The organism is Aquihabitans sp. McL0605 (assembly GCF_049993875.1).
Taxonomy (GTDB): Bacteria; Actinomycetota; Acidimicrobiia; order Acidimicrobiales; family Iamiaceae; genus Aquihabitans.
In genome coordinates this window covers 4027646-4142988 of record NZ_CP188252.1, presented here as the reverse complement: position 1 = coordinate 4142988, position 115343 = coordinate 4027646, and the positions used below count along the sequence as shown (strand labels likewise).

The 115343-nt window shown below is 70.8% G+C and carries 103 protein-coding genes, 4 tRNA genes and 1 pseudogene (2 of these 108 running past the window's edge); 52 read left to right on the top strand and 56 right to left on the bottom strand.

Annotation, left to right across the window (positions count from 1 at the left end):
- From ACPPVX_RS19175 to ACPPVX_RS19150, 6 genes are all read left to right on the top strand, one after another.
- Positions 1–705 carry the end of an AAA family ATPase gene (locus ACPPVX_RS19175; protein ID WP_426572185.1) on the top strand. The gene continues 792 nt to the left of window position 1, outside the view, so 705 of the gene's 1497 nt are visible here — the last part of the coding sequence; its start codon lies beyond the left edge, outside the window; the stop codon is at positions 703–705.
- A gap of 81 nt (positions 706–786) precedes the next feature.
- Positions 787–1701, top strand: coding sequence for a hypothetical protein (locus tag ACPPVX_RS19170; protein ID WP_426572184.1), 915 nt, complete (start codon positions 787–789; stop codon positions 1699–1701).
- Between the two features lie 2 nt (positions 1702–1703).
- On the top strand, positions 1704–3551 hold the full coding sequence (locus ACPPVX_RS19165; RefSeq protein ID WP_426572183.1) for a substrate-binding domain-containing protein: 1848 nt from the start codon (positions 1704–1706) through the stop codon (positions 3549–3551).
- Between the two features lie 68 nt (positions 3552–3619).
- Positions 3620–4444, top strand: coding sequence for a hypothetical protein (locus tag ACPPVX_RS19160; RefSeq protein WP_426572182.1), 825 nt, complete (start codon positions 3620–3622; stop codon positions 4442–4444).
- On the top strand, positions 4441–6483 hold the full coding sequence (gene murJ / locus ACPPVX_RS19155; RefSeq protein ID WP_426572181.1) for a murein biosynthesis integral membrane protein MurJ: 2043 nt from the start codon (positions 4441–4443) through the stop codon (positions 6481–6483). The genes ACPPVX_RS19160 and murJ overlap by 4 nt, the downstream gene beginning before the upstream one ends.
- 50 nt (positions 6484–6533) lie before the next feature.
- Positions 6534–7346, top strand: a complete 813-nt coding sequence (locus tag ACPPVX_RS19150) for a PspA/IM30 family protein (RefSeq protein ID WP_426572180.1) — start codon at positions 6534–6536, stop codon at positions 7344–7346.
- Between the two features lie 109 nt (positions 7347–7455).
- On the opposite strand, the gene proB is transcribed toward ACPPVX_RS19150, so the two are convergent.
- From proB to ACPPVX_RS19125, 5 genes are all read right to left on the bottom strand, one after another.
- The gene (gene proB, locus ACPPVX_RS19145) at positions 7456–8598 is read right to left on the bottom strand and encodes a glutamate 5-kinase (protein WP_426572179.1); all 1143 of its coding nucleotides are present in this window, start codon (positions 8596–8598) and stop codon (positions 7456–7458) included.
- 1 nt (position 8599) lies between these two features.
- A complete protein-coding gene (gene obgE, locus ACPPVX_RS19140; RefSeq protein WP_426572178.1) occupies positions 8600–9844 on the bottom strand; it encodes a GTPase ObgE in 1245 nt (414 codons plus the stop codon).
- Positions 9845–9898: 54 nt separating this feature from the next.
- Positions 9899–11461 carry a pilus assembly protein TadG-related protein gene (locus tag ACPPVX_RS19135; protein WP_426572177.1) on the bottom strand — a complete coding sequence of 521 codons (1563 nt, stop codon included), beginning with the start codon at positions 11459–11461 and terminating at the stop codon, positions 9899–9901.
- 2 nt (positions 11462–11463) lie between these two features.
- On the bottom strand, positions 11464–12006 hold the full coding sequence (locus ACPPVX_RS19130; protein ID WP_426572176.1) for a TadE/TadG family type IV pilus assembly protein: 543 nt from the start codon (positions 12004–12006) through the stop codon (positions 11464–11466).
- Between the two features lie 74 nt (positions 12007–12080).
- Positions 12081–12617 carry a TadE family protein gene (locus ACPPVX_RS19125; RefSeq protein WP_426572175.1) on the bottom strand — a complete coding sequence of 179 codons (537 nt, stop codon included), beginning with the start codon at positions 12615–12617 and terminating at the stop codon, positions 12081–12083.
- A gap of 222 nt (positions 12618–12839) precedes the next feature.
- Between ACPPVX_RS19125 and ACPPVX_RS19120 the strand changes: the two genes are divergently transcribed.
- Positions 12840–13910 carry an HD domain-containing protein gene (locus tag ACPPVX_RS19120; protein WP_426572174.1) on the top strand — a complete coding sequence of 357 codons (1071 nt, stop codon included), beginning with the start codon at positions 12840–12842 and terminating at the stop codon, positions 13908–13910.
- A 125-nt stretch (positions 13911–14035) separates the two neighbouring features.
- Here the strand turns inward: ACPPVX_RS19120 and rpmA are convergent, their stop codons facing one another.
- The 18 genes from rpmA to ACPPVX_RS19030 all read right to left on the bottom strand — a co-directional run bounded on the left by rpmA (position 14036) and on the right by ACPPVX_RS19030 (position 32737).
- Positions 14036–14293, bottom strand: a complete 258-nt coding sequence (rpmA, locus tag ACPPVX_RS19115; RefSeq protein WP_426572173.1) for a 50S ribosomal protein L27 — start codon at positions 14291–14293, stop codon at positions 14036–14038.
- A gap of 3 nt (positions 14294–14296) precedes the next feature.
- Positions 14297–14605 (bottom strand): 50S ribosomal protein L21, encoded by a 309-nt coding sequence (gene rplU, locus ACPPVX_RS19110; protein WP_421119305.1) that lies wholly within the window; start codon positions 14603–14605, stop codon positions 14297–14299.
- A gap of 86 nt (positions 14606–14691) precedes the next feature.
- Positions 14692–16767, bottom strand: a complete 2076-nt coding sequence (locus ACPPVX_RS19105) for an Rne/Rng family ribonuclease (RefSeq protein WP_426572172.1) — start codon at positions 16765–16767, stop codon at positions 14692–14694.
- Between the two features lie 15 nt (positions 16768–16782).
- Positions 16783–17514: a TIGR03936 family radical SAM-associated protein gene (locus tag ACPPVX_RS19100; protein ID WP_426572171.1), complete on the bottom strand. Its 732-nt coding sequence runs from the start codon at positions 17512–17514 to the stop codon at positions 16783–16785.
- A complete protein-coding gene (locus tag ACPPVX_RS19095; RefSeq protein ID WP_426572170.1) occupies positions 17511–19466 on the bottom strand; it encodes a TIGR03960 family B12-binding radical SAM protein in 1956 nt (651 codons plus the stop codon). Before ACPPVX_RS19095 ends, ACPPVX_RS19100 begins: the two co-directional genes overlap by 4 nt.
- Before the next feature lie 41 nt (positions 19467–19507).
- Entirely contained in the window at positions 19508–20698 is a 1191-nt protein-coding gene (locus tag ACPPVX_RS19090) for an FtsW/RodA/SpoVE family cell cycle protein (RefSeq protein ID WP_426572169.1), read from the bottom strand.
- Complete coding sequence (locus ACPPVX_RS19085) at positions 20698–22842, bottom strand: peptidoglycan D,D-transpeptidase FtsI family protein (protein WP_426572168.1); 2145 nt, start codon at positions 22840–22842, stop codon at positions 20698–20700. The genes ACPPVX_RS19090 and ACPPVX_RS19085 overlap by 1 nt, the downstream gene beginning before the upstream one ends.
- A complete protein-coding gene (gene mreD / locus ACPPVX_RS19080) occupies positions 22839–23348 on the bottom strand; it encodes a rod shape-determining protein MreD (protein ID WP_426572167.1) in 510 nt (169 codons plus the stop codon). Before mreD ends, ACPPVX_RS19085 begins: the two co-directional genes overlap by 4 nt.
- The gene (gene mreC, locus ACPPVX_RS19075) at positions 23345–24193 is read right to left on the bottom strand and encodes a rod shape-determining protein MreC (protein ID WP_426572166.1); all 849 of its coding nucleotides are present in this window, start codon (positions 24191–24193) and stop codon (positions 23345–23347) included. Before mreC ends, mreD begins: the two co-directional genes overlap by 4 nt.
- Positions 24194–24209: 16 nt before the next feature.
- Complete coding sequence (locus ACPPVX_RS19070) at positions 24210–25253, bottom strand: rod shape-determining protein (RefSeq protein WP_426572165.1); 1044 nt, start codon at positions 25251–25253, stop codon at positions 24210–24212.
- A 316-nt stretch (positions 25254–25569) separates the two neighbouring features.
- The gene (gene ndk / locus ACPPVX_RS19065; RefSeq protein ID WP_426572164.1) at positions 25570–25983 is read right to left on the bottom strand and encodes a nucleoside-diphosphate kinase; all 414 of its coding nucleotides are present in this window, start codon (positions 25981–25983) and stop codon (positions 25570–25572) included.
- 48 nt (positions 25984–26031) lie between these two features.
- Entirely contained in the window at positions 26032–27045 is a 1014-nt protein-coding gene (map, locus tag ACPPVX_RS19060; RefSeq protein ID WP_426572163.1) for a type I methionyl aminopeptidase, read from the bottom strand.
- Positions 27042–28343, bottom strand: a complete 1302-nt coding sequence (locus ACPPVX_RS19055) for a bifunctional folylpolyglutamate synthase/dihydrofolate synthase (RefSeq protein WP_426572162.1) — start codon at positions 28341–28343, stop codon at positions 27042–27044. The genes map and ACPPVX_RS19055 overlap by 4 nt, the downstream gene beginning before the upstream one ends.
- 55 nt (positions 28344–28398) lie before the next feature.
- Positions 28399–28908, bottom strand: a complete 510-nt coding sequence (locus tag ACPPVX_RS19050) for a nucleotidyltransferase domain-containing protein (protein WP_426572161.1) — start codon at positions 28906–28908, stop codon at positions 28399–28401.
- A 46-nt stretch (positions 28909–28954) separates the two neighbouring features.
- Entirely contained in the window at positions 28955–30235 is a 1281-nt protein-coding gene (clpX, locus tag ACPPVX_RS19045; protein WP_426572160.1) for an ATP-dependent Clp protease ATP-binding subunit ClpX, read from the bottom strand.
- Between the two features lie 22 nt (positions 30236–30257).
- Positions 30258–30890, bottom strand: coding sequence for an ATP-dependent Clp protease proteolytic subunit (locus ACPPVX_RS19040; RefSeq protein WP_426575055.1), 633 nt, complete (start codon positions 30888–30890; stop codon positions 30258–30260).
- Between the two features lie 62 nt (positions 30891–30952).
- Positions 30953–32329 (bottom strand): trigger factor, encoded by a 1377-nt coding sequence (gene tig, locus ACPPVX_RS19035; RefSeq protein ID WP_426572159.1) that lies wholly within the window; start codon positions 32327–32329, stop codon positions 30953–30955.
- Positions 32330–32404: 75 nt separating this feature from the next.
- Entirely contained in the window at positions 32405–32737 is a 333-nt protein-coding gene (locus ACPPVX_RS19030; protein WP_426572158.1) for a cupin domain-containing protein, read from the bottom strand.
- A gap of 104 nt (positions 32738–32841) precedes the next feature.
- Between ACPPVX_RS19030 and ACPPVX_RS19025 the strand changes: the two genes are divergently transcribed.
- The 5 genes from ACPPVX_RS19025 (at position 32842) to ACPPVX_RS19005 (ending at position 36554) form a co-directional block, all read left to right on the top strand.
- The gene (locus ACPPVX_RS19025; protein WP_426572157.1) at positions 32842–33387 is read left to right on the top strand and encodes a MauE/DoxX family redox-associated membrane protein; all 546 of its coding nucleotides are present in this window, start codon (positions 32842–32844) and stop codon (positions 33385–33387) included.
- Positions 33384–34232, top strand: coding sequence for a hypothetical protein (locus ACPPVX_RS19020; RefSeq protein WP_426572156.1), 849 nt, complete (start codon positions 33384–33386; stop codon positions 34230–34232). The genes ACPPVX_RS19025 and ACPPVX_RS19020 overlap by 4 nt, the downstream gene beginning before the upstream one ends.
- Positions 34233–34287: 55 nt before the next feature.
- Entirely contained in the window at positions 34288–34773 is a 486-nt protein-coding gene (locus tag ACPPVX_RS19015; protein WP_426572155.1) for a hypothetical protein, read from the top strand.
- A complete protein-coding gene (locus ACPPVX_RS19010; RefSeq protein WP_426572154.1) occupies positions 34770–36422 on the top strand; it encodes an LGFP repeat-containing protein in 1653 nt (550 codons plus the stop codon). Before ACPPVX_RS19015 ends, ACPPVX_RS19010 begins: the two co-directional genes overlap by 4 nt.
- Before the next feature lie 58 nt (positions 36423–36480).
- Positions 36481–36554 (top strand) — tRNA-Gly (locus ACPPVX_RS19005).
- A gap of 72 nt (positions 36555–36626) precedes the next feature.
- Here ACPPVX_RS19005 and ACPPVX_RS19000 read toward each other — a convergent pair.
- Both ACPPVX_RS19000 and ACPPVX_RS18995 read right to left on the bottom strand, forming a co-directional pair.
- Positions 36627–37757, bottom strand: coding sequence for a tyrosine-type recombinase/integrase (locus ACPPVX_RS19000; RefSeq protein ID WP_426572153.1), 1131 nt, complete (start codon positions 37755–37757; stop codon positions 36627–36629).
- Positions 37757–38251 carry a hypothetical protein gene (locus ACPPVX_RS18995; RefSeq protein ID WP_426572152.1) on the bottom strand — a complete coding sequence of 165 codons (495 nt, stop codon included), beginning with the start codon at positions 38249–38251 and terminating at the stop codon, positions 37757–37759. Before ACPPVX_RS18995 ends, ACPPVX_RS19000 begins: the two co-directional genes overlap by 1 nt.
- 69 nt (positions 38252–38320) lie before the next feature.
- Here ACPPVX_RS18995 and ACPPVX_RS18990 point away from each other — a divergent pair, with 69 nt between their 5' ends.
- From ACPPVX_RS18990 to ACPPVX_RS18970, 5 genes are all read left to right on the top strand, one after another.
- On the top strand, positions 38321–38497 hold the full coding sequence (locus tag ACPPVX_RS18990) for a helix-turn-helix domain-containing protein (protein ID WP_426572151.1): 177 nt from the start codon (positions 38321–38323) through the stop codon (positions 38495–38497).
- Between the two features lie 301 nt (positions 38498–38798).
- Positions 38799–40004 (top strand): AAA family ATPase, encoded by a 1206-nt coding sequence (locus tag ACPPVX_RS18985; RefSeq protein ID WP_426572150.1) that lies wholly within the window; start codon positions 38799–38801, stop codon positions 40002–40004.
- Positions 40005–40222: 218 nt separating this feature from the next.
- Positions 40223–40468, top strand: a complete 246-nt coding sequence (locus ACPPVX_RS18980; protein WP_426572149.1) for a hypothetical protein — start codon at positions 40223–40225, stop codon at positions 40466–40468.
- Entirely contained in the window at positions 40465–40977 is a 513-nt protein-coding gene (locus tag ACPPVX_RS18975; RefSeq protein ID WP_426572148.1) for a hypothetical protein, read from the top strand. The genes ACPPVX_RS18980 and ACPPVX_RS18975 overlap by 4 nt, the downstream gene beginning before the upstream one ends.
- The gene (locus ACPPVX_RS18970) at positions 40970–41257 is read left to right on the top strand and encodes an HNH endonuclease (protein WP_426572147.1); all 288 of its coding nucleotides are present in this window, start codon (positions 40970–40972) and stop codon (positions 41255–41257) included. The genes ACPPVX_RS18975 and ACPPVX_RS18970 overlap by 8 nt, the downstream gene beginning before the upstream one ends.
- 20 nt (positions 41258–41277) lie before the next feature.
- Here ACPPVX_RS18970 and ACPPVX_RS18965 read toward each other — a convergent pair whose 3' ends face one another.
- The 3 genes from ACPPVX_RS18965 to ACPPVX_RS18955 form a co-directional block, all read right to left on the bottom strand.
- Entirely contained in the window at positions 41278–41661 is a 384-nt protein-coding gene (locus ACPPVX_RS18965) for a hypothetical protein (RefSeq protein ID WP_426572146.1), read from the bottom strand.
- Entirely contained in the window at positions 41651–42184 is a 534-nt protein-coding gene (locus ACPPVX_RS18960) for a hypothetical protein (RefSeq protein ID WP_426572145.1), read from the bottom strand. The genes ACPPVX_RS18965 and ACPPVX_RS18960 overlap by 11 nt, the downstream gene beginning before the upstream one ends.
- A gap of 192 nt (positions 42185–42376) precedes the next feature.
- On the bottom strand, positions 42377–42781 hold the full coding sequence (locus ACPPVX_RS18955) for a hypothetical protein (RefSeq protein WP_426572144.1): 405 nt from the start codon (positions 42779–42781) through the stop codon (positions 42377–42379).
- Between the two features lie 258 nt (positions 42782–43039).
- Between ACPPVX_RS18955 and ACPPVX_RS18950 the strand changes: the two genes are divergently transcribed.
- A complete protein-coding gene (locus tag ACPPVX_RS18950; protein ID WP_426572143.1) occupies positions 43040–43567 on the top strand; it encodes a hypothetical protein in 528 nt (175 codons plus the stop codon).
- Here the strand turns inward: ACPPVX_RS18950 and ACPPVX_RS18945 are convergent.
- Positions 43556–43726: a hypothetical protein gene (locus ACPPVX_RS18945; protein WP_426572142.1), complete on the bottom strand. Its 171-nt coding sequence runs from the start codon at positions 43724–43726 to the stop codon at positions 43556–43558. The two genes, ACPPVX_RS18950 and ACPPVX_RS18945, sit on opposite strands and share 12 nt — an antisense overlap.
- Positions 43727–43913: 187 nt before the next feature.
- Between ACPPVX_RS18945 and ACPPVX_RS18940 the strand changes: the two genes are divergently transcribed.
- Positions 43914–44636 (top strand): hypothetical protein, encoded by a 723-nt coding sequence (locus ACPPVX_RS18940; protein WP_426572141.1) that lies wholly within the window; start codon positions 43914–43916, stop codon positions 44634–44636.
- A 91-nt stretch (positions 44637–44727) separates the two neighbouring features.
- On the opposite strand, the gene ACPPVX_RS18935 is transcribed toward ACPPVX_RS18940, so the two are convergent.
- Positions 44728–45534 carry a hypothetical protein gene (locus ACPPVX_RS18935; RefSeq protein ID WP_426572140.1) on the bottom strand — a complete coding sequence of 269 codons (807 nt, stop codon included), beginning with the start codon at positions 45532–45534 and terminating at the stop codon, positions 44728–44730.
- A gap of 499 nt (positions 45535–46033) precedes the next feature.
- Here ACPPVX_RS18935 and ACPPVX_RS18930 point away from each other — a divergent pair, with 499 nt between their 5' ends.
- Entirely contained in the window at positions 46034–46417 is a 384-nt protein-coding gene (locus ACPPVX_RS18930) for a TraR/DksA family transcriptional regulator (protein ID WP_426572139.1), read from the top strand.
- 37 nt (positions 46418–46454) lie between these two features.
- On the opposite strand, the gene ACPPVX_RS18925 is transcribed toward ACPPVX_RS18930, so the two are convergent.
- Positions 46455–47261, bottom strand: a complete 807-nt coding sequence (locus ACPPVX_RS18925) for a TIGR04086 family membrane protein (protein ID WP_426572137.1) — start codon at positions 47259–47261, stop codon at positions 46455–46457.
- 199 nt (positions 47262–47460) lie between these two features.
- Here ACPPVX_RS18925 and ACPPVX_RS18920 point away from each other — a divergent pair, with 199 nt between their 5' ends.
- Positions 47461–47991 (top strand): hemerythrin domain-containing protein, encoded by a 531-nt coding sequence (locus ACPPVX_RS18920; RefSeq protein ID WP_426572136.1) that lies wholly within the window; start codon positions 47461–47463, stop codon positions 47989–47991.
- Between the two features lie 60 nt (positions 47992–48051).
- Here ACPPVX_RS18920 and ACPPVX_RS18915 read toward each other — a convergent pair whose 3' ends face one another.
- The 3 genes and pseudogenes from ACPPVX_RS18915 to ACPPVX_RS18905 all read right to left on the bottom strand — a co-directional run.
- Entirely contained in the window at positions 48052–48564 is a 513-nt protein-coding gene (locus ACPPVX_RS18915; protein ID WP_426572135.1) for a hypothetical protein, read from the bottom strand.
- Positions 48565–48599: 35 nt separating this feature from the next.
- Complete coding sequence (locus ACPPVX_RS18910; RefSeq protein WP_426572134.1) at positions 48600–49346, bottom strand: HNH endonuclease family protein; 747 nt, start codon at positions 49344–49346, stop codon at positions 48600–48602.
- Positions 49343–49498, bottom strand: a pseudogene (locus ACPPVX_RS18905) (excalibur calcium-binding domain-containing protein); the annotation flags it as partial. The pseudogene ACPPVX_RS18905 and the gene ACPPVX_RS18910, both read right to left, overlap by 4 nt.
- A gap of 155 nt (positions 49499–49653) precedes the next feature.
- Here ACPPVX_RS18905 and zwf point away from each other — a divergent pair.
- Positions 49654–51123, top strand: a complete 1470-nt coding sequence (zwf, locus tag ACPPVX_RS18900) for a glucose-6-phosphate dehydrogenase (protein ID WP_426572133.1) — start codon at positions 49654–49656, stop codon at positions 51121–51123.
- A 1-nt stretch (position 51124) separates the two neighbouring features.
- Here zwf and ACPPVX_RS18895 read toward each other — a convergent pair whose 3' ends face one another.
- Both ACPPVX_RS18895 and ACPPVX_RS18890 read right to left on the bottom strand, forming a co-directional pair.
- Positions 51125–51742 (bottom strand): carbonic anhydrase, encoded by a 618-nt coding sequence (locus ACPPVX_RS18895; RefSeq protein ID WP_426572132.1) that lies wholly within the window; start codon positions 51740–51742, stop codon positions 51125–51127.
- Positions 51743–51850: 108 nt separating this feature from the next.
- Complete coding sequence (locus ACPPVX_RS18890; protein ID WP_426572131.1) at positions 51851–52549, bottom strand: flavin reductase family protein; 699 nt, start codon at positions 52547–52549, stop codon at positions 51851–51853.
- 137 nt (positions 52550–52686) lie between these two features.
- Here ACPPVX_RS18890 and ACPPVX_RS18885 point away from each other — a divergent pair, with 137 nt between their 5' ends.
- Positions 52687–54504, top strand: a complete 1818-nt coding sequence (locus ACPPVX_RS18885) for a diguanylate cyclase domain-containing protein (protein ID WP_426572130.1) — start codon at positions 52687–52689, stop codon at positions 54502–54504.
- On the opposite strand, the gene ACPPVX_RS18880 is transcribed toward ACPPVX_RS18885, so the two are convergent.
- The 8 genes from ACPPVX_RS18880 to ACPPVX_RS18845 all read right to left on the bottom strand — a co-directional run bounded on the left by ACPPVX_RS18880 (position 54501) and on the right by ACPPVX_RS18845 (position 67186).
- Positions 54501–58676 carry a CocE/NonD family hydrolase gene (locus ACPPVX_RS18880; protein ID WP_426572129.1) on the bottom strand — a complete coding sequence of 1392 codons (4176 nt, stop codon included), beginning with the start codon at positions 58674–58676 and terminating at the stop codon, positions 54501–54503. The genes ACPPVX_RS18885 and ACPPVX_RS18880 overlap by 4 nt on opposite strands.
- A gap of 176 nt (positions 58677–58852) precedes the next feature.
- Positions 58853–58926, bottom strand: a tRNA-Arg gene (locus tag ACPPVX_RS18875).
- A 268-nt stretch (positions 58927–59194) separates the two neighbouring features.
- Positions 59195–60154 carry an alpha/beta hydrolase gene (locus ACPPVX_RS18870; protein ID WP_426572128.1) on the bottom strand — a complete coding sequence of 320 codons (960 nt, stop codon included), beginning with the start codon at positions 60152–60154 and terminating at the stop codon, positions 59195–59197.
- Between the two features lie 168 nt (positions 60155–60322).
- Complete coding sequence (locus tag ACPPVX_RS18865; protein ID WP_426572127.1) at positions 60323–61567, bottom strand: NAD(P)/FAD-dependent oxidoreductase; 1245 nt, start codon at positions 61565–61567, stop codon at positions 60323–60325.
- On the bottom strand, positions 61564–63051 hold the full coding sequence (locus ACPPVX_RS18860; RefSeq protein WP_426572126.1) for an SDR family oxidoreductase: 1488 nt from the start codon (positions 63049–63051) through the stop codon (positions 61564–61566). Before ACPPVX_RS18860 ends, ACPPVX_RS18865 begins: the two co-directional genes overlap by 4 nt.
- Complete coding sequence (locus ACPPVX_RS18855) at positions 63048–64037, bottom strand: SDR family NAD(P)-dependent oxidoreductase (protein ID WP_426572125.1); 990 nt, start codon at positions 64035–64037, stop codon at positions 63048–63050. Before ACPPVX_RS18855 ends, ACPPVX_RS18860 begins: the two co-directional genes overlap by 4 nt.
- 200 nt (positions 64038–64237) lie before the next feature.
- Positions 64238–65710 (bottom strand): hypothetical protein, encoded by a 1473-nt coding sequence (locus ACPPVX_RS18850; protein ID WP_426572124.1) that lies wholly within the window; start codon positions 65708–65710, stop codon positions 64238–64240.
- 105 nt (positions 65711–65815) lie between these two features.
- Complete coding sequence (locus ACPPVX_RS18845) at positions 65816–67186, bottom strand: hypothetical protein (RefSeq protein WP_426572123.1); 1371 nt, start codon at positions 67184–67186, stop codon at positions 65816–65818.
- A 149-nt stretch (positions 67187–67335) separates the two neighbouring features.
- Here ACPPVX_RS18845 and ACPPVX_RS18840 point away from each other — a divergent pair, with 149 nt between their 5' ends.
- Together ACPPVX_RS18840 and ACPPVX_RS18835 are read left to right on the top strand one after the other, a co-directional pair.
- The gene (locus ACPPVX_RS18840; protein WP_426572122.1) at positions 67336–67776 is read left to right on the top strand and encodes a hypothetical protein; all 441 of its coding nucleotides are present in this window, start codon (positions 67336–67338) and stop codon (positions 67774–67776) included.
- A 146-nt stretch (positions 67777–67922) separates the two neighbouring features.
- Entirely contained in the window at positions 67923–68678 is a 756-nt protein-coding gene (locus tag ACPPVX_RS18835) for a response regulator transcription factor (protein ID WP_426572121.1), read from the top strand.
- Here ACPPVX_RS18835 and ACPPVX_RS18830 read toward each other — a convergent pair.
- On the bottom strand, positions 68651–71386 hold the full coding sequence (locus ACPPVX_RS18830; protein WP_426572120.1) for a PAS domain S-box protein: 2736 nt from the start codon (positions 71384–71386) through the stop codon (positions 68651–68653). The genes ACPPVX_RS18835 and ACPPVX_RS18830 overlap by 28 nt on opposite strands.
- 394 nt (positions 71387–71780) lie before the next feature.
- On the opposite strand from ACPPVX_RS18830, the gene ACPPVX_RS18825 reads away from it, so the two are divergent.
- The 18 genes from ACPPVX_RS18825 to ACPPVX_RS18740 all read left to right on the top strand — a co-directional run bounded on the left by ACPPVX_RS18825 (position 71781) and on the right by ACPPVX_RS18740 (position 92702).
- On the top strand, positions 71781–72518 hold the full coding sequence (locus ACPPVX_RS18825) for an RNA polymerase sigma factor (protein ID WP_426572119.1): 738 nt from the start codon (positions 71781–71783) through the stop codon (positions 72516–72518).
- Between the two features lie 293 nt (positions 72519–72811).
- Positions 72812–74233 carry a sugar transferase gene (locus tag ACPPVX_RS18820; protein ID WP_426572118.1) on the top strand — a complete coding sequence of 474 codons (1422 nt, stop codon included), beginning with the start codon at positions 72812–72814 and terminating at the stop codon, positions 74231–74233.
- The gene (locus ACPPVX_RS18815) at positions 74230–75291 is read left to right on the top strand and encodes an NAD-dependent epimerase/dehydratase family protein (RefSeq protein ID WP_426572117.1); all 1062 of its coding nucleotides are present in this window, start codon (positions 74230–74232) and stop codon (positions 75289–75291) included. The genes ACPPVX_RS18820 and ACPPVX_RS18815 overlap by 4 nt, the downstream gene beginning before the upstream one ends.
- On the top strand, positions 75288–76310 hold the full coding sequence (locus ACPPVX_RS18810; protein ID WP_426572116.1) for a class I SAM-dependent methyltransferase: 1023 nt from the start codon (positions 75288–75290) through the stop codon (positions 76308–76310). Before ACPPVX_RS18815 ends, ACPPVX_RS18810 begins: the two co-directional genes overlap by 4 nt.
- Positions 76307–76786 (top strand): holo-ACP synthase, encoded by a 480-nt coding sequence (locus ACPPVX_RS18805; RefSeq protein WP_426572115.1) that lies wholly within the window; start codon positions 76307–76309, stop codon positions 76784–76786. Before ACPPVX_RS18810 ends, ACPPVX_RS18805 begins: the two co-directional genes overlap by 4 nt.
- Positions 76783–77058: an acyl carrier protein gene (locus tag ACPPVX_RS18800; protein ID WP_426572114.1), complete on the top strand. Its 276-nt coding sequence runs from the start codon at positions 76783–76785 to the stop codon at positions 77056–77058. Before ACPPVX_RS18805 ends, ACPPVX_RS18800 begins: the two co-directional genes overlap by 4 nt.
- A gap of 5 nt (positions 77059–77063) precedes the next feature.
- Positions 77064–78266 carry an acyl-CoA dehydrogenase family protein gene (locus ACPPVX_RS18795; RefSeq protein WP_426572113.1) on the top strand — a complete coding sequence of 401 codons (1203 nt, stop codon included), beginning with the start codon at positions 77064–77066 and terminating at the stop codon, positions 78264–78266.
- Positions 78266–79177 carry an amino acid--[acyl-carrier-protein] ligase gene (locus tag ACPPVX_RS18790; protein WP_426572112.1) on the top strand — a complete coding sequence of 304 codons (912 nt, stop codon included), beginning with the start codon at positions 78266–78268 and terminating at the stop codon, positions 79175–79177. The genes ACPPVX_RS18795 and ACPPVX_RS18790 overlap by 1 nt, the downstream gene beginning before the upstream one ends.
- On the top strand, positions 79174–80163 hold the full coding sequence (locus ACPPVX_RS18785) for a DUF1839 family protein (protein ID WP_426572111.1): 990 nt from the start codon (positions 79174–79176) through the stop codon (positions 80161–80163). The genes ACPPVX_RS18790 and ACPPVX_RS18785 overlap by 4 nt, the downstream gene beginning before the upstream one ends.
- Complete coding sequence (locus tag ACPPVX_RS18780; protein WP_426572110.1) at positions 80153–82633, top strand: glycoside hydrolase family 2 protein; 2481 nt, start codon at positions 80153–80155, stop codon at positions 82631–82633. The genes ACPPVX_RS18785 and ACPPVX_RS18780 overlap by 11 nt, the downstream gene beginning before the upstream one ends.
- Complete coding sequence (locus tag ACPPVX_RS18775; protein WP_426572109.1) at positions 82626–84470, top strand: alpha/beta fold hydrolase; 1845 nt, start codon at positions 82626–82628, stop codon at positions 84468–84470. The genes ACPPVX_RS18780 and ACPPVX_RS18775 overlap by 8 nt, the downstream gene beginning before the upstream one ends.
- Positions 84470–85723 (top strand): hypothetical protein, encoded by a 1254-nt coding sequence (locus tag ACPPVX_RS18770; protein WP_426572108.1) that lies wholly within the window; start codon positions 84470–84472, stop codon positions 85721–85723. The genes ACPPVX_RS18775 and ACPPVX_RS18770 overlap by 1 nt, the downstream gene beginning before the upstream one ends.
- 2 nt (positions 85724–85725) lie before the next feature.
- Complete coding sequence (locus tag ACPPVX_RS18765) at positions 85726–87063, top strand: O-antigen ligase family protein (RefSeq protein WP_426572107.1); 1338 nt, start codon at positions 85726–85728, stop codon at positions 87061–87063.
- A complete protein-coding gene (locus ACPPVX_RS18760; RefSeq protein ID WP_426572106.1) occupies positions 87060–88301 on the top strand; it encodes a glycosyltransferase in 1242 nt (413 codons plus the stop codon). Before ACPPVX_RS18765 ends, ACPPVX_RS18760 begins: the two co-directional genes overlap by 4 nt.
- Positions 88298–89122: a WecB/TagA/CpsF family glycosyltransferase gene (locus ACPPVX_RS18755; RefSeq protein WP_426572105.1), complete on the top strand. Its 825-nt coding sequence runs from the start codon at positions 88298–88300 to the stop codon at positions 89120–89122. Before ACPPVX_RS18760 ends, ACPPVX_RS18755 begins: the two co-directional genes overlap by 4 nt.
- Entirely contained in the window at positions 89115–90233 is a 1119-nt protein-coding gene (locus tag ACPPVX_RS18750) for a glycosyltransferase family 4 protein (RefSeq protein WP_426572103.1), read from the top strand. The genes ACPPVX_RS18755 and ACPPVX_RS18750 overlap by 8 nt, the downstream gene beginning before the upstream one ends.
- Positions 90230–91477 (top strand): hypothetical protein, encoded by a 1248-nt coding sequence (locus tag ACPPVX_RS18745; RefSeq protein WP_426572101.1) that lies wholly within the window; start codon positions 90230–90232, stop codon positions 91475–91477. The genes ACPPVX_RS18750 and ACPPVX_RS18745 overlap by 4 nt, the downstream gene beginning before the upstream one ends.
- Entirely contained in the window at positions 91461–92702 is a 1242-nt protein-coding gene (locus ACPPVX_RS18740; protein ID WP_426572100.1) for an acyltransferase family protein, read from the top strand. The genes ACPPVX_RS18745 and ACPPVX_RS18740 overlap by 17 nt, the downstream gene beginning before the upstream one ends.
- On the opposite strand, the gene ACPPVX_RS18735 is transcribed toward ACPPVX_RS18740, so the two are convergent.
- A complete protein-coding gene (locus ACPPVX_RS18735; protein ID WP_426572099.1) occupies positions 92699–93970 on the bottom strand; it encodes a glycoside hydrolase family 5 protein in 1272 nt (423 codons plus the stop codon). The two genes, ACPPVX_RS18740 and ACPPVX_RS18735, sit on opposite strands and share 4 nt — an antisense overlap.
- Before the next feature lie 355 nt (positions 93971–94325).
- Between ACPPVX_RS18735 and ACPPVX_RS18730 the strand changes: the two genes are divergently transcribed.
- Together ACPPVX_RS18730 and ACPPVX_RS18725 are read left to right on the top strand one after the other, a co-directional pair.
- Positions 94326–95264: a sulfite exporter TauE/SafE family protein gene (locus tag ACPPVX_RS18730; RefSeq protein ID WP_426572098.1), complete on the top strand. Its 939-nt coding sequence runs from the start codon at positions 94326–94328 to the stop codon at positions 95262–95264.
- Between the two features lie 122 nt (positions 95265–95386).
- Positions 95387–95749, top strand: coding sequence for an RNA-binding S4 domain-containing protein (locus ACPPVX_RS18725; protein ID WP_426572097.1), 363 nt, complete (start codon positions 95387–95389; stop codon positions 95747–95749).
- A gap of 3 nt (positions 95750–95752) precedes the next feature.
- Here the strand turns inward: ACPPVX_RS18725 and ACPPVX_RS18720 are convergent, their stop codons facing one another.
- The gene (locus ACPPVX_RS18720; protein WP_426572096.1) at positions 95753–96283 is read right to left on the bottom strand and encodes a DinB family protein; all 531 of its coding nucleotides are present in this window, start codon (positions 96281–96283) and stop codon (positions 95753–95755) included.
- 112 nt (positions 96284–96395) lie between these two features.
- On the opposite strand from ACPPVX_RS18720, the gene ACPPVX_RS18715 reads away from it, so the two are divergent.
- On the top strand, positions 96396–97268 hold the full coding sequence (locus ACPPVX_RS18715) for a metal-dependent hydrolase (protein ID WP_426572095.1): 873 nt from the start codon (positions 96396–96398) through the stop codon (positions 97266–97268).
- An 83-nt stretch (positions 97269–97351) separates the two neighbouring features.
- Positions 97352–98869 (top strand): flavin-containing monooxygenase, encoded by a 1518-nt coding sequence (locus ACPPVX_RS18710; RefSeq protein WP_426572094.1) that lies wholly within the window; start codon positions 97352–97354, stop codon positions 98867–98869.
- Between the two features lie 4 nt (positions 98870–98873).
- Here ACPPVX_RS18710 and ACPPVX_RS18705 read toward each other — a convergent pair whose 3' ends face one another.
- The 4 genes from ACPPVX_RS18705 to ACPPVX_RS18690 all read right to left on the bottom strand — a co-directional run bounded on the left by ACPPVX_RS18705 (position 98874) and on the right by ACPPVX_RS18690 (position 106355).
- Positions 98874–100700 (bottom strand): YncE family protein, encoded by a 1827-nt coding sequence (locus ACPPVX_RS18705; RefSeq protein ID WP_426572093.1) that lies wholly within the window; start codon positions 100698–100700, stop codon positions 98874–98876.
- Between the two features lie 53 nt (positions 100701–100753).
- Complete coding sequence (locus ACPPVX_RS18700; protein WP_426572092.1) at positions 100754–103216, bottom strand: hypothetical protein; 2463 nt, start codon at positions 103214–103216, stop codon at positions 100754–100756.
- 125 nt (positions 103217–103341) lie between these two features.
- On the bottom strand, positions 103342–105606 hold the full coding sequence (locus ACPPVX_RS18695; protein ID WP_426572091.1) for an arylsulfatase: 2265 nt from the start codon (positions 105604–105606) through the stop codon (positions 103342–103344).
- Between the two features lie 137 nt (positions 105607–105743).
- A complete protein-coding gene (locus tag ACPPVX_RS18690) occupies positions 105744–106355 on the bottom strand; it encodes a TetR/AcrR family transcriptional regulator (protein ID WP_426572090.1) in 612 nt (203 codons plus the stop codon).
- Positions 106356–106650: 295 nt separating this feature from the next.
- On the opposite strand from ACPPVX_RS18690, the gene ACPPVX_RS18685 reads away from it, so the two are divergent.
- The gene (locus tag ACPPVX_RS18685) at positions 106651–107880 is read left to right on the top strand and encodes a D-alanyl-D-alanine carboxypeptidase family protein (protein WP_426572089.1); all 1230 of its coding nucleotides are present in this window, start codon (positions 106651–106653) and stop codon (positions 107878–107880) included.
- 170 nt (positions 107881–108050) lie between these two features.
- Here the strand turns inward: ACPPVX_RS18685 and ACPPVX_RS18680 are convergent, their stop codons facing one another.
- Complete coding sequence (locus ACPPVX_RS18680; protein WP_426572088.1) at positions 108051–108728, bottom strand: hypothetical protein; 678 nt, start codon at positions 108726–108728, stop codon at positions 108051–108053.
- A gap of 390 nt (positions 108729–109118) precedes the next feature.
- On the opposite strand from ACPPVX_RS18680, the gene ACPPVX_RS18675 reads away from it, so the two are divergent.
- The 3 genes from ACPPVX_RS18675 (at position 109119) to ACPPVX_RS18665 (ending at position 110805) form a co-directional block, all read left to right on the top strand.
- On the top strand, positions 109119–109706 hold the full coding sequence (locus ACPPVX_RS18675; protein WP_426572087.1) for an AAA family ATPase: 588 nt from the start codon (positions 109119–109121) through the stop codon (positions 109704–109706).
- Between the two features lie 848 nt (positions 109707–110554).
- Positions 110555–110631: transfer RNA gene (locus ACPPVX_RS18670), tRNA-His, on the top strand.
- A gap of 99 nt (positions 110632–110730) precedes the next feature.
- Positions 110731–110805: transfer RNA gene (locus ACPPVX_RS18665), tRNA-Lys, on the top strand.
- Between the two features lie 455 nt (positions 110806–111260).
- On the opposite strand, the gene ACPPVX_RS18660 is transcribed toward ACPPVX_RS18665, so the two are convergent.
- The 4 genes from ACPPVX_RS18660 to ACPPVX_RS18645 all read right to left on the bottom strand — a co-directional run bounded on the left by ACPPVX_RS18660 (position 111261) and on the right by ACPPVX_RS18645 (position 115067).
- Complete coding sequence (locus tag ACPPVX_RS18660) at positions 111261–112307, bottom strand: alcohol dehydrogenase catalytic domain-containing protein (RefSeq protein WP_426572086.1); 1047 nt, start codon at positions 112305–112307, stop codon at positions 111261–111263.
- Positions 112308–112408: 101 nt separating this feature from the next.
- Entirely contained in the window at positions 112409–113218 is an 810-nt protein-coding gene (locus ACPPVX_RS18655) for an anti-sigma factor (RefSeq protein ID WP_426572085.1), read from the bottom strand.
- Complete coding sequence (locus ACPPVX_RS18650) at positions 113215–113796, bottom strand: RNA polymerase sigma factor (RefSeq protein ID WP_426572084.1); 582 nt, start codon at positions 113794–113796, stop codon at positions 113215–113217. The genes ACPPVX_RS18655 and ACPPVX_RS18650 overlap by 4 nt, the downstream gene beginning before the upstream one ends.
- Positions 113797–113861: 65 nt before the next feature.
- Positions 113862–115067 (bottom strand): class I SAM-dependent RNA methyltransferase, encoded by a 1206-nt coding sequence (locus ACPPVX_RS18645; protein WP_426572083.1) that lies wholly within the window; start codon positions 115065–115067, stop codon positions 113862–113864.
- Positions 115068–115120: 53 nt separating this feature from the next.
- Here ACPPVX_RS18645 and rpe point away from each other — a divergent pair, with 53 nt between their 5' ends.
- On the top strand, positions 115121–115343 hold the 5' end (the start) of the coding sequence (gene rpe, locus ACPPVX_RS18640; RefSeq protein WP_426572082.1) for a ribulose-phosphate 3-epimerase. The gene runs 485 nt beyond the window's last position; only the first 223 of its 708 coding nucleotides appear in the window; the start codon lies at positions 115121–115123; its stop codon lies off the right edge, out of view.

Genomic DNA, 115343 nt, shown 5'->3' with positions numbered 1-115343 from the left:
ACCCCGCAGTCCCGGCACCTGGTGTTCACCGGCAACCCCGGCACCGGCAAGACCACCGTCGCCCGCCTCCTGGCCTCCATCTACCGCTCGCTCGGGGTGGTGGTGAAGGGCCAGCTGATCGAGACCGACCGCTCCGGCCTGGTCTCGGGGTTCGTCGGCCAGACCGCCCTGAAGGTCATGGAGGTGGCGGACAAGGCCACCGGAGGCATCCTGCTCATCGACGAGGCCTACGCCCTGGCCCGCGGCGGCGAGAACGACTTCGGCCGCGAGGCCATCGACACCCTGGTCAAGGTGATCGAGGACCGGCGCGACGAGCTGGTGGTCATCGCCGCCGGGTACCCCGACGAGATGGCCGACTTCATCGGCTCCAACCCCGGCTTGGCCTCGCGGTTCCCGAAGACGATCTTCTTCCCCGACTACACCGACGACGAGCTGTGGAAGATCTTCGTCGACCTCGGCGAGAAGGCCGGCTACCAGCCCGATGCCGATGCCGAGGCCAAGGTGCGCGCCTGGTTCGCGTCGGTGCCCCGCGACAAGGGGTTCGGCAACGGCCGCCTCGCCCGCAACCTCTTCGAGGACGCGGTGGCCCGCCAGGCGAGCCGGGTCGTCACGCTCACCGACCCGACCGACGAGCAGCTGACTGCGCTGATGGCCGCCGACATCGCGGAGGCCGGGCAGGGCCCCCGCCACACCCAGGCCACCTGACCCAGCAGCCTGCGGGCCCGCGGGCCCGCGGACCAGGCGGCGGCGCAGAGGGGCGCGGCCCCGCCAGTAGCGTCAGCGGTCATGAAGAGCCGCGGGGTGGCCGTGATCGGGGCGTTCCTCCTGATCGTGGTGGCCCTGACGCTCCGCAACCAGGTCGCCGGCAGCGATGGCGACGGCGCCACAAAGGGCCACAGCGGAGGGGGCAAGCCGGTGGTGGCGTGCTCCCCCGACCTGGCGTCGGTCTGCGCTGCGCTCGCCGACGACGGCACCATCGCCGACCATCCGCCCTCGCTCGACCTCGACCACGCGGCCGAGCCACCGGCAGGCATCGATGGGTGGATCACGTGGAGCCCGGCCCCGCAGATCGCCAACTTCGATGCCGGATCCACCAAGGTCTGGGGCCCGCCGGAGGTGCTCGGGTCCGCCGCAGCGGCCGTCCTCATCGACCCGGACTCGATCGCCGCCCTGCCCGCCGCGTGCCGAGCGAAGCCCACCTGGTCCTGCCTCGGCGCGGCGGCACCTGACCTTTCGATCGGCGTGGGCGATCCGGCGACGGCCGAGGGCATCGCCCGGCTCGCACCGTTCGCCCGCGCTCGCACCACCGACGACGACCCGGCGCAGCTCGATGTCGAGGGCCTGTCCGCCATCGTCACCAGCCCCCAGGACCCCCAGGCCGACGCGGGCACCATGGCCGAGCGGCTCACCACCAAGGTGGGCTCGCTCTCGATGGTGGCCGGGGCCAACGACCTGCTGCTCGCCCAGACCAGGAGCTCGCAGGGCCAGCAGCGCCGGCTGCGCGTGCTGAGCCCCTCCCCGGCCCACCGCCTGACCGTCGTCATCACCGACCGGGTCGGCGGCGGCACGGGTGGGGCCGTCTCCTGCAAGGACGACAGCACGGCTGCCGCCCTCACCGACCTGGGCATCCAGCCGTGCGAAGGCACAGACGACGCCGCGCTGGCAGGCTTCTTGTTCCAGGTCCAGAAGAAGGTTGGTTGACGATGACAGCAGGCACGGGGTCCCGCTGGCTCCGCACGACGGTGGTGGCGCTCTCGGTCGGGCTGGTGGCCGCAGGCTGCACGAGCGGCGGCGGCAGCGACGGCGCGGCCAACGATCCCTTCGGCGACCCCGGTGACTGCACCGTGGTCGATCTGGCGGTGTCGTCCGAGAAGATCGACCTGATGACCGACCTGGCGCAGACCTTCAACCGGTCGGCCGAGGCCAAGATCGACGGCGGCTGCGCGTTCGTGCGGCCGGTGTCGAAGCCCTCAGGTGGTGCCACCACGATGCTCGCCGAGGGCTGGGACGAGTCCACCGAGGGCCCCCGCCCCGTCATCTGGTCGCCTGCGGCCACGAGCTGGGGGCAGATCCTGAACCAGAAGCTGGCCAACGACGGCCAGCCCGCCATGGTCACGTCGAAGCCCGTCTCGTTCATGCTGACGCCGCTGGTGATCGGCATGCCGAAGCCCATGGCTGACGCGCTGGGCTACCCCAAGACGCCGATCGGGTGGGCCGACATCGCCAAGCTGGCCACGTCGAAGGAGGGCTGGGCGGCGTACGGCCACCCCGAGTGGGGCGTGTTCAAGCTCGGCAAGACGAACCCGAACTTCTCCACCAGCGGGCTGAACGCCCTGATCGGTCAGAACTACGCGGCCACCGGCAAGACCCGGGACCTCTCGCTCGAAGACCTCAACGACCCCAAGACCAAGGCCTTCGGCGCCCAGGTGGAGTCGGCGGTCGTCCACTACGGCGACATCACGATGACCTTCCTGAACAACTGGTTCCGGACCGATCGGAACGGGACCTCGCTGCTCTACGCCTCGGCGGTGGCCGTCGAGGAGAAGTCGCTGATCGATTACAACAAGGGCAACCCCGATGGCGTGCTCGAGCCCGGCGAGGTGGCCCGCAAGCCCAAGGTCCCCCTGGTGGCGATCTACCCCAAGGAGGGCACGCTCTACAGCGACAGCCCGCTCTACGTGCTCGACGCCGACTGGGTCAGCCCGCGGGAGAAGGCCGGCGCCGAGGCCTTCATCAAGATGATCCAGCGCCCGGCCAGCCAGGAGAAGGTGCTGAAGTACGGCTTCCGACCGGGCAACCCCGACGTCGCCATCGGCGCCCCGATCACCAAGGCCAACGGCGTCGACCCCGGCCAGCCGTCGAAGCTGCTCCAGGTGCCCACGCCACCCGTGATGATCTCGATGCTCGAGAAGTGGAAGCAGCAGCGCAAGGGCGCCCGCGTCCTGCTCGTGCTCGATGTGTCGGGCTCGATGGAGGAGCCGGCCGATCCCGAAGACAGCAACAGCGAGACCAAGCTCGAGCTGGCCAAGCGCGCCGCCATCGACGCGCTCGACGAGTTCAACGGCGCCGACGAGGTCGGCCTGCGGATCTTCAGCACCAACCTCGGCCCCAACGGGGACCAGGACTACCAGGACCTGCTCCCGGTCCAACCCATGGCCACGAACCGGGAGGGGCTGGCCTCGCAGATCCGCGCCCAGCTCCCCCAGCACGCCACGCCCCTCTACGAGGTGACCGGTGACTCGTTCACCGACATGACCAAGGACTACGACCCGGACCGCATCAACGCGGTCGTGCTCCTGACCGACGGCGTCAACGACGACGGCAACGCCGACGACGACCGCGCCCAGCTCAACCAGCTGCTGGCCACGCTCCGCCGCGGCACCGAGGGAGAGCAGGCCAAGCCGATCCGGGTGTTCACCATCGCCTACGGCAAGCAGGCCGACTTCGACACGCTCCAGCAGATCGCCGAGGCCACCAACGCCGCCGCCTACGACGCCAGCAACCCGGCCACCATCTCCAAGGTCTTCACGGCCGTCGTCTCCAACTTCTGACCGGGCGGCAGCCCTCGCCGGCCGGGGGCAACCAGAGTCGGACCCGGGTGAACAGGTAGAAACAAGGGGTGGCGACCCTGGGCTTCCGAGATCGGTTCTTCTCTCCCCCCGTCGCCCGCGCCCTCACGTCTCCCTCCGGGATCCTCTGCCTGGGGGCCGGGGTGGCCGTCGGGATCGGCGTCTCCGCCCTCACCGGCGGCGTGGCCGCCCCGTTCATCTTCGGCGCCCTCGGCGGCGTGCTGGGCTACGGCGGCCGGATCGCGGCAGCGGTGCCGCGGAAGGACTCCGGCCCCACGATCGACCCCTTCGGCGTCGCCGAGCCCTGGCGCCACGCGGTGAAGGATGCCCAGAACGCCCGCAGCCGCTACCGCGACGCCGTGCGCACGTTCCAGGCCGGCCCGATGCGCGACGCCCTCCAGACGACCAGCGATCGCTTCGACGATGCGGTGGCCGAGTGCTGGAACGTCGCCAAGCAGGGCCAGGTGGTGTCGGTGGCGCGCAAGCGCATCGACGACCGCGAGATCCAGTGGGAGCTGTCGCAGGCCGCAGCCCAGATCCCGCCGGGCGGGACCGCCACCGAGGTGCAGGCGCAGACCATCGCGGCGCTCGAGGCCCAGGCGGCGTCGGCGCAGCGCATGGACCAGGTGATCAACGGCACCTACGCCCAGCTCCAGCTCCTGAACGCCCGGCTCGACGAGGCCGTCACCCAGGCCATCGAGCTCTCCGTGTCCAGCAGCACGAGCGACTTCCAGCCCGTGAGCGCCACCGTCGACGGCGTCGTCGACAGCCTCACGGCCCTGCGGCAGGCCATGACCACCATGGACGATCCGGCCGCCCCGGCACCGCAGACCGACCCGCCCAGCGGCCAGATCCCAGGCACGGCAGGCGCATGACCTCTGTCGAACCCGACGACGTCGACGCTGCCCTCGCCGCCGCACGGGCGGCGGCCGCCCAGGTGGTCGTCCGACCGCGGACCATCGGTGCGTTCGGGCCGCCCAGCCCGGTGGCACCGTCTCAAGAGGAACCGGCCTCGCCGCCGCTCGAGGCCTACAGCGACCTCAGCTGGCAGCCCCCCACGGGCACGGTCGCAGCGATCATCGCCGAGGCCGAGGCCGAGGCGGCCGACGCCGAGGCAGCCGAGGAGGCCGCGGCGGCGGTCACGGTCGAGGAGCCCGAGGCGCCCGACCCCGACATCTGGACCGTCGAGCCGGTGGCCGAGGCCGTCGCAGTGGCCGATCGCACCGATCGCACCGAGGCCGTCGACGCGATCGACGCGATCGAGGCCGAACCGGAGGCACCGGCTCGAGCCGTCCCCGCCGACGATGCTCCCGCCACGCCCCCGCCGGTGGTGGCCGGCAACTCCCGCCTGCTGCGGGCCAACCTGCTGGTGGCCAGCGGCACCGCGGTGTCCCGGCTCACGGGCCTGGTGCGCACGTTCCTGGTGCTCTACATGCTCGGCCGGGGCCTGGGCGACGCCTTCTTCAACGCCAACAACACGCCGAACATGATCTACGAGCTCATCCTCGGCGGCATCCTGACCGCCTCGCTCGTCCCCCTGTTCACCGACGACCTCGAGCGCGGCGACGGCCAGGAAGCCACTTCGGCGATCATCTCGTTCGCCCTGGTCGCCCTGCTCGTCGTCACCCTGCTCGGGCTGATCGGTGGCCCGCTCATCATCCTGCTGTTCTCGACGGGCTCGGCCCACGGGACGAAGGATGCCTACATCCACGCCGGCGTCCCGCTGGCGCTCCTGTTCGCCCCGCAGATCTTCTTCTACGGCCTCATGGCGGTGTGGTCGGCGGTGCTCAACGCCCGCCAGCGGTTCATGGCCGCCGCCTGGGCGCCGGTGCTCAACAACGTCGTCGCCGTCGCCACGCTGCTCTACGTCGGCCACCTCCTCGGTGGCAGCCCCACGCTGCAGGACGCGCTCGACGACCCGAAGGTCCTCTGGGTGCTGGGCCTCGGCACCACCGCCGGGATCGCCGTGATGGCCCTGTCGCTGTACCCGGCCCTGCGCCGCAGCGGGTTCCGGCTCAAGTTCAAGGTCAAGCTCCACCACCCGGCCGTGCAGCGCGCCGTCCGGCTGTCGGCGTGGACCTTCGGCTACGTGGTCGCCAACCAGATCGCGGCGATCATCATCCAGATCCTCGCCAAGCCGGGCAGCGGCGGCTCCGGCCGCTACCAGGTGTCGTTCCAGTGGTTCCAGCTCCCCCACGCCCTGCTGGCGGTGTCGATCATGGTCACGTTCGAGCCCCTGCTCGGCCGGGCCGACTCCCGCGGCGACCGCAAGGCCTTCAACGACCAGCTGCTCCTGGGCTTCCGCCTGATCGGCCTGCTCATCATCCCGGCGGCGGCCGGCTACATCGCCCTGCCGAAGGGCCTCGACTCCATGCCGTTCCACGCGTCGGGAGCACTGGAGACGGCGCTCGCCCTCACCGGCATCATCGCGGCGTTCGCGGTGGGCCTGCCCGGGTTCTCCACGTACTTGTTCGCGCTCCGCGGCTTCTACGCCAAGAAGAACACGAAGATCCCGTTCGTGATCAACTGCGGCGAGAACCTGATCAACATCGTGCTCGCCGTGATCTTCGTGCGGATCTGGGGCGTCGTCGGGCTGGCGCTGTCGTTCGCGGCGGCGTACAGCATCTCGGCGGTGATCGCCGTGAGCGTGCTCAACCGCCACAGCGCCGGGTTCGACTGGAGGGGCCTGATCCAGACCTGGCTCAAGCTGCTGCTCGCGGCCGGGGTGATGGGCGGCTTCGTCTACGGCGTCGTGTCGCTCATGGCGCCCGCCACCGCGCCCATGCTCGGCGTGACGGTGCTGGTCGGGGTGCTGGTCGGCTGCGTCACGTACTTCGCCTCGATCTACGCCCTGCAGGTGCCCGGGATCTCGGAGCTGATGACCCGGCTGCCCGGCCTGCGCCGCTTCGCCTGACCAGCGGGCCTCCGGGAGCCGAAGCCCCTGCGGTGCCTTAGAGTGCCGCCATGATCAAGTTCTTCAAGCGGTTCTGGAACTACGTGACCGCCGGCGCCAACCAGAAGTTCAACGAGAAGGCGGATCCGAAGATCCAGCTGGAGCAGGCCATCACCGAGGCCCAGGACCAGCACCGCCGTCTCCGCGAGCACGCGGCCAACGTCATCGCCAACCAGAAGCAGACCGAGCTCCAGCTGAACCGCCAGCTCGAGCAGCTCGAGAAGCTCAACGCCAACGCCCGCCAGGCCGTGAAGATGGCCGACGACGCCTCCAAGGCCGGTGATGCCGCCAAGGCCGCCGAGTACAACCGGGCCGCGGAGACCATCGCCACGCAGCTGGTGGCGGTCGAGGGCCAGGTCGCCAGCCTCAAGGAGAGCGCCTACTCCGCCGCCCAGGCGTCCGACCAGGCCAAGGCGGCGGTCGCCACCAACGGCCAGATGCTCCAGAAGAAGCTCGCCGAGCGCCAGCAGCTGCTGTCGCAGCTCGAGCAGGCCAAGATGCAAGAGCAGATGAACAAGGCGATGGAGTCGCTGTCGGAGACCGTCGGCCAAGAGGTGCCCACCCTCAACGAGGTGCGCGACAAGATCGAGCAGCGCTACGCCAAGGCGAAGGGCATGTCCGAGCTCAACGAGTCGTCGGTCGAGACCCGGATGCTCGAGGTCGAGCAGGCGGCGCAGAACGTCGAGGCGCAGAGCCGGCTCGACGAGATCCGGGCCCAGCTGGGCATCGAGACCACCGGGGCCGCTGCTCCGGCCGCTCCCGCGGTCGCCGAGGCCACCGCGCCGGCCACCGAGCCGCCCGCAGAGCCCTCGCCCGGCGTCTGACCTCGCCCCTTCCCCTCCCAACCCACGAACGTTCTGTGGCTGTCGTTGCCGGGCAACGGATCGCGTCGGACGTTCGTCAGGTGGTGAGGCCGCGCGGCTGCTGGTGGTCCTAGGGGACGATCACCAGGTCGTCGCGGTGCACCACCTCGTGCACCATGCCCTCGGGGAGCTCGGTGGTGCGACGTCCCGCCACCGGGGCCAGGTCGGCCGCAGCCACGCGGGCCAGGCCCTTGGCGAACACGGCGCCATCGGGTCCGGCGATCTCGACGCCCTGGTCTGCCAGGAACCCGCCGCTCACGCCGGTGACGCCCGCAGGGAGCAGCGAGACGCCGCGCTCGAGCAGGGCCCGGCGCGCCCCTTCATCGACGGTGATCCGACCGCTCGACTCCACCGCGAACGCGATCCAGAGCTTGCGGGCGCCGATGCGCTGGGCTCGGGGCTGCACCACCGTGCCCACCCCAGCCACGCCATCGACGGCGTCGACCAGAACGTCGGTGCGGTGGGCCGCCGCGATCACGGCGCGCACGCCCGACCACGACGCCATCTTGGCGGCCGCGACCTTCGACGCCATGCCGCCGCTCCCCAGCGCGCTGCCGGCGCCCCCCGCCACCCGCTCGAGCTCGGCGGTGACCTCGAGGACCTCCTCGATGAGCGACGCCTGGGAGTCGATGCGGGGATCGGCGGTGAGCAGGCCGGGCGCGTCGGTGAGCAGCACCAGCAGGTCGGCCCCGATCAGCTGGGCCACGAGGGCGCTCAGGCGGTCGTTGTCGCCGAAGCGGATCTCGTCGTCGGCGATGGCGTCGTTCTCGTTGATGACGGGGACCACGCCCAGCTCGAGCAGGCGCGCCAGCGTGCCGCGGGCGTGGAGGTACTGCTGCCGGATCCCGAAGTCGAGGGGAGCCAGCAGGACCTGGCCGGCCACCAGGCCGTGGGCGGCGAACGACTCGTCGTAGACGCGCATCAGGCGGCTCTGGCCGATGGCCGACACCGCCTGGAGGGTGACGGCATCGGTGGGGCGCCGGTCGCCGCCGAGCCCGATGGCCGGGAGGCCCGCGGCGATGGCGCCCGAGGTGACCACCACCACCCGGTGGCCGGCCGCCCGCAGCTGTGCCACCTCGGCGACGAACTTGGCCACCGCGGCCTGGTCGATGTCGCCGTGGTGGTCGGTGATGGACGACGTGCCGATCTTGGCCACCACCACCTGGCCGGTACGGGGCGCGGCAGTGTCTCGGACCTCGGGCTGGGCGCTCATGTCAGTCGGCGGCGTACTCGAACGCGAAGCGGCCGATCTCGACCAGGTCGCCGTCCTTGGCCCCGGCCTTGGCCAGCGCCTTGTCGACGCCCAGCTTGTGGAGGCGCTCCTGAACGTACGACACCGCCTCGAGGTTGGTGAGGTCGGACAGGGCCACGGCGCGCTCGGCGGCGCGGCCGTGGACGATGAAGCCGCCGCCGTCGGTGCGCTCGATGATGAGGCCCTCGGGCTGGGGTCGGTGGATCACGAACGGCTCGGGCTCTGGCTCGGCCTGGCGGGCGCCGCGGACGGCGTCGGCCATGGCGCCGACCAGCTGGGGCACGCCCGCACGGGTGACGGCCGACACGGTGGGCCCGTCCCAGCTCGTGGGGTGCTCGGTGTCGGCGATGTCGGCGCGGCTGCCCACCACGACGCGCGGCCGGTCGAGGAGCTCGGGGCGGTAGCTGCCCAGCTCGGCGAGCAGGATCCGCTCCTGCTCCTCGGGTGTGTGCTCGGCCGTGGGGGCCAGGTCGAGGAGCAGCGCCAGCGCCCGGGCCCGCTCGACGTGGCGGAGGAACTGGTGGCCCAGGCCCCGTCCCTCGCTGGCGCCCTCGATGAGGCCAGGGATGTCGGCGACGACCATCTCGTCGCCTTCGTCCATGCGCACGACGCCGAGGTTGGGCTCGAGGGTGGTGAAGGGGTAGTCGGCGATCTTCGGCTTGGCGGCCGAGATGACCGAGATGAGGGTGCTCTTGCCCACGTTGGGGAAGCCCACCAGCGCCACGTCGGCCATCAGCTTGAGCTCGAGCTCGAGCCAGCGCTCCTCGCCCGTCTCGCCCTGCTCGGCGAAGGTGGGGACGCGCCGGCTGTTCGACAGGAACTTGGCGTTGCCCTTGCCGCCCTGGCCCCCGGCCGCGGCGAGCCAGCGGTCGCCGGCGCGCACGAGGTCGGCGAGGAGGTTGCCGTCGGTGTCGTGGACGACCGTGCCCTCGGGGACGGCGACCACCAGGTCTTGACCGCCGTGACCGTGCTTCTTCTTGCCCTGGCCGTGGGTGCCGTTGGTGGCGCGCCGGTGCGGGTGGTCGCGGAAGGCGAGCAGCGACGAGACGTTGCGGTCGGCGACGAGCCAGATGCTCCCGCCGGTCCCGCCGTCGCCGCCGTCGGGCCCGCCCTTGGGGACGTGGGCCTCGCGGCGCATGGAGACGCAGCCGGCTCCGCCGTCACCGGCGCGGACGTTGAGTTGCGCTTCGTCGACGAATCCAGACATGGGTGCCGAGGCTACTGGCGGGGCCCGCCGGCCACCCTGCCCAGATCCCGCGGCCTACTCCTGGACGAGGTGGACCGGGTCGCCGATGACCTGGGCGGACCAGGTGGTGGTGTCGTTCGCCTGGCCGTTGATGATGTACTGGATCTTCCACCAGCAGCCTGGGACCGTGCCCATGGTGCAGGTGTACGTCGACGGGATCTGGATGTCGAGCGTCACCCAGCTGCCGTTGTACTTCGCCGACCCGTTCTGTGCTGAGTAGAACTGACATGGAGACAGCGTCGATCCCGATGTGAACGTCGAGCTGGTCGAGTCGGTGGTACCGACGCACGAGGACGCCACGGTGTTGCCCGGGATGATCACCTTGATCTGGCCGGTGCCCGTGGTCACGTCGGTCGTGACGCCGTTGACCGTCTTGGTGGTCTTGCCGACCTCGCCGGGGTCGTACATGCTGATCCGGAAGGTCTTGCCGCGGTGGATCTGGTCGACCTCGGCCAGGTAGAAGTTGGCGGTCACGTCGGCCGCGCTCGAGCCGGCGCTGATGTTGTTGTACATCGACATGTCGCCGAACCCGGCGATGCGGGGCTTCACCGTGGTGGAGGACGTCGCGCGGAGTGCGTAGCGGTTGGCGGCCGAGCCGTTGCCCGTGGTCTGCACCCGCAGCAGGTAGCGGCCAGGAGGCATGGTCCCGCTCCGGGTGCAGAGCGACACCCACTTGTTCTTGTAGGTGGTATCGGTGGTGCTCTGACCGATCGTCCACTGCCTGTTGCCCGACTGGCTGGTGCACAGCGTGCCCGTGGCAATGGGGTTGTCGGACACGTTCAGGTCGGTGGCGTCAGCGTTGTAGAAGGTCCACACCGTGTTGGTGGTGCCCGTGGCGGTGTACGCCGTGTCACCGGTGTCGACGGTCTCGGCCGAGCGGGGTGAGAGACCGGCGTCGTAGACCTGGAGGTCGAAGTCCTTCGTTCCGGAGGCGATATCGACCGTGTACAGGTAGCCGTCCGAGCGGTAGCCGGCGTTGGTGGTGGAGGAGCAGTTGTCCCCGCCGCGGCACGATGCCGCGTACGCATCGCCCTTGTAGTTGTCGGTGCCGACGCCGTGGATGTTGCCCCACAGGTTGGGCTGCGTGTACGCCAAGTCGGTGGGGTCGTTGCCGAAGTGGTTGTCCGGGGATCCGAGAGGTACCGGGAGCACGTACTCCGCCGTACCCGTACGGGTGAGGGCGATCTTCTTCCCGCCGAGGTTCTGGTAGAAGAAGCTGCCGACCTTGGAGTCCTTGATCGTCACCCGGAGCCGGCGGTCACCGATTCGCTCCACCGTCACGGTCACGTTGTTCACGCCGTCCTCGTAGCCGTTGCGCTTGGCCGCCTCCTTGGCGAACGTGGTCGCCGACGGCACGTCGGGCAGCCACACCACCCCGGCCAGGGCCGCGGCGTCGGCGGCCTTCTGGATGTTGGACGCGTTGCTGTACCAGTTGCCCACGTCGACCGAGAGGCCCGCCATCAAGAGCATGGGGACGAGGAGCAGGGCGGTCATGACCATGACGTAGCCGTGCTCGCGCTTGCTCATCGAGCGCGTCTGGACGAGGCCGACGCGGGGGTGGTGGTGGCGGATCAACATGGTCAGCTCACTTCCGGTTCGAGTCGCATGACGGCATCGCGGTTCACGGTGGTCGCGTTGGCGATCAGCTTGAACTGGTGGGTGTACTTCGTCTGGATCCAGATGCCGTAGTAGTCGGCGGTCAGCTGGACGTTGTTGCGCGTCAAGGGGCACCAGTTCTTGATCGTGGCCGGCGTGAAGCAGCCGGTGACCGTGTCGAAGTCGGCCAGGGTCATGGCACGGAACTGGGCGCCGGTCAGCACGATGCACGGCAGGGAGCTGCTGCTCGCGGTGGTGCACAAGGCGGGTACGTTGCCGTCGACGGTGGTCGACTTGTAGATGACCACCTTCTGCACGTCGTTGATCCGACCGCTGTTGGTGAGCGCTGCCTTGGCACCGGAGAGGGCGTAGTAGTCGGCCTGGACGTTGTCGGCCAGCGCCGAGCCGGTGCGGGCCGCGGTGCGGGCCGCCTCGTTGGTGGCGAGCGCTTCGCGCCAGGCCATGCCGTAGTCGAAGGCTCCGGCGCAGATGGTGATGATGAGGAGCGCTACGAACGCGAGCTCCACGAGGGCCGCGCCCTGCTCGCCGCGGGTGCGTTTCCGCCCCCGGCACCGGGCGGCAGAGGCGTGGTGGTGCAGCCTCACTTCTTCCTCGGTTCGATCCGGATGACCGACGAGTCGGTGAGCGTCTTGGTGTTGCCGAACATCTTGGTGAGCCACGGGTGGTCGATCTTCATCCAGACCCCGACGTAGTCGGTGCCCGTCCCGGACAGGGTGTCCTTGCGGTTGGTCGGGCACCAGTACCGGTCGAGGTTCTCGGTGGTCAGGCAGCCGAACTTGTTCTCCGGCTGCGTGAAGTCCGTGACGGCGTACACGTTGCAGACACCGGCGATGCCGGTCGAGGAGGCCTGGCAGGCCGCCGACGGTGCCTCACCGAAGGTGGCCGGCTTGTAGATGATGATCTTCTTGATCCGGTTGCTGTCGAGGGCCGACGATTCCTTGTCGATCGCGTGCAGGATGTCGTAGTCGGCGTAGACGTCGCTGCCCGAGGTGCTGGCCACGCGCGCGCCGGCCCGCACCGAGCTGGCGAGGGCCAGGTAGTCGTTCATGACCAGGCCGATCTCGGCCACGCCGAGCACGAGCGCGAAGAACACGGGGGTCACGAACGCCGCTTCCACGATGGCGATGCCCCGGCTGCCGCGCGCCCGCTCCCGGGCCCGGCCGATCCAAGAAGGACGGCGAGGCCGACTGCGGAGGGCGCGGCGGACACGGTTCACTGCTCCTACATCGGCCGTTCCACCACCCAACGTGAGGAAATCCGTGCATTTTCGAGTGGTCGCCCACGGATCGCTCGGACCGGTCCGCGGGGTTGTCAGAGGTGGTCCGTATCGTGGGAGATCATGGTCGAGCAGCCCCTCCCCGACATCGTCATCGCCCACCGGGCCCTGCCGGTCGCATCCCCAGGTCAGCGCCTCCCCAGCCGCGCCGAGCGCGAGGACCGCGAGGCGGAGCTCCTGGCACCGCACGCCACGCGCGCCAGCGGCGCCGGCGACCGTGCGGTCCCCGAGGAGGCCGACCGGTTCCGCACCTGCTTCGAGCGAGACCTCGACCGGATCCAGCACTCCAAGTCGTTCCGGCGCCTCGCCGGCAAGTGCCAGGTGTTCCTGGCCCCCGAGGACGACCACCTCCGCACCCGCCTCACCCACGCCATCGAGGTGTGCCAGGTGGCGGTGTCGATCGCTCGCCCGGTCGGCCTCAACGTGTCGCTCACCGCGGCGGCTGCCACCGGGCACGACTGCGGGCACGGGCCGGCCGGCCACGCCTCCGAGGGGGCCCTGTCCCCCTTCCTCGAGGGCGGGTACCACCACGCCGTCTACGGCGCCGATGTCGTGCTCCAGCCGCTCAACCTGTGCGCCGAGACGCTCGATGCCATCCGCAACCACTCGTGGAACCGCCCGTCGCCCAGCACGCCCGAGGGCGAGGTGGTGGCCTGGGCCGACCGCCTGGCCTACGTCTGCCACGACTTCGAAGACGCGGTCGACGCCGGGGTGGTGGTGCCCTCGGACCTGCCGCCCGAGGTGGCGCAGGTGGTCGGCACCGACCGCCGCTCGCAGCTCCACGGGTTCATCACCGCCATGGTCGAGACCATCGCCGACACCGGGTGCGTGGGGCTCCGCCACACCGAGGCCGAGGCCCTGGCCGCCTTCCGAGCGTTCAACTACGAACGCATCTACCTGCGGCCCGAGGCCGTGGCCCAGGCCGACCTGTCGGCCCGCCTCATCGCCGGGCTGGCCGAGTTCTACCTGACCCACCCGTCGCACCTGCCCGAGGGGCGGGCCCTGGTCCCCGGCTCCCCTGAGGCCACCGCCGCCGCCGTCCACTACGTGTCGGGCATGACCGACCGCTTCGCCCACCGTGCCGCCATCGACCTCCTGGGCTGGGACGAGCGCACCCTTCCCCGCTCGGCCTGAGCCGTCTCGTCCACTCGTTCGCGTCGCACGCTCCCCCGGGGTCGCTTCGGTCGAACCCCGACCCCTGACGCGCCGAAGCCCCCGCCGTGCGGGGGCTTCGGTCGAGTGCTGGGGTGCTTCTCGGGCTATTCAGCCGGGGGGAGCACGTCGACGAGCTTGCGGCCGCCGCGGCGGCCGAACTTCACCTGGCCGTCGATGGTGGCGAACAGGGTGTCGTCGCCGCCCTTGCCCACGTTCTCACCGGGGTGGAAGTGGGTGCCGCGCTGGCGGACGATGATGGAACCGGCCGACACGACGGTGCCGTCGTAGGCCTTCACGCCGAGGCGCTGTGCGTTGGAGTCGCGGCCGTTCCGGGTGGAACCGCCGCCCTTGGTCTTCGACATGGGTCAGCCCTTCGTGATGCCGGTGATCTCGATGGTCGCGTAGTGCTGCCGGTGGCCCCAGCGCTTGCGAGAGTTGGTCTTGTTCTTGTAGGTGAAGCCGGTGATCTTCGGGCCCTTGGCCTCGCCGATCACGTTGGCCTTCACCGACGCCTTCGACAGCGCGTCGGGAGCCGACACCACGGTGTCGCCATCGACGAGGAGCACGGGGGTGAGGCTGACCTCTCCCTCGGTCACGGACAGCTTCTCCACCTGGAGCTGCTGGCCCTCGGTTACCCGGTACTGCTTCCCACCGGTCTTGATGACTGCGTACATCGTTCTGCCTTCGAGCGTTCGTAAAGGGGCCCACAGGGCCGAGGGACAATCGTAGGGGCCAGGGCCCCGCGGGGCCAACCCGGCTGCTACCGGCGGACGATCTGGTGGCCGGTCAGCTCCTCGTCGAACACCATGCCACGCCCGTCGCAGTGCGGGCAGGGCGACGACAGCGACTCGAGCAGGCCCTCACCGATGCGCTTGCGGGTCATCTCGACGAGGCCCAGCTCGGAGATGTCGAACACCTGGGTGCGGGTCTTGTCTCGGGCCAGGGCCTGGCGGAACTTGGAGATGACGTCGTCGCGGTTCTTGCGGATCTCCATGTCGATGAAGTCGATCACGATGATGCCGCCGATGTCTCGCAGCCGGAGCTGGCGCGCCACCTCCTCGGCGGCTTCGAGGTTGTTCCGGTAGACGGTCTCCTCGAGCGACGACTTGCCGACGTTCTTGCCGGTGTTGACGTCGATCACGGTGAGCGCCTCGGTGCGCTCGATGATCAGCGAGCCGCCCGAGGGCAGCCACACCTTGCGATCGAGGGCCTTGTGGAGCTGCTCGTGGACGTGGAGCGTCTCGTAGATCGGCAGCCCGCCGTGGGCGGCGGGGTCGTAGCGCTCGACGCGCTCCACGAGCGCGGGCGAGATGCTGCGGACGTAGTCGCGCACCTGCTCGAACACCCGGTCGTCGTCGATGACGACCTGGCGGTAGTCCTGGTTGAACTCCTCACGGATCACCCGGATCGACATGTCGGGGTCTCGGTACAGGAGCGTGGGGGCCTGCGACTTGGCGGCCAGCGCCTCGATCTGCTCCCACTGCTGAGCCAGGCGCTCGACGTCGCGGGCCAGCTCCTCGGCGGAGATGCCCTCGGCCGCGGTGCGGACGATGAGCCCGTGGCCCTTCGGCTTGGCCTTGTCGAGGATCTGGCGCAGGCGCTTGCGCTCGTTGTCGGGAAGGCGCTTCGAGATGCCGTAGGTGGTGCTGTTGGGCACCAGGACCACGAACCGGCCCGGCAGCGAGATCTCCTGGGTGAGCCGGGCGCCCTTCGCCCCGATGGGGTTCTTGGTGACCTGGCACAGGATCGTCTGGCGGGCCTTGAGGATCTGCTCGATGCGGGGGTTGGCGCCCTTGTCGTCGAGGTCCTCGGGGTCGTAGCGGGTGTCGCCGCGGTACAGCACGGCGTTCTTCGGCGTGCCGATGTCGACGAAGGCAGCCTCCATGCCGGGGAGCACGTTCTGGACCTTGGCCAGGTAGATGTTGCCGTGGATCTGCAGCGTGTCATCGGCCGGGCGCGAGACGTAGTGCTCGATCAGGGCCTTGCCCTCGAGCACGGCGATCTGCGTGGCTTCGGGCTTCACGTGGACGGCCATGAGGTAGCGCCCGACCGGACGGCCCTTGCGCTCCTTGCCCCGGCGCTTGTTCAGGGTCTTCTCGTCGAGGTCGACGGGCGCATCGTCGGTGATGGCCGTGACGGGCTGGACCTCGGGCCGCCCCCCGCCCTTGCGCTGGTTGCCACCGGAGCGCTGCTGGTTGCCGCCCCCCGCCTTGGCGCCGCCCTGGGCGCCGCTTCCACCACCACCGCCACCGGCGCCGGCGCCCCCTCCGGAGCCACCTCGGCCGCGTCCGCCGCGTCGGCGGCGACGGCGGCTGGAGGCACTGGTGCCGTCGTCGGCGGCGGCCGGAGCGTCGTCGGCGCCTTCGTCGGCAGGCGCCGGGCGGGAGTCGCCGATCTGGGGCTTGCGGACCAGCGCGGCGTCGGCCGCCTCGGCCGAGGGCTTGTTCTCCCGGTGGCGGTCGGGCAGCTCGGGCTGGCGGTCGCCGCTCCCCGACCGGGGAGCACGAGGAGCGCGGGGCGCTGCGGTGCGTGCGGCCGGGGCCTGATCACCGGTGTCGGCATCGTCGTCGACGTCGTCGTCGGAACCGTTGTCATCGCCAGCGCCCTCGGGGCGGGGCCGGTTGCGGTTGCGACCGCCGCGCGAACCGCGCCGGCGCGGCTTGTTCTCGCCGTCGGCCTCGCCGCCGTCGCCGCGGTCGTCCGTCGCCGGAGCGTCGGTCCCGGGCGCGTCGGACGCGGCCACCGGATCGGGGCGGGGTTCGGGCTGGTCAGCGGGGGCTGAGGCCTCGGAGGTGGATGAGGGCGTGGGGAGATCCCCTGCGTCCGTATCGGTCATGGTTGCGATCCCTTCTCATGACGCACGCGCCGTGGCGTGCGACGTCGACGTCGCCTCGGAAGGGCCCTCGAGGGGCTCGATCCGGGCGCCGTCGATCAGCGTCCATTGGTGTGTTCGCCGCACCAGGCCCTCGTCCCAGGCCGGGTCGAGGAGCGCGAGGAGCTCGCTCACCCGCAGACCTCGGGGCTGGGTGGCCAGGTGGGCATGCAACTGCGTGCCGCCGTCGGTCGGTCCGACGACGGCGAGGTCCAGCACGTAGGGCCGCACGTCGTCGGTGACGTCCTTGCCCTTGCGCTGGCGGGTGATGGTGAGCTCGTCGGCCGCGAGCACGCGCTCGATGGCCGGAGCGACCTGTTGGGGCGAGACCTCTCGCACCTCGATGTCCCACTCGCAGCTGACGACGGCCTGCTGCAACGAGTCGGTGGAGGTGGGGATGATCCCGATGCCGGTGACCTGCAGCCCGATGGGCAGGGCGGCGGTGATGCGGGGCGGGAGGAGGAGCAGCTCGGCCGGGCTGGGGACGTTGGGGGCGTCGTCGTCGAGGTCGATGTCGATGAACTCGGCCACCGATTCGTGGCCGGTGGACAGCGCCAGGCCGAAGTGCAGCTTGGGGTGCGGCGAGAAGCCCTGCGAGTAGGCCACGGGGAGCCCGACGCGCCGGATGACCCGCTCCCAGACCCGGGCGAGGTCTCGGTGGCTGGTCCACCGGATCTTCCCGGTCTTGGTGAAGCGGATGCGGACCCTCACGAGCGCGCGCCGACGGGGAGGGGCTTGGAGGGCAGCAGCGTGACGGGCACCTCGCCGCCGACCGTGAGGTCCTGGCCAGTGCCCTGGGAGCCGCCGGCGGGCGGGACGGCCGATGCCACCACGTGCTCGATGCCGTACCCGGTGCAGGCGCCGCAGTCGTAGCAGGGCGTCCAGCGGCAGTCCTCGAGGCCGACCTCGGCGAGCGCGTCGCGCCAGTCCTGCCACAGGAAGTCCTTGTGCAGGCCGGCCGACAGGTGGTCCCACGGGAGCGTCTCGTCTTCGGTGCGGTGCCGGTAGACGAAGTCCTCCTCGCGCAGGCCGGCGCGCTCGAGCGCATCGAGCCAGAGCTGGAGGTCGAAGTGCTCGCCCCACTCCTGGAAGATCCCGCCGTGGCGCCACACGTCTTCGATGACGGCACCGAGGCGGCGGTCGCCGCGGCTGACGAGGCCCTCGGCCATGGTGGCCTTCGGGTCGTGCCACTTGAGCTTGATGGCGTGGTCGCGGCGGAGCTCGTCGCGCAGCAGGTAGATCTTGCGCTGGAGCTCTTCGCGGGTGTTCTGGCCGAACCACTGGAACGGCGTGAACGGCTTGGGCACGAACCCGCCGAGGGAGACCGTGACCGAGGGGTTCTTGTGGTACTCCTTGCCGATGGCCACGCAGTTGCGGGCCAGGGTGGCGATGCCCAGCGTGTCCTCGTCGGTCTCGGTGGGGAGCCCGGTCAGGAAGTACAGCTTCATCCGGCGCCAGCCCTGCGAGTAGGCCGAGCGCACCGCCGCGTACAGGTCCTCCTCGCGGATCAGCTTGTTGATGACCTGCCGCATGCGCCAGGTTCCGGCCTCGGGGGCGAAGGTGAGCCCGGTGCGGCGGGCCTTCTGGATCTCGCCGGCGATGCCCACGGTGAAGGCGTCGACGCGCAGCGACGGCAGCGACACGGAGACCTGGCCGCCGCAGTCGGGGTCGTTGACGGTGTCGATCACGACCTGCTCGATGCCCGAGAAGTCGGCCGTGGAGAGCGAGGTGAGCGCCACCTCGTCGTACCCGGTGCGCTTTAGGCCCTCGGAGATCATGGTGCGGACCTGCTCGGCGGGACGCTCCCGCACGGGACGGGTGATCATCCCGGCCTGGCAGAACCGGCAGCCCCGGGTGCAGCCGCGGAAGACCTCGACGTTGAGGCGGTCGTGGACCACCTCGGTGAGCGGGACGAGCTGCTGCTTGGGGTACGGCCACTCCCCCAGGTCCGCGATGGTGCGCTTCTCGACCGTGGCCGGCGCCGCCGGGTCGTTCGGGACGATCTCCACCAGCTGGCCGTCGGCGAAGACCGCGTCGTAGAGGCGGGGGACGTAGATGCCGGTGATGCCGGCCAGCGTGCGCAGGATCTCCAGGCGGTCGGTCTTGCCGGCGACCTTCCACGCCGCGACTGCGGCGGTGATCTCGCCCACGACCTCTTCACCGTCACCGAGGACGACGAAGTCGACGAAGTCGGCGATGGGCTCGGGGTTGTAGGTGCAGTGCCCGCCCACCCCGATGAGCAGGTCGGACGGGGACCGGTCGGCGGCGCGCACGGGGCAGCCGGCCAGGTCGATCATGTTGAGCAGGTTCGTGTAGGTCAGCTCGGCCGAGAGGTTGAACGCCAAGATGTCGAACTCGGCCGCCGCCCGGTGGGTGTCGACCGAGAACAGCGGCAGCTCGTGCTGGCGCATCAGCGCTTCGAGGTCGGCCCAGGGGGCGTACGTCCGCTCGGCGGCCCCGTCGGGGCGCTCGTTGATGATCTCGCACAGGATCTGGAGGCCCTGGTTGGGCAGTCCGATCTCGTACGTATCGGGGTAGGCGAGCAGCCAGGCTGCTGCTCCGGAGTGGTGGTCGGGGGTGTACACCCCGTCTTCGCACCCGATGTAGCGGGCTGGCTTCTGCACCTTCGCGAGCAGGGGCTCGAGCTGGTTCCAGACAGTCATGACCGCGGGATTCTACCGGGCGTTCACCCCAGACCCGGTATCTACGAGAACCGGCGCATGTGGACGCTCAGGACCAGGCCCATGCTGAGGAACATCGTGAGGAGGGCAGAACCGCCGTAGGACACGAAGGGCAGGGGGATGCCGGTGATGGGCATGATGCCCATCGTCATGCCGACGTTCTCGAAGATCTGCACCACCAGCATCACCATGATGCCGGTGCACAGGAGGGTGCCGAACTCGTCTCGCGCCAGCTGGGCGGCGCGCCAGACCCTCCAGACGATCGTGCCCATCAACGCCAGGAGCACCCCAGACCCGACGAACCCCAGCTGCTCCCCCACCGCGGAGAAGATGAAGTCGGTCCGTTGCTCGGGAACGATGTTGCCCCGGGTCTGCGAGCCCTCGAACAGCCCTCGCCCCCACATGCCGCCGGCCCCGATGGCGATCTTCGACTGGTCGAGGTTGAACCTCGACTCCTTGTCGATGGCGGTGACCGCGGTCTCGTCCTGGCGGACGTAGGTGGTCAAGCGGGCGACCTGGTACTCCTTCAGGAGCCCCGACGTGAGCACGATGGTGGTGCCCAGGACCGCGGCGAGGGCCAGCCCGCCGAGGATGCGCGGCCGCACGCCCACCACGAGCAGAAGGGCGAACGCCACGGCCACCGAGACGAGGGTGGTGCCCAGGTCGGGCTGGAGCATCACGAAGAACATCGGGGCGCCGCAGATGCCGAGGAGCATGACGACGCGGAAGTTGTCGAGGTCGCCGCGGAACTGCGAGGCCAGGCCCGCGAAGCCGATGATCATGCCGAGCTTGGCCATCTCGGACGGCTGGAGCTGGAAGCCCGGGAGCTGGAACCAGCCCTGGGTGCCCTTGGTGCGCGAGCCGATCCCAGGGACGAGCACCAGCACGAGCAGGAAGACGCTGGCCCCGTACACGAACGGCCAGAAGTCGCGGAGCTTGCGGTAGTCGAACAGCGCGGTGGCCCCCATGAGGGCGCCCCCGAGCACCACGAAGAACAGGACGCGCTTCAAGTAGCCGGAGTCGTACGGCGCGGTGGCCCCGCGGGTGGTGCTGTAGACCATCACCGCCCCGAACAGGCTCACGGCGAACACGCAGCCCACGAGGACCAGGTCGACGTGGCGGAACGGCGAGGCCGTGTTGGTGCGGAAGTTGGCCATCGGCCGGTAGACGCGGTGAGGCCGGGTGTTGCGGCTGGATCCGTAGGCGGTGGCCATCAGTCCACTCCTCCGGCGGCGATGCCCGCGGCGTCGGCCGCGGCCTGCTGCGGGTCGATCTGGCCGCCCTGGGGCAGGACGAACTGGTAGATCGATCCGTCGGCGATGGGCTCGAGGACCATGCGGACGGCCGGCGCCGCCGCGTTGGCCCCGGCGCCCGAGTACTCGAGCATCGCGGTGGCGGTCCAGTTGGTGGGCCCGCCCAGGCTGAAGGCGACGAACACCGAGTTGTCGGGCTTCTTCTGGTGGTACTTGTCCTCGCCGGTCTGGGCGGTGCCGGTCTTGCCGGCGAGCGGCATGGAGCCGAACGGGAACCCCTGGAAGGTGCTGACGGCGGTGCCCTGGTCGTTCTGGCCCGTGGGGTCGACCGCACCGCGGAAGCCGAGCAGGAGCGCGTCTCGAGCGGTGCCCCAGTCGATGGTGCGGGTGACCTTGGACTGGAAGGCCTTGTGGACCTTGGTGGGCTCACCCGCGGCGGTGATCTTGTCGAGGACCGTGGGGCGGAAGAGCTTGCCGCCGTTCGCCAGGGAGGCGTAGGCGTTGGCGGTCTGGAGCGGGGTGGCCGTGAGCTTCTGGCCGATGGCCATGTCGGCGCTCTTGCCGGTGTTCCAGCGGCCGTTGTCCTTGGCGACGTTGATGTCGTTGTTGTAGTAGCCGGGATCGACCTTGAACAGGGCCAGGGCGAGGCGCTGCTCGGACGCAGGCGTCGGGATCTGCCCGCTGGACTCGGCGGGGAGGTCGATGCCGGTCTGGGATCCGTAGCCGAGGTCTTCGACCGACTTCTGGAACGCGTCGTCGCCGAGGCGTTGGCGGCCCTCCCAGAACTCCCGACCGACCTTGTAGTAGTAGACGTCGCTCGACACGGTGAGCGCCTTGCTGAGGTTGACCGCACCGTGGCCCGTGCCGCCGGCATTGGTCTTCACGCAGCCCTTGGTGTCGCCGGCGCAGAAGCGCTCGAAGCCGCCGTCTTGGATGGTGGTCTCCGGGGTGCGGATGCCGGCCTTCAGGGCGGCGTAGGAGCTGGCGAGCTTGAACGTCGAGGCGGGCTGGTACGCGCCCTGGATGGCCCGGTTGAGCAGCTTGGGGAGCGGCGCGTTGCCGTCGGCCTTCAGCGCCTTGATCTCCGCCGTCATGTCGTTCCCGCACTTGCCTTCGGGGGCCAATCCCTGGAGGTCTCGCCAGGTGGGGCAGCTGATGCCGCCGACCAGGTCGGCAGGGTTGTACGTGGGGTACGACGCCATGGCGCGGACCTGGCCGGTGCCCTGGTCGAGCACCACCATGCCGCCGGCCTCCTGGCCCGAGCGGCCCTGGAACTTGGCGTTGAGCTGCGCCTGCAGCGCCTCTTCGGTCTTGTACTGCACCTTGGCGTCGATCGACAGGTAGACGTCGTCGCCCGGCTTGGGCTCGATGCGCTGCGACTCGTCCTCGCGGACGATCTTGCCGGTGCGGTCGACCTCGAACACCTGGCGTCCGGGGGTGCCACGGAGGTACTGCTCGTAGCTCGACTCGACACCCGACTTCCCGATCTCATCGGTCTGGACGTACGGCTTGGCCTTGTCGTTGTCCTGCTTGAACGACGTCCACTGGGTGTCGCTCAGCGGCCCGACGTAGCCCAGGACGTGGGCTGCCAGCGAGCCGAACGGGTACGACCGCACGGTGGTGCGCTCGACGACCACCGTGGGGTACTCGTCGGCCTGCTCGGAGAAGTAGATCTCGTTCTCCTCGCTGATGTCCTCGGCCACCGGGATGGGCCGCAGGCGCGAGTACCGGCTGTCGTTGAGCTTCTTGCGGAGCGCCTTGACCGTGACCTGGTCCTGCACCGGCTTGCCGAAGCTGAGCGTCGAGGCGAGCCGGGCGAGCACCGCGCCCTGCGTCTTGTTCGACAGGTCGGCGAACTTCTGCGCCTCGATGCCCACGACGATGGACTGGCGGTTGTCGACCATGACGGTGCCGTTCCGATCGAGGATCCGGCCGCGGGCCGCCGGCGTGATCACCGTCTCGGTGGAGTTGCTGGCGGCTTCGACCCGCAGCGTCTCGCCGTCGACGACCTGCAGGAACCAGAGGCGGGCGAAGAGCGCGCCGAACAGGGACAGCGCGGCGACCGCGAGGAGGCCGAGTCGGTGACGAGAGTTGTCAGAGGTCATCGTGCAAAGCGGGTGGGGCGCCGGTCTCTATCGTCGGTCTTGGCCCAAGCCATCGCTCGTACCGCCAGGGGAGCGAGGACGGCGTTCACCGCGGCCACGAGCACGACGATAGTTGCGAGGGAGGGGCCGCTGAGGGTCGGCTCCCCCAGCAGCGCGCCCACCAGCGCATACAGCACCATTCCTGCGGCGGAGCCCGCCGCAGCCACCGCGGGAGCACCCCAGCGCGAGGTGCGGACCATGCCGCTCGTGGTCACGCCGACGGCGTACCCGACCACGGTGTACACGAGCGCCGACAGGCCCAGCGGCGTGGTCAGGACGATGTCGAAGGCCAGCCCGGCCGAGAAGCCCACGATGGCGCCGCGCTCCGGGCCCAGCCGGTAGCCGGCGATGATCGCCAGCAGGATCATGATGTCGGGCCGGGCGCCCTCGTACGAGAACCGCGAGAACAAGCAGACCTGGAGGACCAGGGCGCCGAGCACCACCGCTGCGGTGCGCGGCCAGCTCACTTGGGTGGATCCTTCAGGACCACCCGGACGTAGCGCGACGTGAGGTCGGCCGACGGCTCCACCTCGATGGTGCGCGGGACGCCGTCGACGGTCTTGCCCACCTTCGAGACCTTGCCCACGTACAGATCCGGCGGGAACGGCGAGCGATCGATGCCCGACGTGTAGAGGTAGTCGCCGACCTCGATGCGCGTGGCGTCCTCGATCCCCTCGACGTTGAGCGCCTTGTTGAGGCCCTGGCCGACGGCCTTCGCCAGGTCGCCGTCCTTGGTGCGCACGCCGATCGACACGCCCGACTCGGTGAGCAGCTCGACGGTGGCGGTGTTGGACCGCACGTCGGAGATCTTGCCCATGACCCCACCGCCGGAGCCCGAGACGCGGCCGGTGATCACGGCCATGCCCTTCTTCACGCCGTCGGACGATCCCGCATCGATCTCGACCGTCTGCTCGAAGCTGTTGAGGGGTCCGGAGATCACCCGGGCCACCTTGGTCCGCACCTGGTCGACCGTGACACCGTTGATCCGGCGCTGGTCGGCGAGGTCCTGGGTGAGCCGCTTGATCTCGGCGTCTTGGCCCTTGCGGTCCTCGAGCTGCGACTTCAGCTTCTCGTTCTCGTCCTTCAGGTCGCCGTAGCCGAACGCGCCCTTCCAGCCGTTGCTGAACGGCTCGAACACTGCGTTGCCCGCGGCGCGCACCGGACGGAACGCGGAGGCGAACACGTTGCGGACCGGGTCGAGCGGGCCGGTGCCCGGCAGGTCGAGGACCAGCAGCGTGACCGCGGTGAGCAGCAGCAGCGCCAGGGTGAACCGGGATCGAGGCGTGCGCGATGGGCGACGGTTATAGGCCACGGTGCCTTCGGGCGGACTAGTTCTGGAGGTTGGTGGAGAACAGCACGCCCTTGAGCGCCTCGAACTCCTCGAGCGACTGACCGGACCCGATGGCCACGCAGTCGAGCGGGTTCTGAGCGATCACGATGGGCATGCCCGTCTCGTGCTGCAACCGGGCATCGAGGCCGTGGAGCAGCGCGCCACCACCGGCCAGCACGATGCCCTGCTCCATGATGTCTGCGGCCAGCTCGGGCGGCGTCTTGTCGAGGGTGACCTTCACCGCGTCGCAGATCGACGCGACGGGCTCTTCGATGGCCTCGCGGATCTCTTCGGTGGTGGTGACGATGGTCTTGGGGAGGCCCGTGACGAGGTCTCGGCCGCGGATCTCGGCGTGCATCTCCTCCTGGAGGCGCCACGCGGAGCCCAGGGCGATCTTGACCTCTTCGGCCGTGCGCTCGCCGAGCGCCAGGCTGTACTCCTTCTTGATGTACTGGATGATCGCGTCGTCGAGCTCGTCGCCGCCCACGCGGACCGACTGGCTGGACACGATGCCGCCGAGCGAGATGACCGCCACCTCGGTGGTGCCACCGCCGATGTCGACGATCATGTTGCCCGTGGGCTCCTGGACCGGCAGCCCGGCGCCGATGGCCGCGGCCATGGGCTCCTCGATGATGTAGGCGGGCTTGCGGGCGCCGGCGTACTCGGCGGCCTCCTGCACGGCGCGCTGCTCCACCCCGGTGATGCCCGAAGGCACGCAGATCACCATGCGCGGCTTCACCCAGCGGCGCTGGTGCACCCGGTGGATGAAGTAGCGGAGCATCTTCTCGCAGATCTCGAAGTCGGCGATGACGCCGTCCTTGAGCGGGCGGATGGCCTGGATGTGGGCCGGGGTGCGACCGATCATCCGCTTGGCCTCGAGGCCGACCGCGAGCGGGCGCCCGTCCTTGACGTTGACGGCGACGACCGACGGCTCGTTGAGCACGATGCCGCGCCCTCGCACGTAGACCAGGGTGTTCGCGGTGCCCAGGTCAACGGCCATGTCTCGGCCCATGATCGAGGAGAGCGGGTTGTCAGCACTCATGTGACGGGCCCTCCACAGGGCGGTGTACGGCGGCGTTCGGAGGCTACGGGAGGTAGGGCGGCTCTACAAGGCGCCTTTCCGTCTACTCCGTCGGCACCACCCTAGCCGTCGTCACCCAATTGCAACAATTGCCCTAGCAGATGCCTCTGACCAGGGGGTGGATGCTCCTCCGCCAGGTCCGAAAGGCACGAACGCCGCCCAAACGAACGAACTTCGTATGGATGGGGGCGGCTGACGCCCGGATCCACACGAAGCTCGAGGGGTGCTCGCGGTGCTGGCGGAGGCCTGCCGGCGCGCTGTGGTCAGCCGGGTGGCGTCAGGCGCCGGGGAACCAGAGGGCGATCTCGCGCTCGGCGGACTCGGGGCCGTCGGAGCCGTGGACCAGGTTCTCGTTGGTGGTGGTGGCGAAGTCGCCCCGGATGCTGCCGGGCTGGGCGTCGGTGACCTGCGTCTTGCCGATCAGGATGCGGCCGAGCTCCCAGGTGTTGTCGTCGGGACCCTCGACGATCATGGCCACCACGGGCGACCGGGTCAGGAAGGTGACGAGCTCGCCGAAGAAGGGGCGCTCGCGGTGCTCGTCGTAGTGGGCCTCGGCCAGGGCCGTGTCGGCGGTGCGCAGCTCGACGGCGGCCAGCTTGAGGCCCTTGCGCTCGATGCGGGAGATGACCTCCCCAACGAGGCCGCGCTCCACGGCGTCGGGCTTGCACATGATGAAGGTCCGGTTGGTCATAGTGCCGCCGACCCTACGAGTTCCCGTCTCCCCCGCTCCAACCGGGCCTCAGGCCTCGGGGGAGCCGCCGTCGCCGGACCACTTGCCGTCTTCGTGCAGGGTGAGGAGCTCGACGCCATCGTCGGTGACGACCATGGTGTGCTCGAACTGGGCGGTGCGCTTGCCGTCGACCGTGGACGCGGTCCAGCCGTCGTCCCACATGGTCTGCTGCCAGGCTCCCACGGAGATCATCGGCTCGATCGTGAAGGTCATCCCCGGCACCATGAGGTCGTCGTTTCGCGGGTGGTAGTAGTGCAGGATCTCGGGCCGGGTGTGGAACTCGGTGCCCACGCCGTGGCCCACGAACGCCCGCACCACGCTGAACCCGGCGGCTTCGGCGTGGTCCTGGATGGCCCGGCCGATGTCGGACACCGGGCGCCCGGGCTTGACCGCCTCGATGCCGAGCGAGGTGCACTCGCGGGTGACGCGGATGAGCCGCATCGACTCGGGGTCGGCGGTGCCGACGGCCCAGGTGGCGTTGGTGTCGCCGTGGACACCCTCGCGGAACAAGGTGACGTCGAGGTTGATGATGTCGCCGTCTCGCAGGATGCGGCTGTCGGGGATGCCGTGGCAGATGACCTCGTTGACGGAGGTGCAGATGCTCTTGGGGAACGGCGGGTCGATGCCGTAGTTGAGCGGGCTCGGGTAGCCGCCGGCCTCGATGCACAGCCGGTGGCACAGCGCGTCGAGCTCGTCGGTGGTGATGCCCGGCTCGATCGCCGCACCCACCTGGCGCAGCACGGCGGCGGCCGCCTTGCCGGTGCGGCGCATGCGCTCGATGGTCTCAGGCGGCTTGACCATGGGCTCGTCGCGGTCGTCGGTGCCACCGTGCTCGGCGTAGTGCGGCCGCTCGATCTCAGCCGGCACCGGGCGCATCGCACTGATGGTGCCCGGGCGCACCGGATCGGTGGACGGCTTGTGGCAGCGCTTGAACTTGTTGCCGCTCCCGCACCAGCACGGGTCGTTGGGCTTGATCTTGCTCAGCGCGGTGACGGTGGGCGTGGAGGTGGAGGTGGAGGTCATGGGGCATCTGCCTGGGTGCGGAGGTACGTGCGAGCGGGACCGACGACGTAGAGGGAGCCGGTGACCATGATGAAGTCGTCGTGGCCGGCCAGGCCGAGCGCCCGCGCCAGCGCTTCGTCGACCGACGAGACCGATTCGGCCACGACGCCGAGCCGGTCGGCAGCGGCGGCCACCTGAGGTGCGGGGATGGCCCGAGGGGAATCTGGGGTGCAGGCGATGATGAAGCCGGCGTCTTTGGCGCCGAGCGCTTCGAGCATCTCCTCGGGGTCTCGGCCACCGAGGAAGCCCACCACCATGATCAGGGAGCCGAGGAGGGTGAACTCGTCTTGGAGGGTGGCCGCGCAGGCTCGAGCGCCGTCGAGGTTGTGGGCGGCGTCGAGCGCCACGGTGGGCTCGCGGTGGACGATCTCGAAGCGGCCGGGGATGCGGACGCCACCGAACCCGGCGCGGACCACCTCCTCGTCGAGCTGGCGATCGAAGAACGCGTCGACCGCGGCCAGCGCGATGGCGGCGTTGTCGGTCTGGTGGACGCCGTGCAGCGGCAGGTGGATGTCGTCGACCACGCCCAGCGGCGTGCGCAGGGTGAGCGCCCGGCCACCGAAGGCCAAGACGTGCTGGTCGCAGTCGAAGTCGTCGCCCCGCCACCAGGTGCGCGCGGCCGGTGTGTCGGCGAGGAGATCGTGCAGCTCGGGCGCCACCTCGCCGCACACGAAGGTGGAGCCGGGCTTGACGATGCCGACCTTCTCCCCCGCGATCGCCTGGCGCCAGGCGCCTTGGCCGTCGGTGTGGTCGTGGCCGACGTTGGTGAGCACGGCGACCGCGCTCTCGACGACGTTGGTGGCGTCGTAGCGGCCGAGCATGCCGACCTCGATCACGGCGACGTCGACGGCGACGTCGGCGAACCAGCCGAAGGCAGCGGCGGTGAGGATCTCGAAGTAGCTCGGCGTGATCCCCGCCAGCCCCTCGACCGCCGCGACCGTCCCGATGGCCTGCCCCAGCTCGTCGTCGCTGATGGGCTCGCCGTTGCGCGAGATGCGCTCGTTGATGGCCTCGAGGTGCGGGCTCGTGTAGGTGCCGACGGCCAGACCGGCCGCGGCGAGCAGCTCGGTGATCATGCGGGCCACCGAGCCCTTGCCGTTGGTCCCGGTGATGTGGATCACGGGGTACGCGAGCTGCGGATCGCCGAGGACCGACACGAGCTGCTGCATGCGCTCGAGGGACAGCCCTTCGGCCCGGCCGGCCGTGGCCTCCAGGTTGGTGTGCTGTTCGAGGTAGCGCAGAGCGGTCGGCAGGTTCACGGTGCTGCCACGCTACCGGCCGCCCGCAACCGCCCCCATCTGGTGCCGCCGGCGATCAGCGCAGGGATTCGGGCAGCGGGACGTCGAAGCGCTCGCGCAGCAGGCCCACGTCCCACCGGTCGACGTCCTCGGTCTCGTACCCGAGGTGGTGCAGCACCTGCGTCTCGGGTCCGAGGCACGCGACCTTCTGGCCGCCGATCCAGCCGTAGGTGAAGCACTCGGCCGGGTAGTCGGGCTCGCCGCGCCCCACGGCCCGGTTGAGGTTCCAGCGATCGCCGTAGCGGTCGGCGGCGGCGAAGCACAGGTCCACCGCCCGCTCGCGGCCGTCCATGAACGAGTAGCGGCCGGGGGCATCGTCGAAGATCTGCTCGAAGCCGACCGCACGGAGCGAGGCGCGGGCATCCTCGGCGCGAGGGGCGTCGACCACGAGATCGAGGTCGCCGTGGTCCCGGTTCTGGTGGCCGAGGAGAGCGTCGATGCCCCAACCCCCTTCGACCCACACCCCGATCTCGGCCCGCTCGAACATCGCGATGATGTCGAGGACGTCGCGCGCTTCCATTCCCATCAGGTGAACGGTCGGCTCGTCCGCCCCGATTGTTAGGACGAGCAGGTCAGCTGGCGGCGCGGCGCGGCCGCGGGGCCCGAGCGGTGCTCTGTCGGGGCACCAGCGTGGGGTTGACCTTGTCGAGCACGACGTCGGCGTCGATGACGCAGCGCTCGACGTCGGTGCGGCTCGGCAGGTCGTACATCACGTTCAGGAGCACCTCTTCGAGGATGGCTCGCAGCCCACGGGCACCGGTGGCCCGCAAGATGGCCTGGTCGGCGACGGCCTGCAGCGCATCGTCGGTGAACTCCAGCTCGACGTTCTCGAGCTCGAAGAACTTCTGGTACTGCTTCACCAGGGCATTGCGGGGCTCGACGAGGATCTTCACCAGGGCGGCCTGATCGAGCTGGTCGACCACGCCGATCACGGGCAGACGGCCGATGAACTCGGGGATCAGCCCGAACTTGGTGAGGTCTTCCGGCATGATCTGCTGGAGCAGGTTGCCGAGGTCCTTGTCTTCGACGCGGCGGATGTCGGCACCGAAGCCCACGCCCTTGGCGCCGGCGCGCTGCTCGATGATCTTCTCGATGCCGGCGAACGCACCGCCGCAGATGAAGAGGATGTTGGTGGTGTCGATCTGGATGAACTCTTGGTGCGGGTGCTTGCGCCCGCCCTGCGGCGGCACCGAGGCGGTGGTGCCCTCGAGGATCTTCAGCAGGGCCTGCTGCACGCCCTCGCCCGAGACGTCTCGGGTGATCGACGGGTTCTCGGCCTTGCGGGCCACCTTGTCGATCTCGTCGATGTAGATGATCCCGGTCTCGGCCTTCTTGACGTCGTAGTCGGCGGCCTGGATCAGCTTCAGCAGGATGTTCTCGACGTCTTCGCCCACGTAGCCGGCCTCGGTGAGGGCGGTGGCGTCGGCGATGGCGAACGGCACGTTGAGCATGCGGGCCAGCGTCTGGGCCAGGAACGTCTTGCCGCAGCCCGTGGGGCCGATCAGCAAGATGTTGGACTTGGCCAGCTCGACGTCGTCGGCGTGGGTGGACGCCGCGCCGATCTGCACCCGCTTGTAGTGGTTGTAGACCGCGACCGACAGGATCCGCTTCGCCAGGTCCTGGCCGACGATGTAGTCGTTCAGGAACTCGAAGATCTCACGAGGCTTGGGCAGCTCGTCGAACTGGAGCTCCGAGGTCTCGGAGAGCTCCTCCTCGATGATCTCGTTGCAGAGGTCGATGCACTCGTCGCAGATGTAGACCCCTGGGCCCGCGATGAGCTTCTTGACCTGCTTCTGGGACTTGCCGCAGAAGGAGCACTTCAGCAGTTCCCCGCCGTCTCCGAACTTGGCCACGATCCGTTCCCCTTGCGATCGGTCAGGAAGCGGCCGTGATCGGGCCGCTCTTGTCGGCGAACTCCCGTGCGGAGATCACCTCATCGATGATGCCGTATTCCTTTGCCTCCGCGGCGGACAGGACGAAATCCCTGTCTGTGTCACGGTTCAGCTTCTCCTTCGGCTGCCCGGTGTGATCCGCAAGGATGTCTTCGAGCAGATCGCGCATCCGCAGGATCTCCTTGGCCTGGATCTCGATGTCGGTCGCCTGGCCCCCGCCGCTGGCGTACGGCTGGTGGAGCAGGACCCGGGCGTGGGGCAGCGCCAGGCGCTTGCCCTTGGTGCCCGCCGCCAGCAGCACGGCCGCCGCCGAGGCGGCCTGACCGAAGCAGATGGTGGTGATGTCGGGCTTCACGTACTGCATCGTGTCGTAGATCGCGAACAGCGCCGTGATGTCTCCACCGGGGCTGTTGATGTAGACGTTGATGTCCTTGTCGGGGTTCTCCGACTCGAGGTGCAGCAGCTGGGCGCACAGCAGGTTGGCGATCGTGTCGTCGATCGGCGTGCCCAGGAAGATGATGTGCTCCTTGAGGAGCTTGGAGTAGAGGTCGAACGCCCGCTCGCCACGGTTGGTCTGCTCGACCACCGTGGGGACGAGGTAGTTCTGGCCCCGCAGGCCGGTGTGCAGGCTGTGCACCGCCAGCCGCTCGGCCAGTTCGTCGTGGGCGGGGGGTTTGGTCACTCGTCCTCCGTGGTGGCCTCGGGCGCTTCTGCCTCGGGGCCGTCGTCTTCACTGGGCTCGGGTGCAACCACGAGGCTGTCCCGATCGATGGTGTTGCCGCCCTCATCGACCAGCTCGACGTGCTCGGTGAGCCATTCGAGAGCCTTGCGGGTACGCAGATCGGAGCGTACCGCCGAGACCTGCCCGTTGCGTTCGAGTTGCTTGCGAACCTGCGCCGTCTTCTGGCCGACGCGCTCGGCGACGGCGGCGTACTCGTCTTCCAGCTCGTCGTCGCTGACCTCGAGGCCCTCGGCGACGGCCACGGCCCGCAGGGCCAGGTCGACCTTGACGCCCTGAGCAGCGGACTCGCGGAGCTCGCCCACGAACGCTTCTTGGTCCTGGCCGGTCTGCGCGAGGTACTGCTCGATGCCGACGCCCTGGGCCTGGAGCCGCATGGCGAGGTCTTCGAGGCGCTGCTGCATCTCCTGGCTCACGAGCGCCTCGGGCACCTCGTCGGTGACCAGGTCGGCGAGCGCTTCGGCGGTCTTCTGCTGCACGGCCATGGAGGCCTGCACCTTCTTGACCATCCCGAAGCGCGTCTCGAGGTCGGCGCGCAGCTCGTCGATGGTCTCGAACTCCGACGCCTCGGCGGCGAAGGCATCGTCGGCCTCGGGGAGGACCTTCTCCTTGATGGCCTTCACGACCACCTTGAAGTCGACCGGGTCCTCGTCGGGCAGCGGGTGGTCGGCGGTGAACTCGACCACGTCGTCGACCTTGGCGCCAACGAGCTTCTCGTCGAGCTCGGGGACGATGGTGGCGCTGCCGACCTCGTAGAGGTAGTCGTCGGCGGTGAGGCCGTCGATGGCCTCGCCCTCGCGGGAGCCGGCGATGTCGATCGTCACGTTGTCGCCCGTCTGGGCGGGACGCTCGACGGACTCGAGCTCGGCGAAGCTCTCCCGCAGGCGGTCGATGCGGTCATCGATCTCGCTCGGGTCGACGTCGGGCGACGGGATGGTCACGCGCAGCGAGTCGTACCCGCCGACGGTGATCTCGGGGCGGATCTCGACCACGGCGTCGAACGCGACGTCGCCGCCCTCTTGCCCGGCGGTGATGTCGAACTCGGGCTGGGCGATGACGTCGACGTCGTGCTCCTCGACCGCTTCGAGGTAGTACTTCGGCACCGCCTGCTCGAACGCCTCGCCGCGGGCGGCCTCGAGCCCGATGCGGGCCTCGAGCACCTTGCGGGGCGCCTTGCCGGGCCGGAAGCCGGGCAGCCGGACCTCTCGGGCGATGCGCTTGAACGCAGCATCGATGTCGGCTTCGAACTCTGCCTCATCGACGGCGATGGACAGCTTGACCTTGTTGCCCTCTTGGGGCTCGAGCGTTGACTTCATGAGGGGACCGAGTGTACCGGGGGCAGGTGACCCGCCCCGAATGGAGGTGCGGCGGGGTGTCCAGGCGCTGATCCGTCAGGCTCGGGACACGTAGACCTTGCGGAGCGGCTCGTGGACCGTCCACGCGGTCGCCGTGCCCTCGGCAAGGGTGACGACGTCGCCGGGACCGATCTCGATCGGCGGCGCCCCATCGGCGGCGATGGTCGCTCGGCCCGAGAGGACGACGAAGACCTCATCGGCCTCGACATCGGTGCTGGTGCCGACCGAGTGCTCCCAGATGCCCACCTCCAACCCGGGCGGCGCGGGCAGGTCGATCGAGCCGGTGACGGGAGCTCCCTCCACGACCTGGCTCGGGTCGAGCGGCTCGGTGGGGAGCTCGGCGTCGGTGGCGTTGGTGCAGGTGATCACGACGCGATGCTCGCGCTCGGGCGACCGGAACGGCGGCGGGCACGACCGCCTCCCGCAGCGCTGCCCTTCGCAGGGCCGAGCGTGGAGCCGGTACGGTCGGATCGATGTCTCCGTTCGCCGGCCTCGTGTACGCCGCCGCCCTGCTGCTCGGCGCGGCGGGGGTCGGCAAGGCCCTCCGGCCGGCCGCCACCAGGGTCGCGCTGCGGTCCGCAGGACTTCCCGGCACCGCGCTCGCCGCCCGAGGGCTCGGGGTCGCCGAGATCGCCATCGCCCTGGCGGCGATCCTCGTCGGCGGGCCGGTCGCGACGGGTCTCGTCGCCGTCAGCTACCTCGGGTTCGCCGGGTTCGCCCGGCGGCTCGACACCAAGACCCGGGGATCGGCGCCCTGCGGCTGCTTCGGGGCCAGCTCGGCCCCGGTCGGGACGCTGCACGTCGTGCTCGACCTGGTCATCGCCGTCGGCGTGGGGGTCGCCGCCCTCGACGCGCCGGGCCCGATCTGGTCGGCCGCGGCCGACACGCCCTGGTCGGGGCTCCCGTTCCTCGGGCTGGTCGCGCTGCTCACCTGGCTGCTCTACGTCGCCCTGACCACGCTGCCGGAGACCCTCGCCGCCGCCAAGGCGCCCTCCCCCACCGTTGGAGCTCCCGCATGACCGCCGTCGTCGTCCTCCTCGGTCTGGTGGTGGCCGTGCTGGCGCTGCTGGTCGTCGGGCTCCTGCGCAGCCACGCCGAGATCCTCAAGCGCCTCCACCAGCTGGGCGCCGGGCTCGACCCGGACCAGCCGGGCCAGCCCGCCAGCCCCGCACCTACCCCGGTCCTGTCCCGCGACGACTTCCAGGTGATGCCCCAGATGCCCGCACCGCCCGCCCGCGAAGCGTTCGGGGGCGCCGCCGACCTGGTGGGCGTGAGCCCGGGCGGCAACGAGGCGCTGTCGGTCCGCATCCAGGGCGTGGAGCACGACACCATCGTCGCCTTCCTCTCCAGCGGCTGCATCACCTGCCAGAAGTTCTGGGACGCGTTCGCCAAGCCCCGCAAGCTCAAGCTGCCCGACGGCACCCGCCTCGTCGTCGTGACCAAGGGCGTCGACGGCGAGAGCCCGTCATCGGTGGCATCGCTCGCCCCGTCCGGCTTCCCCACGGTGATGAGCACGCAGGCGTTCACCGACTACGACGTGCCCGGCTCGCCGTACTTCGTCTACGTGCACGGTCCCTCGGGCCGGGTGCGCGGCGAGGGCACCGGGCCCGACTGGGACCAGGTGTCGTCGCTGCTGTCGCAGGCCACCGTCGATGCCGGCCTGGCCACATCGCTCGCCGGCCAGCAGGTGGCCAAGCCCGATGCCGACGCCGCCCGCGAGGCCCGCATCGACCGCGAGCTGTTCGAGGCCGGCGTCCGCCCCGGCGACCCCACCCTCTACGACGCCGGCAGCGTGCCTCCGGCCCCTGCCGACGAGCCCCACGATCACGACCACGACCACGATCACGATCACGGCCACCAGTGACCGTTCGGGCCGGTGGACTTGAGAACCCTGGCGCGTTCGCGATGATGGGGGCCTCATGAGACTCCAGGCGCACGGGATCGAGACGGACCTTCCCCCGGGTTGGGAGGGCCGGATCGGGCTCCGCACCCAACCGTCAGCTGCATCCAGCTCCCGGGCGCTGGGCGATCCGGGCGAGACCACCAACCCCATCGTCCACCTCGCCAACTTCGCCCTGCCCGAGCAGCGCGGCGACTTCGGGTCGGGGGCCGTCGACCTCATGGGCACCGACGACGTGCTCGTGGTGCTGTTCGAGTACGGCCCCGAGTGCGCCGACACCGAGCTGTTCAAGCGCAAGGGGATGCCCACCAAGCTGACCCCGTCGATGTTCTCCAGCGCCGCCCTCCAACGGACCATCCAGGGCCAGGCCGGCTGCCAGGTCTTCTTCACCCAGGCCGGCCGCGCCTTCTGCTGCTACACGGTCCTGGGCCGCCAGTCGTCCGCGCTGCGCACCCTGCCCCAGGCCAACGCCGCTCTCACCGGAACGAGGATCCTCCCCCGATGACCGTCGCGCTCCCCCGCCGATCCTCCCGCCGCCCCGACGCGCTCGACGCCCCAGTGGTTGAAGACCTCACCCACGAGGGCATCCACCGCGACACCGCCAACCCCGACCCGCTGGCCACCGCCACGTTCTCCCAGCGCCTCGTCCACCGGGCGAGCGGGCTGTTCAGCAAGGGCACCACCCGGCGCTCGTTCCTCACCCGCACCGCGGTCCTGGGCTCGGCCCTCGCCGTGGGCCCGATCGACTTCATCCTCAAGCCGGGCACCGCCTACGCCTACACCTGCGGCGTGTGCTCCGACGGCTGGACCGCGTTCTGCTGCACGATCAACAGCGGCAAGAACTCCTGCCCGCCCAACAGCTTCGTGGCCGGCTGGTGGAAGGCCGACAACGCGGCCTACTGCTGCGGCGCCGCCCGCTACATCATCGACTGCAACGCCACCTGCCCCACCCAGTGCTCGTGCCGCTGCGCCGGCGGCAGCTGCGACGGTCGCCGCACCTGCTGCAACCAGTTCCGCTACGGCCAGTGCCACACCGAGATCGCCTGCTACGGCCCGGTCGTGTGCCGCGTGGCCACCTGCACCCCGCCCTGGCAGTACGACAAGAGCTGCACCACCTCGAGCGCCACCGACAACAACACCGTCAACCACGGGGCCCCGTGCATCGGCACCGACTGCGGCACGCCGATCGACAAGAAGTACAAGGCCCTCGGCGGCGCCTCCGGCTTCCTCGGCGCAGTCACGACGCCCGAGCAGGCCAACTCCGACGGCCGGGGCCGGGTGGCCCGCTACAAGGGCGGCAACATCTACTGGACGTCCACCACCGGCGCCCACGAGGTGCACGGCGCCATCCTCACCGAGTTCGGCAAGCAGGCCAGCGTCAACGGCATCTTGAAGTACCCCACCTCCGACACGCTCACGTCGGGCGACAAGAAGAGCCGCTACTCCAACTTCGAGAACGGGCGGATCTACTACCGCTCCGGCATCGGCACGTTCACGGTGCCGGCGCCGTTCTTCAAGAAGCACGAGTCGCTCAAGGGGATCTACGGCGTCCTCGGCTACCCCACGGCCAACGTCCGCACCTCGAGCGACAAGCTGAGCCGCTACCAGAACTACGCCAGCGGCCGGATCTACTCGAAGGACGGCAGCGTGGTCGAGGTCCACGGCGCCGTGTTCACGCTCCACGAGAAGCTCGGCGGCGTCCACGGCGTGCTCGGCTACCCCCTCGGCGACCTCGTGGCCCAGCCCGACAAGCGGGGCAAGGCCCAGTGGTTCGGTGGCGGGTTCATCTGGTACACGCCCACCACCGGCGCCCACGCCCTGTGGGGCAAGGTCAACGACCGCTACCTCGCCAACGGGAACGCCGCGGGCTACCTCAAGTACCCCACCTCCGACCGGCAGGACGTCGGCGACGGCCGGGGCACCTACGCCACGTTCGAGCACGGCAACATCTACGCCAGCGACACCACCGACGGCTTCGAGGTGCACGGTGCCATCCTCACCGCCTACCTCAACACCTACGGCGGGCCCACCGGCAGCCTCGGGTACCCCACGTCGGAGTTCGATCCGGCCGGCACCGCGGGCGGTCGGTTCCAGCACTTCGAGAACGGGACGCTCCGCTACTACAGCGGCGGCTCGGTGGTCCTCGTCCCCTGATCCGGGGCCAGAAGCGGTTGCGATCACGTCGGCATCGACCGGTACGGTGATGCCTCCCGCGGGTGTAGCTCAATGGCAGAGCCTCAGATTTCCAATCTGATGACGAGGGTTCGATTCCCTTCACCCGCTCCACTTCCATCGCCGCAGGTCAGACCCCACGGCGAGCCCCGATTACGGCGGTAGTTCCGAGGGCCGAACGGTGGCCTATCGCGCGTCCATCGCGCGTTCGCCTTCGGGCGGCGCCGTGATGACCCGATCGACAAGCTCAGCGAGGGCTACTGCCCGATCGTGTGTGGCGTGCTGGTACCGCATAGCGGCAGCCGACGAGGCGTGCCCGGCCTGAGCCTGCAACTCGGCGATCGTGGCGCCTGTCGCAGCGAAGAGGGTCATCGCCGAGTGCCGCAGGTCGTGGAAGCGGAGGGTCGGGTGCCCCGCCGCCGTCCGAGCCCTCGTCCACTCCTGGTTCCACCGGTAGCGGCGCAGCGGCCCGCCCTGAGCCCCGGTGAAGAGCAGCGAGTCGGAACCGGCATCCGGCATCTGCTCAAGGTGCTGGCGCAGTTCCTTCGCCACGGCGGCAGGCAGCACGAGCGCGCGCCTGCCGCGCTTTGACTTCGGCTCGGCGAAGACCTGGGACCCGCTCCGGCCGATCTCCTGCAATTGCCGCTCGACGGTCACCGTGCCGTGAAGAAGATCGACGTGGCGCACCGCCAGGCCGAGCACTTCGCCGAGACGGAGCCCGCAGAACCCGGCGAGCAAGACCATGCACCGCCACCGAGGGTCCACTTCGTCGGCGAGCGCCCACACCTCGGCGGGACCGACGACCGAGCGCTCTTCGTGGTGCTCCTGCCCGGCGCCGTTGATCTGGCACGGGTTGGTCACGATCAGCCCATCGGCAACGGCCGTGTTCAGGATCGCCCGCAGCACCCGGTACGACTTCGCCACCGTGCCCGGTCCGACGTGACGAAGGCGGTCGGCCCGCCATGAGCGGACCGTCGCTACGTCGAGCCGGGAGAGCTGCACCCGGCCCAACTCGGGCAGCAGGTGCAGACGGAGGATGCCCCGGTACATGTCGACCGTGCTCGCTCGAAGCTCGGGCTTCCCGTCGAGCCACCGCTCGGAGTAGTCGGCGAGGGTCACCCGGCCCGCCTTCGGGTCCACGAGCCCCCCACGTGCGCGCTGAGCGAGCACGGTCGCCTGGAACTCACGAGCCGCCGTGATGGTGGTCGTCGTCTTCGTACGGCTCTTGCCGGACGGGAGCCGGTACCGAACGTCGAACCGCTCAGCGCCGCTCGCCAGCACCCGCCGCTCAATCCCGGCGTACTTCGTGCGTGCCACTAGAGACCCCCCAACTCGCGCTCGGCACGGGAGCCGAGCTGTCGTACATATGCCCGCTTGAGATCGAGACGCTCGGCGGCGTACTCGTCCCAGGCGACTCCCTGCGCTTGCGCCTCGGCCTTGAGCCGAAGGATCTCGCGCAAGCGATCCTCTGAGACTCGTTGTCGACCACGGCGCTCCTTCTGTCGGGCCTCGTGGACCTCCCTAGGCGACCTCGCGCCGTCGGCGGTCCGCGCCGCATCTTCCAACGCACCCTCCGCGATCCGGCCCCACGGAAGGCGCTGCACCTCGACAGGGCTCATGGGTCGGTGCATGTCGAGCTTCACGGAGGTGAACCGTGGTCGCCGGTCAACCACCTCGACGCCTACGAGCACGTCCACGAGCGGCGAGTCATCGGGCGCGTAGCGGAATGCGAACTGGATCGGACCGTTCGGCACCAGGAAGGTCCGGTCCTTCGACGTGGCTACGACCTCATTACAAAGAATCTCGTCCATAGGTGCAAGCTAACACGTCCGACGTGTATGTATGTACTACCTCGTACTCGCCAACGTGCAGGAGCACTTGTGGACCGACTCGCCTACCCCATCACCGACGCCGCCGAACGGATCGGCGTAGGTCGCACGACCCTCTACGGCCTGATCGAATCCGGCGACCTTGAGTCGGTCACCATCGGCCGTCGCCGCCTCGTGACCGAAGACGCGCTGCGCGCGTTCCTCGCTCGCCGGGCGCAGGCGGCGTGACGCCGCAGCCGAACGACCATCCCGTAGAGACCCGAACCGCCGATAGGTCGGCGAAGGGCAGGGCCGAGCCAGAGCGGCGCATGCTCTCCCGGCCCTGCAGGCGGGCATGGTCGCCGATGCAGGCCGTCGCCGCAGCGCACGGGCTCAGCCTCCGTGACCTTGCCCACCTGACGGGCTATGAGCGCGCCCCGATCCGCCGGGTGTCACGGGGCGCCTGCGCTCCGTGGCCCGAGCTTCGCCGCCGCCTGACCGATCTGTTCGGGTTCGACCCGTACGCCGACAGCGACTCGGGAGAAGGAACGTGACCTTGCCGCCGCTTCCCCGGAACCTCGTCGCCGATCTACTCGCCGAGGAACCGAACGCTTCTCGGTTCGTGGCCGATCTGGAGCGCGCCGCGGGGTTCCCCTTTGTGGACGACCTCGGAACCTTCCTCCGGCCCGTGTCGCACCAACTTCGGCGGGGGGCCGAGATCGAGGCCCTGGGAAACCCGTCGTACTCGATTGCGGCCTACCTGATTCGTGAATGCGACGAGCAGTTCGTGTCCGACCTGATGGCCGCCTTGGAGCAACGGCAGGCCGAGATCTTCGCGGTGGCCGATCGCCTCAGCGCCTCCCGGCTCACATTCGACGCTGACTTCTGGGCGCCGAGCGACGACGAGCACCCGTGGCTCGTGGAGCCGCTTCTAGTCCGAGGCCGTGGGCACCTTCTCTACGCCCCCGCAAAGGCGGGCAAGTCCCTCTTCGCCCTCTACGTGGCCGCGAGCCTCGCCGCAGGGCGAGCCGTGCTCGGTCGCCCCGCTGGCCCGCCCACGCCGGTGCTCTACATCGACAGCGAGATGACAGAGGAGGACGTTCGGACTCGGCTTCGAGCAATGGGATTCGGCCAGGGCGATGACCTGTCGCTGTTCGACTACCACTCGCTGCCCGACCTTCCGCCCCTCGATACGCCGAGGGGCGGAACCGACGTGCTCAGTCTCGCGCTGTTGCGCGAAGCGGCTCTCGTCGTCATCGACACGATCGGGAAGATGCTCGGTGGCGATGAGAACGCCAACGACACGGCGCAGAACTTCGCGATCCACACCGCCACGGCCCTGAAGCGGGCCGGGATCGCCCTCTGGCGCATCGACCACTCCGGCAAGAACGGCGACCGCGGAGCCCGAGGCGCCTCGGCCAAGAACGACGACCCCGACGTGGTGTGGAGCCTCACGGCCGGAGAGGGGCGTCTGACGCTCACGAACACCCACTCTCGGATTCCGTGGGCGCCTGATCGCCTGGCGCTGCGAAGCGAGCGCAACCCGATCCGGTACACCCCCGAGAACTCGGCGGACGACCGGCCCACCGCCGCGGCGGCCGCCACTCTCGATCGCCTGGGGGTGCCCCCGACCTACGGGAAGGACCGCGCTCGCCCCGTGCTCACGGCGGCCGGGGTGTCGATGAGCAACGAGCGGCTACTGGCGGCGCAGACCTTCCGACGAACACGCGCGGCTGAACAAGGAGGCCACGAATGAACGGTCCTGACCAACTGCGGACCGGTCCTGAGTCGAACCGGTCCGCCCCGCTTGCGGACCGGTCACGCCCGATGACCGATATCCCAGCCATGAGCAGGGGTTCTTGGGGTGCGGACGGGTCTGCGGACCGATGCGGACCGCCCGATCCCCGATCGGTCCGGACCTCCTCCCCCCTTAGGGGGAGGTCCGGCCGGGACCGGAGCCATGAGTGGGCCGGGGTGCTCGACGAGTTGCGCTACCGCCTCTCGGCTGAACGGCGTCACAACCGGCGCCACTTCTTCGCCCGGCTCGTCGCTCTCGACCGGATCGCCGACCTCGGCTGCGACTGCCCGAAGCCCTTCCCGATCCTGACCCTCGCCGAAGGCCGGCGGGCGAAGCCGGTCTACCTCCACGCCCACCTGCCGTCGTGCCCCGTGCTCGACGGCCACGAATGCCAACCAGCCATCAAAGGAGAAACCCCATGACCCACAACCGACCCAACCCGGCCGCCCTCCCGTTGGAGCACCCGTTCCAGGTGATCCTGCGCTGGGCGTCGCTCGGCAATCAGCCGACGAAGGCGCAGCTTCAGGCCGCTCTCAATCGCGACGACGTGCCCGAAGGGGTCGACCTGCGGCGTTTCCACGCCCGGCTCGCCGCCGCTTGCTCGAAGCTCGCCACGACGTATGCCCCAACGCCGAACCGACGGAACTTCAACGACGCCCGCAGGCTCGCCGATGATTACGCCGCGCGCTTCGGCGCCGAGATGACCGACGCTGAAGCCGCGGTCGAGGGCCTGGGCGGCGAGAGCGAGACGTGCAGGACATCGCCGCCCGCATGTTCACGTGAGCGCCCCATGAACGCCACGGGACCGGGCGTGAAGGTCAACCCTGCCGAGCGCGCGTGTCGCCCGGCTAGGGAGCGATGCGGACGAGGTTCGAGCCATGCGCCGATGACCTCGCAGCGCCCGGCCCCGAACGGCACCCGTCATGGGTGACCGAATTCCCGGCCACGTCGATTCGACCGCTTGGCGGCGAGCCCGCCGGGCGGCGATTCGACAGGCCAACGGGTACTGCCAAATTTGTTGGCACCCGCTCGTGCCGGAGGCTCGGGCGCAAACCGCGTGGGCTACTGAGGTCGATCACATCGTGGAGCTGTCAAAGGGCGGCGCCCCCTTTGACTTAGACAACCTGCGCGCCGTGCATCGTGGCTGCCACATTCAACGCCATCGCGTGGGCGAGCCGCCTCCTCAGATCAAGCGATCGAGCGCGCTCTAGGAAAACATGAGCGTTGCTACTCAAAGATCATCCAAGATGCCCTTTGCCACCTGCTCGCCACCGCCGCCGCTCGCAAGAATCGCGGTGTACAAAGACTTCGCCAGCGTCTGCAGGTCCGAGAGTTCGTCAACTTTGGGCTCGTGCGGCAAGGTGCCGTAGTGGCCCCCCATGCGATCAATGAGGCTGGGCAGAGTGTCCATCTGAACGCCCTCTCCATCTAGGACGTCCACACCGACGCCGAACAGCGCGGACTGAAGCCCGCGACCGAGACCGCGAACGATCACGGTCCCCGACGGGCGGTTCAGCACCGCACGGCCCGCAGAATCCATCTGCCACTTGGCTCGGCCCTCAACGGTGGCAGTTTCGAGCCCGGTGAGGAACTCAGCCCATGCGTCACTCTGCATTGTATTCTCGCAGTTCTATGGTCGTCTTAAGCATGGCGGCAATTGTCATAAACTCCACAAGTGATGCTTGCAGCATCACAGTTGATTGCTTCACCGGGTATCCATTGTCGAGATTCTCCGTGCCGTGCTGGCACCATTCGCCAACAACTTTCATTCGGTCCATGAAGGTGTCCATCTGCTCAAATTCAGGTGGAGCGTCGACCAATGCGACTAGCCCGCCAATCTGTCCTGACGTAACTGGCCAACGGCGGATGACGGATCGCGCTAGGAGATCGTCTCCATGCAGGCGAGCGTCTTCTAGGTCGTGCAAGAGCGCCCCGGTGCCGTCGAGACGGTTTGCCAAGGTGTTCAGGTTCGACTGCAGACGTTGTGACGACGCCGCCTCCTTCGCCGCCTTCCTCGCCGACTTCGCAAACAATGCAGCGATCGCCGACACGAGGACGCCAACGATCCCGAGGGCGAAGTCCCATGCGCCGAGGTCCCAGTCCCCGATCGCCCTGAACTCGCTAATGAGCCCGCTCATCAAGCAATCATGCCCGACGTCTAAGCGGGTGGGCGCCACCGGGTGCCGCCTCACAGCCGCCAGGGGCGCCTTAGGGGAGTTTTCCTCGCCTAGGCCGAGGGAGGCGAGCGTGGGCGGGGGAGGGAGTCCCCCCCACGTCGAGGAGGCCCCTCAGGCGGGATCGACGCTCTGGACACCGTTGGTGCGCTGGAGCTATTGGTAAGCGAAGGGGGTGATCTGCGCGGCCATCGACGCTGCGAGCCTCGTGATCTCCCCGGTGAGCTGCGGCCTCGGGTCAACACTGAGATCAATCTGTGTCCCCGGAGCGACGAGCAGCGGCAGTAGAACCGTTGCGTCGGGCCGCTGGGTCACGCGCACGATCGCATCGGCACACTCAGCTCCGATCCGGCGCTGGGCTGCGGCGCCAACGAACTGGTCGGGATAGGAGCGGGACGCCTCCGTTAGCCACCCGCGCACCGTGATGATGAGCCTTTGCACGGCTGGGTCAATCCCACCATCGGGGATCTTGCGTCCGGCGGTCCTCCAGGCCAGCAGGGCGAACGCCTCGGGGGACGTTGACTCGGGGAGCTTGAACGCGATGGCCTCGTGGTAGTTCACGCCTACCAGCCTCCCACCGACGGGTGACACTTGAGCAGGACCGGTCGCCGCCCCGTGATCAAGCCAATGCCGCTAGTTGTCCACCGGGTCGGGGCCGGCCGCTCGTCGGAGCCGGTCAAGCTGCTCCGGCGTCCATTCCTCGAGGGGCGGCACCTCGCAGTCAGGGCAGTCCTCCGCCCCTACGCCGCGCTCGCATTCGTCAATCGGCGCAGCTTGCCATCCCGAGAGTAGGACTGCGTGGGCACCTACTCTCCTCGCGTGTTCGCTCAGCAGATCGTCAACAACCTCCCGGACTCGCCATGGTGGGAGGCGTTCATACCTGCCCTCCTTGGTTTCGTGGGCGTGATCGTCGGCGGCGGCATCACCTACCTCGCTACAACGACCGCGGCGGACAAGACGTTCGAGCGCGAGGAAGCGGCACGAGCTGCCGACAGGCGGAGAGACCTCCTTGATCTCGTACAGACCACCCTCCTCGCAGTCGTGCAGTACGAAACCATCCTGGAGACTCTGCGCCAAGTCCACTCGCGAGAGATCCACGACGGGACGGCATGGCAACCCACGGTGGAACACATCGCCGAGATCAACCTCCTCCAGATCGAGGCGATGCGGCACGCCTACAAGCTGGAGGACGCCGAGCTTCGGGGATGGATCCGGACTGCGCTGAAGTCGCTTACCGCGGTTGTCCAGGCACCCAAGTATGAGGCCGGACGGCAGATCCGGCGAGATGAGGCACGAGAACTAGTCGGGCTCGTCAACCAGCGGATCGGCTGCCTCCTAACCGAGTAGATCAATCAGCGAGTCGATCCGCTCCCACAGCTTAGGCAGAGCCTCCCGCTGAGCCTCGACCGCCGCCGGGTCGGCTCGCATGATCTCGTCCCGCACGGCCATCGCTGCGCCGGTGAGCTTGGCGGTGCGGATGCGGGCGGGGTCGTTGCGGGGGGCCATGGCTCGATCATGCCGAGGCGGGCTGACAACGGCGGCTACCGTCCGGTGGCTCGATCTGTTTTCGACGATGGTGGGTGGCCTCGTGACAATCAGCCAGGTTGCTCCAACGTCCACGACGGCTCCGGGCGCAACAACATCTTCGACCACATCTACCAGTACGACGACGAGCACTTCCGGGCCGCAAAGCGTGGTGATCGAGGTTCCGAAGGGTGTCGACCTCCACCAAAACGCTCCGGGGTTCTCGCCTGCCCTTTGGATCCCTGCGGCTGTGGCCGTCGCTGTGGTCATCATCGGTTCTATTGCCAACTACTTCATTGCTAGGGGCGGATGGAAGCGTCAGTCCGACCAGTTGACGGCGCAGGCGAAGATGCAGGAAGCGGCTGCTGCGGCAGCCTGGAAGCGCGACCGTCGATTTGAGGTCTACTCGGATGCCTTGAAGCTGATGGGCGCACCGTACGTTCGGATTGCAACGTCGCTGAAGGTGGCATCCGAGGGGAGGACGGTTCCCCCGTCCGTCGTGGCCTCCCTTGAGGAGTACCGGGTAGAGGCAGTCTCGGCGATGGTCGCGGCGTATGCGCTTGGGGACGATGACGTTGGGGAATCTCTCCAGGCGTGGGTGGTGCTCATAACAACAGCGGTGAACGCTCATCTAGGGGCCACGACGAGCGACTATCCGGACAGCGTCCGTGCGGATTGTCTGGATGGTGCAAAGCGCGTTCGCCTGGCGCGGCGCAAGACCGTGGGGTCCGTCCAGGCGTCGCTGAGTCGGGTCGAGGACCTCCCACCCACGATCGACTGGAACGATGTTCCGCTCGAGGACGACGACCTCCTCGCCGAGGCACCACCTTCTGACTCGGTGGCTGCGCCCGATGCGGCCGCTCCACCGGCCGAGGCGGTAATCGAACCCTGATTTCTAGGCGTCCTCGTGGTGCACCGTGCTTGGTTGACATCGGCCATGGATGACATCTTGCGCCTGCTGTCCGACTGCGCAGATCGTGCACCTAGTCCGTACCGAGCACCCCATGGACGTCCTCGCTTGAGGGGGGCAAGGGGCCGTCGATGGTCTCGATTGCCTGGTCGCATTCGACAACGACTGCCAGGCGAGCCGTGCTGACTTTGGCCTCGGTTTCCGGAGGTTGTGCGGCCACCGTTCCGGCGTAGGTCGCTCCGAAGGTGATCGCTCCAACCATGACGTAGTCCGCAGTCTTGCGGATGGCCCGGACGATCAGCGAGGCGGACTCCTTGTCGACCTCCGGTTTCGACAGCTCCCGGATGAGCGCGGCATTCAGGTCTCGCACCTGGTCGAGCGCCGCCTTTAGGCCACGCACCTCGATCTGCGCCTCGGTCAGATCGCCCTTCGCCTGCTCGACCTGGTCGGCGTAGTCGTTGAGAAGCTGGACGAGGTCGTCGTTCTCCGTGACGAGCAGGTTGACCTTCTTGTGAAGGGCCTCGATGGCACCTCGGGACCTCATCTCGGAGACCAGAGGGCGTGACTCCAGGCTCCTCAGCCATGCGATGAGCCGGTCTTGGGTGCTCTTGTGGCCCGTGTCTAAGAAGGTCACCTCCGGAGGCGACAGGACTCCCTCAAGGGTCGAAATGGCCTCCGTGGGAGCCATGATCGCGATGCGGTAGTCCGTACCGCGAGCCGCCAGAGCGAGGTTGAGAACGCCTTCGTCGGGCGTGTCGCTGGCAAACATGATGTGGGCGTCCCGGACTCCGACGCCCTCGTCGAGAGGTTCCCAACCTGCGGCAACGACAACCTCTCGTACCCACCCGTATAGGCCGCTCGGACCACGGTCGATCAACACCCGATAGCGTCCGTGAGGCATTGGCGCAACGTAGCCCGACGGGGGAGGCGCGACCGTCCGTGGGCGACGCACCCGCGTCGCGAACCTTCTACGGCGAGAACGCCGTGTTCGTACTGGACCGACGGTGCGCCAGGTCCATCGCGCGTTCATCGCGCGTATGGCCCTGTTCGCCGATGTTCGGCGTTGAGCGACCACCCGGCCTGACCTGCCGCTGCGATGCGGCCACGTGCGCAGGTGTTCGACTGAATCGAATTTCCAATCTGATGACGGGGGTTCGATTCCCCTCACCCGCTCCACTCGAGCACGGAGCACGGCGGCGGCACCTCGGCGGTCCGCCGCCGGGTCGTAGGCCTCGGGGAGGTGCGACGAGCCCCCTCGGTCTGGTGCTGCGTCCGGCCGGGTACCTGGCCACCATGGCCAACAGCCCGACCGTCGGCTGCAGCGGCGACCGGGCGCTCGTCGTCGACGTGGAGCCCGGCGCCACGGCCGAGGCTGTGTCGTGAAGGACCACCTGCCATCGGAACCGCTCTCCACGGAACAGGCGGAGCTGCTGTCGCAGCTGATCGCGGCGGAGCGGTCACGGCTGCAGACCCAGGTCGATGGGCTGCGCCGGACCTTCGACGAGCTCGTGGCCGCGGCCGACCTGGAGCCGCCCGACGACGAGCACGATCCCGACGGCACGACCGCCTACGAACGAGCCCAGGTCACCTCGCTCCGTGCGTCGTCGGATCGCACGATCGCGCAGCTCGACGATGCCCTGCTCCGGCTCCACCAGGGCCGCTACGGCCGCTGCGTCCGCTGCGGGGCACCGGTCCCGTTCGACCGGCTCGTGGCCGTGCTCGGCACGGACCGGTGCGTCCGGTGCGCCGCCGGCCGAGCGTGACGGGACCGGCGCCCGGACCGGCTCCGGCATCGACGGGTCAGCTGTTGATCCGACCGTCGATGCGGCGCCACTCGGCCTCGGTGTAGCGCCGCTCTTGATCGGGTGCCGCGTCTGCTGCCTCCGCATCCGTGAGGTCGATGTGCCGTTCACGATCACGGCCATCGGCATGGGCGTCGGCATCGACGGCGTCGCCGCGAGGGGCGATCGACGGATCGGAGTAGATGCGGTCCCGGCGTGCCTCGGCCTCGGCCTGGACCCGGCGGCGCTCGTCCGCGCTCGTGCCCACCTCGGGGTCAGCGAGTCGTGCCGCGAAGCGGGTGTGCCACCGCTCGCCCAGCACGCCACCGAGCACCGATCCCAGCAGGATCGCGGCCAGCGAGAGGATCACGCCGGCGACGGCCACCCCGGTGATCTGGTCGGTGGTGGTGGGGACGCCGATGCTGCGCAGGTTGGAACGGATCGCAGCGTCGTCGGTGAGGGCCGCGACGATCCCGCCCGCCACCGCCCCCACGATCAAGGTGGCGACGAAGAGCAAGACCCCGTGCAGGGCACCGCGGCGTCGAGCCATGCGGCCGGCGACGTAGCCACCGAAGAGGTACGCGACCAGCAGCACGGCCGCGGCCGTGACCGAGGCGACGGCCCCGCTGCCCGTCCAGTCGTTCGTGCGGAACTCGGTGTTCACATCGGCCGACGCCAGCACCGACCCCGCGATCGCCGCGACGACCGCAAAGGTGCCGTAGGCCGTGACCAGCCCGGCGAGCACGCTGACGGGCGAGACGCCCCCCAAACCTGCTTCGGCCGCTGCTTCCCGATGATCTCGAGTTGCGCTGTTGGAACGTTCCATGGGATCGCCTCCGGTCTCTATCGCCCCGCAAGTCCCGGCCTCTGTGCCGAGCGGGCCTCCGTGATCACCAGTGACCTCTGCGGCCGAGATCTAAACCAAGCGCCGCGACAGATCCACCCGTCGCCCGGGCCTGGCTCGGACGATGGCGAATCGGGTATCGGCTCACGTACCGAACCCCGAAGAGGAGAGCATGATGAACGTGATCGACCACTTGATCGGCGAGCACCGCAAGGTCGAAGGCCTGCTCGCACAGCTGAAGGACAGCGACGAGGGCTCCGATCGGAACGCCATGTTCGAGGAGCTCGCATCCTCGCTCGACACGCACATGCGCGTGGAGGAGCGCTACATCTATCCCATGATCTCGGACCTCATCGGGCAGGACGAGGCCAGCGACGCGACGGACGAGCACGAGCTGGCGCGGGACGGCCTCGCCTCCGCCCGCACCCGCCTCGAAGAGGGGGCGTTCGAGGCGGCGATCGAGATCCTCGAAGCCGGGATCGCCCACCATGTGGAAGAGGAGGAGCAGGAGCTCTTCCCCCAGCTGCGGGTCAAGGCCGCGGACCAGCTCGATGGCATGGACCCCGAGCGCCTCGAGGCGCACGTCGAGGAACACGGTGCCGCGATCGACCTCACGAAGGAGGAGCTCTACGACCTGGCGAAGCAGCAGGGGATCGAGGGCCGTTCGAAGATGACGAAGGACGAGCTCGCCGGAGCGGTCGGACGGTCCTAGCCGCATCGCCCTGGCGGGGCGGTCGTGGGGTCTCCCGCCATCGACGGGTGGCCCCGCGCGTCAGCGGCTGCGCCAGTCGCGGAGCCCGGTGTCATCGAGGCGACGGCCCCAGCCGTCGAGCTCGGTGGCCGGCGAGTCGGCGAACGTGGTGGGAGGGCGGAAGAGGATCCCATCCACGGCCAGCTGCCGGCGCACGTCCTTGAACCTCGCGAGCAGCTGGTCACGGTCGATCGCGGTGAACAGGTGGTCGTCGACCAGCTCGACGAGCGGGGCGAGCAGGCCGCGGGCCTGGGCTTCGGTGCAGCCGGCCGCCGCCCAGTACCCCGCCATGTCGAACGGGAACAGCGAGCGCGGCTCGAGCGCGAACTCGAGGGCCGGCGACTCCCAATCGCACCACTCGTCGAACGACCGAGGGCCGACGGTCATCCAATCCCACAGGTGCTGGACGAGGGCATCGAGGTTCGGGTCGCGCAGGTCTCGCGCCCGCCGCCAGTCCTCGACGCCGAGGAGGGCGATCGCGAGGAGCGCGCGCTGCGACAGGTCGTCGTAGGTCACCACCGGCCGATCGCTCACCGACCCCAACCCTACGGACCGGGTCGGGCGGTGGATCAGCAGCCAGCCAGGATCGATGCGAGGGCGGCGTGCTCGGACGGGGTGACGGTCAGCCCCCAGCGGACCTTGATCCGCACCCAGCTCGAGGCATAGCTGCACCAGTCCGAACGATCGGGTGGGAGCCAGTCGGCGGGGGTCCGGTCCGCCTTGGACTCGTTCGTGGAGCCGCTGACCGCCTGGAGGGTGTCGGGGCTGCCGAGATCGTTGGCGAAGGCGATCCTCCGTGCCCTCGTCCACGCGGCGGCACCGGATCGCCACGCATCCGCGAGGGGCACCACGTGATCGATCTGCAGGTCCGCAGGGTCGAGGGTCTCGATGCCGTCGTAAACCGAGCGCCACCGGCCGTTCGTCGGACGACACCGGTCGTCGACGGCGGGTGTGGTCAAGGACTCATCGATGAGGACGCGCTCGCGCGTGCTGCACCCGGTGGAACCGTCATAGGACCAGCCAGCACCGAACTCGGAACGGCGGTAGGGAGGTGACGTCGTCGGCGATGCGGCGACCGTCAGTTCGTCGAGCGAGCCGCCGGCCGATGCGGACGGCGCCGCGTTGGTGGGGGTGGTCGACGTGGCCGTCGGGGTGGTGGTCGTGGCAGGGGTCGAGGTGGCGGGAGCGGGCTCGACGCCCGCGTCCGACGGCTCGGACCGGGGAGCACGCCAGATCACGAGGCCCAACGCCACGGCCAGCACGAGGGCGGTGACCTTGGCGCTCCTGGGCCAGCTCCGTGGCGTCCGGCGGCTCACGTCTCGCAGGCGATCCCGTCGTCATCCCGATCGAGCCCGGCACGGTACCCAGGGTCGCCGCGGTAGAGGGGCGCCGCCCCGGCCGCGCGGGCCGCATCGCAGTTCTGGTAGTACGCGCCCGTGTCGACGAGCGGCACCGTGGCCGCGGGTGGTCGAGGCGGAGGCACCGGACAGACCGCGCAGATGATCGCCATGTTCCCGCCTCCCCCTCGCCGCGCATCGTACGTGTTCACCTGGGGCTGGTGCAGCGGAAACGTGGAGGCAACGAACGGTTCGTACCCTTGGGACGATCGGAGGTGGGCCTGGGATGAGCTTCAACGAGGAACCGCACGACATCAACACCTCGCTGATGGAGCCGCTGCGCCCGCACGTGATCGTGCTGTTCGGGGCGACCGGCGACCTGGCCAAGCGCAAGCTGCTCCCGGGGCTGCTGCACCTCAGCCGGGCGGGGCTGGTGCCCGACTGCCGGATCGTGGCCACGTCGCTGGACGCGTTCGACGATGACCAGTTCCGCAAGGTCGCTCGGCAGGCGTGCGACGACTTCGGGCGGGGCCACATCACCGAGGAGGTGTGGGACGCGTTCGCCTCCAAGCTGACCTACGTCAGCCAGACCACGGGGGCCGAGGCGCTGGCCGGGAAGGTGGCCGAGGCCGAGGCCACCCTCGAAGGCGAGGCACGGCGTCTGCACTACCTGAGCGTCCCGCCGAAGGCCGCTCGTGCCGTGGTGCAGCTGCTCGGCGAGGCCGACCTCGTCCACCGCTCGCGGATCATCATGGAGAAGCCGTTCGGGACCGACCTCAAGAGCTCGGTTCGCCTCAACGCGGCGGTCCACGAGGTGTTCAGGGAGCACCAGGTGTTCCGCATCGACCACTTCCTCGGGAAGGAGGCGGCACAGAACATCCTCGCCTTCCGGTTCGCCAACGGCCTGTTCGAGCCCATCTGGAACCGCAACCACATCGACCACGTGCAGATCGACGTGCCCGAGACCCTGTCGCTCGACTCGAGGGCGGGGTTCTACGAGTCGACCGGCGCCTACCGCGACATGGTGGTGACCCACCTCTTCCAGGTGCTGGCGTTCATGGCCATGGAACCGCCGACGGCGCTGGAGCCCCGGGCCATCAGCGAGGAGAAGAACAAGGTCTTCCGGTCGATGAAGCCGATCGAGCCGGCCCACGTGGTGCGGGGCCAGTACCTCGGCTACCGCGACGAGCCCGGCGTGTCCCCCGACTCCGAGACCGAGACGTTCGTCGCCCTCCGCTGCGAGATCGACAACTGGCGGTGGGCTGGCGTGCCGTTCTTCCTGCGGACCGGCAAGCGCATGGCCGAGGGCGGGCGCATCATCTCGATCGCCTTCCGCGAGCCGCCCAAGAGCATGTTCCCCGCCGGGTCCGGCGTCGGCGCGCAGGGCCCCGACCACCTCACGTTCGACCTGGCCGACGCTTCGAAGCTGTCGCTGTCGTTCTACGGGAAGCGGCCGGGGCCGGGCATGAAGCTCGACAAGCTCAGCCTGCAGTTCGCGCTGCACGAGACGGCCCGGGCCGCCGACGTGCTCGAGGCCTACGAGCGCCTCATCTACGACGCCATGAGCGGCGACCACACGCTGTTCACGACGGCCGAGGGCATCGAGCGCCTCTGGGAGATCTCGATGCCGCTGCTCGACGACCCGCCGCCGGTGCGCCCGTACGCGCCGGGATCGTGGGGGCCCAACGCCATCCACCAGATCATCGCCCCGCACACCTGGCGCCTGCCGTTCGAGCGGGCCTGGCGGGACAAGTAGGTCAGCTGGCGCCCTGGAGGAGGCCAGCGTCGTCGGTGACCTGCACGACACCGGTGGCCATGTCGTAGAGCACCCCCACGACGAACGCGTCGTGGCCGGCCGGGGTGGTGAGGGTGCCGAGCGATCGCAGCACCTCGACGGTGGCCTCGAGGTTGGCGCCCGTGGCTCCGACCGGATCGTCGCCGACGACCGAAGCCAGGCGGCTGGCCACCTCGCCGGTGAGCTCGCCCAGGTGGCCGTCGGCCGGGTCCTTGGCCAGGGCGGCGAGGACGGCGCCGCAGCCGCTGTGGGCCATCACGATCACGAGCGGGACGCCGAGGCGGCGCACGCCGAACTCGATGCTGCCCAGCGCCACGCCCGCCAGCGAGTGGCCGGCGGTGCGCACGGTGAACAGGTCGCCGACGCCCTGGTCGAACACGACCTCGGGTGGGACGCGGGCATCGACGCAGCCGAGCACGACGGCGTACGGGTCCTGACCTCCGAGCAGCGCCTCGCGCTGCGCCGGCGACACCACGTGGGGCTCGGGCACGCCCTCGGCGAACCGGGCGTTGCCGGCCATCAGGGTGTGGAGGGCCTCGACGGCCGTCGCTCGCGCTTGCTCGCTGGTGGTGTTCGGCACGTCATGCCCTTCCGATCGGCGGTCGAAGCATCATGCCGTCCGTCGACGAGACGGTGAAAGCCCAGCGGTCGGACCGCCGGCGACGATCCCACGCTGCGACCGCTGGCATCAGCCGTCCTCGGGCGGGCCCTCCGTCGATCCCCCGGCGTCTTCGAGGCGGGCGAGCAGGCCATCACGGATGGAGGTGCCGGGCTCGCGGGCCTTGGGGCCGGTGGCCCGCCAGCCGTGGCGGGAGCTGTAGAGCAGCGGCGGCTCGTCCAGCCGGCCGGTGCGGGCGCTGCTCACCCGGGCGAAGAACAGGTCGTGGTCGTAGCGGCCTGCCACCACGTCCTCGACCTCGCAGCTGAACGAGGCGACGCAGTCCCGCACGACGGGCAGTCCGTCGACGGTCTCGAGGAAGTCGTCGGCGATGTAGCGGAACCGGTGGCCGGGGTAGGAGAAGTACTGCCCCGCCTCGATCTGGTCGGTTCCGAGGATCGACACCGAGAACCGGCCGCCGGCGGCGATCAGCGGGTGGGTGTCGTGCTTGGGCGACACCGATGCCATCACGATCGGCTCCTCGAACGACACCTGGCACACCCAGTGGGAGGTGTAGGCCCGCTCGACGCCGCCGTGGGCGGCCCCGACCACCTGCACCCCCTTCACCATCTGGCCCAGCGACCGCTTCAGCTCGCGCTCGATCATGCCGGGCCCGATCGCGTGAGCGCGGTGGGCGATGCATCGCTTGGCGACGAGGCGGGTACCGGGCGCTGCGGCCTCGATCGAGACCGCCACACGGACGCGTGCAACGGGTTCGTTCGCAGGCACCACACGGACCGGACCCTATCGACGTGTCGCAGACCACCATCGCCGCTCCTCCCCCCGCCCCACCAGCACCTGCGGGGCCGCCATCAGGATTCCCACCCGACCTGCCGATGGAACCGGAGAGGAGACCGAGGAGCTACATGACCTCCCACTACCGCTACGGGCTGAGGACGAGGTTGTTGGCGCTGGTCCTGGCGCCGGCGCTGCTGCTCGCCCTGCTCGGTGGCGCTGCGGCCCTCCGGCAGCACCGCGCGGCCACGAGGCTGGCGGAGGTGCGCCAGGAGGTGGGCGTCCTGGCCCAGCTCACCACGCTCCGCAGCGTGCTCCTCGAGGCGCGGGCCCCGGTCGAGGTGGGCGTGCGCGCCCAGGCCCTGGGGATCGACCGCGACACCGCGCTCCGGCTGCTGGGCCTGGAGCAGTTCTCGTCGAGCGACCTCGATCAGGTGGTGGTCGAGCTCGAGCGCCTGCCCGCCGATGCCCGACCGTTCCGGACGGCGGACGTCGACCAGCTGGGCCACGCGGCCGATGCCGGGGCCGACCTGACGGCGATCGACCGCTTCGATCGCCTCGACACCGCAGCGAGCGAGAAGTGGGAGCGGCGCTTCGCCGACCTCCGCACGCGCGTGGTGTCCACCGGGAGCACCTCGCTCGACCACCGCATGGACGACCTGGAGGACGCCACCATGGCCGGGTCGGCCGCCGGCACCATGGTCACCAAGCTCGCCGACTACTGGTTCAGCTACCTCGCCAGCAGTTCCCGGGCGGCCCCCGCCCGGTCGGAGCTGGCCGTGGCATCGCAGCAGTTCGACCGGGCCATCGACGACCTCGAGACCAGCACCGACCCCAAGGTGGAGGCCGATGCCAAGCACATCGCCGCCGACAAGCCGGGCACGCCGCTCGACCGGGCCATCGACGACGCCGTGGCCGGGAAGGCGCCGGAGCCGTTCGCGAACGGTGTCGACGTGAAGCTGATCACCGCCACGTTCACCTCGAGCTTCCAGGTGTTCGGCACGCTCTTCAACCTGATCAACGGGCGGTCCGACCGCCTGCAGGCTGCCGTCACCGTCCTGGCCGACGACGCCACCCGCAACGCCGCGATCACGTTCGGCGGCGTGCTGCTGGCGATCGCCGTGATGGTGGTGATCTCCCTGCTCATCGCCTCCACCTTCGAGCAGCCGCTCAGCCGGTTGATCGAGGGCACCCGCCGGGTCGGTAGCGGAGACCTGAGCCTGGAGCCCCTCCCCACGAACGGACCGGCGGAGATCGGCGAGGCCAGCGCCGCGTTCAACGACGTGGTGGTGAACCTCCGGTTGCTGGAGGGCAAGGTCGACGCGCTCGCCAACGGCAACCTCGAGGACCCCTGGCTCGACGTACCGCTCCCGGGCCAGCTCGGCGACACGATGGACCGGTCGATCCAGCTCCTCTCGGACTCGATCGCCGACCGAGCCAGCCTCCAGGAGCGCCTCGCCTACCAGGCCACCCACGACGCGCTCACCCTGCTCCCCAACCGGCCCGGCGCCCTCGAGGCGCTCGACGGCGCAATGGCCCGGTCGCGCCGCACCGGCTCCCGCCTCGCCGTGGCGTTCCTCGACCTCGACGGCTTCAAGCTCGTCAACGACACGTACGGGCACCAGACCGGCGACGACGTCCTCCGGGAGGTGGCGCGGCGCCTCGATGCCGAAGCGCGCGCCGGTGACTTCTGCGCCCGCCTCGGCGGTGACGAGTTCGTGATCATCGCCGAGAACGTCGCCGGCGATGCGGGGGCTCTCGCCCTCGGCACGCGCGTCGCGGCCCGGATCGCCGAGCCGATGGAGGTGGGTGGGCAGACCGTGACGGTGGGCGCCAGCATCGGCGTCGCGTTCCGCAACGAGGGCGAGGAGGGCCTGCAGCTGCTCGCCCGCGCCGACGAGGCGTCCTACCGGGCGAAGCGCGGCGGAGGTCCGGTCGAGCTCTACTAGGGGCCGGGCGTGAGCAGGCCGGTCCGGGCCGGCTCGCCGGGGCCGAACGCGTTCACGGCGGCGACGGTGAACGTGTAGGTGGTCCCGTTGACCAGCCCCGATACCACCCGGTTGTTGGAGATCCCCGGGAAGGACTGCGGCGCTTGGGCCACCGAGCCGAGGTAGGGCGTGATCACGTAGCCGGTGACCGGCGAGGCGTTGCCGGTGGGTGGCCACCACTGGAGGGTGACCTGGCCGTTCCCGGCGGTCCCGCTCAGGAACGCGGGGGTCGCCGGGGCTCCCACGAGCAGCGCCGTCGACGCCACCGAGGCCGGACCGGTCCCCGCCGCGTTCACCGCCGCCACCGTGAACGTGTACGTGGAGCCGTTGGTGAGGCTCGTCACGGACTGGGTGGTGGCGGTCGAGGTGAACGTCTGCGCGGGCTGGGCGACGAGCCCGAGGTACGGGGTCACGATGTAGCCGGTCACGTTCGAGCCCCCATCGGTGGTGGGTGCCCGCCACGAGACCGAGGCGCTCGCTGCGCCCGACCGGGCCGTCACCACCGTCGGCGCCGAGGCCACCACCGGGTTCACCAGCACGGGCGCGCTCACCGACGCGGCGCCGGTGCCCGATGCGTTCACGGCGGCGACCGAGAACGTGTAGGTCACCCCGTTGGTCAGGCCGGTCACGGTCTGGGTGTTGTTGGCCCCTTGGAACACCTGCGGCGTCTGGGCCGCCGCGCCGATGTAGGGCGTGATGACGATGCTGGTGACCGGCGGCCCATTGGACGCAGGCGGCCACCACTTCAAGGTGGCCTGCTTGTTGCCGGGCACCCCGCTCAAGAAGGCGGGGGCCGACGGCGTGCCGACGGTGATGACCGCCGTGGGCGACGAGGGGGTGCCGGTGCCGACGCTGTTCGTGGCGGCCACGGTGAACGTGTACGACGTGCCGTTGGCGAGCCCGGTCACGGTCTGCGTGGTGGCCGTCCCGGAGAAGGGCCGAGGGCTCTGCGCGGTGGCGCCGATGTACGGCGTGACCACGTAGCCCGAGATCGACACGCCGCCGTCGACCGAGGGCGCGCTCCACGCCACGACCGCGGACGAGTCACCGACCTTCGCCGTCGCCCCCGTGGGGGCGCCGGGGACCGTGGGGTTGACCAGGACCGGCGCGCTCAGGCTGCCCGGGCCCGTGCCCCGGGCGTTGACGGCCTGGACGAGGAACGCGTAGGTGGTGCCGTTGACGAGCCCGGTGACCGTCTGGGTGCTGCCGGCATTGTTGAAGGTCTGCGGGCTCTGGGCCACGCCGTTCACGTAGGGCGTGATGATCGAGGCGGTGACGGTCGACCCGTTGTCCGTGGCCGGCCACCAGCGCACGACCGCCTTCTGGCTGGCGGGCGTGGCCGAGAGGAACTCGACCGCGAGCGGCGCGCCGACGACGACGGGTGCGCTCGGCGGCGACTGGGCTCCGGCGGTGGCGTACACGGCCGCCACCCGGAACGTGAGGGACGCGCCGTTGGTGAGGCCGGTGAGCGTCTGGGTGAGGGCGGTCGTGGTGAACGTCTTCGGCGTCTGGGCCGTGGCCCCCAGGTAGGGCGTGACCACGTAGCCGGTCACGGTGGCACCGGTGGCCGGCGGCGCCTTCCACGTCACGGTGACCGCGCCGTTGCCGGGCTTGGTGGTCACGTCGGTGGGGGTCGGGGCGGTGGTGGCGAGGGAGGCGTCGGATGCGGGTGCGTACGTGGTGCCGTACTTGGCGGCCACCGTGAACGTGAAGGGCCCGGCGTTCGCTCCGCCGGTGTAGGTGGCGGTGGTGGAGCCGGCCGGCACGTCGACCGTGTCCCCGCCCGGTGCGACGGTGACCCGGTAGCCGGCCAGGGCCGCGCCCGACGGCCAGGCGGGGGGCGGCTGCCACGCCACCTGGACCTGGTTGCCCTGGACGGTCGCGGTGACGGCCGTGGGCGTGCGGGCGGGCAGGTACGTCCGGCAGGGCTGGTTGCGCAGGGACTGGCTCTGGGTGGTGACGCCCGAGACCGCGCACGACGGCGCCGCGGAGGGCGAGAAGAACGGCACCCGGTTGTCCGACAGCTTCGACAGGACCACGCTCGACGGCATGGTCGCCGAGTGGGCGATCGTGTTGGTGGCCGTGCCGGGCAGCGTCGAGAACGCCCAGAACGGTTGGTTGCCGCCCGGCGCCTCGATGTTGAGCCGCAGGCGCGACCCGGGCCGGACGATGTGGGCGAACGGGAACAGCTCGATGCGGACCGGGACGTACGCGCCGGTCGGCAGCGGTGCGGCGTCAACGGCCTGGAACGTGTGGCGGGGGCGCAGCTCGGTGGAGGCCGCGGTGTCGAGCGCCCGGCGGCTGGCCCGCAGCCAGCCGCTCTGGATCTCGACCTCCTGGCCGTCGGGCCGGACCTCGGTGAGCGTCACCTCGAAGTCGGTGTCGGCCGCCGTCGACTTCACCCACAGGTCGGCGCTGCCGCCGCCGGCGTACGGCACCTTCGACGTGAAGGCGGGCGTCACGAAGCTCAGCGAGTTGCCCTCGGTCAGCGGGAGCCAGTGGACGTCGGGATGCGAGGTCCACATGGCGTCGGTGGACCCGTCGAACGTGGTGTTCCGCTTCGTCGTCGGGTCGTAGGTGTACGACGACGCACCGCGCGCCTCGGTGGCGGCGACGGTGGGCGCCGTCTTGGCGAGCGCGCCGTCGGGCTGGAGGAACCACCGCTCGGCGGCGGCGGTCGGGATCGGCCACGACGGGTAGGACGTGGTGACCGTCGAGTACGGCGCCCCCTCCTTGCCGGCCACGCCGCCGTTCTCCCAGCGGATGGTGATGGGCGGTTGGGCCTCGTACCAGGCCAGGGCCTCGGCGTACGTGGAGAAGGACGGGAACGAGTAGTTGGTGATGGGCACGGCGGTGCCGAACAGGCTCTGGAGCCCGTCAGACACGCCCTGCTGGTAGAACGCGTTGCCCTCGAGCGTCGGCCTGCGCTTGCCCACGTAGAGGTCGACGAACTCGGCCACCTTCATGAACACCTCGGGGCCGAGCGAGTCGACGTGGGTGCCGTTGGTGAACGTGGCGTGCAGCTTGGCGTGCGGAGCGATCATCGTGGCCAGCTCCGCCCCGTACCCACCGGTCTGCTCGTCCTGCCACTGCGTCTCGAGGAACGTCGGCACCGTGATCTGGGGCGCGAAGGAGTTGGGGTCGAGGTACCGGTACTTGGGGTCGTTGAAGCGGCCGTCGATGATCTCGTTGGTGATGTCCTGGCTCTGCAACCTCATCACCTGGTTGGCGGCGCAGGTGGTGTCGCCGGCGCTGATCCGGCTGCGGACCCATGCGTGCGCCGACGGGAGCGCCGCCTCCTGGCGGTCCTGCGCCCAGCCGAGCGCGAACCCGTCGTTGAGGATCCCGCCCGGGTAGAGGATCCCGTTGTACCCGTCGGAGAACGGCGACAGCGGGGTGATGGCCCGGAGGTGCGGCGGGTTGGTGGCGGCCACGTAGAGCTGGCTGTAGCCCGAGTACGAGATGCCCACCATGCCCACGTCGCCGTTCGACCAGCTCTGGTGGGCCAGCGTCTCGATGACGTCGTAGCCGTCGGTGCGCTGGGCGTCCTCGAAGAACCAGAACGAGCCACCCGAGCACGTGGTGCCGCGCATGTTGACGCCCACCACCACGTAGCCGAGGTGGGGGTAGAGCTGCGCCTCCTGGGGCGTCTGGCCCGGCTGCGACGGGTCGTACCCGGAGTAGTCGAGCAGCACCGGCCACGGTCCCGTCGACCCGTCGTTGGGGAACGTGACGTTGGCCGACAGCGTGGTGCCGTCGCGCATGGTGATGTAGCCGTAGCCCTCGTTGAGCGCAGGCGTGGTGCCGTAGAACGACTGCGGCGGGTTGTCCGTCGGATCGGTCACGGTGACGGCCGATGACGTGGTGCCGCCCTCCACCACCGTGTAGCCCGCCCCCGCCGCAAGGTCGCGGAACGCCTTGGCCCCCTGTGCATCCGCGGGGCCCGAATCGACGAGCGCGTTCGCCGGGCTGCGCAGCTCGACGGTGGAGCCCACCGGGTGGCCCCACGTGTACACCTGGTTCACGCTGCCGCGGACGTTGAACGCCGCCGCGGCCGCCGGCGCGGACGAGGCCGCCAGCACCGCGGTGGGAACGAGCAGCGTCGCCAGCGCGGCGATCAGGAGGTTCCGCACCCGGAACCGCACTCGATGAGCAGGTCGCACCATCGTCATCATCCCCCTGGCCCTGAACGCCCTGGGCCTCCGGCCTCCCGCCGAGGCCAGCACGGTACCCCTCCCCCGCCGCCGGCGCCCCGGATCCGCGCCAGCCGGGTGAGGCCGCGTCACCCCCCACCACCTGCCCGAAGAGGCGCCCCCGGTTGGATTCGAACCAACGACCGTCGGATTAGAAGTCCGGTGCTCTATCCAGCTGAGCTACGGGGGCGGGACCGGTGCGAAACGTGGCGCGAAACCTCCGCACCCCACCCGCAACCGGCGACTGCGCCATCGTACGAGGCCGCCGAGGCCCGACGGAGCGTCCGATCCGGCCCGACCGACCTTGCCCCGACAGCGCACCTCGCGGCGGACGGAGCCACGACGGGTCGTCGAGGGCTCTGCCGGCATGTCGAGGGCCCCGGTGCATCGAGCATCCACCGGAGCCCGAGCGGCGACGCTGTCGGCCCTGGTCACCGGGTACGGCCGCGGCCGACCCGCTAGGACACCGCGATCAGCGTCGAGGTGGGCAGCGAGCCCGTCACGAGGCTCTTGACCCTGGTGCCGCACGTCGTGCGGTCCGCCGAGTTGGTGCACCAGTAGCCGGTGGTCCGGGTGCCCGCCGCAAGGTCCTTGGCCCAGGTCGAGCCGAGGTCTCGGAGTCGGGCCACCACCGTGGAGTTCGGCACGCACAGCGCTGCGGTGTTGCCGATGGCATCACCGTTCTCACCCTCGACATCGGTGTGGCAGCTGCCGCCGTACGGGATGCCGAAGAAGAATCCGCTCCACACGAGCTGCACCCCGACGAACGTGTTGGGCAGATCTTTGAGCGCGCCGAACGAGTTGTTGTTCAGGTTGATGGCTCCAGGACGCGCCGCGATCTCGAGGACCGGACGGGTGCCGCCCGCCGAGATGGCCTGGAGGTTGGCGGAGAACCCACTTCCGGCGACGGCGTCGAACAGCACCGCCCCCTTCAGCCCGGCGTAGTTCCGCGCGGCGAGGCGGGCACCGACCACCGACGCGAAGTGCCCGCCAGCCGAGTGGCCACCGACGATGTAGCCGACGGGCAGCGCCTTGCCTGCCGGCGGGGTGAGGGCGCGAGATGCGAGCAGATCGCCGAGCGCGTTGCCCAGCGCCGGGTTGCCGCCCGACATGTCGGCGTTGAGGCACAGGACCATGACGCCCTTGGCCATGACGGCCTTCGAGGTGCTGCGCAGGTTGCCGCAGCCCCGCGAGAACCCGTGTTGGAGGAGCATCAGCCCCGTCGCCGTGCCGTTGGGCAGGTACCAGTCGACGCTGTACGACGTCCCCGCCACCGTGAGCTGGCTGTTGACGCACGTCCCTGCGGTCGACGAGAAGTTCCCACAGGCCGCGTCGGCGCCTGCGGGGGCCACGCCGGCGGTAGCCAGCCCGACGGTGAACAGCGCTGCGGTGACAGCGGCAACGAACAAGCGACGCATGGATCCCCCCGAGGTCACGGCACGGATCCCCTCCCGTGCACGCGGCGATCATAACTTGACCAGCCGGTCTAGTAAACGGTGTTCAGTTCAGGGTTCCCGCAGGTGACCGGTCCGCCCAGGTCCAGCGGCGGCACCGAGCGACGGCTCGCACGCCAGCCGCCTGCCCGATCACGTCAACGACGCCACCGCGGCCGAGGCGCAGCGACGACCCGAGTGCAGCGCGCCCTGGATCGACGGCGTGTCCCGGTGATCGCCGCAGAGGAACAGGCCCTCGCCGAGGTCGATCGATCGCTTGGGAGCGAACGGTGGGCGATGGTCCGGCTGCGCATGCGTGATGGCGTCCGTGCGGAGGTGACGCCACCCGTCGACCTGCGCGCCCCACCAGCCGCGCAGCTGGCTGCGCACCGCCGGCTCGAGATCGGTGGCGGCCACGCCCGGGCACGCCGCGGCGATCAGGGCCCGACCGGGTGGCGCGTACTCCGGCGCCACGTTGGACATCGCGGCCACGTTCAGCGCCGGCCCCTGTCCGGTGGCGTCGAGCACGATGAGCTTGTCGGCGAACGGAGCACTCGGCGCGTCGAACCACACGCACGACGCGTGGCGCGAGGCGACTGCGGGCCGACCGAGCAGCGCGGATGCGGCTGGTCCTTCGGTGGCGACGATGATGCGCTCGGCCGAGATCCGTCGACCGGATTCGGTGGTCACCTCGCCGTGGCCGATGGAGGCGACCCGCGTGCGGAGCGCGACCGAACCGGGGACCAACCGTGCCGCCATCTGCCCGGGGATGGCGCCCATGCCGGTCGCGGGCACGGCCGAGTCGCCCACCGTCAGGCAGCGAAGGATGGTGTCGAACATCCGGCGGCTGGCACTGAGCGTGGGATCGAGCTGGATGCCGCCGATCAACGGTCGGAAGAAGCGGTCGATCATCCGCTCGCTGAACCCCGCCTCGCGCAACGCGACGATCGTGCTCACGTCGGTCCCCCGCAGCAGCGACCGCGGGTCAGCCGTTCGAAGGCGGTGCTGCAGGAGCGCGAGGCGGGCCTTGTCCCCCAGGGTTCCGATCGGAGCGAGCGCCGAACCGACGAGCGCCCCCGGCATGCGCATCGGGTCACCGACGCGATGGAACCGACCACCGACCCGGATCAGCGACCCGGGGTCGAATCGCCGCAGGTGCAGCGACGCCACGTCGAGCTGACGCTCCAGCTCGGGGTACGCGGTGAGCACCACCTGGAACCCACGATCGAGGCGGAACCCGTCGACCACATCGGTGCGGACCCGGCCGCCGACCCCGTCCGATGCCTCCAGGACCGTCACCGAGAGCCCCGCCTCTTGGACCAGGGTGGCGGCGGCCAGCCCCGCCAGCCCGGCCCCGACCACCAGCACCTCGACCTGTGTCGGCAGCGCGTCGCTCATCGTCCGGCCCGGTCCGCGCCGGCCCCAGGGCTGGCGGAGGCTTCCGCTCCGGCGGCGATGTTCCTGATCATCGAGCCGAACACGACGTTGTGGAACGGGCTGATCGACCACCAGTACAGATGACCCGGCAGCCCGCGGGGGATGAAGAAGGCCCGCTGCTCGAGGGTCGGCCGGCCGCCGTCGTCCGCGATCGTGAACTCGAGCCACGCATCACCAGGCAGCTTCATCTCGGCCCGGAGGCGAAGCCGGCGCGGCCGTTCGATCGCCTCCACCCGCCAGAAGTCGACGGCGTCGCCGATCTCGAGGCGGTTCGGGTCACGTCGACCGCGCCGGAGGCCCACCCCACCAGCGAGACGGTCCATGAGCCCGCGGATCGCCCAGGCAAGGGGGAACGAGTACCAGCCACGGTCCCCGCCGATGCCCTCGACCGCCCGCCACACGTCGGCCACGTCGACATCGGCGTCGATCGGAGCGGACCGCTCGTCGCGGTACACGGTTCCTCCGCTCCAGCTGGGGTCGGTCGGCATCGGGTCGCTCGGCGCGCCGGGCCACTGCGCGCCCGACCACCGGGTGACCACCCGGCCGCGCCGGATGCTCTCCAACGCCAGGCGGACGGCCTCATCGAGGGGGCAGAGCGCGAACGGGATCAAGGCCTCGATGTCGTGCTCGTGCGCCACCGAGTTGTTCCGGAGCGAGCCGATCAACGGCTGCGCGATCGCCTTGGGGACCGGCGTCACCACGTTCACCCACTGGCTCGAGAGCCAGGGCGACAGCACGGGCACGGGGACGATCACGCGCGGCGCGAGACCGGCGACCGCGGCGTAGCGCTGCATCATCTCCCGGTACGAGACGATGTCGGGGCCGGAGATGTCGAAGCGCCGGTTCGTGCCCGGGGGCAGGTCGACGGAACCGACCAGGTAGGTCAAGACGTCCCGCACGGCGATCGGCTGGACCAGGGATCGAACCCACTTGGGGGTGACCATGACCGGGAGGCGCTCGGTCAGGTAGCGCAGCATCTCGAACGACGCCGACCCGCTGCCGATGATGATCCCGGCCTGGAGGACGACCGCGGGAACGGTCCCGTCGAGGAAGATCTGGCCCACCTCGGCGCGCGAAGCCAGGTGGGCGGATGCCGCCTCTCCGGTGGGCACCAGTCCACCCAGGTAGATGATGCGTTGCACCCCGGCGGCCCCGGCGGCGTCGGCGGTGTTACGGGCGGCGCGCCGATCGGACTCCTCGAAGTGGGCACCCGATCCGATCGAGTGCACCAGGTAGAAGACGACATCGACGCCCTCCATGGCCGGGTCGAGGCTCTCTCGCTGGAGCGCGTCGCCCGCGAGGACCTCGACCGAATCGGCCCACGGGACGTCTCGGACCTTCGCGGGGCGACGGGACAAGCAGCGAACCTCGTGGCCGCCCTCGACCAGCCGCGGCACCAGCCGGCCACCGACGTACCCGGTCGCCCCCATGACCAGCACCTTCATCGCGGCACCGGAACCGTCACGCCTGCTCGTTCACCCACCCAGCCCCACAGCTCGGCTCGGCGGGCAGGGGTGTCGGACCGCCTCGTGTTCGGCAGGCGGTGGATCGACCGGACCCGGCGGTCGAGCCAGAACCCACCGGTCGACGCCAGCGGATCGCTGTCGTCGGCGGCCAGCCACACCATGGTGTCCGCGCCGGCGTCGACGTCGCGCAGCAGGGGTCCGACGATCCGGTGGAACGTGGGAAGCGACGACTCCACCCCGGGGGTGTCCGCCCAGCCCGGATGCAGGGCGTGGAACACGACGGAGCCCGCGGCGACGCGCTGCGCCCACAGCTCCGAGAGCGTCACCTGGGCGCGCTTGGCCAGTGCGTACTGCTTGGTGCCGTTGTAGGCATCGCGGTTCATCTGCAGGTGGTCCACGGTCAGCTCAGCGCTGTACATCCCGCCGGAGGACATGGTGAGGACCCGACCCGGCCCAGACTCGGCGAGCCGCTCGATCAGCAGGCTCGTCATCAGGAACGGTCCGACCACCTGGCTGGCGACGGTCATCTCGATCCCGTCGGCCGACTCGGCGCGCCGGGCGCTGAGCGCGCCCGCGTTGTGGATGAGCACGTCGAGCCGATCGTGGGCTCGAAGGATCTGGTCTGCGGCCCGTCGCACCGCGTCGAGGTCGCCCATGTCCGCGACCACCACCGAGACGGCGGGGTTGCCGGTCAGCTCGCGGATCTCCCGGGCGACGAGCTCGGACTTGTCGGCGTTCCTGCCGATGACGATCACCGTCGCGCCGTCCGCCGCCAGCCGTTCGGCCGCGGCTCGGCCGAGTCCCGAGGTTGCTCCGGTGATGGCGATCACCCGACCGGACAGGTCGTAGGAATCGACGCGGCGCCAATCGAACAGCCGCTGCCTGGCGGAGAACCCGATGCGCGTGAAGCTCGGCGCGATCAGGCCTTCGAGCGCGGCATCGATCAGTTCGGGGCCGCGTTTCACGGTGCGGAAGCGGACGATCGTCCAAGGGTGACGAAGGGGGGCACGGGAAAGCTCCGATGGCTCGACCTGGTGGAGAGCCAGCGGCGTGGATCGAGGCGGGCTCGGACCTTCTTCGTAGCCGGGGGCCGGCCTGGATGGGATGGCGAGCCCGGCGGGCAACACCCACCGGGAGGGGCGACGGGAACCCGCCGCCAGGGCGGTCAGGAACCGCCGCCCACCTGCTTCAGGAACGGGAGGAGGCCGTCGAGGAAGTCGTTGCTCGGGGCCGCACCCGCGGGGTCGTTGTGGGCGTACGTGTTGGAGCGGTCGACGAGCGTGAGGTGGTCGTCGGCGATCCCGGACTGGCGGGCCAGGAGCTGGGCCGTGGTGGTGACGCCCTTGCCGCCGAGGCTGGCGCCGAAGGCGTAGATGCGCAGGTCCTTGGGCAGGTCGGCGCCCATGGTGGCGTGGACGTCGAGCACGTCCTGGCCCGGGTTGGCGTTGCCGTTGGCGACGACGCTGGTGTCGGTGGTCAGCCGCTGCGGGAAGTACCACTCCGTGCCGTCGGCATCCTTGATCCCGTCGCCGGAGAACATCGTGGCGAACCGCTTGATCGGCGAGATGGCGCCGTCACCGTTCCAACCGCCGTCCTTCGTGAGGCCGGTGCCCAGGTGGCCCTGGGCAGCAGCCAGGCTCGGCGGCGAGGTGCCGACGTTGAGGGCGTAGCCGTACTGGCCGATGTTCGTGGCCGGGATCGGCGGGACGATGTTCGTGGGCAGCAGCCCGGACGCCTGGCCCAGGGACTTGGTGTCGGGGTCGTGCAGGGCGGTCAACGATCCGGTGGAGTTGAACAGCCCGGCGTAGGGCGCGGTGATGCCCCCGAAGGACAACCACGGCGAGGCCGTGTCGGCGTTGAGCCCGGCGAGGGCCTTGGTGGCCTCGGCCTTCGTCGCGCCCGTGGGCCGGCTGCCACCGTCGATGTAGACCAGACCGTCGAGCTGGTCCGCTCCTGGCTTCCCGTCGAAGTCCCACGTGGCGTAGGCGGTCACGACCGAGCCGCCGAGCGAGTGGCCGCCGAGGACCACCTTGCCGCCGGCCTTGGCGGCCTGGTCGATGACGACGTGCAGATCCTCGATCGCGACGTTGAGGCCCCACTGCTTGGCGAACTCGACGGTCTTGTCGGGGATCGACTTGAAGTGGTCGGTGACGCTGTCGTCCTTGAGGTAGCCGAGGTAGTAGTCGTACAGCTCCGTGGACGTGATGTCGCCGGCCTTGTACGCGTTCAGCTTCGATTGGTCCTCGAGCAGGTTCTGCCGGCGCTCGACCGCCCAGACCTGCCAGGTGGGCTGGGCCTTGACGATGTCCTGGGCGAGCGGCACGAAGTAGGCGGCGCTGGCGGAGGTCCCGGGCTCGAGCACCAGCACGTTGGGGGCGTCGGCGGCGCCGACCTTCAAGATGCCGACCTTGTCGTACTGGGCGGGGGTGCCAGGCGCCTTGAACCCGTCCATCCACTTCACCGCCCGCTTGGACGCGCTCGGCGCGGCGGTCGTCGTGGTCTTCGAGGTGTCCTTCGAGGTGGTGGAGGACGTGCCGTCCGAGGCGGACGACGAACAGCTCGCCACCAGGAGCGCCAAGGAGGCGACGGCCGCCACCGCCAGTCGGGCGCGCCGGCCCCTGGCTCGTTGCTGCGTCATCTCGCGGTCCCCTCGATCGCCAACGACTGGATGGATCGCACGGTAGCCGCGGCGAGGTCGCCCCTCCCGGGAGCGTGGGGGCCGGCGGTCAGGCAGCCCCGTCGGCTACCCCGCGGGCGTGAGGGTGATGACCTCGGTGGTGGCGCGGCAGCCGCCCTGGGCGACGCAGCCGTTGCCGTTGCCGGTGAGGGTCAGGACCTCACCGTCCTCCCCGGCGATCGTGTACGAGCCGGTGGTGCTGCCGCTGACGCCCGAGCCGGAGAACTGCGTGGTGTAGCTGCCCCTGCGGTCGTCGGCGGGCGTGTACTTCAGGGTGACCTGCGCCCCGGGGAACTCGCCCTTCAGCGTGAACGGCTTGCTCAGATCGTCGATCTGGCCGCTCACCGTGAGCCCGCTCCCGCCGCCCGACGCCGAGTACACGCCCAGGCACACGGCCTTGGCCCGCTTGATGATGGCCTCGGTGGAGACCGTGGTCTCCTGGCCCAGGACGAGGGCTCGGGCGCGCTCGCGATCCAGGAGGAAGTCGGCGAGGATCGACGGGTTCTTCGCCGCCTTGCACTTGGCGATGGCCTCCTTCTCGCAGGGTCCCCCGTCGGCGAGGCTCTGGGCCAGGAGCGGCTTGAGGTCGAGACCGCTCGGCGACGGGCCGAAGCCACCGACCGCACGCATGCTCACGTAGCTCGTCGCGCTCCTGATCGCGGCCTTCGTCGCCTCGCAGCTGCCTCCCGCCGCCTCCAGCCTGGGCTTGAGCACCTCCTGCTCGAACTTGGCCGCGGACTCTTCGAACTGGTCCTGCCAGGACTGCTCGTCGCCGCCGCGGCGCGCGTCGTCCAGCGCGGTGGCCATCTCCGACGCGATCCGATCCGATGCATCGGACGCCTGCCGCTCGAGCAGGGCCGAGCGCTGGGCATCGGTGACCGTGGCGAGCCCCCAGCCGCTGAAGTGGGCCACGATCATCGTCGTCGAGGTGTCCTTCGGGTCGGCGGGCGCCGCCACCACCTGGGAAGCATCGTCGGAGATCCCGAAGAACAGCTGCCGGGCTCGCGGCACCTCCGTCGGTGGGGTGATCTTGAGCGTGGCCTGGTCGTGGAAGAAGAGGCCGCTGGGCTCGAACATCACCAGGGCGGTGTCGAAGTCGGTGCCACCGAGCTCGGCCGGCGTCGCCGTGATCTTCGTGTCGGCGCCGAGCGCCCCGGCCGGCACCTCGAACGCGAACGCCGTGCCGTCCGCCGCCTTCAGGTCGATCGATCCGCCCTCGACCCCGATGGTCTTCGTGACCGCCGCACCTTTGTCCCGCTTGATCTCCAGGTCGTCGTGCGACGCGCTGGATGGGTCGGACCCGGACGTCGCCGATGCGCCGTCCCCCGCGGATCCATCGCCGGAGGAGCTGCACCCCGCGAGGGCAGCGAGGACGAGGGTGAGGAGGAGTGCAGGCGCCGTGATCTGCCGGCGCCGAGCGACAGAGAGTCCGTTCATCACGACCGTCTACCACGCGGAGCGGTGGGCCCGCTACGAAAAGTGGTGACGAGGACGGCAGCCGGCAGGCCGCGGAACGGATGAGGCGTACCATCTCGGGTCCGGGGGCAGCCGCGGTTCCACGGCTCCCACACGAGCAGGAGCAGCCGATGACGTTCGAGACGCCCACCGACCTGTCGAACAACCGGGGCCTGATCGCCGACCCCGCCAGGTTCGCCCGGGAGCGGAGCGCGGCGTCGTGGCTGTACCTCAACGGTGAGGAGTTCGCCTCCATGGAGGGCGGCATGTCCTACGACGACGTCCAGGCCGCGGTGGCGGCATCGGCCAACGTGATCTCCGATCCGCCCCGCGAGATGACGATGGCGCTGGCCCGCCAGCACGTGGCGGCCCTCGATGCCCTGCCGCGGCCGACGGTCGTGACCTGCCGGCGCGGCCCACGGTCGTCGGCCGTGATCTACCTGTACGCCGGCCTGCAGCAAGGGGCGACGGCCGACGAGGTCCTCGCTCAGGCGGAGCGCGACGATGCGGCGTTCCTCGCCGACGACAGCCTCAAGGAGTGGGTGGCCCAGGGCCTCACCGAGCTGGCCTGACCGGCCGCGCCCAGCACGGGCGTTCCGCCCCGGCCTCCAGCCAAGATCAACTCTCCATCAATTCGCGAGGGTGGAACCGAATCTGGCAGGCCGTCCAACTACCATTTCCGTCAGCAGGTGCGGCTGCTGGAACTGGAGGATGTCTGGTGCGGGACAGGAACACGGTCCTCGTCGTCGACGACGATCCGGACGTGCGGGCCACGTTGGTCGACATCCTCGAGGCCGAGGGGTTCATCGCCCACCAGGCTTCCACCGCGTCCGAAGCGGTGGCGCAGGTGGAGCGCCTGCACCCCGACGTCTTGCTGCTCGACCTCGGCCTCGGGAGCGGCAACGGGTTCGACGTGCTCCGCAGCCTGGGCAACGACCCCGACATGGGCATCATCGTCGTCAGCGGCCACGGGGCGGAGGCCGACCGGGTGGCGGGCCTGGAGCTCGGTGCCGACGACTTCGTGGCGAAGCCGTTCATGCGGCGCGAGCTCGTGGCCAGGGTGCGGGCGATCATCCGGCGCTCCGCCGCCCGGCCCCAGCCGCAGGTGCCCGAGCAGCTCCAGTTCGGACGGCTGGCGATCGACACCGCGGCCAAGGAGGCGTGCCTCGACGGCCGGTCGATCGGGCTCACCGCCAAGGAGTTCGAGCTCCTCCACTTCCTTGCCGCCTCCCCCCGTCGCGTGTTCTCCCGCGACCAGATCCTCGATCAGGTGTGGGGCTCGGCGAGCTGGCGCGCACCGGGCACGGTGAGCGAGCACGTCCGTCGGGTCCGCCAGAAGCTGGCCGTCGACGGATCCCACCACGACTGGATCACCACCCTCAAGGGCGCCGGGTACCGCTTCGAGCCGGTGCCGGCCGCGGTCGTCCCCGTGCCCGGGCCGGCCCGTCAATCGACGGCGCTGGACCAGGCCTGAAGCGTCTCGTCGACCGGGGCTGACCCTCCGAGGGCGCCGCTGACGATGTCGAGCAGGGCCGCGGAGGTGAAGGGCTTGTCGAGGGACCACTCGAGGGCATCCCGGTCGATCGTCTCGTCGAAGTACGCCGAGGTCACGACGACCGGGATCCACGGTCGCTGGGCGTGGAACCGGGCCGCCAGCGCCAGGCCCGACTCGCCGGCCATGACGACGTCGGTCAGCACCAGGTCGATGTCGGTCCGGCTCGCGAAGCAGGCGGCCGCATCCTTCGCCCGCGTGCACGCCAGCACCTGGTAGCCGGCCCGCACGAGCGTCTCGGTCACCACCTCGAGCACGTCGGCCTCGTCGTCGACGACGAGGATGGTCGGCACCGCCCCGGGCCCGTGGCCGCGCCCCGCGGCATCCGGCCGGAGGGTCGCCGCGCGATCGGACGACGGTGCCGGTGCCGGTGCCGGTGCCCGCGGCAGGGTGACGGTGAACGTCGCCCCACATCCCGGACGGCTGTCGATGTCGATGAGACCCCGAGCCTGGCGCACGGCCTGCAGCGCCTGCGACAGGCCGAGCCCCGTGCCCGATCCGGCGGGCTTCGTGGTGAAGAACGGGGTGAACACCTGAGCACGGGTGCCGGCGTCCATCCCGATCCCGGAGTCGACCACGGCCAAGGAGAGGGCCGACGACGCGCCCCCGGCAGGCTCGTCCTTCGACCCGAGGCGGTCCGAGTCTGAGGTGGAGATGGTCAGCGACCCGCCGCCGGGCATGGCATCCCTGGCGTTGACCACCAAGCTGATCAGCACCTGCTCGATCTGGTGGGGATCGGCCAGCACCAGCGGCTCCGTCGCATCCAGCTCGACCTGCAGCGCGATGCCGCCACCGAGCAGGTCGGAGGTCAGGTCCGACACCGATCGCACCAGGTCGTTCAGGTCGAACGTCTGGGGGGCGTACTCGGGCTTGCGGCTCAGCCGCAGCAGACCGGTCGCCACGTCCGAAGCCCGGTCGACCGCGTGCTGGGCCGCGGCCAGGCGCTTGGCGGTCTGCGGGCCTGGCGCGATCTCGTCGCCGAGCAGCTCCAGCTGGCCGCGGAGCACGGCGAGCACGTTGTTGAGGTCGTGGGCCAGGCCGCTGCCGAGCTGGGCGGCCAGCTCGATCCGCTGGGCGTGGTGGAGCTGGGCCTCCAGCTCGTGGCGCGCCGTCACGTCATCGATCAGGTACACGAGGTAGGTCGCCTCGCCCTCCGGGTCGCGCACGCTGCTGACCGCCACGTTCGTCCAGATGAACGACCCGTCGGCGTGGAGGTACCGCTGGTCGGCCAGGCGGTAGCCGGCCGACCCCTCCGCCAGCGAGGCCTCCTGCGCGCTCCGATCGGCGGCGGCCGCCTGCTCGTGCTGCATGTGGGCCACCCCCTGGCCCCGCACCGCGGTGGCGGCGCGCCCGACCAGCTCGCAGAACGCATCGTTGGCATCGATCACCACGCCGGCCGCATCGACCACCAGGACGCCGACCAGCGACTGGTCGAACACCGCCCGGTACCGCCGGTCGGCGCGGAGGATCTGCTCGGCGGCGGCCACCTGCTCCGACGCGTCGCGGAGGATCACCACGTACACGCGCTTGGACAGCACGGTCCCGACCGAGATCGACACCTCGGCGGCGAAGGGCTCCCCCGTCGATCTCGTCGCCTGCACGTACCGCGCGCCCCCCATCAACCGGTGGACGGCGGTGTGGTCGTCGAACCGGGGCAGGTCGCCCTCGTGGAGGCCGACGACCTCGTCGGGGAGGATGCTCCGGAGGGGTTGGCCGAGCACGTCGCTCGCCCGGTAGCCCAGCACCGTCTCGGCGGCCCGGTTGAACAGGATGATGTTCTGGTCCTCGTCGGCCGAGATGATCGCGTCGCTGGCCTGGGCGAGGATCCCCTCGAGCCGCTCGTTGGCCTCGAGGGTCCGCTCCTCCGCCTCCGCCACATCGGTCACGTCGGCGAGCGTGGCGACGAACCCGTCGGGATCGCCCTGGTGGTCGCGCAGCGTGTGCACCCCGTGCGCCACCCACCGCTGCGTGCCATCGGGGCGGACGATCGAGTACCGCTCGAACGCCTGGTCGCCCTCGCCCACCGATGCCGATGGCCGGTGCTCGTGCTGCTGGCGCCAGTCGGCCACCTGCCGGCCGACGAGGCGCTGGCCCAGGATCTGCTCGGTCCTGCGGTTGGCGTAGACGCACACCCCGTCGGCGTCGGCCACGTACGCGCCGATCCCCAGCGCGTCGGCCATCTCGTAGATGAACCCCCGCTTGGCGAGCCGCGGGGTGAGGCCGGCCTCCAGGTCCACGGGGATGAGGAGCCACCGGACCGACCACCGGTCGGGGCCGTCGCCGGTCAGGAGCGGGAACGCGTGCGCCGTCACCGTCAGGGCCGGGCCGTGCTCGGGCACCAGCCGGACCGGCCACCGCCTCGGCTCGCCGTCGCCGACGAGCGCGTCGAGCGTGATGGCAAAGGTCCGCTGGTCGCCGAGGTCGACGAACGTGCGCAGGGGCCGGCCGAGCAGCAGCCGGGGATCATCCACGCCGAGCAGCTGGTACGCCTGGTCGCTCGCTTGGCGGATCAGGCCGAGGCGATCGGTGACCAGGTACGCGCCCTGCGCCGCCTTGAACAGATCGCGGAACTGCCGCCGCTCGCGCTCGATCGCGCCGACGTGTTCGTCCGTGACCCCGTGCTGGGTCATGACACCGGTCCTCCCCACAGGCTGGATCGCCTTCGACGGCTCAACTGAATTGAACCGGCCTCCCACCGAGGAGCTTAGAGCGTCTGTCACGGCGCCGCTTCAGAGTTTGGGCAATGTTCACCCGACCTATCCATGCTGATCACCTGCCCTACGCCGTATGGATGAATGGCGGGCCGTTTTCCACTCAATCACCACCAGCATTGATGTTGCATTGATTCGGGTCTTGCTGTTGATTGATCGCCCACTGCCTAGCTTCCATTTCACGACAAGAGGGCATCTGCTTCCGGCAGCACCGGGAGTCGGCCGGCCACGCAACTTCGGCCGACGCCGCCTTCACGACGTCACGCCACACCTCTCGTGGGCGTGCACACATCCAGATGAGGCGGCGCGACCCATGGCGACACCACCCTCGATTGCGGACACCCCGGCGGCGGGCCCTGCGTCCCTGCGACCACCCCGCACCGCCCACCCGGCGCACCGGCGGCGGGCTCCGGTCGAGGTCGGGCACCGCCGAGCCGCCGGAGGCGAGCACCCGGCCGACACCGCCGAGCGGTCCTCGTTCGCGGCACTGGTCGCCGCGGCCGCCGACGGCGACCGGGCGGCCTGGGAGCAGATCGTGGCCCAGCACTCCCGGCTCCTCTGGTCGGTGGCGCGCGGCGTGGGCCTCGGCGCCGCCGACGCGGCCGATGTCTGCCAGACCACCTGGGTGCAGCTCATCAAGCACCTGGACTCGATCGAGGACCCCGACCGCATCGGCGCCTGGCTGGTCACGACGGCGCGCCGCGAGGCCATCCGGCTGAGCCGCCGGACCAAGCGCGACCTGCCGGCGAGCGATGACCCGGTGCTCGAGCGCACCCCACCCGGCCTGGTCATCGACATCACCGACGCCGCGATCGAGCGCGACGAGCGGGCCGTCGCGTGCTTGCAGGGCATGATCGCCGACCTCCCCGAACGGTCCCGGCTCCTGCTCGCCCTCCTCGCCACCGACCCCACGCCGTCCTACGCCGAGATCTCCGAGGTCCTGGACATGCCGATCGGGAGCATCGGACCGACGCGGGCGCGGGCGCTGGAACGGCTCCGCGAGGGGCTGACCGCCCTGGGCATCTCCCAGGACGATGTGTGCAGCAAATGAGCCAAAGATCTCTCGTGATTTGACTCAATTGCATGTATCACCGTGACCGCAATTGACTCTGTTCAAGTGTGTCATCTGCGCCACATTCGTCGGTCGGGGTCGGGCTTCGGTTGCCGAATCGAGGTCCGGCCGCCCCCTACGCCGCGCCACCCGGGAACCCACCCCCCGAGCCGGCGGCGGCACCTGAGATGACACCTGCTGCCCCTGCCCCGGAGCCATCCGCCCCGCCGGCACGGGCAGCGGGTGCATCGCCTTCGCCTGGCTCGGCGAACCGGATCCACATCCTGCTCACCGTGCTCGACGCCACCTGCATCGCCGCCGGCTGGCTCGTCGCCGTGGCCCGCAACCCGTCGACGCCGACTCCGATCGCCGTCACGGCCGGCGCCACCGCGGCCGGCATGGCCGAGCTGGTCGCCACCCGCCTGCACCGCTCCCGCAGCTGCACGCTCCGGTCCGTCGAGCTCGGCCGCCTGTTCCGGGTCCCGATCGCGGCCGTCGCCGGGGGGTGCGTCTCCGCCGCCGTGCTGGGCGGCCGGCTGCCCTCCTCCACGGCGGTCGAAGGGGCGGTGGCATCCTTGCTCCTCCTCGCCACCACGCGCGCCTTCGTGGCCGCCTGGTTCCGAGGCCGGCGGTCCCGCGGCATCGGCATCCGCCGGGTGGTCCTGGTGGGCACCAACCACGAGGCCGAGGAGATCGCCGTCCTCCTCACCAGCCGTCCTGACCTCGGCTACGAGGTGGTCGGCGTCGCCGGCCCCAGGCCCCACGGGGAGGGCTCGCTCGAGGGGATCCGGTGGGTGGGACGAGCCGATCAGGCCGCCGACCGGGCCGAGGCGCTCGGCGCCACCGGCGTGGTGGTGGCGGTCACCGCGCTCGATCGACCCGACCTGCAGCGCCTGGTGACCCGGGCGCTCGAGGCCCACCTGCACGTCCAGATGTCGAGCGGCCTGGGGCTGCTGGGGCACCGCCGCCTCGTGCGGACGCCCGTCGGCCACGACCCCTGGTGCTACGTCGAGGCCAACGCCCACGGCCGCACCCAGGTCGCCGCCAAGCGGGCGATGGACCTGGCCTTCACCGTCCCGCTCCTCATCATCACGGCCCCGTTCCTCGCGGTGGCGGCGATCCTCATCAAGCTGGAGGACCACGGCCCGGTCCTGTTCCGCCAGCTCCGCGTCGGCCTCGACGGCCGCCTGTTCCTGTGCCTGAAGCTGCGGACGATGGCCGTGGGCGCCGAGGACCAGCTCGACGAGGTGCAGGAGCGCAACGAGCGCACCGGACCGCTCTACAAGGCGGAGCGCGACCCCCGGGTGACCCACGTGGGTCGGCTGCTGCGAGCCTCGAGCCTCGACGAGCTCCCCCAGCTCATCAACGTCCTCCGGGGCCAGATGAGCCTCGTCGGCCCCCGGCCGGCGCTGCCCGACGAGGTCTCCCAGTTCGACGACGACCTGCGGTCCCGCGTGCGGGTTCCACCCGGGCTCACCGGCCTGTGGCAGGTGGAGGCCCGGGACAACCCGTCGTTCCACGCCTACCGCCACCTCGATCTCTTCTACGTCGAGAACCGATCGCTGGTCCTCGACCTCACCATCCTCGCCATGACCCCGCTGACCGTCGCCGGCCGGCTCTGGCGGACCGAGCGCAACGCATGGCGGCTCCGGCACCGACCGGCCGAGCTCGTCGACATCGGAAACGAACCGACCCACGTCCTGGAGGCGTCATGAGAGTGTTGATCACCGGCAGCAGCGGACTCATCGGATCGGAGGCGTCGGCGCACTTCGACAGCCTCGGGGCCGAGACGATCGGCGTCGACAACAACCTGCGAGCCGACTTCTTCGGCCCCGACGGCGACACGGCCTGGAACCTGGCCCGGCTCAAGGAGGAGCATCCGAGGTTCCGCCACATCGACATGGACATCCGCGACCGGCAGGCGATGCTGGACCTCTTCCAGATCGAGCGCCCCGACGTGGTGATCCACTGCGCAGCCCAGCCCTCGCACGACCTGGCGGCCCGCCGACCGTTCGACGACTTCGACGTGAACGCGGTCGGCACCCTCAACCTGCTCGAGGCCACGCGGCGGTTCTGCGCCGAGTCGCCGTTCGTCTTCATGAGCACGAACAAGGTGTACGGCGACGCCCCCAACGAGGTCCCGCTCGTCGAGCAGCCCACCCGCTGGGAGTACGCCCACGAGCGCGACCGCCACGGGATCGACGAGTCGATGCGGATCGACCAGAGCAAGCACTCGTTGTTCGGCGCATCGAAGGCGGCCGCCGACCTGGCGGTCCAGGAGTACGGGCGCTACTTCGACATGCCGACCGTCTGCTTCCGCGGCGGCTGCCTGACCGGACCGAACCACGCCAGCGCCGAGCTCCACGGGTTCCTCTCGTACCTGGTGAAGACCACGGTGAACCAGGAGCACTTCCGCATCTACGGGTACCAGGGAAAGCAGGTCCGCGACCAGATCCACAGCCGTGACGTCCTGGCCGCGTTCGATGCGTTCATCCGGGCGCCCCGGGCCGGCGCGGTCTACAACCTCGGGGGCGGCCGGGAGAACAGCACATCGGTCCTCGAGGCCATCGCCCTCGCCGAGCAGGCAGCCGGGGTCCGCCTCGACCACGAGTACGTCGACGAGGCCCGGTCGGGCGACCACATCTGCTACATCAGCGACCTCGCGAAGCTCCGAGCGGACTACCCCGACTGGCACCTCACCACCTCGCTCGACGCGATCGTCGAGGAGCTCGTCGAGGCCCACCACGCCCGCCTCCCGGTGCGATCGCTGTGAACGCTCCCCTGCTCTCCGCGCTGGCGGCGACCCACGCCATCGCACCCCGCGCCGCCTGGCTCACGTGGGCCGGCCGCGCCGCGGTGCTCCCGGCGCTGGTGAGCCGTCCCGAGCGGATCAACCGCAGCGCGTGGACCAGCCGGACCACGCTGCGCCAGTTCGCCCGCAGCGAAGGGTGGTCCGACCCCGGGGAGCGCGAGGCCATCGAATCGGTGAAGGCGAGGGCCGCGGGCGGCGCCATCTTGGACATCGGCGTCGGGGCGGGACGGACCGTCCCCCTGCTGCGGGAGATCAGCGACGACTACCGGGCGATCGACTTCCTGGCCCCCATGGTCGAGGAGTGCGCCAAGCGGTTCCCGGACGTGGACGTAGCCGTCGGCGATGCCCGCGACCTCTCCCGGTTCGGCGACGGAGAGCTCGACCTCGTGGTGTTCTCGTGGAACGGCATCGACGCCGTGGAGCACGGCGACCGGGCGCAGATCCTGGCCGAGGTGCACCGGGTGCTCGCCCCCGGAGGCACCTTCCAGTTCTCGACCCACAACATCGCGGGCCGCGGCTGGCAGGAGACCCCGTGGACCGTGCACAAGGAGGACCTCGGCCACCCGCGCCGCCTCGCCGAGCTGGCCGTCTACCTGCCGATCAACGCCCGGAACCACCACCGCAACCGGGTGAACGGGCCGCACGGCGACGGCTGGGGCATGGCCAACGCCGGCGCCCACCACTTCTCGCTCGTGATCCACTACACGACGCTCGGCGTGGAGCTCGACGAGCTCGCCGACGCCGGCTTCGAGCACATCGAGGTCTGGGACAACGAGACCGGCCGCCCGGTGCTCCCGGGCCAGGACACCTCGGGCACCTGGTGGTTCCAGCTCGCAGCCCGCAAGGCCGTCGAGCCGCCAGAGGCTGCGGCCGCGGCGTCGACCGGCCAGGCCCTCCCGGGGGCGGACACGTATCACCGAGCGGCCTCGGCGCCTCTGACCGAGCGAGCCGACAACCGAACGCTGAGGCCGCCCTCATGACGATGCGAACCACCAGCACCTGCCTCGAGGGGACCGTCCGGGTCGGCGTCGACCTGTGCCGCGTGGCCGACGTGGCCGAGGCCATCGACCGCTTCGGCCCCCGCTACGTCGACCGGGTGTACACCGCCGCCGAGATCGGCGACGGCGCCACGGCGGCCACGGCCGCCCCCGAGCACCTCGCCGCCCGGTTCGCAGCGAAGGAAGCCACCTTCAAGGTGCTCCGGCCCGACCGGGCGGGCATCGACTGGCGGACGATCGAGGTCGTGCGCGACCCCGGAGGCTGGTGCGACATCCGCCTCCGCGGCGCCATGGCCGAGCAGGCCCGACGCTCCGGCATCTCGTCGCTCACGGTCGCGCTGAGCCACGAGGCCGGCATGGCCGTGGCGGTCGTCGTGGGGCTGATCGCCCCCGAGGACGACGAGACCAGCCCGAGAGCAGCAGCAAGGACGACCACGGAAAGGGTGGACACCCCATGATCACCGACACGGTGCAAGCGATCCTCAACGAGCACGGCCGCATGGCGGTCGATGCCCGCGGGTTGGGCCCGGACGACGACCTCTACGGCGCGGGCCTCACCTCCCACGCCAGCGTCAGCCTGATGCTCGCGCTCGAGGACACGTTCGACGTCGAGTTCCCCGAGCACCTGCTCACCCGAGCGACCTTCGGATCGATCGGTTCCATCGAGGACGCCATCACGCAGCTCCAGGGGACCCCCCTGGCAGGTGCCGCGTCGCAGCCGGCCGGGTGAGCGCCATGACCGTGACCGAGCCCCAAGCCGACGCCGCCGTGCCGGCGTCCATCACCGCCCTCGAGCCGTCGGTGCTCGAGCTGGCCGAGCAGATCGGCGAGGAGGTGGCCGGGCCGGCCGCACGGGAGGTCGATCGCGACGCCCGGTTCCCGGTCGAAGCCATCACCGCCCTGCGCGATGCGCGGCTGCTGTCGGCCCTCGTCCCCGTCGAGCTCGGCGGGAGGAGCAGCACCATCACCGAGGTGGCCAGCGCCGTGCAGGCCCTCGGCCGGCACTGCGGCTCCACCGCCCTCATCTACGCCATGCACCACATCCAGGTCGCCGTCCTGGTGCACCACGGCAAGACCCCCCGGCTGCGCGAGTACCTGCGGGAGGTCGCCCGCGACGAGCTGCTGCTGGCCTCCGCCACCACCGAGCTCGGCACCGGCGGCGACGTGCGCACCAGCATCTGCGCCGTCGAGCAGGACGGCGATCACGTCCGGCTCACCAAGAAGGCGCCGGTCATCTCCTACGGCCACCGGGCCCAGGGCATCTTGGCCACCGCCCGCCGCACACCCGACAGCCCGCCGAACGACCAGGTGGTCGTCGTGCTGCCCGCGGGCACCTACGAGCTGGAGCAGACCTCGGTCTGGGACACGCTCGGGTTCCGGGGCACCTGCAGCGACGGGTTCGTGCTGACCGCCGAGGCCCCCGCCGACCTGGTGGTGGCCGACCCGTTCAGCGACATCTCGGCGCACACCATGCTCCCCACCACCCACGTGCTCTGGGCGTCGGTGTGGCTGGGTATCGCCGAGCGGGCCGTCAGCGCCGCCCGCTCCTACCTGAGAGCCGAGGCGCGGCGCAGCCCCGGGGTGACGCCCCCTGCAGCCGTGCGCGTAGCCGAGCTGGTCGGCCTGTTCGAGCAGCTCTCGGCCGTCGTCCACGGCGCCGCACTGGAGTACGAGGAAGCGCTCACGTCCCACCGCCAGGTGCTGACGACGCTGGGCTTCGCCATCCGCATGAACACGGTGAAGACCACGGCCTCGGTCGCGGCCGCCGACATCGTGAACCGGGCCCTGTTCGTCTGCGGCATGGCCGGGTACAGCGAGACGTCGCCCTACAGCCTCGGCCTGCAGCTGCGGGACATGGCCGGCGCCGCCCTGATGATCCACAACGACCGCATCTTGGCCAACACCGCCCAGATGCTCCTCGTGGCGAAGGAGTCGTGATGACGACCACCCCGGTCACCGCCCCCTCCCTGCGGCACCAGCTCGTGGACGACGGCGCCGTCGTCCCCATGGGCGCCGACGGCCTGTACGGCCGTGGCGCCTCCTTCATGCAGGTGTTCGACGGCCTCGATCGCCTGCTCACCGCCACCGGCGTCCAGCCCCACGTCGAGCGGTTCCGGTTCCCGCCGATCCTCCCCGCCGCCGACCTCCTGCGCACCGACTACCTGCGGTCGTTCCCCGACCTCGTCGGTGCCGTCCACAGCTTCTGCGGCGACGACCACGCCCACGCCCACCTCCTGCAGACGATCGACCAGGGCGGGCGCTGGTCCGACGAGCTCGAGCCGACCGACCTCGTGCTGCTCCCGGCAGCGTGCTACCCGCTCTACCCGATGGCCTCCGGCGTCCTGCCCGAGCAGGGCCGGGTCTTCGACGTCCTGGGGCTGTGCTTCCGGAACGAGCCCTCGCTGGACCCGGCCCGGATGCAGTCGTTCCACCAGCGCGAGTTCGTGCACCTCGGATCGCCCGAGCGCACGCTCGAGTTCCGCAACCGCTGGCTGGAGCGGGCGCTCGAGATCTTCGACGAGCTGGGCCTCGAGGTCCGGGCCGAGGTGGCCAACGACCCCTTCTTCGGCCGCGCCGGCCGGATGCTCGCGGTCGGGCAGAGGGCGGCCGCCCTCAAGTACGAGGTGGTGGCGACGGTTGCCGATGCCGAGCACCCGACCGCCATCACCTCGGCCAACTACCACCTCGACCACCTCACCAGCGCGTTCGGCATCGAGGCACCCGGCGGCGGCCCCGCCCACTCGGCCTGCATCGGCTTCGGGATGGAGCGGATCGTCCTCGCCCTGTTCGCCCGCCACGGCACCGACCTGGCCCGGTGGCCCACGACCGTCGCGGGGATGCTGACGTGACCACCACCTGGACGCGGGCGGAACCGGTGCTCCGGCTCGACCCGACCGACTACCGCGAGCACTTCGTCCACGACGACCGGCGGATCTGGTCGGAGGTCAACTGCTACGTGGACCTCTGGGTCGAGCTGCTGCACAGCATGGGCCTGGACCCGATCCCCGGTCTCGCCTTCGTGCTGTCGTGCGGGTTCGAGGGCGACCAGTGGCGCTTCCTCAAGCACCCCGCCGAGGACCTGCGGGCCCTGTACGGGATCGAGGTCGTCGAGCTGAACCCGTGGCGCGGCACCGAGCAGTGCATGGTCGACCACCTCGGCCTCGGGCACCTGCTCACCGTCGAGGTCGACTCCTGGTACCTCCCCGACACCGTCGGCGTCTCGTACCGCCGGCAGCACGTGAAGACCACGATCGCCCCGAACCGCATCGACACCGACCGGCACCGCCTCGAGTACTTCCACGCCACCGGCTACCACCAGCTGACCGGCGACGACTACCTGGGCGTGCTCCCCCGAGCCGGCGAGGTGACCCCCCAGCTGCCGCCGTACATCGAGCTCATCCGCCTCGACGCCGTGGCCCCGCTCGACGGCGACGAGCTGCTCGCCGAGACCCTGGCCCTCGCATCCCGCCACCTGGAGCGGGGCCCGAGGTCGAACCCGGTGCGAGCGATGCGCCGCCGGCTCGAGGCCGACCTCGGGTGGCTGGCCGACGGGGGCATCGACCGCTTCCACGACTACGCCTTCGCCACGCTCCGCCAGTGCGGCGCCGGCGCCGAGCTGGCCGCCGACCTGTGCCGGTGGCTGGCCGCCCGCGGCGCGCCCACGGCGGCCGCGATCGAGCCGTACCTGAAGCTCTCGATGGCCGCCAAGGCCGCCCAGTTCAGCCTCGCCCGGCTCAGCACCGGGCGGAAGGGCAGCACCGACCGCTCGCTGGACCAGATGGAGCACTGGTGGGACACCGCGACCGAGGCGATGGCAGGGATCCGTGGATGGTGAGCCGCGACCCCTCGGCGGGTGGGAGTGCGCCTCAATCGCGCCCGGAGCGATCGCTGACGCCGCCGCGCTGGCGCACCGGTCGCTCGACTGGCTCGCGGCGCCGGTGCCCGGGACCGCGGCGGCGGCCGTCCGCGATGCCGGGACCTGGACGCTGGGCGACAGCCGGGGGTTCGATGACGAGGACTGGTGGTTCCGCTGCCGGTTCGCCGGCCCCGAGCGCGGCGCCGGCGAGACGTGGGACCTCGCCTTCGACGGCCTCGCCACCCTGGCCGACGTCTGGCTGAACGGTCGGCACCTCCTGCGCTCGGAGAACATGTTCCGCTCCCACCTGATCCCGGTCGGACCTCTCCTGGAGGACGACAACGAGCTGTTCATCCGCTTCGAGGCGCTGACGCCGCACCTCGCGCCGCGCCGACCCCGGCCGGCGTGGAAGGCCGCCATGGTCACCAGCCAGAGCCTGCGGTGGATCCGCACCTCGTTCATCGGGCGGACCGCCACCTGGACGCCGCGGGTCGCACCGGTGGGGCCATGGCGGCCCGTCGAGCTCCGCCGCACCCCCGCCCTCCCGGTCGCGGACCGGACCATCCGCATCGACCACGACGGGACCGACGGCCTCATCGAGGCCACCCTCGTCGTGGCCGCCGGATCGGCCACCGTACGAGCCGCCACCCTGACCGTCGACGGCCACCGGGCGCCCATGGAGGTGCAGCTCACCGTGGACGGGCCCACGCTCACCGGCACGCTCCGGGTCCCAGGAGCCGGCGCCTGGTGGCCCGCGACCCATGGCGAGCAGCACCGGTACCGCGCCGCGGTCACGGTGACCACGAGTGCCGGCGAGCACACCATCGAGCTCGGCGCGGTGGGGTTCCGCTCGGCATCGTTCGGACCGGACCATGCCCCCGAGCTGGTCATCAACGGCGCCCGCATCTTCTGCCGGGGCGTGACCTGGATGCCCCTCGACCTGGTGGGGTTGCGGTCCGACCCGGCTGAGCAGCGCCGTCTGCTCGGCGCCCTCCGCGCCGGTGGCACCAACCTGGTGCGGATCGTCGGGACCACGGTCGACGAGCCCGAAGCGTTCCTCGACCTGTGCGACGAGCTCGGGATCCTGGTCTGGCACGACCTGATGTTCGCCAACCTCGACTACCCAGCGGCCGATCCGGCGTTCGCCGCGGAGGTGGAGGCGGAGGTCACCGGCCAGCTCCGTCGGCTCCAGGGCCACCCGTGCGTCGTGGCCGTGTGCGGCGGGAGCGAGATCGCCCAGCAGGCCGCCATGCTCGCCCGCCCGCTCGACCAGGTCTCCGCCGCACCGCTCGGAAAGGTCCTCGCCGACCTCGTGGCCCAGCACCTCCCCGGCGTCCGCTTCTGGCCCGACTCCCCCACCGGTGGCGATCCGCCGTTCTCGGTCGACACGGGCATCGCCCACTACTTCGGGGTGGGCGGGTACCGCCGGGCCGTCAGCGATGCCCGCACGAGCAACGTGCGCTTCGCGTCGGAGTGCCTGGCGTTCTCGTCGGTGCCCGACGATGACGCCGTCCGGTCCCTCCGGGCCGCCGGCGTGGTGGTGGCCGACCCCCGGTGGAAGGCCGCGGTCCCCCGCGACGCGGGCCAGGCGTGGGACCACGAGGACGTCCGGGACCACTACGTGCGCGAGCAGTTCGGCGTCGACCCGGCCTCGCTCCGCGCGGTCGACCCCGAGCGCTACCTCGACCTCGGTCGCGCCGCGGTGGCCGACCTGGTCGGCCGGACCGTGGCGGAGTGGCGCCGGCCCGGCTCGACCTGTGCCGGGGCCATCGTCCTGCAGGCCCGGGACCTCGTCGCCGGCGCCGGGTACGGGCTGTTCGACGTGCAGGGCCGACCCAAGAGCGCCTGGCGAGCGCTGGCCAGGGTCTCGAGCCCCACCGCGCTGCTCTTCATCGACGAGGGCCTCAACGGTCTCGACCTGTACGCGCTCAACGACCGCCCGGAGCCCGTCGACGGGACGCTCGTCGTCCGAGCGTTCGCGGGCAGCAACTGCACGGCGGTCGCCGAGGTGGCCTGCCTCGTCCCGCCCCGCTCCTCGCAGCGGTTCCGGATCGAGGCCCTGCTCGGGGAGTTCCTCGACGTCACCTACGCCTACCGCTTCGGCGTCCGCCAGATCGACGCGGTGTCGGCCCGCTGGTTCGACGGGCCCTCGCTCGTCTCCCGGGCCACGTTCGCACCGGAGGGGTCGACTGGAGTGCGGGAGGTCCTCGGTCTCTCGGGGACCTCCCGCCGGGTCGACGACGAGACCTACGAGCTGGACATCACCACCGACCGCCTGGCGCGGTGCATCCTGATCGGCGCCCCCGGCGCGGATCTGTCCGACGACGCGTTCGACCTCGAGCCCGGTGGCCACGCCCTCGTGCGGGCCACCTCTGGACAGCCGGTGCGCTTCGAGGTCCGTGCGGTCAACGGGCTCGACCGGGTGCGGTTGGAGGCACGCGATGACTGATCCCGCTGCCCTGCTCGCCGCGGCCGTGTGGTTCGGCCACGACCACCTCCGGTCCTTTGCCATGGTGCACCGGCCGGCGCGCCCCACGGGCGAGGGCGTGGTGATCTGCAACACCCTCGGGTTCGACGGCCTCCTCGCCCAACGGCCGTTCCGCCACCTCGCCGAGGTTCTGGCGGGCCTCGGGTTCACGGTCGCCCGCATCGACTACGAGGGGACCGGCGACGCGCCCGGCGATCACGAGGATCCCGACCAGGTCGCGGCGTACCTGGCCAGCATCGATGACGCCGTCGACCTCCTGCGTACCAAGGAGGCCTGCACCCGGATCTCGCTCATCTCGGTCCGGGTGGCGACCTGCCTCGCCACCCGCTACGCGCTCGACCACCCCGGCGTGGACCGCCTCGTGCTCTGGGCCCCGTGCCCGACCGGCCGCCAGTACGTGCGGGAGCTGCGGGCGATGTCCCGGCTGTCGGCGGCCTCACGCCCCGGCGCGCCGGCCGGCCGCCGCGGGCGCCCTGCGGGTGCCGACGGGCCGGGCTCGGTCGAGGCCGTGGGCTTCGAGTTCACGGCGGCGACCCTCGACGACCTCGCCCGCCTCGACCTCGGCACCACGATCACCCACCCGCCGGCAGAGCGGGTGCTGGTGCTCGACCGCGACGACATCCCCCCGAACGATGCGGTCGTCGAGGCCCTCGCCGCCGTCGGCACCGCCGTCGACCACCAGCGCGGCAGCGGGTGGGCCCGCTACGCCGTGGCCGACGAGACGGAGTCGGTGATGCCCACGGGCTCGCTCGCGGCCATCGCCGGCTGGATGTCGGAGTCGAGGCCAGGGACCAGGACGGCGCGGACCGAGCCGACGGCGGCCCCGCCGCGCGACCTGGTCGTGAGCTCGGAGATCGAGGGCAGCCACCGCGAGCACGCCGTGTGGATCGACGACCGCCTGTTCGCCGTGGTGTCCGAGCCGCTGCTCCCCGAGCGCTCGCGCCGGTCGGCGATCGTGCTGTCGAACACCGGGTCGGTCAGCCACACCGGTCCGGGCCGGCTGCACGTCCAGCTGGCCCGGCGCTGGGCCGACCTCGGCTTCACGGTGATCCGCGTCGATCTCGGCGGGACGGGCAACAGCCCGGCGCCTCCGGGCCAGCCCGAGAACCGGCCCTACGACGACGTGCGGATCGACGAGCTCATGCGGACCGTCGAGTGGGTGTGGTCGGAGACCGACGTCGACGACGTCACCCTCTTCGGGATCTGCTCCGGCGCGTTCGCGTCGTTCCACGCCGCCCTCCGAGGGGCCGATGTCCAGCGCATCGTGCTGGTGAACCCGCTGATCTTCCACCTCGACGAGGACAGCTCCACCGATCGGTCGGCGGGGCGGGCGTTCCGCGCCGCCAACACCCTGCGCCGGCCCCAGGCGATCCGGGACCACCTGGGCGCGGCGCTCGCCCACCCGGGCGAGCTGGCGCCGTTCGCCCTCCGGGCCCTGCGCGGGCTGTGGCACCTGCTGACCGCCGGGCTCCACCGCGTCCTCGGCAACGTCGGCATCCGGATCGAGCGCCGGACCGAGCTGGCCGGCGACCTGCAGCGCCTCGCCGCCGACGGCATCGACACCATGGCCGTCTTCGCGGCCGGCGAGGCGGGGTCGGCGTACCTGCGGGCCTTCGGCGGCACGACCCTCGACCGCCTGCTGGTCCAGGGGTCGATGACCCTCGTGGAGGTCGACGGCGGCGACCACGTCTTCGCGCCGCCGGCCGCTCGGACCGAGCTGGTCCAGCGGGTGACCGAGTTCCTCGACCGAGCGAGGCCCGCCGCGCCTGCCCCCGAACCTTCGAGAAGCGAGGTCTGATGGACGCCGAGATCATCCTGCGATCGTGCTGGCGGCACCGCCTGCGGCTGGGCGCCTGCGCCCTGGTGGGCGGACTGCTCTTCGCCATCGGCGGCCACATGATGCTCAGCAAGGCCTACGTCTCGTCCGCCGACGTGTCCGTCGCCGGGGCCTTCCCGTCGAGCCTCGTCGACACCTCGGCCAACCAGGTGTACGCACGCGAGCCCGACCGGTTCGTGGCGACCCAGATCGAGGTCCTCTCGTCGCGCGGGGCAGCCGCCAAGGTGGCCGACGACCTCGGCATCCCGACCCAGGTCGTCGTCGATGCCCTCGACGTCCGGCAGCTGGCGAAGTCCGATGTCATCCGGCTCAGCGCGACGACCCCCGACCCGAAGCTGAGCGCCCGGATCGCCGAGGGGAGCGCGTCGAACTACCTGGACACCGTGCAGGCGCAGACCGCGTCGCAGTACGACGCCGCCATCACCTCGCTCAACGAGCAGAAGGACGTGGTCGACAAGGCCATCGCCGCCCTGCCGCGGACCTCGGCCTCGAGCGCTGAGGGAGGGAACGAGTACCGCTCCCTCGTCGCCCAGCAGGGCCGGCTCGCGATCAACCTCCAGCAGCTGGTGCTGGCGAGCAAGGTGGCGCCCGACAGCACCCGGCTGGTCAGCCGCGCCGCCGCCAACCCGGTGCCGATGGGCAAGGGGACCACCACGCTCTTCGTCTACGGCGCCGCGCTCGGCCTGGCCCTCGCCCTCTGCTGGGTGGCCATCGCCGCCCGGCCCGGCCAGTCGCTGGAGGTCATGGAGGAGGTCGACACCGTCGCCGGGGTGCCGGTGCTCGGCATGCTGCGACGGACCAAGCCCCGGTTCGGGCGCAAGCGCAAGGAGCTCGCCGAGATCGGGACCCTCGGGGTGGCCGGCGAGCTGGCCCGGCTCGTGCAGCTGAAGGGCCCGCTGAGCGTGCTGGTGATGGCTCCGGCCCGAGCGACGTGGCAGCTCGCCGGCACGCTGGCGCCGGCGGTCCAGGTGATGCTCGCCCGCCACCCCGAAGGGTGGTCCCCCGACGCCGACCACCGCCGCCCGGTGGGCGCCGGCAGCGACGGGCCGGTGATGGTCCGCTCGCTGACCGAGCACCTCAAGCGCAGCGGGTCCAACCAGCTCGTGGTGCTCGCCGTCGAAGCCGATGTGGTCCGCCCGTCCGAGCTCGACACCGTGATGGCCGGCCTGCGGACCTCCGGCTCCGACGTCGTCGGCATCATCGGGATCCGGTAGCGATGGACCCCCAGGCCCTCCTCCCCCTGGTCGCCGCGGCCGCGCTCGCGGGGGCCGTGATCCTCCTCGCGGCCAACGGCGAGCTCGACCGGGTGGGCGCGTGGATGCTCATCGGCGGCTGGTTCCTGTTCGCCCTGACGAGCCCGACGTTCCAGTTCCCGCTGGCGCTGCGGCCGGTCGGCCTGGTGCTGGCCGGAGCAGGAGCCCTGCTGCTGCGCCTCACGTGCACCGACCCGCCGCGCCGGGTCGGATCGGCGTCGCTCCCGACCCGGCTCCTGTTCGTGTTCGTGGTCTTCGTGCTGCTCGGCTGCCTGCAGAGCCCGTACGGACCGTCCAACCTGGTCCGCGGCGTCGAGGGCGTGCTCATCGTGGCGAGCGCCCTGTACGGGGTGTCGCTCGGGCTGGGCTCGTGGCTCGTGGGCGGCGTCTTGGCCGCGGCCCTCGCCAACGTGGTGCTGTCGATCATCTCGGGCGCTCCTGAGGTGGTGCCCGGCGTGCACGGCGACCCCGAGCGCCTCAGCGGCTTCATGCAGCCCAACCACCTCGCGTTCGCCGCCGCGATCGTGCTCATCGGGGTGGCCGGGCTGTGGGCCGGCAACCGCCGCTTCCGCCTGCTGCTGCTCGGGGCCGCCGGCCTGGCCACCTACGCCCTGCTCGCCAGCCGCAGCCGCACCGGGCTGATCGCCCTCCTGATCGCCGTCGGGGTCGCGGGCGCGGCATCGGTGGCGCCCGCGGCGCGGCTGCGGGCGATGGCCATCGGCCTGCTCGCCCTCCTCGCCCTCGTCCCGCTGGCTGGCGGCGTCAGCCAGGGCTGGTTCGATCGCAACGACGCCTCGGGCTCCAACATCGCCTCGCTCACCGGGCGGACCGACCTCTGGCCGCCCGTCATCGACCTCATCAAGCGCCGGCCGATCGTGGGCTGGGGCGTCGACGCAGTGAACTCGCCGGCCGGGGAGAAGGTCCAGGAGGTGCTGCCCGGCATCGGCCAGGCCCACAACGCGTACCTCGAAGCCGGGCTCATGGGCGGGCTCCCCGCGGCGCTGGCGTGGGGCCTGTCGCTGGCCGCGGCGCTGGTGGGATCGTGGCGCCTGCCGCGGCTCGATCCGCGCCGGTTCGGCCTCATCGCCATCGCCGTCCTGCTCGAGCTCTACGCGATCACCGAGAGCAGTCCGGCGTGGTTCGGCGACATGTTCATCTGCTACGTCCTGCTGGTCGCGATCCACTCGGAGGCAAGGGCCGAGCAGGCCGCTGCCGCGGAGGTGCCCTCGTCGGACCGGGCCCGCGCCGGCGGACGTGCTCGGGCCGAGCAGCCGATCCCCGCCATGGGAGGTGCCCGATGAGCGTCCACACCGAGCACGACCGCCGCGTCGTCCTCATCTGCTTCGAGTGCGTCCCGGGAGCCGGGTCCGAGGCCGGTGTCGGCTGGGCCTGGGCCAAGGCGGCCGCGGCCGATGCCGAGGTCATCGTGCTGACCGATCACGCGTGCGTCGAGCGGGCGTGGGCCGGTGCCCACGCGCTCGGCGGCCACGTGGTGGTGGTGGGCGTCGGGCCCCGCCCCGGGATCCGACGGCTGTTCCCTGCGAAGGCCATCTTCCTCTACTACCTGGTGTGGCAGGCCATGGCCGCCCGGGCCCTGCGCCGGTGCGAGCGCGAGCTGCGGATCGACGTGGTGCACCACGTGACCTGGGCCTCCGACTCCCTGCCGTCGGCCCTCCTGGCGTCGCACGCACCGCGCCGCATCTGGGGCCCGGTGGGCGGCAGCACCGACACCGCCCCCGCCCTCTACCGGTACCTGAGCACCCGGGGCCGGCTCGACGATGTCGTCCGGCGGGTCCTCAACGGCACCCTCCGAGCCACGTTCGGCCGCCGCAACGCCAAGCACGCCACCCTCACCGTGGCGTTCAACGACGACGTCGCCGACCACTTCCGCCCGATCGCCCGGAGCGTCACCGTCGAGCCGAACCTGGCCATCGAACCGGCCGACCTCGACCTGACCGACGACCACGTCCTGGCCCACCTCCTCCCGCCCGACACCCGGCGCACCGCCATCTTCGTCGGGCGGCTCATCCCGTGGAAGGGGCTGCTGCTCGCCATCCGGGCGGTGGCGCTGGCACCCGGATGGCGGCTGATCGTGGTCGGCGAAGGGCCCGAGCAAGCGCGCGGCGAGGAGCTGGCCGCCAGCTTGGGCATCGCCGACCGCGTCCGATTCACCGGGCGCCGGACCCGGCCCGAGGTCTTCGGTGCCTTCGCCGAAGCCGACGCCCTGCTCATCCCGACCTTCCACGACTCCGGGCCCTGGGTCGCCGGCGAGGCGGCGGCGATGGGCTGCCCGGTCGTCTGCCTCGACGCCGGCGGGGCCAAGCTGCTCGCCGGCCGCAACGGCCATCCCATCGACATCGGCGACGGCGAGGCCCTGCCCGAGCGCCTGGCCGAGTGCCTCGAGCACCTCGGCGCCCGCCCCGACCCCGACCGCCGGTGGGTGGCGGAGCGGCTGCCCGACCTCCTCCGCAGCTGGTACGGCGAGGAGCCGGCGCGCCGGCCGCTCGTCGCGAGCAGCGGCCCCGGGGAGCTCCGGTGATCGATCGGGGGAAGCGCAGCGTGCTCGGCGTGAGCATCGACGCCGTCGACCTCGACGCCGCCGTGGAGCGGATCGCCGCGGCCGCCGACCTGCGCCGCCCGTACCTGGTGTCGGCGCTGGCGGTCCACGGCGTGATCGAGTCGGCCCGCGACCGGGGGCTCCGGGCGTCGCTCAACGGGTTCGACGCCGTCCTGCCCGACGGCCAGGCGGTGGTGTGGGCCCTGAACGCGCTGTACCCCGTGGAGCTGCCGCACAAGGTGCCGGGACCGACGGTCATGACCGCGCTGCTGGACCGGTCCGCCGCCGAGCGCTCGTCGGTCTACTTCTACGGGAGCACGCCGGCCACGCTCGACCGGATCCGCGTCGAGCTGGACCGGCGCTACGGCGAACGGCTCGAGGTGCACACCCGGCCCAGCCGGTTCGGTGCGGTCGATCGCGCCGGCCTCGACGACATCGCCGAGGCGATCAACGCCTCTGGGGCGCAGCTGTGCTTCGTCGGCCTGGGCTGCCCGCGCCAGGAGCGCTTCGTCGCGGCGGTCGGACCGTCGCTGGCGATGCCGTCGCTCGCGGTCGGCGCCGCCTTCGACTACCTGGCGGGCACCATCCAGCGGGCACCCGAGGTGATCCAGCGGTTCGGCCTGGAGTGGGCGCACCGGATGGCCCAGGAGCCGCGGCGCCTCGCCGGCCGGTACGTCACGACGAACTCCCGGTTCGTGGTCGAGGTGTCCCGTCAGGTCGGCCGCCAGCGGGTGCTCGGCCGGCCCGCCGCGGCACCGGTGCTCGAGGTGCCGGCGACGGTGCCGGAGCTCGTCGATGCCTGATCGCCTCCGCGCCCTGGTGGTCACCTCGGCACTCGTGCCGAGCCAGATGCACACGTGGCAGGCCGCGAGCGAGCTGCCCGAGATCGACCTGCACCTGGCGGGCAGCCTCGTGTCCGACCCGTCCGAGAGCTACCCCGGGCCGGTCGGTGTCCCGGCCTGGGGTACCACCCACGTGCTGGGTGCCGGCGGGATGCCGAGCCGGGGCCGGCTGTGGTGGCGCCTCGACGGGCTCGAGGAGCTGGTCGACCGGCTGCGCCCCGACGTGGTCCACGTGCACAGCGAGGCGTGGGGCCGGCTGGTGTCGCAGACCCTCGAGACCGGGGTGCCGACGATCGCGCACGGCGCCGAGAACGTGAGCCTCACGCACGGCTGCCGGCTCGAGGCCCGCATCCGCCAGGCGGTCGCCGGTCGCAACGCCCGGCGGCTGGGTGGCTACGCGTCGTGGAACCAGGGGGGCATCGACGTGCTGCGCCGCAACGGGCTCGGCCCGGCGGCGCCGGTCGCGGTCGCCCCGGCGATCTCGCCCGATCCCTCTCCCTTCCTGGTGGTCGAGGCGACCGAGGAGCGCCCGCGCCCGGTGTGCGTCGGGTACATCGGCCGCCTGGTCCCCGAGAAGGGCGTGCAGTGGCTGATCGCATCGCTGGCGGGGATCGACGGTGTGACCCTGCGCGTCATCGGGACCGGGTCCTACGAGGCGGAGCTCCGGCGCCAGGCCGAGCGCGCCGGCGTCACCGTCGAGTGGCTCGGCGCCCTCACGGGATCGGAGCTGCCGGCGGCGCTCACCGACATCGACGTGGTCGTGGTCCCGTCGCTCACCTCGCCCGGGTGGTCCGAGCAGTTCGGCCGGGTGGTGTGCGAGGCCATGTACGCCGGCGTCCCCGTCGTGACCAGCGATTCCGGTGCGCTCCCCGAGGTGGTGGGCGACGCGGGCATCGTGGTCCCCGAGCTCGACCACCACCGGCTCCACCACGAGCTCGCCCGCCTGGTGGGTGACGCCCGGCTCCGCCAGGAGCTCGGCGAGCGCGGGCGGATCCGCGCCCTCGTCCACCTCGCCCCCGGTGCCGCGGCCACCCACCTGCGCCAGCTGTGGCAGGAGGTGGCGGCATCGTGACGGCGAGCCTGAACCGGCGCAAGGCGATGTCGGCCGGCCAGGCCGCCATCAGCCAGGGCCTGTCCGCAGCATCGAACTTCATCATCCTCCTGGCGCTGGCCCGCGGCGGCGGGTCGCACGTGGTCGGCGAGTTCGCGCTGGCGTTCGTGGTCTACAACGCCGCGCTGGGGTTCCAGCGTGCGGTGGTGAGCGACGCGCTGCTGGCCCGCCTGGTCGACACCGACGACGGCGGGGCCGATGCCGACGCCCGAGCGGCCACCAGCACGGTCCTCCTGTCGGTCACGTTCGCCGCGGTGGTGCTCGTCATCGGCGTGGCGACCGACTACCACCAGCTGGCCCTGCTCGCCCTGTTCATCCCGCCGCTGCTGCTCGAGGACCTGTACCGGTTCCTGCTGTTCCGGCGGGGCCGCACCGGTGCCGCGATCGTGGTGGACGCCACCTGGGTCGCGGTGTCGTGCCTGGCCCTCCCGTACCTGATCGCCCACGCCTCGTCCCACGCCGCGATCCTGGTCTGGGGGCTCGGCGGAACCGCGGCGTGCATCGCCGGGGGCATCGTCACGGGCGCGCACTTCGCCCGCCCCGGACCGTCGTACCGGTGGTGGCGGGAGCACCTGTGGTGCAGCAGCCGGTGGCTGACGCTCGAGGCCGTCCTGTTCCACCTCGACCAGCAGATCCAGGCCTTCGGCTTCGTCGCGATCGCCGGCAGCGCCGCGTTCGGCCACTGGCGGCTCGCGCTCGCGCTGCTCGGCCTCGCCGTGTTCATCGACGCCGGCCTGCGCATCGTCGGCGTCACCCACCTCAGCCGGCACACCGGGGACCGGCGCACGGCGGTGCAGGCGTCGGCGGCGAGCGCCGCGTTCACGCTGGCCCTCACGGCGATCCTGCTGCTGGCCGAGCCGGTCATCGTCCCGGTGCTCTACGGCGACCGTGTGCACGTGCCCCGCGCCATCATCCTGGTCTGCGGCACCTACCTGGCCCTGTCTGCCGCCGCCACCGGTCCGCTGGCCCTGCTCCGAGGCCAGCAGCGCGAGCGGGCGATGCCCACCGCCCGCGCCGCATCGCTCGTGCTCTTCACGCCGCTGGCGCTCATCGTGGCCCGCCACGACTTCGTGGCCGGCCTGTGGATCATCACCGCCGGCGCCGCCACCTACACCGCCATCGTGGCCTGGGCGGCGTTCGCCCCCTCGAACGCCGTCCGTCCCGAGATCATCCACGCCCAGGTCCACGATGAGCTCCTCACCTGACCAGCCGTCGACCGGGAGCGCCCGGCTGGCGTGCGTCGACCAGATGCGCGGCCTCGCCGCCCTCTACGTCGCGCTCTACCACGCCCTCCTGGTGCAGTGGCCGAACGGGGAGGCCCGCCCCGCCTGGTACCTGCGGTGGGCCGACTTCGGTCACGTCGCCGTGGCGATCTTCATCGTGTTGAGCGGCTACTCGCTCGCGCTGGGCATCGCCCGCCGATCCGACCGCAGCGCCGGGCCCTACGGGCGGTTCATGGCCAAGCGCGCGTACCGGCTCCTCCCGCCGTACTGGGTCGCCCTCTTCGGTTCGATCCTGCTGCTCGCCCTGGCCCCGCACAGCTCCCGCCCGTCGGCGGCGACGGCGGCGGACACCTGGAGCAAGGGCCCGGTGCCGTTCCGGTCGATCCCCGTGTTCGGCCTGCTCCTGCAGGACGTGTTCCGGGTCCCGTCGCCGAACTCCCCGCTGTGGTCGATCGCCGTCGAGTGGCACCTGTACTTCATCTTCCCGGTCCTGATCCTCCTCGGCGTCCGCTACGGGATGGGTCGCCTCGTCGCCGCGGGGCTGGTGGTCGGCGTCGGGCTCCACGTGGCGGTGGTCAACACCTCCCTGGCGGCGACCACACCGCACTTCTTGGCCCTGTTCTGCTTCGGCATCGCCAGCGCGTTCGCGGTGGCCGGGCGGACCGCTTCCGGGCGGGCCGGGCCGGCGGGGCCGCGCGTCGGCTGGGCGATGATGGGCCTGGCGTTCGGCGCGTTCGTCCTGTTCCACCAGTGGGAGGTGATCGGCGACGTGCTCGCCGGGGCGCTGGTGGCCGGGGCGCTGTTCGTGCTGGGCACCGCCGCCGAGCGACCGGCCCCCGCCGGTCGGGAACGGTTCCGCTGGCTGGCGTCGGTGGGCCTGATCTCCTACAGCCTCTACCTCATCCACTCCCCCACGGAGAAGGTGGTCTGGGAGCTGTTCGTCAGCAAGCTGGGCCTGGCGCCGGTGCCGGCGTTCGCGGTGCTGGCGGTGCTGGGGATCGGCGCATCGCTGCTCGCGGCGCGCCTCTTGTTCGTGCTCGTCGAGCAGCCGTCGCTGCGGCGGGCGCACCAGGTGGGTGCGCCGCCGCCGAAGGTCGCCCCCTCCACCAGCTGGGGACCCGCCCCCAGCTGGCTCGGGGGCCGCGGAGCTGGTCGCCGTCGACAGCGGCCAGCTCCGCCCCAAGGTCCAGAGCAGGGGCTCGCCTAGCCCTGCTTGCTCTGGAGGTGGGCCTTCACCACCGCGCCGTAGGTCGATGCCGACCCGGCATCGTTGCGGGTCACCAGCGTCGGGCCGCTGCAGCCCTCGCCGGAGTCCCAGCCCCAGGCCGCGTAGCTGTAGCCGTGCGAGTCGGCCCAGTCCATGGTCTGCTGGGTGAACCCGGTGGACGAGGCGTTGCACACGCCTTCGCCGAACTCGCCGACGACGATCGGGTAGGTGGTGCTGAGGCCGCCGCGGCTGAGCATGTCGTCGAGCCACGCCTTGTTGTTCACGTTGGCGCCGCTGCTGGGGTAGGTGTGGAGCTCCGCGGCGATCTGCTGCGCCGGGTCCTTCGGCTTGTAGGCCGTCCAGAGGTCGAGGGCGTTGGCGTACCCGAGGCCCTCGATGAGGATCACGTTCGTCGCGCCCGCGGCGCGGATCTCGTCGACCAGCTGCTGGGAGCCGGCGATCTTGATCTGACCGGAGGTGCGCCCGGTGACGTGGTCATCGGCGGTGTACGTGTAGGTGCAGCCGTCGCGGTAGCAGCCCCAGGCGGTCTGGGATGCCGTGGTGTAGCTGGCGTTGCAGGCCGCCGAGCTGCACCAGAGCCTCGGCTCGTTGATGAGGTCGAACACGACCGACGGCTGGTCCTTGTACGCCGTGGCCACCTCGCGCCAGAAGGCGATCGAGTGGTCGGCGTTGGGCCCCACGTCCTGCTGGGTGGCCAGGAAGGAGCCCGGCGCGGACCAGTGGAGGTCGAGGATCACGTACATCCCTGCCGCGGTGGCCGCATCGACCTCCGCCGCGATGAAGCGCTGGTAGTTCGCACCTGAGTAGGCCGACGGGACGCCGTTGATCCCGAGCCAGCAGTCCTCGTTCATCGGGATCCGGACCGTGTTGATGGCGTTGCCCGCGGCTCCCGGCTTGTTCCAGCTCTTGAGGGCCTCGATGGCCTTGGCGGCGTAGGCGACCGTCTTGCCATCGGTGCCGCTGTCATCGGTGATGAAGCCGTAGTACGACGGATCCTGGGCGCAGCGGTACTCGGTGCCGGGACGGTTCACGCCCCGGAGCTGCACCACCTGGCCAGAGGCGTCGACGAGATCCTTCCCGGCCACCTTGATCGACAGGCCCGAGGCCGGCTTCGCGGCCTCGGGCGCCGGCGGCGCCGGCTCGCAGGCCGCCACGACCAGCGCCACCACCGCCAAGCAGGCGATGGCCGCTCCCCGAGCCAGGCGGCGCGGCGAGCGCGCGTGTCGAGCAGGGACGGGCGTGGGCATGGAAATCCTCCGGGAGAGCGAATCTGGTGAGATCCCCGGAGGGCCTACGTGAGGCCGACGCCGAATCGGGTCCTTGTCTGTATCGGCCCATCCTGCTCGACGTTGAGCAGGACGCTGTGGACCACCCGCACGTTCGACCGGTCCTGGCGGACGTTCGGCCGGTGGTGCGGAAGCCGTCGAAGGTACCCGCGGCCCCGTCGACCGATCAGATCGGCACGGGGTGACATGTGTCCGCAGCCAGGTCCCGGGGGTGGAGCGGCCCACCCCGGCAACGGCATTGTCACCCGCGCTTGCCTGTATTATCTATCAATACAGTAGTCTTTGTGGGCGCTGCTGCGGCGGCCTCGTTGGAACCATGCAGATCGACCTTCCCATCGTCCTTGCCGGCCTCGTCGTCGGCTTCGCCGTCGGCCTGACCGGCATGGGTGGCGGCGCGCTGATGACGCCGATCCTGGTCCTGGTGTTCAAGGTCGATCCGTTGACCGCCGTCTCCAGCGACCTCGTGGCCTCGTTCGTCATGAAGCCCGTCGGCGCGAGCGTCCACCTCCGCCGGGGCACGGTCGACCTCCGGCTCGTGCGCTGGCTGGTGCTGGGCTCGGTGCCGGCGGCGTTCGCCGGGGTGCTCCTCCTCAAGTCGCTCGGCGGGGGCGAGGACCTGCAGAACACCATCAAGGTGCTCCTCGGGGTGGCGCTGCTCCTCGCCGCGTCCACCATCGTGATCAAGGCCGTCGTCCAGCACCGGAGGGGCACCACCGCCGTCGTCTCCCTGGACGACATCACCATCCGCCCGGCGCTCACCGTGGCCATCGGCGTGCTGGGCGGCGTCGTGGTCGGCATGACCTCGGTGGGGTCGGGCTCGCTGATGGTGGTCCTGCTGCTGCTGGTCTACCCGTCGCTGCGGGCGTCGCAGCTCGTCGGCACCGACCTGGTCCAGGCCATCCCGCTCGTCGGCGCCGCGTCGGTGGCCCACATCCTGTTCGGCGACTTCCAGTTCGGGCTCACCACCTCGCTTCTCGTCGGCGCCCTGCCCGGCGTCTACATCGGTGCCCGCATGTCGGCGGGAGCACCCGACCGGCTCATCCGGCCCGTGATGGTCCTGGTCCTCACGGCCTCGGCGCTCAAGCTGCTCGGAGCGCCCACCGGCGCGGTGGGCGCCGGGCTCCTGGCGGTGCTCGTGGCCGGCACCGTGTACGTCATCGGCGGCCGCATGGGCTGGTGGCCGCGCGGCACTCGTCCTGCCGACGAGCCCGCCCCGGTCGTCGAGGCCCTCGCCCCGGCGATCGAAGCCGGCTGACCCCACCCCATCAGGCGGCACCCGCCCCCGGACTGCCGCCGACCACCCGACGTCGCAGGGATCCGGGCGCTGGTGGACCAGATCCACACGAAGTTCGCCGGGGGCCGTGGCACGATGCGGGGGTGGACGGCGTTCGGGTCGATCGGTGGCTGTGGGCGGTACGGCTCTACAAGACGCGCTCCGCGGCGTCGACGGCGTGCAGCGGTGGGCACGTGGCCGTGAACGGATCGCCCGCCAAGGCGGCCACCAAGGTGCACGTGGGTGATCGGGTGACCGCTCGGGTGGCGCAGCGCGACCGGGACCTCGAGGTGGTCCAGCTCCTGGAGAAGCGGGTGGGCGCAGCCGCCGCTGCCGACGCCGTCGTCGACCACAGCCCTCCCCCGCCGCCTCGCGAGCTGGTGGCGCCACCGCTCACGAGGGACCCGGGCACCGGCCGCCCCACCAAGCGCGACCGCCGCGCCATCGACAAGATCCAGCGAGGCTGACCGTCAACTGCGACCGGCGTGCTCGACGTCCCAGAGGTGGTGGATCGGGTCGTGGGCGAGGTAGCGGCTCAGCGTGTCGAGCGTGAACACCGACCCGTTCGACCGGCGGCCCGGCCGATCCCACTGCGCACCGGAGATGCCGTCGAGGCGCGCCGCGATCCGGTCGGCGGCGATGAGCAGGTCCTCGACCACCCGAGCCGGGTCCTGCTCGTCGTAGCGGTCGTCGACGGCGGTGGCGTCCTGGTCCCAGTTGGGGAACGCCGGGTCGTCCTCGGTGAGCATCAGGTCCATGCGGGCGTCGAACCGCTGGAACACGTCACGGACGTGGCAGGCGTACTCGAGGTTCGACCACCGCGTGGGATCGGTCCGGCCGGCCACGATCAGGCCGTCGTCGAACAGGTGGCTCCACGCCTGGGCGTTGGCCCGCAGGAGGCCGGCCACGTCGGGGGCGGCAACGGCCGAACCGTCGAACCCGCACTCTTCGCAGCGCCGCTCGAGCACCCAGGTCCAGTCCTTGTCATCGGGCGTGATCATGCGCCGATCGTACGGGCGAGGCACCTGGGCACCCCCGTGGGTTCTGGGGGTTTCGGGCGACCGGGTGAATGTGACATCATTTGATGACGACATCCCGTCCCTGGAGCCTCCGATGACCACCCCGCAGACGAGCGCCGCCACCCGCACGGTGCCCACCCGCCGCATCTCGTTCGAGGAGTCGCTGCAGACGGTGCCGAAGCACTTCGCCCGCAACGGCGACCTGGTGTCGAGCCACATCATGGCGTCGCTGTCGGCGGTCTTCCCCGACGGCGAGGACTTCTTCGTCCGTTCCGTCCGCACCTACCGCGACCGGGTCACCGATCCGGACCTCAAGCGGCAGGTCACCGGGTTCATCGGCCAAGAAGCCGTCCACGGGCGCGAGCACCGGGCGTTCAACGACCACCTCGACACGCTCGGGTACCCGGTGAAGGCCTTCGAGCGCTTCACCAAGAAGGGCCTCCAGGTGCGAGAGCGGTTCATGCCCGCCTCGTCCAACCTGGCCGCCACCGCCGCGCTCGAGCACTTCACCGCCACGCTCGCCGAGGTCATCCTCACCCAGCCCGAGGCGCGCGACATGATCGGCAACCAGGCCGTCAAGGACCTGTTCCTCTGGCACGCCCTCGAGGAGTCGGAGCACAAGGCGGTGGCGTTCGACGTCTACAAGGCCGTCGGCGGGAGCGAGCGCATGCGCACCTTCACGATGAACCTGCTCACGTTCGGGTTCATCACCGGCATGGTCGTCCAGGTCATCATCTCGCTCCTCGGCGACCGGACCACCTACCGCCGCGGCAAGCTCTGGCGCAGCCTCGGCCGGGTCAAGCGCTCCCCCTTCGTCAGCAAGGACCTGTGGCACCGCCTGCGCGACTACAACCGCGCCGACTTCCACCCCGACGACCACGACACCACCGAGCTCGTCGAGCGGTGGCGCTCCGACCTGTTCGGCGACCACGGCACCCTGAACGACAAGCTCAGCTCGGCCGCCTGACCGCTGATCCGCGTGACCTCGCCGCCGCTGTGCCCGCCGTCACCGGCCCGTGGCAGCCGGCAGGGCGTCGGTAGCATCGGCCCATGACCGACCTCGCCGAGGCCCCCGCCGGACCCACCGCCGAGGTCGAGCACCTCGACGTGCTGATCGTCGGCGCCGGCCTCTCCGGCATCGGCGCCGGGTACCGCCTCCAGACGATGTGCCCCACCAAGACGTACGCGATCCTCGAGGGGCGCTCGTCGCTCGGCGGCACGTGGGACCTGTTCCGGTACCCGGGCGTCCGCTCCGACTCCGACATGTTCACCCTCGGCTACCCGTTCCGGCCGTGGACCGAGGAGAAGTCGATCGCCGACGGGGCCTCGATCTGGACCTACCTCCGAGACACCGCCACCGAGTACGGGATCGACAAGAAGATCCGCTACGAGCACCGGGTGGTGCGGGCGTCGTGGAGCTCCACCGAGGCACGGTGGACCGTCGACGCCACGATCGGCGAGCAGGCCGAGCCCGCCCGCTACACCTGCAACTTCCTCTACATGTGCAGCGGCTACTACAGCTACGCCGGCGGCTACGAGCCCACGTTCCCCGGCCGCCAGGACTTCGAGGGCGAGGTCGTCCACCCCCAGCACTGGCCCGACGACCTCGACTACGACGGCAAGCAGGTGGTGATCATCGGCAGCGGCGCCACCGCCGTCACGCTGGTTCCGTCGATGGCCGACACCGCCGCCCACGTCACCATGCTGCAGCGCTCCCCCACCTACATCACCTCGCTTCCCGCCAAGGACGCGCTGGCCGGCCTCCTGCGCCGGGTGCTGCCGGCCCACCTCGCCCACCGCATCATCCGGTGGAAGAACGTGTTGGTCACCACCGCCTTCTACCAGTTCTGCCAGCGGCGCCCGAAGGCCGCGAAGCGCATGATCGGCGCCATGGCGGCCAAGCAGCTGCCGGTCGGGTACGACCTCGATCCCAACTTCAACCCGTCGTACGGCCCGTGGGACCAGCGCCTCTGCCTCGTCCCCGACGGCGACCTGTTCGCCGCCATCAAGGATGGCCGCGCCGACATCGTGACCGACCAGATCGAGCGGTTCACCTCCACCGGGATCGACCTCCAGTCGGGCCGCCACCTCGATGCCGACATCATCGTGACCGCCACCGGCCTCAAGCTCGAGGCGTGCGGCGGGATGGAGATCCACGTCGACGGCACCGAGGTGAAGCCGGGCGACACCTACGTCTACAAGGGCTTCATGCTCAGCGACGTGCCCAACCTCGCCATGTGCGTGGGCTACACGAACGCGTCGTGGACCCTGCGGGCCGACATCAGCTCGCAGGACGTGTGCAACGTCATCAACCACCTCGACGAGCACGGCTACCGCTCGGCCACCCCCACCGTGCACGACCTCATCGAGCCCCGGCCGATCCTCGACCTGTCGTCGGGCTACGTGCAGCGCGGCAAGGACGTCATGCCGATGCAGGGCTCGCGGGCGCCGTGGGTGCTCCGCCAGAACTACGTCCTCGACCTGCTGTCGTCGAAGATGGGCGACGTGACCGAGAGCCTCACGTTCGACAGCGCACCCCACGCCGAGTCGGCAGCGGTGGCCGACTGACCGTTCAGCTGGAGGTCACCGTCAGGTCGTCGACGGTCACGGTCTTGGCGCCCACGTTGGCGCCGCCGCGCACCACCGAGAGGTGGAGCTGGCCCGCCGCGGCCACCGCTGCGTCGGTGTCGGTCGAGCGCCATGGCGCCGGCTCGGCCTGACCGTCCAGCCAGGTCTTGAACTGGATGGTCGTGCCCACCACCCGGAGCCGCAGCCACTGCTTCTGGGTCGACACGGCCTGCCCGCCGGCCGCGCTGCGCAGGGTCGTCAGGGTGCCGTCGACCACCTTGCGCACCGTCACCGTCGACGAGTTCGACGCCAGCTCCAGGCCGTAGCCGTTGCGCGGCCGGTAGGCGTTGAGCCAGCCGCCCGACCCGCGGGCGTACACGTTGAAGTAGGCGACGGCGCTGGTGCTGGACCACCGGTACGACAGCAGCACCGAGGTGTCGGCGCGCGCCGCCAGGCCGGTGAGCTGCGCCCGCGCGTACGCGTTGGCCGCGTCGGTGGCGGCGAGGGCGCCGGCGTTGGCCTGGATGGTGGCGGAGCCAGAGGCGGCGCCCACCGCCCAGCGCGGCCACGCCGTGCCGTTCGCGCCGGTGAACGCGTCGGTGTAGAGGGTCGTCCCCGCCGGCGGCGGCTGGGTCGTGGTGGTGGTGGTCGTCGTGGTCGTGGTCGGTGGCGCCGTGGTGGTCGTCGTGGTCGGCGGCGCGGTCGTGGTGGTCGTGGTGCCCGTCGGCGGGACGGCGACACCGGTGCCGCGGAAGATCACGAACCCCTGAGCGGCCACGCCGGAGATGGACGTGAAGTCGCCCGCCACCACGAGGTGCGACGCGTCGCCGGCGATGCTCCGCACGCCCCAGAACTTGTCGAACGTCGGCTCGAACGATGGGTTGCGCACGCCGGTGGAGGTGCGGTTGCCGGTGAGCCGCTGGGTGCTGTCGCCCTCGCAGGCCTCGTGGAACCCGCTGTACACGGTGCCGTCGACGATGTGGATGGCCTGGCCGTCACCGTCGCAGTGCTGGCGCCAGTAGCGGGTGCCGTTCGCGGTGTCGTACCAGGTGCCCGCGTTGCCGACGCCGCCCTGCGAGACGGCCAGGCGCGTCCCGTCGTCGTTGAGGTCGAGGCCGAGCGCCGGGCCCTGGAGCGAGGCCCACGTCGTCGCCCGCAGCCGGCCGGTCCAATCGGTGCGGGCCAGCCATGGGGCGCGCAGGCCGCTGACCATCGTGAACGGACCGCCGATGTACACATCGGTCCCGGTGGGATCGGTGGCCAGCGCGGCCACGGCGTTGTCGAGGACGGGGGCGTAGGCCGTCAGCGCACCGGTCGCCAGTGTCACGGCCGCCACCCGTGACCGCCCCACCGAGCGCACGGAGCTGAACGACCCGCCGACGTAGAGGCTGGTGCCTCCGGCGGCCATGGCGTACACGTTGGAGTTGGCGTCGGCCGACCAGCTGGTCACGACGGCGCCGGTGGTGGCATCGACCGCGGCCAGGCGCGAGCGCGCCACGCCGTTCACCGACGTGAACGAGCCGCCGACGTAGAGCCGGCCGCCCGCATAGGCGAGGCTCCGGACGGCGCCGTTGGCGTTGGCCTGGAACCCGGCGATCAGCGCGCCGGTGCGGACGTCGAACGCAGCCAGGTTCGTGCGGGCGACGATGGTGGCCCCGTTCGGGCTGCGGACGGTGCCGAAGGTGCCGCCCACGTAGGCCGTGGTGCCGACCACGATCGTGGCCAGCCCCTCACCATCGGCCCGCCACGACGAGAGCGGGGTGGTCACGTACGAGGGGGGCACGTCGGATGCCTCGGCCCGCGGTGCGGCGAGGGGCAGCAGCGCTCCCACCAGCGCTGCTGCCCCGACCGCCACCCTCCTGCGAAGGTGCCGCCGGTGCACCCTCACGAGCCGTCGCTCACCACGAGGTCATCGATGGTCACGCCCTTGGCGCCGACGTTGGTCGAGCTCCGCACCAGCGACAGGTACAGCTGACCGGGCGCGGTGATGGCCGCGTCGGTGTCGGTCGACCGCCAAGCTGCTGGTTCGGCCTGGCCGTCGAGCCAGGTCTTGAGCTGGATCGTGGAGCCGACGACCCGCAGGCGCAGCCACTGCTTCTGCGTCGACACCGACTGGGCACCCGTGATGGTGCGCACCGACGAGACGACGCCCGCCGCCACCTTGCGCACCACCACGGTGGACGAGTTCGACTGGAGCTCCAGGCCGTAGCCGTCGCGCGGCCGGTAGGCGTTGGCCCATCCGCCCGAGCCGCGGGCGTACACGTTGAGGTAGCCCGCCGCCGCGGTCGACGACCACTGGTACGAGAACGTCACCGACGAGTCGGCCACCGCCGCCAGGTTCGTCAGCTGGGCGCGGGCGAAGGCGTTGGCGGTGTCGGTGTACGACAGCCGCCCGGCGTTCGACGCGATCGTGGCCGATCCCGATGCCGCGCTGGTGCCCCAGCCGCTCCACGGCGCGGCGTCGGCGCCGGTGAAGGTGTCGGTGTAGAGCACGGCCGGCCCGGCAGGCACCGTGGTCGTCGTCGTGGTCGGCGCGACGGTCGTCGTGGTGGTCGGCGCGGCCGTGGTCGTCGTCGTGGTCGGCGCGTCCGTCGTGGTGGTCGTGGGTGCCGCGGTCGTGGTGGTGGTCGGCGGCTCGGTCGTGGTGGTCGTGGTGGTGGCGTTCGGATCGCCGGTGGAGGTCAGCGAGGCCGAGAAGCTCAGGTCGCTCGAGGTGGGCGCGTCCTGGTGGACCTCCACGGCGATGGTGTTGGTGCCGGCCACGATCGCGCTCGGCGGGATGGCGAACGTGCGGGTCGCGTTCTCGTCCGAGCCCGAGCGGCCCAACGTGGCGCGCGTCGCGTAGGTGACCGCGCCCGCGGGCAGGTTGTCGCGCGCCACCTCCGCACCGTTGACGTAGACGATGGCCCCGTCGTCGGCCACCAGCCCGAGCGTCGCGGTGTCGGGCACGGCCGTGGCATCGAAGGTGGTGCGGAAGTAGGTGGTGGTGTACTTGGCGTTCGCGTTCGGCCCGTACCCGATGACGGTCGCCTCGTCGCCGTCGCCGAACCCGAGCTGCGCCGCACCCACCGGCCAGCCCCCGTCGGCGAAGCCGGGCTGGTTCCACCCGGCGGGGGCCGCCGTGGGCGTCACGAGGTAGTGCCAGTCGGCGGCAGCCGACAGCGCGGCCGGGGGCGGCGGGACGTACCGCTGCGGGAAGATGGCGAAGCCTTGGACCGGCACCCCCGAGACGAGGGTGAAGTCGCCGGCCACCACGAGGTGGTCGGCGTTGCCGTCGATCCCCCAGGCGCCGAAGAAGCGATCGAAGGTGGGCCGGAAGTCCGGGTCGCGGCCGCCGTCGACGGTGAAGTTGGCGGTGACCCGCTGCGTGGTGTCGCTCTCGCACGCCTCGTGGAACCCCGTGAACATCGTCCCGTCGATGACCCGGATCGCCTGGCCGTCGCCGTCGCAGCGCTGGCGCCACAGCCGGGCCCCCGTGTCGACGTTGTACCAGGACCCCTGGTTGCCGGCCCCGCCCTGCGACGCAGCCAAGCGGGTGCCGTCGTCGCTCAGGTCGAGCGCCAGCGCCGGCCCCTGGAGCTGGTCCCAGGTGGTCGGCAGGAGCTGGCCGATCGGGTCGGTCTTGGCCAGCCACGGGCTGGCGAACCCGCTCACGGTCGTGAACGCGCCGCCGATGTAGATCCGGCTGCCGGCGGGGTCGGTGGCGATCGACGACACCGTGTTGTCCATCACCGGTGCGTAGGGCATGACCAGTCCCGACGGGAGCGCCACCGCCGCGATCCGCGATCGGGTGATGCCGTTGACCGTGCTGAACGAGCCGCCCACGTAGAGCTGCGAGCCGCCCACCGCGACCGCGTAGACGTTCGAGTTCGCGTCGGCGGTCCACGTGCGGTCGACGGCGCCGGTCGTCAGGTCGACCGCGGCCAGCCGCCCCTTCGCGACCCCGTTGACGGAGGTGAACGATCCGCCCACGAAGAGCTTCCCGCCGGCGGTGGCGAGGCTGCGCACCACGCCGTTGGTGTTGGCGGTGAACGCCGAGATCAGCGCCCCGGTGTTGACGTCGAAGGCGGCGAGGTTGGCGCGTGCGGCGGTGGTGGAGCCGTTGGGACTGGTGGCGGTGCCGAACGAGCCGCCGACGTAGACCGTCGTGCCCACGACGAGCGCGGTCTGGCCGACGCCATCGACCCGCCACGAGGCGATCGGCACGTTCTGGAAGTGGGCCGGGCCCGTGGGCGCGGCTCCGGCCGCGTCGGCACCGTGGACGGCGACGGGGATGGTGGCCGCCAGCAGCGCCACCACCCCGACCACCCACCTGTGGCGCCGACCCAGGGCCGCCGTTCCCTCCATGTCGCCAGACCCTACTCTCCGTGGCGGGGAAAGCAATACCGGCACGCTGCGTGCTGGTGGGGTCGGGGCCCGACGCGCGACGCCCGACGACGCTCGCCGCCAGGACGTTCGCCGCGACCGCTGACCTACTGGCGGGACATCTCCGCCCGGGCCTGGGCCTCGGCCGCCTTGTCCTCGAGCTCCTGGAAGCTCCGGTACATCTGCACGTCGACCTTCTCGAGCGTGCCCTCGAACGCGAACGGCGCTTGGTACATGGCGCTGACGGCCGAGCCGTGGTCGTACCCGACGCTCGGACCGATGCTCGACATCATGAACGCGACGAACGGGATGTCGACGGCCCCGGCGGGCTCGCCGTCGATGACCAGCTCGGCCCGGCCCCCCGCGGCGGTCCGCCGGAACTCGATGCCCACGACCGACGCACCGGTGGGCACCGGGACCGAGGACGTCACGATGGAGTGGTCGTCGAACGCGTTGTAGTCGAAGACGAGGTGCTCGTCCTTGATGAAGGCGCTGAGCCCGCTGTTCTCGGTGCCCAGGGCATAGATCACGCCGCCGGCGCCTTCGGGCCGGTCGATGGTGGCGAGCAGGTCCCAGCCGAGGCCCGCCAGCCCCGGGCCCACCTGGCCCGGCATGGGCGACATCGGCGGGTAGTAGGTGTAGTGCCGGCTCTTCGGGTGCGGGGAGTGGTCGCGGAAGCGGGCGCCGAACAGCTCGATCGTGCGGTCGTCGATCGGCAGCACGCCGTGCTCGTCGGCCTCGGCCCACCACAGCTCGACGAGCTCGGCCACCTTGTCGGGCTGCTCGGCGGCGAGGTTCTTGCACTCCGAGCGGTCCTCGGCGAGGTGGTACAGCTCCCAGTCGTCGTCTTCGAACGGCACGCCCGGCGTGTGCTTGGTCACGGCCTTCCAGCCGTCCGCGTAGATGCCGCGGTGGCCGCTCATCTCGAAGTACTGGACCGTCTTGGGGTCGGGCACGTCGGCCGAGGCGAACGTGGCGTTCATGGGCGTCCCGGTGACCGGCATCTGCTCGAGGCCGCGGTAGGTCTCGGGCGGCGTGACGCCGATGGCCTCGTAGATGGTGGGGACGATGTCGTTGACGTGGTGGAACTGGTGGCGGATGCCGCCGGCGTCGGCGATGCCCGCCGGCCAGTGCACGATCATCGGGACGTGGACCCCGCCCTCGTGGGTGTTCTGCTTGTACCACTTGAACGGCGTGTTGCCGGCCTGGGCCCAGCCCCACGGGTAGTTGGTGTGGCTGTGGGGGCCACCGATGTCGTCGAGGCGCTCGACGGCTTCGTCGGGCGTCTCGTCCATCAGGTTGAAGTACTTCATCTCGTGGAGCGACCCGAAGCGGCCGCCCTCCTGGCTGGCCCCGTTGTCGGACAGGAACACGATGATCGTGTTGTCGAGGCGGTCGAGCCGCTCGAGGGCGTCGAGGAGGCGGCCCACCTGGGCGTCGGTGTGGTCGAGGAACCCGGCGAACGCCTCCTGGAGGCGGGCGGCGAGCTTCTGCTCGTTGTCCGACAGCTCGTCCCAGGGCTCGACCCCGGCGTTCCGTGGGGCCAGCTCGGTGCCCTCCGGGATGACGCCCAGCTCGATCTGCTTGGCGAACCACTGCTCGCGGGCGACGTCCCAGCCCTGGTCGTACCGGCCGCGGTACTTGTCGAGGTACTCCTGCGGGGCCTGGTGCGGCGCGTGCATGGCCCCGAAGGCCAGGTAGGCGAAGAAGGGGCGATCGGGCCGGATGGACACGGAGTCGTGGATGAACCCGATGGCGTGGTCGACCAGGTCCTCGGTGAGGTGGTACCCCTCGTCGGGCGTCTTCGGCGCGTCGACCATGTGGTTGTCGTAGACGAGCGCCGGGTTGAACTGGTCGGTCTCGCCCTCCATGAACCCGTAGAAGCGGTCGAACCCGCGCTGGCACGGCCACTGGTCGAACGGACCGGCCGCCGACGCGTTCTCCATGCTGCAGAGGTGCCACTTGCCGAGGGCGAACGTGGCGTAGCCCTCGTCGCGCAGGACCTCGGCGACGGTGGCGGCGTTGTTCGAGATGTGGCCGCGCATGTGGGGGTAGCCGCTGCTGAAGTTGGCCAGCGAGCGCATGCCCACCTCGTGGTGGTTGCGCCCGGTGAGGAGCGCGGCGCGCGACGGCGAGCAGAGCGGGGTCACGTGGAAGTTGGAGTACCGGAGCCCGCCGGCGGCGAGCCGGTCGATGTTGGGCGTGTCCATGTCGGACCCGTAGCAACCGAGCTGGGCGAAGCCGGTGTCGTCGAGCAGCATCACGATCACGTTGGGCGCGCCGTCGGCCGGGTGCGGCGGCGTGGGCCACCAGGGGGTCGATTCGGCCTGCGTCCGCTCGATCGTGCCTTCGAAGCCTTCGTAGTCCTTCATGGAACCCCCTGGCCGCGCCGGGCCGGAATCTTCTGTCCAAATGGTTGCCACAACCTTAGGGGATCGCCTCGGCGATCGCACGTGCAGGCCGGGCCCGCCGCCGCCGGCGCTCGGCCCGGCCGCCCCCCGTCGGCTCGTCAGGCGCTGACGCCGAGCAGCGCCCGCACCGCCCGCACCAGGATCTCCTGCACCGCGGGCTCCGGCAGGGCCCGGTAGCGCCGGAGGTGCTCGAGGGCCTCGAGCTCGAGCAGCACGTCTAGCGAGGCCGCCACCTGGGCCCGCTCGGCCTTGGGCCGCGCCGCCAGCTCGGGGGCGAACATGTCCTCGACCTGGCGCTGGAGCACCTTGCGGGTCTCTTCGAGCCGTTCGCGGATGATGCGGTTGCTCTGGGCTCGGGCCACGCTGGCGCGGGCCATCGGCGCCGCCGCCTCGTACAGCCGGAGTCGGGCGGTGACGATGGCTTCGATGCGCTCCTCGACCGGGCCCTCGCCGGGGTGGTCGAGCTCGAACAGGGGCGCCATGCGCACGAGGTGGCGGGCGATGGCCGCCCGGACCAGCGCATCCATGTCCTCGAAGTACCGGTACACCGACCGCAACGACACGCCCGACCGGTCGGCCACCTCGGCCGGGCCTGGTGTGAGGGAGTCCTCGGCGAAGAGCTCCAGCACCGCATCGAGCACCGCGTCGCGGTTCCGATCACGTCGAGCGGTGCGGCCATCGGCCGACTCCTCCAGCTCGGGATCGGTCACGGGAGCACTCCTCGGGGGCGGGGATTGCGTGGAAGGGACTGCGGACACGCTAGCTGTCGGCACGGGCACGTCATCCGGGGCCCCGGCGGACGCCACGCGTGATGCCACCGCAACGGAGGGTGCCACGAACCGGGTGAGACGCGGAACTACCGTGGACGGTGCCCGCGTTTGCGGGGAGTGTTTCATCTGTTACGGTTTGATGACGGACCCGGGTGCGAGGCATCCCAGAACCCCTTGGTGAGGAGAACTACTCGTGCGTCGACGTTCGCTGGCGGTGGCAATCGCGGCTGTTGCGATGACGATCGGGCTCGTGGCCCCGGAGGTCGCCTCCTCGGCGCCGAAGGACGATCCACGCGCCGAGCGCGAGCAGGTCCGGGCCGAGCAGGCCAAGGTGGCCTCTGAGCTCGACACCACCAAGGCCACCCAGGCCCAGGTCGACCAGGCCCTCCAGGTCATCAACGAGAACCTGCAGACCCAGGAGGCGGCGCTCAACCGCACCGAGGCGCAGGTCGCCCAGGCCGAGCAAGACGTCGCCGACGCCGAGGCCGCCATCACCAAGCTCAAGGGCGAGATCAAGACCCTCCGCGCCGAGATCCGCCGCCGCGCCGTGCGGGCCTACGTGAGCCCGGTGGGCGACGACGTGCTCTCCGTGCTCGACACCAACGACTTCGTCACCGCCTCGAGCCGCAAGTTCTACATCGAGCTCCGCTCACAGGACGACGCCGACGTGGCCGACCGCCTCAACGGCGCCCTGAGCGAGATCGACTACCAGCGCCAGAAGGCCGAGACCGCCCGCAAGGTCGCCGTCAAGAAGCGCGCCGAGCAGGCCAAGCGCACCGACGCCGTCCGCACCGCCAAGGCGCAGAAGCAGAAGATCGCCAACAAGCTCCAGGCCACCGTCAACTCCCAGATCGCCCGCAGCATCGAGCTCGGCAAGACCGACCGGGCGCTGTCGAAGAAGATCGCCGAGCAGCAGGCCGCCCTGGTGGCCCGCCTCGCCGCCGAAGCCGCCGCGGCGCAGGCCGCCCAGGCCGCGCAGGCCGCCCGCCAGACCGCCGCCACCACCAACCAGGGCCCCAGCGGCAGCGAGACCGGTCCCCTGCCCCCCATCTCCACCGGCGGCGGTTCCGGCACCGGCACCGGCGGCATCTCGCTGTGCACCGTGGGCGGCATCACCGTCAACTGCGCCATCCAGTCGCAGCTCGGCGCCATGCTCAACGCCGCCCGGGCCGATGGCGTCGGACTCAGCGGCGGCGGCTACCGGGACCCGTCCTCCCAGATCCGCCTGCGCCAGGCTCACTGCGGCAGCAGCTACTACGCCATCTACGAGATGTCAGCCTCGTCGTGCCATCCGCCCACCGCTCGCCCTGGCACCAGCCAGCACGAGATCGGCCTGGCCATCGACTTCGACAACTGCTCGTACCGCAGCAGCGCCTGCTACCAGTGGCTCGCCGGCCACGCCTCCAGCTTCGGCTTCTACAACCTCCCCAGCGAGGCCTGGCACTGGAGTACAACCGGCTCCTAGGGCCGGCCTCCCCGGCCGGGCGAAGCGAAGATCGCGGTCGGCCACACACCGGAAGCAGGTGCCCTCAAACGGTCTGGGGCACGACGAAGCCGCTGGAAGGACTCATCAACGAGTACCTCGAATGCGCCATGACCAGCCACGACTGAGCTTCCGGTCCCGCAGGGCCCTGGTCACCAGAAGTACGAGTGGCGGGTGTCGGCCTTCTGAAACTCGGGGAGCCGCCAGGGGCAGAGGATGTGGGTGATCTCCCCACGCTCCTTGATGTGGCCCGGGTTCGTCTGGGAGTAGTCACGGATGTTCTCGGCGAAGGCGGCAGGCGGCAGGCTGCACATCTCGCGGGTCGCCTTCACGAACCTGTCGATGACTTCGGGATCACCGCTGTAGGTGCCGTTGGAGCTCTGCTGGTAGAGCTGTCGGTAGTGCTCGATGAGCGCGGCCTCGTTGAACACGTGGCACGGCCCGTTGGCGCTTGGGAAGATCTCGTGGTTCGCCGGGCTGAGGTCCCAATCGGCCACTGGTTCTTCGAGGTCGTGGTCAGCCACCAGCTGGGCCTCGGTGGGCGTCGGCCGTCGAGCGCGACGCCAAGCATCGACCGCCGTCGCAAGGACCTTGGCGTCGGTCGTCGGTTTGCTGAGATAGCCGCCGGCGACCAACTCCGCTTGTGTTGGGTTTGCCTCGGTGGCGGTGAGCCGGTGATGGGCGATGGCGGCATCGAGGGTGGATCGCTGCTGTTCGCAGGACGTTGTCGTGGTCTTCGTGTGTTCCGTCTGCTTGTCCTCGTCGTTGTTGGTTCGGCGCTTCCACCCAGATGCTCCGATTGCGCCGACTCCCGCCACGAGCAGGATCACGAAGACCCACCGCATCGCTGTCCTGCGGCGCCGTCGTCGGGCGGAGCGCTTCCTCGTTTGCTCGCGGCCGGGCGTTGTCAGCCCTCCGACGGTCACCTGGCTCGGGACAGACGACGTCGGCGGCTTTCCACCAGGGCCCCGGCCTGCTGTCTCCCCCATATCCGGCGCAGCCTATGAGACGCGCATGCCGCCGTCGTTCGATCCTGTGACGAACTGCATCCCCGAACGCCGGGCCCGTGACGGGGCAGATCGACACCTCGAGGGCATGATGCGCCGTCAATCACGCGACCCCGGCGATGGCCGCAGGCGTGTCCGACCGCATCTGGTCTCAGGGGATCTACGCGACGGTCGCTCCCTGGGCACGAGACGAGATCGTGGCAGCATGCGCCGATGACGCACCGGGTGCTGGTGATCGGTGGTCCCGGTACGGGGAAGACGACGTTGGCTCGGCGCCTCGCCGATGACCTCGAAGTGCAGACGGTCGACCTCGACCGACGAGCCGCCTACGAGCCCCCGGACGGGCCCGAGTCCGACGCGCCGTTCCGGGACTGGGTGCGGGTGTCATGGGACTCGAGATGCGCGACCGCCGAGGCCCTCGCGGCAGAGGACGGGTGGGTCGCCGAGGGCGTGTACGCAGGGTGGACCCAACCGTTCCTCGATGCCGCCGACACCGTCGTGTGGCTCGACCTTCCCGGCCGGCTCGCGGGCGTGGGTGTGGCCAGGCGCCAGGCCCACCTCCTCCGGGCTGGGAGCCCTGACCGCTATGACCTCCGAGGTTTCATCCGACTCTCGGGCCGAGCGATCCGCGGGTACCGCCGGGGACCGATCGCAAGCGTCGACGACCTCCGGGCACGAGACGGCGCCAACAGCACCGCAACCACCCGGGCCTTCCTCGCTGCGCACGGCGACAAGGTGATTCGCTGCCGATCCCGAAAGGACGTCGACCACGCTCGGCGCCAGGTTGGATCCGCCCGATGAACCGACGACCGCGTCCGCACCGACCACTGATCTGATCTCATGGGGAGTGTCCCGAACGCCCGATGTGAGCCCTGGGGCAGGCCGCGTTCGCGGTGTCGCACCACGAGCTCCCGCGCTCCGTCAGGGCCGACGCACTCCTGAAACCCGCGCTCAATGCTGCAATGCCGGCACCCGATCCGACCCGACGGATGCTTCCACCCCCGACCCGATCGGGGCGCAGTAGCGGGAATGGGATCCGGTATGGAGCCACACACTGTGCCGAGCGAACCAGAACACGGATTCGCCGCAGCATTGACACATCGAGGTCGTCATCTTGACCTCCACATCCATCTGTCCGGCGGGCCACGGACCCTCCGTGGCAGGAGATGACCGGACACCACCAGCCTACGGGCGGCCACTGGGATCCCGGCCCGATCTTGGGCCCGTTCGGCTTGTCCGATGGGGCACCTGCCTTGGGCAGTCAGACCCAGAGGCCTGCGACGGCACCTTCGGAGGTGCGGAGACCATCACCGTGCGATGCAGCGGCGGTCCCATCGACGAGATCAGCTGGGCGAACTGCACGCGAACCGCAAGCCCCTCCCCAGAGGACGCGGCCACCTCGACCTCGACCACCGCCACCGAACCGACGTCGCCCAGCGCGTCAACGACGGACAGACCGAGCGGCTGACCGTCGACCGCTCCTGGCCCGTCCGCTCCCCGCGCCTGAACTGGCAGCCCACCCGGCGATCACCCAGCCCACGGGCACTCGACGGCGTCCGGACCGGGCTCGGCGAGGCGCTCTCGGCACCGGTGCGAGCCGATTCACGATTCAGACCGCCGGGCGCGTCGCGCTAGGGTGACACCCCTTGCTGGTCGTAGCTCAGCTGGTCAGAGCGCCGCGTTGTGGTCGCGGATGTCGGGGGTTCGAATCCCCTCGATCAGCCCAGTCAGATGGCCGGTCGTCTCTCGCAGACGGCCGGCCGTCGTCGTTTTCGGCACCCATCCGGTTGGCATCCGATCGGGGGTCGTCGGCTAGTGTCGCTCCGCGCCTCTAGCTCAACGGCAGAGCAATGGACTCTTAATCCACAGGTTGGGGGTTCGAATCCCCCGGGGCGCACCACCAGGCGGAAACGATGCGGCCCGGTCCTCGCGACCGGGCCTCGTCGCGCTTGAGCGGACCAACGGCGGAGTATGAAGTCTTCATCCACAGGTTGGGGGTTCGAATCCCCCGGGGCGCACCACCAGGCGGAAACGATGCGGCCCGGTCCTCGCGACCGGGCCTCGTCGCGCTTGAGCGGACCAACGGCGGAGTATGAAGTCTTCATCCACAGGTTGGGGGTTCGAATCCCCCGGGGCGCACCACCAGGCGGAAACGATGCGGCCCGGTCCTCGCGACCGGGCCTCGTCGCGCTTGAGCGGACCAACGGCGGAGTATGAAGTCTTCATCCACAGGTTGGGGGTTCGAATCCCCCGGGGCGCACCACCAGGCGGAAACGATGCGGCCCGGTCCTCGCGACCGGGCCTCGTCGCGCTCAGGCGGACCGGATACACACGAGGTTCGGGAGGTGGTGGCCGTCAGGGTTGGACGACGAGGCGGCCGGCGAGGGAGCCGGCTTCCATGGCCTCATAGGCATCGGTGACGCGCTCGAGGGGGAACGGGACCACGTCGACCACGATGCGGCCCGCGGCGGCCAGGTCGATCACCGCTTGCGCATCGGCCAGGTCTGACCCCTGAAAGGTGAACACCTCGCCGTCGCGGGGCAGCGACCCGTACCAGGGCTTGCGGAGCGTGCCGCCGGCGGCGCCCACGAGCGCCAGCGCTCCCCCGGTGCCGAGCGCCCGCGCCCCGCAGGCGATGGTCTCGTCGGTGCCCACCAGGTCGACCACCGCGTCGGCCCCGTCAGGTCCGAGCACGGTGCGCAGCTGGCGGCCGGTCCCCTCGTCCACACCGTCGATCGCCACGTCGGCGCCGTAGGTCTCGGCCAGGGCCCGCCGGGCCGGGTCGGGGTCGATCGCCACGATCCGGGCACCCGAGACCGCCCGCAGAATCTGGACCACGAAACCGCCGAGGCCACCGACCCCGAGCACCACGACCGTGCCGTCGTCGCGCAGCCTCGGCAGGATGCGGCGCACGGCGTGGTACGAGGTGGCGCCGGCATCGGTGAGCGGGCCACCGAGGACCGGATCGAGCGAGCCGAGGGGCAAGAGCCCCCGCACATCGTCGACCAGCAGGTACTCGGCCAGGCCGCCGTCGCGGCCGTAGCCCCGTCCGACCAGCCCGTTGGGGCACGAGTTCTCCCGGCCGGCCCGGCAGAAGCGGCACGTGCCGCACGAGGCGGGCGAAGCCACCGCCACCGGATCGCCCACGGCCACGGCGTCGACGCCCAGGCCCACCTCGTGCACCCAGCCCGCCGTCTCGTGGCCGAGGGTGAACGGGATCGACCAGCCCAAGCCGTCGCCGATCGCGCCGGGCATCGCCATCATCGCCATGTCGGAGTGGCAGAGCCCGCACGCGGCCACCTTCACGAGCACCTCGCCGGCACCGGGGACGGGCACGGGGACCTCCACCAGCATCGGAGGCTGCTCCCATGCGGTCATCCGAAAGGCACGCATGGTGGACATCGGGCGCCACCGTACGCGAAGCGCCGGGCCCGAGGGCCCGGCGCTCCTGACGTCGCCGCGCCCTGGGGGGGGAGGGCCGGCGTCGATGACCGTGGGGTCGGTCAGACCGTCCCGACCATGACAGGCGGGTTCTGCGAAGAGGCAACGCCAGGGGCCTGCTCCTGGGTGACCATGAACGCCTCGATGCCGCCGATGCGCCCCGGATCGATGGAGAAGGGCACCACCGCCGTCTGGCCGAAGGTGCCGAGCGACAGCACCTTGCCGTCGACCTGGCCCCACAGCTGGTACACGTCGCCGTCGGCCGGGGCGGGGACGCCGTCCATGATCAGGTAGCCCTTGCCGTTGTCGCCGACGACCGCCTTGGCCTCGCCGCCGTCGCCCGCGAGGTGGACCTGGAGCTTGGAGTCGGCGGTGGCGTTGCTGGCGAGCTGTTCGACGGTCTGCGTCTTGGTGTGCTGGCTCTGGATCACCACGACGGCGCCGAGGACCACCACGATGGCCGCCGCGACCCCGAGGATGGCGACCATGGTGCGGGTGGTCAGGCTGCGACGGGATGGGGCATCACCGATGGGGACCACGGTGCTGACGGGCGCCTCGGTACCTTCGGCGGGCACGGGAGCGGCGGTGGGCCCGGGAGCGGCAGCCGCGGCCTCGGCGGTGGGGGCGATCGTCATCCGCATCGGCGGCGCGGGCGGGGAGAGCTCGGACGCGATGCGGTCCCAGATGCCCTCGGGCGCCGGGGCCCCCGACTGCGAGAGCAGGGCGGCGACCTCGCGGTGCTCGGCCACCTCGGCCCGGCAGCGCGGGCACTCGGCCAGGTGGCGCTCGATGCCCTCACGCTCGTCGTCATCGACGGCGTCGAGGGCGTACGCGCCCAGGAGGTCGGTGAACTCGTCCTCGTACTCGCTCATGACCACTCACCCAAGCCCAGGCCGGCGTCGGCGAACTCGCTGCGCAGCCGCTTCAAGCCTGTCCTGATTCGGCTCTTGACCGTACCTTCGGGCTCATCCAACATCACCGCGACCTCTCGGTAGGTGTGGCCCCCGAGGTAGGCCAGCCGGATGGCCTCCCGCTCCCCTTCGGGCAGCGTGGCCAGGGCGTCTCGCACGTGGTCGGCGAGCGAAAGGTCCCACACCTCCCGCTCCAGGTCGTAGCCGCCCTCGGCGGTGCGCCGCAGGTCGTTCTCCTCGCGGCGCCGGCGCGAGGTCTCCGACCGCAGCAGGTCGACCGAGCGGCCGTGGCACTGGGCCAGGAGGTACGACCGCAGCGAGCCTCGGGCCGGATCGAACTTGTCGGGGTCGTTCCACAGGCGGATGAAGACCTCCTGCACGATCTCCTCGGCCATGGCCGCCTCGTTGAGGAGGCGCCGGGCCAGACCGAACACGGCCCCAGCGTGGCGGCGGTACGCCTCCGCGAGCGCATCCTGGTGGTAGCGGCTGACCGCCATCACCAGGGCTGCATCGCTGATCTCACGGATGTCACCGTTCACATCTGGCTCTACGGAGCCGTCAGCGCCGGCGGATGAGATCTCCTCAGGAGATCCGGGGGGGTCGGTCACGGCTGACCGGTACCCGAACCCTGCTTCTTGAACCCCGAGACCACCTCGATGTGGCTGGTGTGCCCGAACAGATCGACCACCGTGGACCCGACGTGCTCGTAGCCGGCGTCGGCCAGGAGCCCTGCGTCTCGCCCGAGCGCGGCCGGATCGCAGCTGACCAGCACGCACAGGTCGGCGCCGGTGCCGGTCACGGCGGCCACGCCCTCGGCGCCCAGGCCGCTGCGGGCGGGGTCGGCCACCACCACGTCAGCCGGGGAGGGCCGCCACTTCGCCATCGCCACCTTCACCAGGCGCACGTCGAGGCCCTCGAGGTTGTGACGGGCATCGGCCACCGCGGCCGCACTGCGCTCGACGCCGACGACCGAGCGCCCGGCGCCGACCGTGCCGGCGAACAGGCCCACGCCCGAGCACAGGTCGACCATGCGCTCGGCGTCCGGTGCGTGGAGGTCGATGAGCTCGCTCACGGCCGTCACCAGGGCCTCGGCGCCCTCGGGGCTGGCCTGGAAGAACGACTTGGCCGAGACCCGCCACGTGCGCCCGGCCGCCTCCTCGTGGATCCACACGCGGTGGCCGCCCCGGAGATCGCCCTCGCCCACCACAGCCACGCCCTCGGGGACGCGGGTCCCCTTGCCCGTGGGCCCGACGACCACCATGCGCTCACCCGTGCGGGCCCCGACGCGGATCACGATGTTGGCGCCCGGGGTGAACCGGCCGCGCTGGATGATCTCGTCGACCAGCGGGTGGACCACCAGGCAGGTGTCGATGGCGAACAGGTCGTGCGAGCGGCGCCGGTGGAACGCGAAGCGGCCGTCCGGGTCGGCGATGCCGCGCACGGTGGTGCGCAGGGCAGCGGCCGGCAGGCGGGTGCCCGAGCGGACCTGCGGGTCGACGACGCGGCCGGACCGAGCGAGCACGTCGGAGACGATCCCGAGGCGCAGCCGGTGCTGGGCCTCCTCCTCGACGTGCTGCCAGTCGCAGCCACCGCAGCCGAGGGCCACGTTGGGGCACGGCGGCTCGACCCGATCGGGCGACGGCTCCAGCACGTCGACCACCGAGCCCCGGGCGAACGACTTCTTCTCGTCGCTCAGCTCGACGGTGACGGTCTCGTCGGGAAGGGCTCCGGCGATGAACACGACCCGGCCCGAAGGCTCCCGTGCGACCGCCTCTCCGCCCACCGCCATGGAGGTGGTCCGAAGCTCCACCGTCGTCACATCCCGCAGCCTACCGGTACGCGGGCGGGCCATAGGATGCCCGGGTGCCAACCGACGCTGCGCCCCGCCCGATCCACATCGCTCCTTCGGTCCTGCCCGCCGACTTCTCGAAGATGGGCGACGAGCTGCGGGCCCTCGCCGACGCCGGCGTCGACCGCATCCACTGGGACGTCATGGACGGCCAGTTCGTCCCCAACATGACCTTCGGGCCCGGCATGATCGCCGCCTGCCGCGCTGCGGTCGACCTGCCGTTCGAGGCCCACCTCA

Bases quoted from the DNA above. Each gene is read 5' to 3' on its own strand.
- ACPPVX_RS19170 (WP_426572184.1), top strand. From the start codon at position 787: ATGAAGAGCCGCGGGGTGGCCGTGATCGGGGCGTTCCTCCTGATCGTG.
- ACPPVX_RS19165 (WP_426572183.1), top strand. From the start codon at position 1,704: ATGACAGCAGGCACGGGGTCCCGCTGGCTCCGCACGACGGTGGTGGCG.
- murJ (WP_426572181.1), top strand. From the start codon at position 4,441: ATGACCTCTGTCGAACCCGACGACGTCGACGCTGCCCTCGCCGCCGCA.
- ACPPVX_RS19150 (WP_426572180.1), top strand. From the start codon at position 6,534: ATGATCAAGTTCTTCAAGCGGTTCTGGAACTACGTGACCGCCGGCGCC.
- proB (WP_426572179.1), bottom strand. From the start codon at position 8,598: ATGAGCGCCCAGCCCGAGGTCCGAGACACTGCCGCGCCCCGTACCGGC.
- obgE (WP_426572178.1), bottom strand. From the start codon at position 9,844: ATGTCTGGATTCGTCGACGAAGCGCAACTCAACGTCCGCGCCGGTGAC.
- ACPPVX_RS19135 (WP_426572177.1), bottom strand. From the start codon at position 11,461: ATGTTGATCCGCCACCACCACCCCCGCGTCGGCCTCGTCCAGACGCGC.
- ACPPVX_RS19120 (WP_426572174.1), top strand. From the start codon at position 12,840: ATGGTCGAGCAGCCCCTCCCCGACATCGTCATCGCCCACCGGGCCCTG.
- rpmA (WP_426572173.1), bottom strand. From the start codon at position 14,293: ATGTCGAAGACCAAGGGCGGCGGTTCCACCCGGAACGGCCGCGACTCC.
- rplU (WP_421119305.1), bottom strand. From the start codon at position 14,605: ATGTACGCAGTCATCAAGACCGGTGGGAAGCAGTACCGGGTAACCGAG.
- ACPPVX_RS19105 (WP_426572172.1), bottom strand. From the start codon at position 16,767: ATGACCGATACGGACGCAGGGGATCTCCCCACGCCCTCATCCACCTCC.
- ACPPVX_RS19095 (WP_426572170.1), bottom strand. From the start codon at position 19,466: ATGACTGTCTGGAACCAGCTCGAGCCCCTGCTCGCGAAGGTGCAGAAG.
- ACPPVX_RS19090 (WP_426572169.1), bottom strand. From the start codon at position 20,698: ATGGCCACCGCCTACGGATCCAGCCGCAACACCCGGCCTCACCGCGTC.
- ACPPVX_RS19085 (WP_426572168.1), bottom strand. From the start codon at position 22,842: ATGACCTCTGACAACTCTCGTCACCGACTCGGCCTCCTCGCGGTCGCC.
- ACPPVX_RS19070 (WP_426572165.1), bottom strand. From the start codon at position 25,253: ATGAGTGCTGACAACCCGCTCTCCTCGATCATGGGCCGAGACATGGCC.
- ndk (WP_426572164.1), bottom strand. From the start codon at position 25,983: ATGACCAACCGGACCTTCATCATGTGCAAGCCCGACGCCGTGGAGCGC.
- map (WP_426572163.1), bottom strand. From the start codon at position 27,045: ATGACCTCCACCTCCACCTCCACGCCCACCGTCACCGCGCTGAGCAAG.
- ACPPVX_RS19050 (WP_426572161.1), bottom strand. From the start codon at position 28,908: ATGGGAATGGAAGCGCGCGACGTCCTCGACATCATCGCGATGTTCGAG.
- tig (WP_426572159.1), bottom strand. From the start codon at position 32,329: ATGAAGTCAACGCTCGAGCCCCAAGAGGGCAACAAGGTCAAGCTGTCC.
- ACPPVX_RS19025 (WP_426572157.1), top strand. From the start codon at position 32,842: ATGTCTCCGTTCGCCGGCCTCGTGTACGCCGCCGCCCTGCTGCTCGGC.
- ACPPVX_RS19020 (WP_426572156.1), top strand. From the start codon at position 33,384: ATGACCGCCGTCGTCGTCCTCCTCGGTCTGGTGGTGGCCGTGCTGGCG.
- ACPPVX_RS19015 (WP_426572155.1), top strand. From the start codon at position 34,288: ATGAGACTCCAGGCGCACGGGATCGAGACGGACCTTCCCCCGGGTTGG.
- ACPPVX_RS19010 (WP_426572154.1), top strand. From the start codon at position 34,770: ATGACCGTCGCGCTCCCCCGCCGATCCTCCCGCCGCCCCGACGCGCTC.
- ACPPVX_RS18995 (WP_426572152.1), bottom strand. From the start codon at position 38,251: ATGGACGAGATTCTTTGTAATGAGGTCGTAGCCACGTCGAAGGACCGG.
- ACPPVX_RS18975 (WP_426572148.1), top strand. From the start codon at position 40,465: ATGACCCACAACCGACCCAACCCGGCCGCCCTCCCGTTGGAGCACCCG.
- ACPPVX_RS18970 (WP_426572147.1), top strand. From the start codon at position 40,970: ATGGGTGACCGAATTCCCGGCCACGTCGATTCGACCGCTTGGCGGCGA.
- ACPPVX_RS18965 (WP_426572146.1), bottom strand. From the start codon at position 41,661: ATGCAGAGTGACGCATGGGCTGAGTTCCTCACCGGGCTCGAAACTGCC.
- ACPPVX_RS18960 (WP_426572145.1), bottom strand. From the start codon at position 42,184: ATGAGCGGGCTCATTAGCGAGTTCAGGGCGATCGGGGACTGGGACCTC.
- ACPPVX_RS18945 (WP_426572142.1), bottom strand. From the start codon at position 43,726: ATGGCCCCCCGCAACGACCCCGCCCGCATCCGCACCGCCAAGCTCACC.
- ACPPVX_RS18925 (WP_426572137.1), bottom strand. From the start codon at position 47,261: ATGGAACGTTCCAACAGCGCAACTCGAGATCATCGGGAAGCAGCGGCC.
- zwf (WP_426572133.1), top strand. From the start codon at position 49,654: ATGAGCTTCAACGAGGAACCGCACGACATCAACACCTCGCTGATGGAG.
- ACPPVX_RS18885 (WP_426572130.1), top strand. From the start codon at position 52,687: ATGACCTCCCACTACCGCTACGGGCTGAGGACGAGGTTGTTGGCGCTG.
- ACPPVX_RS18870 (WP_426572128.1), bottom strand. From the start codon at position 60,154: ATGCGTCGCTTGTTCGTTGCCGCTGTCACCGCAGCGCTGTTCACCGTC.
- ACPPVX_RS18865 (WP_426572127.1), bottom strand. From the start codon at position 61,567: ATGAGCGACGCGCTGCCGACACAGGTCGAGGTGCTGGTGGTCGGGGCC.
- ACPPVX_RS18860 (WP_426572126.1), bottom strand. From the start codon at position 63,051: ATGAAGGTGCTGGTCATGGGGGCGACCGGGTACGTCGGTGGCCGGCTG.
- ACPPVX_RS18850 (WP_426572124.1), bottom strand. From the start codon at position 65,710: ATGACGCAGCAACGAGCCAGGGGCCGGCGCGCCCGACTGGCGGTGGCG.
- ACPPVX_RS18845 (WP_426572123.1), bottom strand. From the start codon at position 67,186: ATGAACGGACTCTCTGTCGCTCGGCGCCGGCAGATCACGGCGCCTGCA.
- ACPPVX_RS18840 (WP_426572122.1), top strand. From the start codon at position 67,336: ATGACGTTCGAGACGCCCACCGACCTGTCGAACAACCGGGGCCTGATC.
- ACPPVX_RS18830 (WP_426572120.1), bottom strand. From the start codon at position 71,386: ATGACCCAGCACGGGGTCACGGACGAACACGTCGGCGCGATCGAGCGC.
- ACPPVX_RS18825 (WP_426572119.1), top strand. From the start codon at position 71,781: ATGGCGACACCACCCTCGATTGCGGACACCCCGGCGGCGGGCCCTGCG.
- ACPPVX_RS18815 (WP_426572117.1), top strand. From the start codon at position 74,230: ATGAGAGTGTTGATCACCGGCAGCAGCGGACTCATCGGATCGGAGGCG.
- ACPPVX_RS18805 (WP_426572115.1), top strand. From the start codon at position 76,307: ATGACGATGCGAACCACCAGCACCTGCCTCGAGGGGACCGTCCGGGTC.
- ACPPVX_RS18800 (WP_426572114.1), top strand. From the start codon at position 76,783: ATGATCACCGACACGGTGCAAGCGATCCTCAACGAGCACGGCCGCATG.
- ACPPVX_RS18795 (WP_426572113.1), top strand. From the start codon at position 77,064: ATGACCGTGACCGAGCCCCAAGCCGACGCCGCCGTGCCGGCGTCCATC.
- ACPPVX_RS18790 (WP_426572112.1), top strand. From the start codon at position 78,266: ATGACGACCACCCCGGTCACCGCCCCCTCCCTGCGGCACCAGCTCGTG.
- ACPPVX_RS18775 (WP_426572109.1), top strand. From the start codon at position 82,626: ATGACTGATCCCGCTGCCCTGCTCGCCGCGGCCGTGTGGTTCGGCCAC.
- ACPPVX_RS18770 (WP_426572108.1), top strand. From the start codon at position 84,470: ATGGACGCCGAGATCATCCTGCGATCGTGCTGGCGGCACCGCCTGCGG.
- ACPPVX_RS18765 (WP_426572107.1), top strand. From the start codon at position 85,726: ATGGACCCCCAGGCCCTCCTCCCCCTGGTCGCCGCGGCCGCGCTCGCG.
- ACPPVX_RS18760 (WP_426572106.1), top strand. From the start codon at position 87,060: ATGAGCGTCCACACCGAGCACGACCGCCGCGTCGTCCTCATCTGCTTC.
- ACPPVX_RS18750 (WP_426572103.1), top strand. From the start codon at position 89,115: ATGCCTGATCGCCTCCGCGCCCTGGTGGTCACCTCGGCACTCGTGCCG.
- ACPPVX_RS18740 (WP_426572100.1), top strand. From the start codon at position 91,461: ATGAGCTCCTCACCTGACCAGCCGTCGACCGGGAGCGCCCGGCTGGCG.
- ACPPVX_RS18735 (WP_426572099.1), bottom strand. From the start codon at position 93,970: ATGCCCACGCCCGTCCCTGCTCGACACGCGCGCTCGCCGCGCCGCCTG.
- ACPPVX_RS18730 (WP_426572098.1), top strand. From the start codon at position 94,326: ATGCAGATCGACCTTCCCATCGTCCTTGCCGGCCTCGTCGTCGGCTTC.
- ACPPVX_RS18720 (WP_426572096.1), bottom strand. From the start codon at position 96,283: ATGATCACGCCCGATGACAAGGACTGGACCTGGGTGCTCGAGCGGCGC.
- ACPPVX_RS18715 (WP_426572095.1), top strand. From the start codon at position 96,396: ATGACCACCCCGCAGACGAGCGCCGCCACCCGCACGGTGCCCACCCGC.
- ACPPVX_RS18710 (WP_426572094.1), top strand. From the start codon at position 97,352: ATGACCGACCTCGCCGAGGCCCCCGCCGGACCCACCGCCGAGGTCGAG.
- ACPPVX_RS18700 (WP_426572092.1), bottom strand. From the start codon at position 103,216: ATGGAGGGAACGGCGGCCCTGGGTCGGCGCCACAGGTGGGTGGTCGGG.
- ACPPVX_RS18695 (WP_426572091.1), bottom strand. From the start codon at position 105,606: ATGAAGGACTACGAAGGCTTCGAAGGCACGATCGAGCGGACGCAGGCC.
- ACPPVX_RS18685 (WP_426572089.1), top strand. From the start codon at position 106,651: ATGACGATCGGGCTCGTGGCCCCGGAGGTCGCCTCCTCGGCGCCGAAG.
- ACPPVX_RS18675 (WP_426572087.1), top strand. From the start codon at position 109,119: ATGACGCACCGGGTGCTGGTGATCGGTGGTCCCGGTACGGGGAAGACG.
- ACPPVX_RS18660 (WP_426572086.1), bottom strand. From the start codon at position 112,307: ATGTCCACCATGCGTGCCTTTCGGATGACCGCATGGGAGCAGCCTCCG.
- ACPPVX_RS18655 (WP_426572085.1), bottom strand. From the start codon at position 113,218: ATGAGCGAGTACGAGGACGAGTTCACCGACCTCCTGGGCGCGTACGCC.